The sequence below is a fragment of the Vibrio sp. CDRSL-10 TSBA genome (assembly GCA_039696685.1).
GTDB lineage: Bacteria > Pseudomonadota > Gammaproteobacteria > Enterobacterales > Vibrionaceae > Vibrio.
Map to the genome: position 1 here is coordinate 3,287,276 of CP155566.1, position 115,343 is coordinate 3,402,618.

68 protein-coding genes, 7 tRNA genes, 3 rRNA genes, 39 pseudogenes and 1 riboswitch (2 of these 118 running past the window's edge) are annotated in these 115,343 nt (G+C 52.5%); of the genes and pseudogenes, 34 read left to right on the forward strand and 83 right to left on the reverse strand.

Features of this window, described 5'->3' with window-relative positions:
* Both ABDK09_23025 and ABDK09_23030 read left to right on the forward strand, forming a co-directional pair.
* Nucleotides 1–103 carry the final stretch of an alpha/beta fold hydrolase gene (locus ABDK09_23025; GenBank protein XAW89470.1) on the forward strand. 884 nt of this gene lie to the left of the window's left edge, so 103 of the gene's 987 nt are visible here — the last part of the coding sequence; its start codon lies beyond the left edge, outside the window; it ends in the stop codon at nt 101–103.
* A gap of 138 nt (nt 104–241) precedes the next feature.
* Nucleotides 242–1,070 (forward strand): annotated as a pseudogene (locus ABDK09_23030) (Cof-type HAD-IIB family hydrolase).
* Nucleotides 1,071–1,173: 103 nt separating this feature from the next.
* Here the strand turns inward: ABDK09_23030 and ABDK09_23035 are convergent.
* The gene (locus tag ABDK09_23035; protein ID XAW89471.1) at nt 1,174–1,644 is read right to left on the reverse strand and encodes an EVE domain-containing protein; all 471 of its coding nucleotides are present in this window, start codon (nt 1,642–1,644) and stop codon (nt 1,174–1,176) included.
* A gap of 41 nt (nt 1,645–1,685) precedes the next feature.
* Here ABDK09_23035 and ABDK09_23040 point away from each other — a divergent pair.
* Both ABDK09_23040 and ABDK09_23045 read left to right on the forward strand, forming a co-directional pair.
* Nucleotides 1,686–3,216 (forward strand): annotated as a pseudogene (locus tag ABDK09_23040) (hypothetical protein).
* Entirely contained in the window at nt 3,213–3,818 is a 606-nt protein-coding gene (locus ABDK09_23045) for a DTW domain-containing protein (protein ID XAW89472.1), read from the forward strand. Before ABDK09_23040 ends, ABDK09_23045 begins: the two are co-directional and overlap by 4 nt.
* Nucleotides 3,819–3,898: 80 nt before the next feature.
* On the opposite strand, the pseudogene ABDK09_23050 reads toward ABDK09_23045, so the two are convergent.
* The 8 genes and pseudogenes from ABDK09_23050 to ABDK09_23085 form a co-directional block, all read right to left on the reverse strand.
* Nucleotides 3,899–6,386, reverse strand: a pseudogene (locus tag ABDK09_23050) (EAL domain-containing protein).
* A gap of 108 nt (nt 6,387–6,494) precedes the next feature.
* Complete coding sequence (yigB, locus tag ABDK09_23055; GenBank protein XAW89473.1) at nt 6,495–7,214, reverse strand: 5-amino-6-(5-phospho-D-ribitylamino)uracil phosphatase YigB; 720 nt, start codon at nt 7,212–7,214, stop codon at nt 6,495–6,497.
* A 3-nt stretch (nt 7,215–7,217) separates the two neighbouring features.
* Nucleotides 7,218–7,658 (reverse strand): tyrosine-type recombinase/integrase, encoded by a 441-nt coding sequence (locus ABDK09_23060; GenBank protein XAW89474.1) that lies wholly within the window; start codon nt 7,656–7,658, stop codon nt 7,218–7,220.
* Nucleotides 7,552–8,148, reverse strand: a pseudogene (locus tag ABDK09_23065) (site-specific integrase). The gene ABDK09_23060 and the pseudogene ABDK09_23065 overlap by 107 nt, the downstream one beginning before the upstream one ends.
* Complete coding sequence (locus ABDK09_23070) at nt 8,120–8,824, reverse strand: DUF484 family protein (GenBank protein ID XAW89475.1); 705 nt, start codon at nt 8,822–8,824, stop codon at nt 8,120–8,122. Before ABDK09_23070 ends, ABDK09_23065 begins: the two are co-directional and overlap by 29 nt.
* 12 nt (nt 8,825–8,836) lie before the next feature.
* Complete coding sequence (gene dapF, locus ABDK09_23075) at nt 8,837–9,667, reverse strand: diaminopimelate epimerase (GenBank protein ID XAW89476.1); 831 nt, start codon at nt 9,665–9,667, stop codon at nt 8,837–8,839.
* Nucleotides 9,668–9,678: 11 nt separating this feature from the next.
* Nucleotides 9,679–10,933: pseudogene (gene lysA / locus ABDK09_23080) on the reverse strand (diaminopimelate decarboxylase).
* 30 nt (nt 10,934–10,963) lie between these two features.
* Complete coding sequence (locus ABDK09_23085) at nt 10,964–11,176, reverse strand: lipoprotein (protein ID XAW89477.1); 213 nt, start codon at nt 11,174–11,176, stop codon at nt 10,964–10,966.
* On the opposite strand from ABDK09_23085, the pseudogene cyaY reads away from it, so the two are divergent.
* A pseudogene (gene cyaY / locus ABDK09_23090) lies at nt 11,156–11,471 on the forward strand (iron donor protein CyaY). The gene ABDK09_23085 and the pseudogene cyaY overlap by 21 nt on opposite strands.
* Before the next feature lie 57 nt (nt 11,472–11,528).
* On the opposite strand, the gene ABDK09_23095 reads toward cyaY, so the two are convergent.
* Nucleotides 11,529–14,057: a class I adenylate cyclase gene (locus ABDK09_23095; protein XAW90808.1), complete on the reverse strand. Its 2,529-nt coding sequence runs from the start codon at nt 14,055–14,057 to the stop codon at nt 11,529–11,531.
* 352 nt (nt 14,058–14,409) lie between these two features.
* Between ABDK09_23095 and hemC the strand changes: the two are divergent.
* The 4 genes and pseudogenes from hemC to ABDK09_23115 all read left to right on the forward strand — a co-directional run bounded on the left by hemC (nt 14,410) and on the right by ABDK09_23115 (nt 18,485).
* Nucleotides 14,410–15,349, forward strand: a pseudogene (hemC, locus tag ABDK09_23100) (hydroxymethylbilane synthase).
* Nucleotides 15,350–15,353: 4 nt separating this feature from the next.
* Nucleotides 15,354–16,082 carry a uroporphyrinogen-III synthase gene (locus ABDK09_23105; GenBank protein XAW89478.1) on the forward strand — a complete coding sequence of 243 codons (729 nt, stop codon included), beginning with the start codon at nt 15,354–15,356 and terminating at the stop codon, nt 16,080–16,082.
* Nucleotides 16,083–16,100: 18 nt separating this feature from the next.
* Nucleotides 16,101–17,303, forward strand: a complete 1,203-nt coding sequence (locus tag ABDK09_23110; GenBank protein ID XAW89479.1) for a uroporphyrinogen-III C-methyltransferase — start codon at nt 16,101–16,103, stop codon at nt 17,301–17,303.
* Nucleotides 17,303–18,485: pseudogene (locus ABDK09_23115) on the forward strand (heme biosynthesis protein HemY). Before ABDK09_23110 ends, ABDK09_23115 begins: the two are co-directional and overlap by 1 nt.
* A gap of 119 nt (nt 18,486–18,604) precedes the next feature.
* Here ABDK09_23115 and hemN read toward each other — a convergent pair.
* The 5 genes and pseudogenes from hemN to ABDK09_23140 form a co-directional block, all read right to left on the reverse strand.
* Complete coding sequence (gene hemN, locus ABDK09_23120) at nt 18,605–19,993, reverse strand: oxygen-independent coproporphyrinogen III oxidase (protein ID XAW89480.1); 1,389 nt, start codon at nt 19,991–19,993, stop codon at nt 18,605–18,607.
* Between the two features lie 139 nt (nt 19,994–20,132).
* Nucleotides 20,133–20,621: a DUF2489 domain-containing protein gene (locus tag ABDK09_23125; GenBank protein XAW89481.1), complete on the reverse strand. Its 489-nt coding sequence runs from the start codon at nt 20,619–20,621 to the stop codon at nt 20,133–20,135.
* Between the two features lie 9 nt (nt 20,622–20,630).
* Nucleotides 20,631–21,201: pseudogene (gene yihI, locus ABDK09_23130) on the reverse strand (Der GTPase-activating protein YihI).
* Entirely contained in the window at nt 21,201–21,839 is a 639-nt protein-coding gene (locus ABDK09_23135; GenBank protein XAW89482.1) for a class I SAM-dependent methyltransferase, read from the reverse strand. Before ABDK09_23135 ends, yihI begins: the two are co-directional and overlap by 1 nt.
* Before the next feature lie 772 nt (nt 21,840–22,611).
* Nucleotides 22,612–23,230, reverse strand: a pseudogene (locus ABDK09_23140) (c-type cytochrome).
* Nucleotides 23,231–23,376: 146 nt separating this feature from the next.
* On the opposite strand from ABDK09_23140, the gene yihA reads away from it, so the two are divergent.
* Nucleotides 23,377–24,039, forward strand: coding sequence for a ribosome biogenesis GTP-binding protein YihA/YsxC (gene yihA / locus ABDK09_23145; protein XAW89483.1), 663 nt, complete (start codon nt 23,377–23,379; stop codon nt 24,037–24,039).
* Nucleotides 24,040–24,805: 766 nt separating this feature from the next.
* On the opposite strand, the pseudogene polA reads toward yihA, so the two are convergent.
* The 3 genes and pseudogenes from polA to hemB form a co-directional block, all read right to left on the reverse strand.
* Nucleotides 24,806–27,608 (reverse strand): annotated as a pseudogene (gene polA / locus ABDK09_23150) (DNA polymerase I).
* Between the two features lie 675 nt (nt 27,609–28,283).
* Entirely contained in the window at nt 28,284–28,712 is a 429-nt protein-coding gene (locus tag ABDK09_23155; GenBank protein ID XAW89484.1) for a GNAT family N-acetyltransferase, read from the reverse strand.
* A 74-nt stretch (nt 28,713–28,786) separates the two neighbouring features.
* A complete protein-coding gene (gene hemB, locus ABDK09_23160) occupies nt 28,787–29,833 on the reverse strand; it encodes a porphobilinogen synthase (GenBank protein ID XAW89485.1) in 1,047 nt (348 codons plus the stop codon).
* Nucleotides 29,834–30,060: 227 nt separating this feature from the next.
* On the opposite strand from hemB, the pseudogene ABDK09_23165 reads away from it, so the two are divergent.
* Nucleotides 30,061–30,823, forward strand: a pseudogene (locus ABDK09_23165) (TatD family hydrolase).
* Between the two features lie 145 nt (nt 30,824–30,968).
* On the opposite strand, the gene tatC reads toward ABDK09_23165, so the two are convergent.
* The 7 genes and pseudogenes from tatC to rmuC all read right to left on the reverse strand — a co-directional run bounded on the left by tatC (nt 30,969) and on the right by rmuC (nt 37,070).
* Nucleotides 30,969–31,721, reverse strand: coding sequence for a twin-arginine translocase subunit TatC (gene tatC, locus ABDK09_23170; GenBank protein ID XAW89486.1), 753 nt, complete (start codon nt 31,719–31,721; stop codon nt 30,969–30,971).
* Between the two features lie 57 nt (nt 31,722–31,778).
* The gene (gene tatB, locus ABDK09_23175; GenBank protein XAW89487.1) at nt 31,779–32,171 is read right to left on the reverse strand and encodes a Sec-independent protein translocase protein TatB; all 393 of its coding nucleotides are present in this window, start codon (nt 32,169–32,171) and stop codon (nt 31,779–31,781) included.
* A gap of 3 nt (nt 32,172–32,174) precedes the next feature.
* A complete protein-coding gene (gene tatA / locus ABDK09_23180; protein XAW89488.1) occupies nt 32,175–32,420 on the reverse strand; it encodes a Sec-independent protein translocase subunit TatA in 246 nt (81 codons plus the stop codon).
* 50 nt (nt 32,421–32,470) lie between these two features.
* Nucleotides 32,471–34,106, reverse strand: a pseudogene (gene ubiB / locus ABDK09_23185) (ubiquinone biosynthesis regulatory protein kinase UbiB).
* Nucleotides 34,103–34,708, reverse strand: coding sequence for an SCP2 domain-containing protein (locus ABDK09_23190; protein XAW89489.1), 606 nt, complete (start codon nt 34,706–34,708; stop codon nt 34,103–34,105). The pseudogene ubiB and the gene ABDK09_23190 overlap by 4 nt, the downstream one beginning before the upstream one ends.
* A 9-nt stretch (nt 34,709–34,717) precedes the next feature.
* Nucleotides 34,718–35,498: pseudogene (gene ubiE / locus ABDK09_23195) on the reverse strand (bifunctional demethylmenaquinone methyltransferase/2-methoxy-6-polyprenyl-1,4-benzoquinol methylase UbiE).
* 48 nt (nt 35,499–35,546) lie between these two features.
* Nucleotides 35,547–37,070 (reverse strand): DNA recombination protein RmuC, encoded by a 1,524-nt coding sequence (gene rmuC, locus ABDK09_23200; GenBank protein ID XAW89490.1) that lies wholly within the window; start codon nt 37,068–37,070, stop codon nt 35,547–35,549.
* A 127-nt stretch (nt 37,071–37,197) separates the two neighbouring features.
* Between rmuC and ABDK09_23205 the strand changes: the two genes are divergently transcribed.
* On the forward strand, nt 37,198–38,103 hold the full coding sequence (locus ABDK09_23205) for a DMT family transporter (GenBank protein XAW89491.1): 906 nt from the start codon (nt 37,198–37,200) through the stop codon (nt 38,101–38,103).
* An 18-nt stretch (nt 38,104–38,121) separates the two neighbouring features.
* Here ABDK09_23205 and ABDK09_23210 read toward each other — a convergent pair.
* The 6 genes and pseudogenes from ABDK09_23210 to ABDK09_23235 all read right to left on the reverse strand — a co-directional run bounded on the left by ABDK09_23210 (nt 38,122) and on the right by ABDK09_23235 (nt 44,480).
* A pseudogene (locus ABDK09_23210) lies at nt 38,122–38,931 on the reverse strand (HDOD domain-containing protein).
* A gap of 80 nt (nt 38,932–39,011) precedes the next feature.
* Complete coding sequence (araC, locus tag ABDK09_23215) at nt 39,012–39,851, reverse strand: arabinose operon transcriptional regulator AraC (protein ID XAW89492.1); 840 nt, start codon at nt 39,849–39,851, stop codon at nt 39,012–39,014.
* A gap of 65 nt (nt 39,852–39,916) precedes the next feature.
* Nucleotides 39,917–40,462: a hypothetical protein gene (locus tag ABDK09_23220; protein XAW89493.1), complete on the reverse strand. Its 546-nt coding sequence runs from the start codon at nt 40,460–40,462 to the stop codon at nt 39,917–39,919.
* A gap of 54 nt (nt 40,463–40,516) precedes the next feature.
* Nucleotides 40,517–42,020: pseudogene (araA, locus tag ABDK09_23225) on the reverse strand (L-arabinose isomerase).
* A gap of 13 nt (nt 42,021–42,033) precedes the next feature.
* A complete protein-coding gene (locus ABDK09_23230; protein ID XAW89494.1) occupies nt 42,034–42,783 on the reverse strand; it encodes an L-ribulose-5-phosphate 4-epimerase in 750 nt (249 codons plus the stop codon).
* Between the two features lies 1 nt (nt 42,784).
* A pseudogene (locus ABDK09_23235) lies at nt 42,785–44,480 on the reverse strand (ribulokinase).
* Nucleotides 44,481–44,841: 361 nt separating this feature from the next.
* On the opposite strand from ABDK09_23235, the pseudogene ABDK09_23240 reads away from it, so the two are divergent.
* From ABDK09_23240 to yjfF, 8 genes and pseudogenes are all read left to right on the forward strand, one after another.
* A pseudogene (locus ABDK09_23240) lies at nt 44,842–45,841 on the forward strand (arabinose ABC transporter substrate-binding protein).
* A 76-nt stretch (nt 45,842–45,917) separates the two neighbouring features.
* Nucleotides 45,918–47,433, forward strand: a pseudogene (gene araG / locus ABDK09_23245) (L-arabinose ABC transporter ATP-binding protein AraG).
* Nucleotides 47,434–47,450: 17 nt separating this feature from the next.
* Nucleotides 47,451–48,437 carry an L-arabinose ABC transporter permease AraH gene (gene araH / locus ABDK09_23250; protein ID XAW89495.1) on the forward strand — a complete coding sequence of 329 codons (987 nt, stop codon included), beginning with the start codon at nt 47,451–47,453 and terminating at the stop codon, nt 48,435–48,437.
* Between the two features lie 349 nt (nt 48,438–48,786).
* Nucleotides 48,787–49,746, forward strand: a complete 960-nt coding sequence (gene ytfQ / locus ABDK09_23255) for a galactofuranose ABC transporter, galactofuranose-binding protein YtfQ (GenBank protein ID XAW89496.1) — start codon at nt 48,787–48,789, stop codon at nt 49,744–49,746.
* Nucleotides 49,747–49,857: 111 nt separating this feature from the next.
* On the forward strand, nt 49,858–50,004 hold the full coding sequence (locus ABDK09_23260) for a hypothetical protein (protein ID XAW89497.1): 147 nt from the start codon (nt 49,858–49,860) through the stop codon (nt 50,002–50,004).
* Nucleotides 49,985–51,364 carry a sugar ABC transporter ATP-binding protein gene (locus tag ABDK09_23265; GenBank protein ID XAW89498.1) on the forward strand — a complete coding sequence of 460 codons (1,380 nt, stop codon included), beginning with the start codon at nt 49,985–49,987 and terminating at the stop codon, nt 51,362–51,364. Before ABDK09_23260 ends, ABDK09_23265 begins: the two co-directional genes overlap by 20 nt.
* Before the next feature lie 10 nt (nt 51,365–51,374).
* Nucleotides 51,375–52,391, forward strand: a complete 1,017-nt coding sequence (ytfT, locus tag ABDK09_23270) for a galactofuranose ABC transporter, ATP-binding protein YtfT (GenBank protein XAW89499.1) — start codon at nt 51,375–51,377, stop codon at nt 52,389–52,391.
* A complete protein-coding gene (yjfF, locus tag ABDK09_23275; GenBank protein XAW89500.1) occupies nt 52,298–53,377 on the forward strand; it encodes a galactofuranose ABC transporter, permease protein YjfF in 1,080 nt (359 codons plus the stop codon). Before ytfT ends, yjfF begins: the two co-directional genes overlap by 94 nt.
* An 83-nt stretch (nt 53,378–53,460) precedes the next feature.
* Here the strand turns inward: yjfF and ABDK09_23280 are convergent, their stop codons facing one another.
* From ABDK09_23280 to ftnA, 3 genes are all read right to left on the reverse strand, one after another.
* On the reverse strand, nt 53,461–54,648 hold the full coding sequence (locus tag ABDK09_23280) for an NAD(P)/FAD-dependent oxidoreductase (protein XAW89501.1): 1,188 nt from the start codon (nt 54,646–54,648) through the stop codon (nt 53,461–53,463).
* A 103-nt stretch (nt 54,649–54,751) separates the two neighbouring features.
* Entirely contained in the window at nt 54,752–55,075 is a 324-nt protein-coding gene (gene uspB / locus ABDK09_23285; GenBank protein ID XAW89502.1) for a universal stress protein UspB, read from the reverse strand.
* Between the two features lie 77 nt (nt 55,076–55,152).
* Nucleotides 55,153–55,680, reverse strand: a complete 528-nt coding sequence (ftnA, locus tag ABDK09_23290) for a non-heme ferritin (protein XAW89503.1) — start codon at nt 55,678–55,680, stop codon at nt 55,153–55,155.
* Between the two features lie 163 nt (nt 55,681–55,843).
* Between ftnA and ABDK09_23295 the strand changes: the two are divergent.
* Nucleotides 55,844–56,270, forward strand: a pseudogene (locus tag ABDK09_23295) (universal stress protein).
* A 57-nt stretch (nt 56,271–56,327) separates the two neighbouring features.
* A pseudogene (locus tag ABDK09_23300) lies at nt 56,328–57,213 on the forward strand (carboxylate/amino acid/amine transporter).
* Nucleotides 57,214–57,322: 109 nt separating this feature from the next.
* On the opposite strand, the gene ABDK09_23305 reads toward ABDK09_23300, so the two are convergent.
* Complete coding sequence (locus tag ABDK09_23305; protein XAW89504.1) at nt 57,323–57,751, reverse strand: hypothetical protein; 429 nt, start codon at nt 57,749–57,751, stop codon at nt 57,323–57,325.
* A gap of 173 nt (nt 57,752–57,924) precedes the next feature.
* Nucleotides 57,925–58,707 (reverse strand): class I SAM-dependent methyltransferase, encoded by a 783-nt coding sequence (locus ABDK09_23310; protein ID XAW89505.1) that lies wholly within the window; start codon nt 58,705–58,707, stop codon nt 57,925–57,927.
* Nucleotides 58,708–58,936: 229 nt separating this feature from the next.
* On the opposite strand from ABDK09_23310, the gene asnC reads away from it, so the two are divergent.
* Nucleotides 58,937–59,401, forward strand: coding sequence for a transcriptional regulator AsnC (gene asnC / locus ABDK09_23315; protein ID XAW89506.1), 465 nt, complete (start codon nt 58,937–58,939; stop codon nt 59,399–59,401).
* Between the two features lie 154 nt (nt 59,402–59,555).
* Here the strand turns inward: asnC and ABDK09_23320 are convergent, their stop codons facing one another.
* On the reverse strand, nt 59,556–59,837 hold the full coding sequence (locus ABDK09_23320) for a hypothetical protein (GenBank protein ID XAW89507.1): 282 nt from the start codon (nt 59,835–59,837) through the stop codon (nt 59,556–59,558).
* 119 nt (nt 59,838–59,956) lie between these two features.
* A pseudogene (locus ABDK09_23325) lies at nt 59,957–61,118 on the reverse strand (multidrug effflux MFS transporter).
* Nucleotides 61,119–61,265: 147 nt separating this feature from the next.
* Here ABDK09_23325 and ABDK09_23330 point away from each other — a divergent pair.
* Entirely contained in the window at nt 61,266–62,216 is a 951-nt protein-coding gene (locus ABDK09_23330) for a LysR family transcriptional regulator (protein XAW89508.1), read from the forward strand.
* A gap of 136 nt (nt 62,217–62,352) precedes the next feature.
* Nucleotides 62,353–64,144 (forward strand): annotated as a pseudogene (locus ABDK09_23335) (aminopeptidase P family protein).
* Nucleotides 64,145–64,200: 56 nt separating this feature from the next.
* Here the strand turns inward: ABDK09_23335 and ABDK09_23340 are convergent.
* On the reverse strand, nt 64,201–65,394 hold the full coding sequence (locus ABDK09_23340) for an ISL3 family transposase (protein XAW89509.1): 1,194 nt from the start codon (nt 65,392–65,394) through the stop codon (nt 64,201–64,203).
* 316 nt (nt 65,395–65,710) lie between these two features.
* On the opposite strand from ABDK09_23340, the gene betI reads away from it, so the two are divergent.
* From betI to choV, 6 genes and pseudogenes are all read left to right on the forward strand, one after another.
* Nucleotides 65,711–66,313 (forward strand): transcriptional regulator BetI, encoded by a 603-nt coding sequence (gene betI / locus ABDK09_23345; protein XAW89510.1) that lies wholly within the window; start codon nt 65,711–65,713, stop codon nt 66,311–66,313.
* 23 nt (nt 66,314–66,336) lie between these two features.
* Nucleotides 66,337–67,798 (forward strand): annotated as a pseudogene (gene betB, locus ABDK09_23350) (betaine-aldehyde dehydrogenase).
* A gap of 9 nt (nt 67,799–67,807) precedes the next feature.
* Nucleotides 67,808–69,545: pseudogene (gene betA, locus ABDK09_23355) on the forward strand (choline dehydrogenase).
* A gap of 12 nt (nt 69,546–69,557) precedes the next feature.
* On the forward strand, nt 69,558–70,487 hold the full coding sequence (locus tag ABDK09_23360; protein ID XAW89511.1) for a choline ABC transporter substrate-binding protein: 930 nt from the start codon (nt 69,558–69,560) through the stop codon (nt 70,485–70,487).
* A 45-nt stretch (nt 70,488–70,532) separates the two neighbouring features.
* Nucleotides 70,533–71,369: a choline ABC transporter permease subunit gene (choW, locus tag ABDK09_23365; GenBank protein XAW89512.1), complete on the forward strand. Its 837-nt coding sequence runs from the start codon at nt 70,533–70,535 to the stop codon at nt 71,367–71,369.
* A gap of 2 nt (nt 71,370–71,371) precedes the next feature.
* Nucleotides 71,372–72,556: a choline ABC transporter ATP-binding protein gene (choV, locus tag ABDK09_23370; protein XAW89513.1), complete on the forward strand. Its 1,185-nt coding sequence runs from the start codon at nt 71,372–71,374 to the stop codon at nt 72,554–72,556.
* Between the two features lie 239 nt (nt 72,557–72,795).
* Here the strand turns inward: choV and thiH are convergent.
* The 21 genes and pseudogenes from thiH to ABDK09_23475 all read right to left on the reverse strand — a co-directional run bounded on the left by thiH (nt 72,796) and on the right by ABDK09_23475 (nt 90,228).
* Nucleotides 72,796–73,909: pseudogene (gene thiH, locus ABDK09_23375) on the reverse strand (2-iminoacetate synthase ThiH).
* A gap of 2 nt (nt 73,910–73,911) precedes the next feature.
* Nucleotides 73,912–74,676, reverse strand: a complete 765-nt coding sequence (locus ABDK09_23380) for a thiazole synthase (protein ID XAW90809.1) — start codon at nt 74,674–74,676, stop codon at nt 73,912–73,914.
* A 70-nt stretch (nt 74,677–74,746) separates the two neighbouring features.
* Entirely contained in the window at nt 74,747–74,953 is a 207-nt protein-coding gene (thiS, locus tag ABDK09_23385; protein XAW89514.1) for a sulfur carrier protein ThiS, read from the reverse strand.
* 4 nt (nt 74,954–74,957) lie between these two features.
* Nucleotides 74,958–75,716 (reverse strand): HesA/MoeB/ThiF family protein, encoded by a 759-nt coding sequence (locus ABDK09_23390; protein XAW89515.1) that lies wholly within the window; start codon nt 75,714–75,716, stop codon nt 74,958–74,960.
* On the reverse strand, nt 75,716–76,978 hold the full coding sequence (locus ABDK09_23395; protein XAW89516.1) for a thiamine phosphate synthase: 1,263 nt from the start codon (nt 76,976–76,978) through the stop codon (nt 75,716–75,718). The genes ABDK09_23390 and ABDK09_23395 overlap by 1 nt, the downstream gene beginning before the upstream one ends.
* A gap of 3 nt (nt 76,979–76,981) precedes the next feature.
* Nucleotides 76,982–78,932, reverse strand: a pseudogene (gene thiC / locus ABDK09_23400) (phosphomethylpyrimidine synthase ThiC).
* 108 nt (nt 78,933–79,040) lie between these two features.
* A riboswitch (TPP riboswitch) is annotated at nt 79,041–79,139 on the reverse strand.
* 52 nt (nt 79,140–79,191) lie between these two features.
* Nucleotides 79,192–79,575 carry a fluoride efflux transporter CrcB gene (gene crcB / locus ABDK09_23405; protein XAW89517.1) on the reverse strand — a complete coding sequence of 128 codons (384 nt, stop codon included), beginning with the start codon at nt 79,573–79,575 and terminating at the stop codon, nt 79,192–79,194.
* A 141-nt stretch (nt 79,576–79,716) separates the two neighbouring features.
* Nucleotides 79,717–81,100: pseudogene (locus ABDK09_23410) on the reverse strand (multicopper oxidase family protein).
* Nucleotides 81,101–81,264: 164 nt separating this feature from the next.
* Nucleotides 81,265–81,341 (reverse strand) — tRNA-Trp (locus ABDK09_23415).
* Nucleotides 81,342–81,374: 33 nt separating this feature from the next.
* Nucleotides 81,375–81,461 (reverse strand) — tRNA-OTHER (locus ABDK09_23420).
* A gap of 90 nt (nt 81,462–81,551) precedes the next feature.
* Nucleotides 81,552–81,628, reverse strand: a tRNA-Asp gene (locus tag ABDK09_23425).
* 85 nt (nt 81,629–81,713) lie between these two features.
* A 5S ribosomal RNA gene (gene rrf / locus ABDK09_23430) occupies nt 81,714–81,829 on the reverse strand.
* A gap of 88 nt (nt 81,830–81,917) precedes the next feature.
* A 23S ribosomal RNA gene (locus ABDK09_23435) occupies nt 81,918–84,807 on the reverse strand.
* A 311-nt stretch (nt 84,808–85,118) separates the two neighbouring features.
* A tRNA-Val gene (locus ABDK09_23440) sits at nt 85,119–85,194 on the reverse strand.
* Nucleotides 85,195–85,206: 12 nt separating this feature from the next.
* Nucleotides 85,207–85,282 (reverse strand) — tRNA-Ala (locus ABDK09_23445).
* 32 nt (nt 85,283–85,314) lie between these two features.
* A tRNA-Lys gene (locus ABDK09_23450) sits at nt 85,315–85,390 on the reverse strand.
* Between the two features lies 1 nt (nt 85,391).
* Nucleotides 85,392–85,467: transfer RNA gene (locus tag ABDK09_23455), tRNA-Glu, on the reverse strand.
* 68 nt (nt 85,468–85,535) lie between these two features.
* Nucleotides 85,536–87,088, reverse strand: a 16S ribosomal RNA gene (locus ABDK09_23460).
* The 16S, 23S and 5S rRNA genes sit together here with 7 tRNA genes alongside, the layout of an rRNA operon.
* Before the next feature lie 489 nt (nt 87,089–87,577).
* Nucleotides 87,578–88,102: a menaquinone-dependent protoporphyrinogen IX dehydrogenase gene (gene hemG, locus ABDK09_23465; GenBank protein XAW89518.1), complete on the reverse strand. Its 525-nt coding sequence runs from the start codon at nt 88,100–88,102 to the stop codon at nt 87,578–87,580.
* Between the two features lie 10 nt (nt 88,103–88,112).
* Nucleotides 88,113–89,571 (reverse strand): annotated as a pseudogene (locus ABDK09_23470) (TrkH family potassium uptake protein).
* 32 nt (nt 89,572–89,603) lie between these two features.
* Nucleotides 89,604–90,228, reverse strand: a pseudogene (locus tag ABDK09_23475) (YigZ family protein).
* A 227-nt stretch (nt 90,229–90,455) separates the two neighbouring features.
* Here ABDK09_23475 and fadB point away from each other — a divergent pair.
* Nucleotides 90,456–92,625, forward strand: a pseudogene (fadB, locus tag ABDK09_23480) (fatty acid oxidation complex subunit alpha FadB).
* A gap of 29 nt (nt 92,626–92,654) precedes the next feature.
* The gene (fadA, locus tag ABDK09_23485) at nt 92,655–93,818 is read left to right on the forward strand and encodes an acetyl-CoA C-acyltransferase FadA (GenBank protein ID XAW89519.1); all 1,164 of its coding nucleotides are present in this window, start codon (nt 92,655–92,657) and stop codon (nt 93,816–93,818) included.
* Nucleotides 93,819–93,906: 88 nt separating this feature from the next.
* On the opposite strand, the gene punR is transcribed toward fadA, so the two are convergent.
* The gene (punR, locus tag ABDK09_23490) at nt 93,907–94,812 is read right to left on the reverse strand and encodes a DNA-binding transcriptional activator PunR (protein ID XAW89520.1); all 906 of its coding nucleotides are present in this window, start codon (nt 94,810–94,812) and stop codon (nt 93,907–93,909) included.
* 154 nt (nt 94,813–94,966) lie between these two features.
* Here punR and punC point away from each other — a divergent pair.
* Nucleotides 94,967–96,170 (forward strand): annotated as a pseudogene (gene punC / locus ABDK09_23495) (purine nucleoside transporter PunC).
* Between the two features lie 80 nt (nt 96,171–96,250).
* Here punC and glmU read toward each other — a convergent pair.
* The 22 genes and pseudogenes from glmU to ABDK09_23605 all read right to left on the reverse strand — a co-directional run.
* A pseudogene (gene glmU, locus ABDK09_23500) lies at nt 96,251–97,613 on the reverse strand (bifunctional UDP-N-acetylglucosamine diphosphorylase/glucosamine-1-phosphate N-acetyltransferase GlmU).
* A 149-nt stretch (nt 97,614–97,762) separates the two neighbouring features.
* Nucleotides 97,763–98,185: a F0F1 ATP synthase subunit epsilon gene (locus ABDK09_23505; GenBank protein XAW89521.1), complete on the reverse strand. Its 423-nt coding sequence runs from the start codon at nt 98,183–98,185 to the stop codon at nt 97,763–97,765.
* Between the two features lie 18 nt (nt 98,186–98,203).
* Nucleotides 98,204–99,608, reverse strand: a pseudogene (atpD, locus tag ABDK09_23510) (F0F1 ATP synthase subunit beta).
* A 34-nt stretch (nt 99,609–99,642) separates the two neighbouring features.
* The gene (gene atpG / locus ABDK09_23515; GenBank protein XAW89522.1) at nt 99,643–100,509 is read right to left on the reverse strand and encodes a F0F1 ATP synthase subunit gamma; all 867 of its coding nucleotides are present in this window, start codon (nt 100,507–100,509) and stop codon (nt 99,643–99,645) included.
* A gap of 43 nt (nt 100,510–100,552) precedes the next feature.
* Nucleotides 100,553–102,094 carry a F0F1 ATP synthase subunit alpha gene (gene atpA, locus ABDK09_23520; GenBank protein ID XAW89523.1) on the reverse strand — a complete coding sequence of 514 codons (1,542 nt, stop codon included), beginning with the start codon at nt 102,092–102,094 and terminating at the stop codon, nt 100,553–100,555.
* Nucleotides 102,095–102,107: 13 nt separating this feature from the next.
* Nucleotides 102,108–102,642 (reverse strand): annotated as a pseudogene (atpH, locus tag ABDK09_23525) (F0F1 ATP synthase subunit delta).
* 15 nt (nt 102,643–102,657) lie between these two features.
* A pseudogene (gene atpF / locus ABDK09_23530) lies at nt 102,658–103,129 on the reverse strand (F0F1 ATP synthase subunit B).
* 78 nt (nt 103,130–103,207) lie between these two features.
* The gene (atpE, locus tag ABDK09_23535; GenBank protein ID XAW89524.1) at nt 103,208–103,462 is read right to left on the reverse strand and encodes a F0F1 ATP synthase subunit C; all 255 of its coding nucleotides are present in this window, start codon (nt 103,460–103,462) and stop codon (nt 103,208–103,210) included.
* A gap of 58 nt (nt 103,463–103,520) precedes the next feature.
* The gene (gene atpB / locus ABDK09_23540) at nt 103,521–104,333 is read right to left on the reverse strand and encodes a F0F1 ATP synthase subunit A (protein ID XAW89525.1); all 813 of its coding nucleotides are present in this window, start codon (nt 104,331–104,333) and stop codon (nt 103,521–103,523) included.
* A gap of 8 nt (nt 104,334–104,341) precedes the next feature.
* Entirely contained in the window at nt 104,342–104,731 is a 390-nt protein-coding gene (locus ABDK09_23545; protein ID XAW89526.1) for a F0F1 ATP synthase subunit I, read from the reverse strand.
* A gap of 184 nt (nt 104,732–104,915) precedes the next feature.
* Nucleotides 104,916–105,797 (reverse strand): ParB/RepB/Spo0J family partition protein, encoded by an 882-nt coding sequence (locus tag ABDK09_23550; GenBank protein XAW89527.1) that lies wholly within the window; start codon nt 105,795–105,797, stop codon nt 104,916–104,918.
* Between the two features lie 23 nt (nt 105,798–105,820).
* Nucleotides 105,821–106,594 carry a ParA family protein gene (locus tag ABDK09_23555; GenBank protein ID XAW89528.1) on the reverse strand — a complete coding sequence of 258 codons (774 nt, stop codon included), beginning with the start codon at nt 106,592–106,594 and terminating at the stop codon, nt 105,821–105,823.
* A 15-nt stretch (nt 106,595–106,609) separates the two neighbouring features.
* Nucleotides 106,610–107,243, reverse strand: a pseudogene (rsmG, locus tag ABDK09_23560) (16S rRNA (guanine(527)-N(7))-methyltransferase RsmG).
* Nucleotides 107,243–109,138, reverse strand: coding sequence for a tRNA uridine-5-carboxymethylaminomethyl(34) synthesis enzyme MnmG (gene mnmG, locus ABDK09_23565; GenBank protein ID XAW89529.1), 1,896 nt, complete (start codon nt 109,136–109,138; stop codon nt 107,243–107,245). Before mnmG ends, rsmG begins: the two are co-directional and overlap by 1 nt.
* Nucleotides 109,139–109,625: 487 nt before the next feature.
* The gene (gene mioC / locus ABDK09_23570; protein ID XAW89530.1) at nt 109,626–110,060 is read right to left on the reverse strand and encodes an FMN-binding protein MioC; all 435 of its coding nucleotides are present in this window, start codon (nt 110,058–110,060) and stop codon (nt 109,626–109,628) included.
* A 241-nt stretch (nt 110,061–110,301) separates the two neighbouring features.
* A pseudogene (gene mnmE, locus ABDK09_23575) lies at nt 110,302–111,664 on the reverse strand (tRNA uridine-5-carboxymethylaminomethyl(34) synthesis GTPase MnmE).
* A 92-nt stretch (nt 111,665–111,756) separates the two neighbouring features.
* A pseudogene (gene yidC / locus ABDK09_23580) lies at nt 111,757–113,386 on the reverse strand (membrane protein insertase YidC).
* Between the two features lie 2 nt (nt 113,387–113,388).
* Nucleotides 113,389–113,646: a membrane protein insertion efficiency factor YidD gene (gene yidD / locus ABDK09_23585; protein XAW89531.1), complete on the reverse strand. Its 258-nt coding sequence runs from the start codon at nt 113,644–113,646 to the stop codon at nt 113,389–113,391.
* Complete coding sequence (gene rnpA, locus ABDK09_23590; protein XAW89532.1) at nt 113,613–113,936, reverse strand: ribonuclease P protein component; 324 nt, start codon at nt 113,934–113,936, stop codon at nt 113,613–113,615. Before rnpA ends, yidD begins: the two co-directional genes overlap by 34 nt.
* 46 nt (nt 113,937–113,982) lie before the next feature.
* Complete coding sequence (rpmH, locus tag ABDK09_23595) at nt 113,983–114,117, reverse strand: 50S ribosomal protein L34 (protein ID XAW89533.1); 135 nt, start codon at nt 114,115–114,117, stop codon at nt 113,983–113,985.
* Between the two features lie 250 nt (nt 114,118–114,367).
* Nucleotides 114,368–115,105: an amino acid ABC transporter ATP-binding protein gene (locus tag ABDK09_23600; GenBank protein XAW89534.1), complete on the reverse strand. Its 738-nt coding sequence runs from the start codon at nt 115,103–115,105 to the stop codon at nt 114,368–114,370.
* Nucleotides 115,102–115,343, reverse strand: the 3' portion of a protein-coding gene (locus ABDK09_23605) for an amino acid ABC transporter permease (GenBank protein XAW89535.1). Its footprint extends 430 nt past the window's final position; the window shows 242 of its 672 coding nt (coding positions 431–672); its start codon lies beyond the right edge, outside the window — the gene reads right to left on this strand; its stop codon occupies nt 115,102–115,104. The genes ABDK09_23600 and ABDK09_23605 overlap by 4 nt, the downstream gene beginning before the upstream one ends.

Here is a 115,343-nt window from a genome sequence, read left to right on the forward strand (position 1 = left end):
AGCCCGGCATGAAGTGCTGTTTGAACAAGACCAGTATCGTAATCAGGCTCTCGACGCCATGCTGGCTCATTTTGCCAGTGCCGAACAGGCTGACGCCGGCTGAGTGACGCCACAGCGGACAAATAGAGGAAATTTTGTCCGCTGAGTTTTACCCTCTTTTTCCTCTTTCGCATCGCGTAAACTGGACAACCAGAAGCGTGCACCGTCTTCGACCTGTTTCCACTGTGACCAAGAGAGTTATATGACTACTGAACGTAATGTATCCCCGTTTCGCATCGTCGCTTCCGATCTGGATGGCACGCTGCTGGCGCCGAAACCACCAGCTGAGCCCGTTTTCCAAGCAGACCCTGCAGCAGCTTCATCAGCAAGGCTACACGTTCATTTTTGCCACTGGTCGTCACCACATTGATGTCGCCGGAATCCGCGAGATCGCCGGTATCCCGGCCTATATGATTACTTCCAACGGTGCCCGGGTACACGACCAGGACAACCGTGAAATGTACAGCAAAAACGTACCGGAGCACCGGGTGCAGGCGATCATTGACCTGGTGAAAGATCAGCCGGGTCTGTATATTCATCTGTACCGCAACGATGAGTGGCTGCTGAGTCGTGAGAATGAACTGCTGCGTCAGTTTCACGAAGAATCGGGCTTTGCGTCGCAACAGTTTGATGCCGATAACGCTCCAACCGACGGCATCGCCAAAATCTTCTTCACCCATGAAGAGCGCGATCATGACCTGCTGACCCGCTTCGAAACGCTCATCAATCAGCAGTTTGGTGATGAGCTCAATGTGGCCTTTTCGACGCCGTGGTGCCTGGAAGTGATGTCCGCTGGTGTCTCTAAAGGCCATGCACTGCAAGCCGTGGCTGAATCTCTGGGGCTGACGCTGGACCACTGTATCGCATTCGGCGACGGTATGAATGATGCCGAGATGCTGTCCATGGCGGGTAAAGGTCTGGTCATGGGTACGGCGCACGAAAAAGTGTTCCGCGCCCTGCCTGACAATGAAGTGATTGGCAGCCATGCCGATGATGCCGTGGCGCACTACCTGCAGCAGCACCTACTGTAACAAAGGCCGCTGAACCCAAGGCGGTATGACACGCGACCAGTTATTCCGCATCAACAGGCAGCCCGGGCTGCCTGTTGTGCTTTAACGGCGTCACTTAACGGGGCTATTCCTTTTTGCGCAAGGTCTCTTTGGTTAAAATCGCCTGCCATTCAGGCTCACTGACCGGCATCACCGATAAGCGGTTGCCACGCTTAACCAGCGCCAGTTCGCTCAGTTGCGGCAACGCCTTAAGCACTGCCAGCGGGATAAGGCGCTCTGTTTTACGCACAAACTCAATATCCACCATCACCCAGCGCGGGTTATCTGGTGAAGATTTGGGATCAAAACAGTCACTCTCCGGGTCAAATGCAAAATGATCCGGATAAGCTTCACGCACCACTCTGGCTATTCCGGCGACGCCGACATTCTTGCACGATGAATGATAAATCAGCACCAAATCACCGATTTTAACCTCATCACGCAACATATTCCGCGCCTGGTAGTTACGCACACCTTCCCAGCAGGAAACCTTTTGTGTCCGCAGAGTGTCAATAGAAAAGGTGTCTGGTTCTGTTTTGAATAGCCAGTATGCCATAATGAAACCCGTTTAATGTTCTGTCACGAGGAAGATATAACATGAAGGCGCTGAGAATCCCAGCCGCAATCCTGACCGCCGCCCTGCTGCAAGCCTGTGCCGGCACACCTTCCGGGCAACCGGCTGACAAGCCGGCACCACAGGCCAGCGTGACCCGGCCCGACTCTATTCATCCGCAGCGTTTTGTGCTGCGCGGCCAGGTCGTACTGGGCCATCAGGTGCGCTCCTTCACCCCTTGTGGCAGCCAGCAACAACTGTGGCTTGATCTGCCCGAGGAGCGGAGTCAGCAGGCCATGGCGCTCAATCAGTCACCGTATCAGATCATGTATGGTGAAATGATTGGTTACCTGGCACCTCCCAGCCAGACCGGTTACAACGGCGATTACACCGCACGCTTTGTGGTGCAGCAGATAAACCGCCTCAGTGCAGAGAACCCGGATCGCTGCGATTTGGTCACCACCCCGACCCGCGCCTTTGGCACAGAACCTTTCTGGTCGATGAGTTTCAGCAATCAGGGGCTGACCTTCCAGCCTGTCGGCGGTGAAAAACAGACCTTTGCGATTGAAGAGCGTGAGATCAGCGAACAATCTCGTCACTACCAGTTTGACGGTGGTGAGCTCAGTCTGACCCGGGGTACCTGTTCAGATAATATGAGCGATACCCTGTATGGCTGGCAGGCCGAAACTGGAGCTGAACGGCGGCGAGTACCGTGGCTGCGCCACGCTCGGCAACCAGGATGCCACATTGGGCTGGACCGGCACCTACTTTGCCAGCGCAACGCACAGTAACGGATTCAGTGTGACACTCAACCTCAATGGCGACCACAGTGCCACCACGCGCTACCACTACTCCGACGGCAGTGCCGATACGGTTGAAAGCGGCTACTGGCAGCAGTTGAACGACCAGCAGGTCCAGGTCGTGATGACCCGTCACCAGCAGCAGTATCTGTTGTCACAACGAATTTTCACCCGCGAGGGCAACCGTCTCACCGCCACCCATGAACAAGTCGGCACTCTGGTTTATCCGATCAACGATGGCGGCCTGGTGCTGTACTCCGCGGATAACGCTTCACTGCAGTCCGATAAGCACAGCACTGACCACACCACTCAGCTGGTATCCAGTGACCGCTTTGAAGAGGACGTTGATCAGGCCGTAAGACGCTACTTTGCCCTGCATGACACCGCGACCGAAGGCAGTCACTATCGCTGGCTGAAATACGACTTAAACGGTGATGCCAAGCCCGAACTGCTGGTTCAGCTCGACTGGTGCGGCTCCGGCGGTTGTACCCTGCTGGTATTCCAGCACCAACAGCAGGAATGGCGTTTTAACAGCCGTATTACCCTGATTAATACCCCGTTCCAGGTCGCCGACAGCAGTTCTCATGGCTGGCAGGATCTGTTGCTGCCGGTACGCGGTGGCGGCGCTAACGCCGCAGTGCACCGCCTGCAGTACAATGGCATCAGCTATCCGCTCAACCCGAGTTCCGCCAAGCCGGCCAGCAGCAAAGACAGCAGCAGTGTCACCCTGTTTGCTGACGGCTTGTCACCACATCAGTCCGGTGTGGCGTTGTGAGCGGTGCCTGCACCAACTGCGGCCTGCAGCATCAATGTCTCTGCGATCGCATTCCGCAGCTTCGCAGCCAGTTGCAGCTGTCGCTACTGATGCACGAGAATGAGTACCAGCGTGACACCAATACCGGACGTTGGTTGCAAGCCGCCGTTCCCGGCTGTCAGGACTTTGGCTGGAGCCGGGTTGAACCTTCGCCCGGCCTGCAGCAAAGAATCGCTGATCCGAACCTGTATTCAGTACTGGTTTATCCGGATGAACAGAGTCTGAGCCCGCAGCAGGTATTGCATCAGGCGCGCCACGCCGCACAGCAGCCACATTTTATTGTGCTGGACGGAACCTGGCAGGAAGCGAAAAAAATGGTGCGTAAAAGTCCGTGGCTGGATACTCTGCCGCGCATGCAGCTGCTGCCGCAGCACCAGTCGGCTTATCAGCTGCGCCGCAATCAAAGTGACGGACATCTGTGTACACTGGAAGTGGGATGTGAACTGCTGCAACTGCTGGATGAAGCGGACAATGCCACTCAGCTGATGCGTTTTTTCACTGAGTTTATGCAGGTGTTTCAGGCCGATAAAAGCGGCCATCGCTGGTCAGGCAGCGGACATTAATCCAGGGTTTAATCACCGGATGTTTTGCCCCAGGGCCAGCCCTCTTGCGCCCAGGTCAGCAGAAAATGCCGCTCAGGCACCTATTTCAGCCGCTCAGGCGCCCCCAGATAGAACCCCTGCAGAAAGTCAACGCCCATCTCTTCACTGATACGACACACGTCCTGGTTATGGACAAACTCGGCCACGGTTTTGGCATTCAGCACCTGGCACAGCTTAACCAGCTGCTGGGCGATACGACGCTGTTTCACATCCTGGTCGATGTTGCGGATCAGGCTGCCGTCGAGCTTAATCACCTGCGGCTCAAGCTTAACGATTTCATCAATATTGGAATAACCGGAACCGAAATCATCGACAATGATACTGGCGCCCAGGGCACGGAACTGATTGCAGACATCAATCATATGACCGTAATCGGTAATCTGTTCGGTTTCGAGCACTTCCAGCCCTACCCGCTGTGGATTGGGCAGTGATTTGATTGCCTCTTCGAGATGGATAAGGGTGCGTTCACTCATAAAGTCCTGCGGTGACAGGTTAATCGAAAACCCTTCACTGCGCTGGCGCATCAGCTCGAAAGTGCGGCTGATCATCTGCCGGCTGAGACGGTTGTAGAGGTGAGTGCCCTCGATAATCGGTAAAAAGCGCCCCGGTACAATCACTTCACCTTCATCTTCAATCCGCACCAGACACTCATAGGAAGCCAGCTGGTGACTGTGAGCATGGTAAAGTGGCTGCGCATACACCAGCACATTGTCATTCAACACTGCGCGGCTGACACAGGACAGCCAGCCCAGCCGCTCCTGGCGCACTTCATCCTGCGCCCGCAGGCGATTGGCATTACAGAAATGGCGATTGTGTTTGTGCGCATCGCGGCGAGCTTCTATCGCGCGCAGCAGCAGATCATCAGCGGTTTTGTCGGCAAAATCGCGCCGGCTGACCAGCCCACCGCACAGGGATACGGAAACATAATCCACTTCCGGCAGACCGAAAGGTTCGAAGTTGACATGCTCAAGCTGGTCAACAAACTTTGAAAAAGTCAGATGAATAAAGTCGGCATCGGCCGCACTGGCGAATATCGTGGCCCACTCGCCGACCCCGATCGCAAACAGCTCGCTGCGCCCTGGCAGATGCTGCTGCAAATAATGCTGAAAGTGACCGCTCAGATCCTGCAGCAGTTTGTCACCAACCCGGTAACCATACTTCTCGTTGATCTGATTAAAGTTGGTCAGTTTGAGCACCAGCAGATGATCGCCGTCGCTCATACGCAGCAATTTCTCACGCAAGACCACCCGGTTTCGGCAAGCCGGTACGCGGATCCATCCGGTAGCTGGCGGTCATCATGGTCGCCTGACTCTGGATTTTTTGCGATAAGTTGTGGTTAATCTCATCCAAATCGCTGAGCGAATTACGGATCAGACTGAACAGCGGCGCAACCACATCATGATGGCCGAAACTGAACGGTTCAGGCTCGGCCGCGGGCTTAGCCCCTTCCCGCAGCGCGATGTAAGTCAGACTGTGACTCATCGAACGCAGCAGTTCACCATCATGCCACAACTCACCCATGCAGTAACTGCCATGAGTGTCAGCCACCGCCTGCAGTGGTAACAACTCCTGATTATCCTCGATAAAGTCGAGCCGTGAGATACAGTTGTAAACCCAGATTTGCTGCGGCTGGAAACTGCGTAACTGCTGGGCGCCGAGATATACCTGCTCCAGCGTCATGGACGGGTGATCGAAACTAAACCGCACTTCATCCCCAACCGCAAGCGGCTTACTGAACACCAGTCCCGAGTCCTGTTCATAGAGCGGAACGTACACATCCTGCTGCTCAAGATCGCCTTTAATCAACGGAAAATTGTGCAGCATTTCCAGAGGTACTGACTGACCATCACCAAGATAGCGGTTGTAGATCTCCTGGATTGGCTGGTCGTTAAGACGATAGACGGTATTCCCCTGTGCTTCGGTGACGCGGAAATGACGCCCGATCGGGTTCCATTCGATGTAAGCCTGTGTGGTCAGCTCCAGCTGCGAACTGTGCAGCGCCACTGCCACCATACTGTCCTGATAAGTCTGCGTATCGAGTAACACCCAACGCCCGCGTTCGGTTTCACTGGCCGCACCACCAGCGACAGTGAGGCCCGGCGCCAGATGATTAAATGCGCGTACCCGCTCAGAGCGCTGCCCGAGTTCCAGGTAAGCGCCGAAACAGAGAATGGCGCGCGTATCCGCTGCAAGCGCGATGCGCTCCAGCAGTAGTTGCGTATCGCCGGAGGGATTATCGGAATAACGTGTCAGGGCGCAGCTGAGGCGGGTGGAATGGAAATCGGTGAACAGAAGCAAGGTGCCCTGGTGATGAATGTCACCCTGTTCGATCACCTGGCCACTGCTGAAGCCAATCACGGTGGCGTGAGGAAACTTCTGCTTGAGCTGCTGCGCCAGGCGCTCAACCTGGGCCGGGCTCTCGCAGGAAAACAGCTGGATAAGTAATGAACCTTGCGCCGAAAATGAAAAATCAGTCAGTATCTGATCCGGAGACTGATCTAAGGGGATAAAAAGCGAAGCGGTTAACATATCATCCAACTAACTCATCACGAGAACAAAGGTGAGCCAACAAACCCATAACAATAATCGATACTGCTAAATAAGTTAATTACCACACTTACAAAAAACAATGTTTATTCAGATAATTAACTGTTTTAGTTGAGACAAAGCATGGATTTCGACATCCGGTAACAGTTTTGTTTTCGGCGTTACACGCGGGTTGAGACCTTGATCGTTGTACCAACAGGCCTGAAAACCATTAAGACGCGCGCCCTGCACATCCGTTACCGGATGGTCACCGACGTGCAAAATCGCTCCGGCCGGTAAATCCAGACACTCTCGTGCCTGATTAAACATATCCGCATGCGGTTTAGCATATCCGTCAGGACCGGCACGCAGCACTTGTTTAAAATAGTCGCTCAAACCGATTTTTTCCGCATCCACGTTACCATTGGTGATCGCCACCAGCGGCATGCGTGCGGCAAGTTCGCTCAGCACCTGGTGAGTCTCAGCCGGTACATCAACCAGATTGCGCAGCCGCAATACCTCAACCATCGCGGCTTCAGCAGCCTGCTGCGCGGCTGGGCGCTCATAGCCCAGTTCCATCAGCGCAGTGCGGATCTGCACCAAACGCCATAATGACACATCATTTTTCAGCCAGGCATCCTGCTCAACCACTTTACGCTTCACAGCCTGCCACCAGTCGGCGCTGCGTGTTGCCGTGACCGGATGTTCACGCTCTAACCACAAAGTCACCTGCTGCTCCAGATGGCGGATAACCGGACGGTTATCATACAGCGTATCATCGAGGTCAAAAGTCATTGCCTGAATCGGCGACAGTTTGCGGTAAATCAGCATCCGTTACTCCTTGGATTTTTTGTGGGCGCGCGGGTGGGCCTGATCGTATACCTGAGCCAGATGTTGAAAGTCGAGGTGGGTATAGATCTGGGTGGTGGAAATATTTTCGTGGCCGAGCAACTCCTGCACGGCGCGCAGATTATTACTCGATTCGAGCATATGAGTGGCAAACGAGTGGCGCAGTTTATGCGGACTGATATGACTGGCAACCGATTGTTTTTGTCCCCACTCCGCCATCCTTTTTTGCACACTGCGATGGGAAATCCGCACGCCGAGTTTGGAGATAAACAGGGCCGGTTTCCGGGCCTTTGAGCAGCGCACTGCGTACTTTAAGCCACTTGCCAACCCACTCTTTTGCCTGACCGGAAAACGGCGCTTTGCGCTCTTTGTTACCTTTACCAAGCACACGGATTTCACCGCTGCGCAGGCTGATGTCACGCACATCAATCGCCACCAGCTCCGCCAGACGCAAGCCAGCGCCGTACATCAGCTCCATCATGGCCCGATCGCGGATGGACAGCGGGTCATCTTCGTCGACCTCAAGCAACTGCGCCATTTCATCCACATCAAGATTTTTCGGCAACGGACGCTGCTTACGCGGTGCCGATACGCCTTTGGCCGGATTGGCACTCAGCTCGCCACGCAGGATGAGAAAATCGAAAAAACTGCGCAAAGACGAGAGCCGCGTCGCCAGACTGTTGGCTTTCATGCCATCACGCATGCCTTTACTGGCCAGCTGGCGTACCCAGCCGGCATCGACCTGCTGCCAGTGACTGACACCAAGCTGGCACAAATGCTCAGCCATGGCACCCAGTTGCTGTTTGTAATTGCGCTGCGTGTGCAGACTGAGGCCTTTTTCACTGCGCAAATATTCGTAAAATCGTTCCAGCGGCCTGTTCAGACTATCAGGCAGTGGGGTGACTGATTCGCTCATTCTCGTTCACCTGCCAGGGTAAAATTTCGATCAGATGGGACAGCACCAGCGCCAGATGACGCAGGAACAAGGTATCCATACATGGCTGGAAATGGCCGCCATCTTCGCTGGCAAACGCCAGTACACCCTGTGCGCTGCGCTGCACCAAAGGTAACACGACATATGAGCCCATCTCGGGCGCGGAAGTGTCTTCACCAAACAGCAGCTGGCGGTCAGCCTGACGCAAGCGGCCCAGATAGGCACTTTTACCGTTGAAATGGTTGGTAGAGAAACGCTGCCACTGCTCTTTCGCTAAAGTATAGCGCGGATGAGGGTGATCCAGCAGGCGGACATAGGCTTTCAGCCCCAGCAGCTGGGCTTTGGTTTCTATTGCCCGGCATACCGCATGCAGGTGAGAACATTGCAGAATCTGCTCCTGCAGGTCCATAAATTCATGAAATGTGCGATCATTATTCGCAGCCAGCGACATCAGAGTGGTGATCTCCTCCTCCAGCTCTTCAATCCGCTGGCGCTGACGCGCCAGCTGGACGTGAACCAGAGACACTGACCCGAGCTGCTGATGCGGCAGGGCCATTTGATCAACCAGCTCAGGACGCTGCTGGAAAAAATCGGGGTGGTCTTTCAGATACTCAGCAACGACTTCAGCCGTCAGTGCATCGGCTTGCAGTTGTGACAAAACAAATCCTCGTTAGCAAGACAGCTGGCCGTCAAAAACATGCGTTGCAGGGCCGGTCATAAACAGCGGTTTACCCGGTCCTTTCCAGCTGATCACCAGAGAGCCGCCCGGTAAACTGACCGTGACGGTTTCATCCAGTAAGCCCTGAACAATACCGACCGCAACCGCGCCACAAGCGCCGCTGCCACAGGCCTGGGTTTCCCCGGCACCACGTTCATAGACACGCAGGTTGACCGCATTACGGTTTACGACCTGCATAAAGCCGGCATTAACCCGCTCAGGGAAACGCTCATGCGACTCCAGCAACGGACCCAGGGTTTCCACATTCGCGGTTTTGACATCGTCGACCACGGTCACCACGTGCGGGTTACCCATGCTGACTGCCCCACAGAACAGAGTCTGCTCACCAACGCGCATGATGTAGGTCTTTTCGGTCTGCTTGGCGCGGAACGGAATCTTATTCGGTTCGAACTCCGGCACTCCCATGTTAACGGTGATCTGATCATCGTCTTCGACATTGAGCACCATTTTGCCTTTCTTGGTGCTGACGCTGATGCTGTACTTGTTGGTCAGCCCTTTCATGCGCACGAAACGGGCAAAGCAACGCGCACCATTACCACACTGTTCGACTTCGCTGCCATCGGCATTGAAAATTCGATAGTGAAAATCCGTTTCCGGATCATAAGGTGCTTCAACCACCAACAGCTGGTCAAAACCCACCCCGGTATGACGATCCGCCAGACGGCGGATCAGGTCAGGGGAGAAGAAAACGTTCTGGGTAATGCAGTCCACGACCATAAAGTCATTACCCAAACCGTGCATTTTAGAAAAATGGAAATGCATAATGCGTCACTTTACTCCGGCAGAAGACTCTCAAGTGCCCACAGACTAGACAGCTCTTCACGCTGGCGCACTAAATGGGTTTTATCACCATCCACCATCACTTCAGCCGCACGCGTACGGGTGTTGTAGTTAGACGACATCACAAAACCATACGCACCGGCAGAAACGTACTGCCAGCAGATCACCCTGCTCGAGGACCAGCGCACGATCTTTACCCAGGAAGTCACCGGTTTCGCACACAGGACCCACCAGGTCATAAGTCAGCGCAGAGCCTTCACGCGGTGCAACCGGCACGATATCCTGCCACGCCTGGTACAGCGCCGGACGCATCAGATCGTTCATGGCCGCATCGATGATAGCGAAGTTTTTGTGCTCAGTATGCTTGAGGAATTCCACGCGGGTCAGCAGCACACCGGCGTTGGCCGCAATCGCCCGGCCCGGTTCAAAAATCAGTTCCAGATCCTGATGATTTTGCAGACGTGCCAGCAGAGCTTTAGCGTATTCCGATGGCTGAGGTGGCAGTTCGTTACGGTACACGACGCCAAGACCACCGCCGACATCCAGGTGTTTAATATGGATACCTTCCGCTTTCAGGCTGTCGATCAGCGCCAGCAGGCGATCCGTCGCATCAATAAACGGGTCGATTTCAGTCAGCTGTGAACCGATATGGCAGTCAATGCCGTGCACACTGATGTTATCCATACCCTGAGCAAGACGGTACACGTCCGCAGCGCGATCAAAAGTGATACCAAATTTGTTATCACGCAGACCGGTAGAGATGTAAGGGTGAGTTTTGGCATCCACGTCCGGGTTAATACGCAGTGACACCGGCGCTTTTACGCCCAGTTCAGCGGCAACCGCGTTCAGACGAACCAGTTCCGGCTCCGACTCAACGTTAAAGCACTTAATGTTAAGCTCCAGCGCACGCTTCATTTCTGCCGCGGTTTTACCCACGCCGGAAAAAACCACTTTAGCCGGATCGCCACCTGCTGCAACCACGCGTTCCAGTTCACCGCCGGATACGATATCAAAGCCTGAACCAAGACGAGCCAGAGTGTTGAGCACCCCAAGGTTCGAGTTGGCTTTCACTGCGTAGCAGACCAGATGCGGATGATCGCCGACCGACTTGTCAAAGGCGTGCCAGTGACGCTCCAGAGTCGCGCGAGAATACACATACAGAGGTGTACCGTAGTTCTCAGCCAATTGAGACAGTGAAACGTTTTCCGCCCAAAGTTGGCCATCATCCTGATAATTGAAGTAATCCAAAATACTTTCCCTTAATATAATTGTTTGAATTTACTGACTTTGTTCGCTCTTTTGAGCATCATCAGGCATGTACAGCGGGCCTGTTTGACCGCAGCCTGCCAGCGTCATAACGGACAACAAAAACAGTGCGGTGATGGACTTTTTCATTTTGCATATCGTGCTTATTGAATCAATGCCCCCTATAATCGCACCACAATCAGGAAAAGCAATAGGATAGACAGGATGAACGAGACTGAATTTCATCAACTGGTGGACAGCCAGATGCAAATCATTGAAGAAGCCATTGATGATTCCGGCGCGGACATCGACTACGAGACCAGTGGCAACGTGATGACACTGGAATTTGAAGACCGCAGCCAAATCATCATCAACCGTCAGGAAACCGATGAAAGAAATCTGGCTGGCCTCAAAATCCGGCGGTTTTCATTTTCAGTGGCACGATGAACAGTGGATCTGCTCCAAAACCGGCACTGAATTTTTCACCATGGTCAAACAAGAGTGTGAAAAACACGCCGGCGAAAGTATCGACTGGGAATAAAACGCAAAAAGAGCACCTGAGGTGCTCTTTTTTTATCGCTCATTTTCCGCGCTGCGTTCAGACATTGACCGCTTTGGAAGGTCTGGAATAGACCGCCGAATCGTTGCGGTACGGAGCCACGTAACTGGCACCCTCTTCCGGATGCACTATCTGATAATACTGCGGCAGGTTGAAGTTAATCAGTTTCGCGGCCAGTTGGTTATCATCCCGCACCGAGGTATAGAAGCTGTTCACACTGGCAATCATGTCATCTTTCTCGCCGCTGAACTGGTGGTATATCTCCACCCGGTTGGTTTCATCCAGCACATAGATGTTGAAGCCTTTTTCAGTGTCTTCAAAGAAGAACTGCACCAGACCCTCACTGGCAAAACCGTCAACCACATCCGGCAACTGATAATCCTGATCTCGATCCAGCATCAGCAGCGGTGAACCTTTGAGCTTATTGGTGGAAATACTGCGGTAGAAATCGACCGAGTTTTCCAGACGTTGCACCGACACGCCGCGCCGTTCAAAGAACAAGCCGTACATCTGAGCCCCGATACGCAGCGCTTTGAAGCGGCGGCGTTTTTCCTGCTCGACCGGTTTGAGACGCAGATCGATGCACTCCGCCAACAGCTGATAAACCAGATTACGCATTACACCACGCAGGTTCTTGCTGTAACAGAACACATCGACCGACTCCGGCGGCAAGGCATCCTGGTGCATTTTGCCGAGCACAGTTTTCAGTGCATCCAGCATCGCGGTCTCGCCTTTAAAATGCAGGGTACGCACTTCCTGCCACGAGTTACGGTAGACCAGATCAACACTGCCCACCAGGCACTGCTGCTCGCGGCCAAAACTGAAGATGTCGGCGTTTTTCAAATCCACTTTGAGCGACTTGCCGCTCAGCTCCACTGTCGGGTCATTCTCGAAGTTAATGAACATCGCCAGCTGGCTGATTTCACACGGACTCGCCAGCGCTGCCATAGTCGGACGGCGTTTGTGCAGCGAGAAGGTGTTACGCAAGTCACTCATCATCTGATAGAACTTGTCGATATCGAGATGCGCTTCACGCACCACAGAGTGCAAACGGGTCGACTCCGTGATCAGGCCGTTGAAAAACGCCCACGCGACCAGCTTGCTGAGATATTCATTGTGCTCCAGGTAAGGCTGACCAATGATTTGATGCGCCACCAGCGGCTGTTTATACAGATACCAGCCCGCCTTGTTGGTCCGGCCCGGGCAGACTTCGATAAAGGTCAGGTCCGGCTCATGTAAGTCCGGTGAAATCTGCGGGTTGAGCAAGGTCACTTTACCCGGCAACACCTCAAAGGCAGCATACAGCTTACGCGCCAGAATCGAGATGTCCTGCGGACTGATCGCCGAGGTAATATCATTGCGCCGTGCAAACTGAATCAGGTTACGGTAGCTGACCATCAGTGCATCCAGCAACGCGTGGTGCACCCCTTTAACCTGTTCCACTTTCCAGTTACGGCGATTATCGAGCTCTTCGATCGTCGCTTTATCCCAGTGCCAGTGCTGCACCATCTCGGTCAGCGCTTCACGGCGCCAGGCTACCGAACCGACACCCGGTTCACGGGACAGCTTTTCGTGGGTTTTAAGATAGAAACAGCGCCGCACTAAATCGAGACGGGCATGATCACCGATCCGCTCCAGGTAACAGGTCACCTTGGCCAGCATCAGATAATAGGCATCCATACTGTACAGGTCCGGTTCATGGGCGAAGAAACGGCGCTTGGTATCAATACTGAGCAGTTGGGTATGCGGGTACTCCCACGAATACGCCTCAAGCAACGTCGCTTTCAGCACCGATTTATACGGCGAATCGATACTCTTATACAGCTGCCATAAATTGGCACCAAAGTACTCTTCGGCCGGAATCCGGTTAAGGCGGCCAAAGTCAATCCATTCGCTGCAATCGATATAATCGTTGCTGCACAGCTGCTTAACGTATTCGTCGTAGCACTCTTCCATTTCCGGTGGCACGATTTGCCACAACAGGCGTTTACCGGCCAGACGTACCGCCGAGCGGTAGAATTCATCCAGCAGCAGTAAGTGCTGGGACGAACCGCAGTTTTCGCCGGTCATCTCATCGGACTGATTATGACGGAAGCGTTCCTCATCCATGATAAAGAAGTTGGCTTCCACACCCTGACTTTTCGCCCAGTCGGTGATCAGTAAACATTTATTGCTCAGGCAGTCACGTGCGTCGCAATCCATGTCCGCTTCCACACACACCCAGATATCGAGATCGCTCGAGGTACTCTGACCGATCGATGAAGTACTGCCCATTGTATAGAGACCTAAAATCTCAGGTTGGGCGGCACTGAGCAGCGGCAGGCCAAGGGTCAGTTCGGTATCGTCAACAAACTGTTGCTGAATGTCATTCAGGGAAAACTGGTGAATACCGTACGGTACCTGGTCAGCGTAATAGCCGGGGATCAGAGGATGGTTGTAGTGCAGCAGGGCCGGGATCAGATGAAAAACACGCTGACCTTGTAAATCCATAAGCGCCAGCGCCCGCTCAGTGCGTTGCCGGTTCAGCTTATCTAATCTCTGTAATAAGGTCTTGGTGTAAGCCTGCAAGGTCAGTTCCCTTGATTGAAACATAAATGCACAATTTGACTGCGTTTTGCGCAAAACAGCCAACAAAACGTGATCAATTTAACACTTTAATTTGTGTTGGTAAAGCGTCTGCTCTGCGGTTAACACTAAAGTCGTATTAATCACGATACGCCAAATTCAGAGTCGGCATAGTGTCCACGCTAAGCAGCACTTTTTAATAATAGCTCAGTTTATAAACGAGAGCCTAATCACACAATTTTGTACTGCTGTTACAGCGGCGCGCAGCAAAACGGCCGGGCGGTGATCTTGTAGTGAGAAATTTCTGTCCGAAATGGTAGGATGAAGCCATTGTTGACTGTCAAACGGGAATATCATGACCTCTACCACCCCAATCCGAATCGCGACGCGCCAGAGTCCACTCGCCCTGTGGCAAGCCCATTACGTCAAAGATGCACTGCAGGCGGCCCACCCCGGTCTGGAAGTGGAACTGGTCACCATGGTGACCCGCGGCGACATTATTCTGGATACCCCACTGGCCAAAGTCGGGGGGAAAGGGTTGTTCGTTAAAGAGCTGGAAGTGGCCATGCTGGAAGGACGTGCCGATCTCGCCGTGCACTCAATGAAAGATGTTCCGGTCGACTTCCCCGAAGGCCTCGGCCTGGTCACCATTTGTGAACGTGAAGACCCGCGTGATGCCTTCGTGTCAAACCAATACACGTCACTTGATGAGCTGCCACAAGGCGCTGTGGTCGGTACCTGCAGCCTGCGCCGCCAGTGTCAGCTCAAAGAAGCGCGGCCGGATCTGGTGATCAAAGAGCTGCGCGGCAATGTCGGCACCCGCCTTGGCAAACTCGATGCCGGTGAATATGACGCGATTATTCTCGCCGCAGCCGGTCTGAAACGTCTCAAACTGGAACAGCGTATCCGCAGCCTGATTGAGCCGGAACAATCCCTGCCGGCAGTCGGCCAGGGCGCGGTCGGTATCGAATGTCGTCTCGACGATGAACGCCTGCGTAACCTGCTGGCACCACTCAGTCACGCCGACACAACTGACCGTGTATTGTGTGAGCGCGCCATGAACCTGACCCTGGAAGGCGGCTGTCAGGTGCCAATCGGCAGCTATGCTCTGCTTGACGGCGATAACCTGTGGCTGCGTGCCCTGGTCGGTGAACCGGATGGCTCACTGATTGTGCGCGGTGAAATCCGCGGTCCGCGTCAGGATGCAGAAACGCCTCGGGGTCGAGCTCGCCAACCAGCTGCTTGACGACGGCGCGCGCGATATTCTGACCAAGCTGTACGCCGAGCACGAGTAACGCGATGGCGGTACTGGTGACACGCCCGGACATCCAGGGCAAGGAGCTGTGTCAGCAACTGATCGCGATCGGTATCCCTGCCCTGCACCAGCCCCTGATCGGGATCGAAGCCGGTGCCGATTTACCTCAACTGCCACAGGCCCTGCAGCACTGTGATTACGTGCTGGCCGTCAGCCAGCACGCGGTGTTACTGAGCCAGCAATTTCTCCGCGCTCAGCAGCTGAAATGGCCCGCCTCCCCCCGATACCTTGCCGTTGGTCAAAAAACTGCACAGCTTTTAAGCAAAGTCTGTGAGCAACCAGTACACTACCCGGACATCAGCGACAGCGAACATCTGCTCGCCCTGCCGGAATTGCATCATGTACAAGGTCAACGGATCGAAATTCTGCGCGGCAACGGTGGCCGGGAATTGATTTACGACACTCTGTGTGCTCGTGGCGCCATGGTACGTTACCGTGAAGTGTATCAGCGTGTAGACTTGCCGTTCAGCGCGCCAACCAGTGTGGCTCGCTGGCAACAGGCGCAGGTTGACACGCTGGTCATCACCAGCAGTCATCAGCTGATGTTTTTTGTTTCGCAACTGACCGGGGCAGACCTGAACTGGGCCCTGAGTCTGAAATTACTGGTTCCCAGTGACCGAATCGCCCACGACGCCCAGCGCCTGGGATTCAGCCATGTCGTGACCACAGGAAGTGCGGCGAACCAAGATTTAGTGGCGGCTCTCCAGCCTTAACACACAGGACTCTTAGCAATGACAAGTAAAAAAGATAATCCACAGCAGGAACCTGAACAGTCATCCGTACCTGCTGCTGATTCCAGCGTGCAAACCTCAGCCCGGGACGCAAACGACGCCAGCACAGCCAACGCTGGCAGCGAAACTGCCGCGGCAAAGCCGGCGGACAGCGAGGCAAGCGTGACCGAGAAACAGGCCAAACGCGGTGTCAAACTGGGCACGATTGCGATTGTACTGGCGATTCTTTTTGGTGGCGGCCTGACCCTGCACAGCCAGCAGCAACAGGCGCAGTACCAGGCGCAAATTAAAGCGCTGCAAACCGAACTGACCCAGACCCGCGCCAGCATCGATCAGAAGCTGGCCGATGCGAAGCAGCAAGCTGTCGAGCACGCCAACCAAGTCACCCACCGCGCGGAAGTGGTGCTGACCCAGCAGCAGAAAACCATCGAAAGCCTGCAGGTGGCCGTCGCCGACATGAAAGGCCGTCGTCCCAATGACTGGCTGCTGGCCGAAGCCGACTATCTGGTCAAACTGGCCGGAAGGAAACTGTTCCTTGAACACGATGTGGAAAGCGCCACTCAGCTGATGGAAAGTGCCGACCAGCGTATCGCGGCCCTTAACGATCCGAGTCTGACCCCGCTGCGTAAAGCGATGGCAAACGACATCACCAAATTAAAAACCATTCCGCTGCTTGACCGTGACGGTCTGGTGCTGCGCCTGATCAGTCTGCAACAGCAGGTTGACCATCTGCCGCTCGCCAACGCGATTCTGCCGCAAGCGGCACAGCAAGAGCAGCAAACCGTCTCAGAAGACATCAACAACTGGCAGCAGAACCTGATGACATCGCTGAAAGATTTCGCCGATAACTTCATCACTTTCCGCACCCGCGATGGCAATGTGGTGCCCCTGCTGTCACCGGAGCAACACTTTTACCTCCAGGAGAATCTGAAAGCCAAGCTCGAGACCGCCATCAAAGCGGTATACGCAGAAAACCAGGAGATGTACACCACCGCTCTGTCCACCGCTGCCCAGTGGTCCGGCTCATTCTTTAACCTTGATGACAGCCAGGTGACGGCGTTCAGTGGCACGCTTGAGCAACTGGGCAAGCAGAAGGTCCAGGTCGAATATCCGGTTAAACTGGAAACGCAGAAACAACTCAGTGACGTGATCAGTGAACGTCTGCGCCGCTCCATCAGCTCGATGACGACGGAGGAGAAATAATGGTCAGATTACTGTTTCTGTTCATTGTACTCGGCGCCGGCCTGTTTGCCGGCACCCAGTATGCCGGTCAGCAGGGTTACGTGCTGATTTCAGTGGCTGAACACACGATCGAAATGAGCGTCACCACCCTGGTTATCTTTGTGATTGCCGCTCTGGCCGGTCTGTTTGCTCTGGAGTATGTGGTCAAGAAGCTGATTTACGCCAGCTCATCGACCTGGAACTGGTTCAGTGTGCGCAAGATGAAGCGCTCCCGTCGTTATACCAACGAAGCCATCATCAAGCTGCTGGAAGGCGACTGGAAACAGGCCGAGAAAAAGGTCACCCGCTGGGCCAACCATCATGACATGCCTCTGCTGTGCTACCTGGTGGCCTCCGAGGCCGCAAACGGCATGGGTGATCGCAGCAAACGTGACCACTATCTGGAGCTGGCCGCTCAACAGGACAATGCCACTCTGGCGGTCGAGCTGACCCGCGCCAAGCAACAGATCAGTGACGGTGAATTGCAGGCGGCACAAAGCACGCTGAGTGCGCTGCAAAAACAATATCCGGATAATACAGTGCTGCTCAACCTGCTCAAGCAGACCTATCTGCAGCGTAAGGAGTGGCAAGCGCTGCTTGATCTGCTGCCGAAACTGGTCAAGACCAAACATGTCAACCAGCAGGAAGCTGATGCGCTGACCACCACCGCTCAGCAGGGATTACTGGAAAGCATTGCCAGCCAGCAAGGCAGCGAAGGGCTGATCAGCCACTGGAACGGACTCAGCCGCAAACAGCAGGCAGAGCCGCAACTGGTGCTGGCGTTTATTCAGCAGCTGATTAAGCGCAAAGCAGACCATGAAGCCTTCACCCTGATTAAGGAAAACCTGCATAAGCACCGCTCAGCGGAGCTGTACAGCCTGCTGGCAGAAACTCAACCTCGCGGACCGCCATCCGGCGATTATTCTGCTGCAAGAAGCCTTGCAGCGTGACGGTAACAATGCCGAAGCGCACAGCGCACTTGGCCAGCTCTATCTGCGTGAGCAACAGTGGCAACTGGCGCAGCAGCATCTGGAAACGGCGCTGTCACAACGCTCAAGTATTTCCGATTACGCTTATCTGGCCGATGCCCTGGAAAAACAGCATCTGACCAAGGCGGCGCATGAAGTGACCCGCAAAGCGCTGACGCTGCTTGAATCGGCCTGATTAGCCGCCAGGTGGCAACCCGCCCGCGCGACAGTACAAACAAAAAACCAGCGTATCAACGCTGGTTTTTTTATCGGCTTGCGCTTTTAGCGCACCACACTTTGAGCATGGTGAAGTCGTTAAATCACACGCGAGAACTGCTGCTGACGAGCGCGGCTGCGCAGGTATTTATCAAAGCACATACAGATATTGCGAATCAGTAAGCGGCCACGCGGTGTCACCTCAATAAAACGCTCATCAACACGGACCAGCTCATCATCAATAAAAGTTTGCAGCAGAGCCAGATCTTCACGGAAATAATCGCCAAAGCGCACCTTAAAGCCTCGCTCAATCGCCTGCTTATCCAGGCTGAAATTACAGATCAGCTGCTTAATTACTTCACGGCGCAGTAAGTCGTCACTATCCAGTGCCACCCCTTTCCACAGCGCATGACGCATGTCATTGACCTGCTCATAGTATGTTTTCAGCTCTTTCTGGTTCTGAGCATAAGCATCGCCAATCATCGAGATCGCCGAGACGCCAAAACCAACCAGGTCACATTCGCCCTGCGTGGTATAACCCTGGAAATTACGATGCAGTACGCCGTTGCGCTGTGCGACCGCCAGTTCGTCATCCGGCAGCGCAAAGTGGTCCATACCGATGAACTGATAACCGGCGTCGGTCAACGTATTGATGGTGTACTGCAGAATCGCCATCTTCTCTTCTGCCGACGGCAAATCCGCGTCTTTAATCTTACGCTGCGCGGCGAACAGTTGCGGCATATGGGCGTAGTTAAACACCGACAAACGGCCCGGCTGCATCGCCAGCACCTGCTCCAGCGTGGCACTGAAGCTGGCCAGGGTCTGCTTAGGCAAACCGTAAATCAAATCCAGATTGGTGGAGCGGAAACCGAGCTGTTTGGCACGCGCCACCAGATCAACAATAAACTGCTCATCCTGCTCGCGGTTGACCAGCTTCTGCACTTCTTTATTGAAATCCTGCACCCCGATGCTGACCCGGTTGAAGCCTTCCTCACGCAGATGGTCGAGGACATCCAGCTCAATTTCACGCGGGTCAATCTCAATGCTGATTTCCGCATCCGCTGTAAAATCAAACTCTTCGCGCAGCAGAGTCATCAGCCGGCTGATCTGTTTTTTGCTCAGGAAAGTAGGCGTGCCGCCACCGAAATGGAGCTGAGTGACGTGACGGCCACCGAGCAGCGAAGCACGCTGGCGGATTTCATGCTCAAGCACGTCCAGGTACTCGTCCGCTTTATGAGCATGACGGGTAATCACCTTGTTACAGCCGCAGTAGTAACAAAGCTTATGACAAAACGGAATATGGACATAAAGCGACAACGGGCGGTCCGGATACTGGGTACACGCCATGTCGTAGTCAGCAATAGTAAACGCTTCATGAAACTCGACCGCGGTCGGGTATGAGGTGTAGCGCGGCCCTGAATAGTTGTACTTATCTAAACTGGCTTGATCCCAAACGATCTGCTGGCTGGGTGCGACATGCGACGACATATAGTGACTCTTTCCGTTTTCTGCTGTGACGAGCTATTTTGCCACACGACAGCAGAGTGCAGCGTGGCAAACGTAGAATTTGTGAACAAAATATTCGAAACTGCTAGCATGATCACTCACTCTTTCGAGTGAGTATCATTTATACCATCTGAATCGCGATTTGATTATTCAGCGGCTGAACACGTTTTTGCAGTGCCTTCAGCTCTTCAACAATGGCATCGTTGAGACGGGTTTCGGCTTTCTGGCGAATCAGGTTGTGCTGCATGCGCTCCTTCTTCACCATCTGCTGGCGGGCTTCACCACGCGGCATATCTTTTACCGTATGGTACAGCTCAGCGATCGCCGGAAATTCGCGGTCGAAGTCGACCCGGTTGTCACCCTGGACATAATCCATAATGCAATACACCCGGATACTTATTTCCGACAGATCACACTGACCCTGAATCCCTGCCATACAGAGAATATTGACGTTATCGAAAATATTCGCGTTGCGCTTTTCGATCGCCAGAGCCTGGTGCTGCTGCTGCAACTCCTTTTGCTTTTTCAGTTGCAACAAAAGGTAACCCGCGTAGGCCGCAAGGCCCAGAATAATCACAGCGCCAGCTATCGCTAGTAGGGTTACGTTCATGGTGCCACCTTAGTCTTTGTAATCATCCAGATCGAGATTTTCGAACTGCGACAGCAGATCGTCGTCCGTTTTGGCCTTCGCTTTAGTCTTGGCTTTCGCGGCAGGCTCAACAGGCTGTTCTTCTTCCAGCTCTTCGCTGTCATCAAACAGACCGAGCTGCTTCATCAGGATTTCAATCCGATCCAGCTTCTCGTCCACGTATTTCTGCAGACCGGCACCCAGCTTCTCGCCGTTGTCGATACGGTCCAGCAATACGTTCAGTTGCGCATCGTTTTCCAGCATCGCCAGTTTCCTGCTCGGCAGAGGCGCGACGCTCCTGCTTGTTCAGTTTCTTCGGCGCTTCGGCAATCAGCGGAATTTTTTTCTTGCTGCCCAGACGCGGATCGTTCTGCTGCGCCGCTTTACGCTGCGCTGCCTGCGAACCTTCTGAATGGCGGCTGCCGGTTTTCAGGCCTTTACGCTTTTTGAGCTTTTTACGCAGACGACCTTCCAGTTCACCAGAGGTACGGTTATGTTTACGAGCAAAAACCAGATCGCCATTGATACCGGTTTTGCTGATTGATTCTTTTTGTCGAGTCATTACTGGGGTTTCCTCAGTAAAATTACATCATTGCCTATAAATTCAAGTTCGAGCTGATCCCGCTCTGCCAGAAATTCAAACGTGTGGCGGCTAAAAAAGATCACATGGGTCAGATCATTTTTATAGTGCCATGTCGCGAATGCGTCCACATTTTTGACCATCTTGGTCATCAGACCAATCCAGCCACCTGGCTTAACTAAATTTAACCATTGCTGCCAAATCTGGGCCGGATCGTGCAGATGCTCGATCACTTCAGTGGCAGTCATAAAATCATAGGTGGTCTCCAGCACCTGGCGTTCCGGATGATAAAACACATCATACAGCGCCACCTGATGGCCGGCTTCTTCCAGCATCAGAGACAGCGTCGGTCCGGGACCACAACCAAAATCTAACCCCTTAGATTGAGGCGCCAGCCTGGCCAGTATCGGATCACAGACACGGGATAAAAAGCGACGATAACCAGCATCAGCCGGGTCATTTTCATGTAAATCGTAAAAGGCTTTTTCACGCTCGGCGTCCAGGCGGTGCTCAGGATTCACAAACACCAGCTGACACGGCTGGCACTGCAGGTACGCACGGTGCTGGTCTTCATAGTAAGCGTGTGTGTCGTTACTGTGACATAAAGGGCATGGGTGCATACGGACATCCTTCAAACGGGGGATGCGAAACATACCAGAAACTGGCTGTAGAGTGGAGAGTGATCGTACAAAATCGCGGCAATTTTGTAAAAAAAGCCAGCGCAAATAAAAAAAGCGACAGGTTTCCCTATCGCTTTCCAAATCGTCACCTGAAGTGACTAAATCGGGTCGCACCAGCTGGTGCACCAAATGTCCGTTTGTTTTTCGGGCTTTCCGTGCCAAAAAGTGTGGTTTGTCATCATCCTGATGAGTTATGGCAATCCCTGGTTACTTCCTGTATCCGGGCGCTTCCTGCGCCTGATTCCTTGTCACTGTCTTTACCTTAAGACCAGTTAACCATCCTTGTTGCGCTTCACTCCTGTAAAGCGTTTCCCTGTCCTTTTGCCGGCATTCCTCGCCAGCTCCGTGGAGACCTGCCTGGTTTGAATTCCCTGTTCAGCCTCATGCCGATGACTCTACTTTACCCGCTTCGCACTCCGGCACAATGTGCGCCAGCGCAAACTTTGCTAACTTCACTCGGCTGTAAAAATTATCATCTTTTAAATCAGACAATTAACCTAAAACCCATCCCGATAAAAATGACAACTATAGCCAATGTCTTACACACGGCATGGCAAACTCAACCTATCCCGGAATCAGCATCCAAACCAGGCCAACCTGCCCGACAGAAACAGCACCTGTTCGTCTCAAACCGATCCCGCCTTAAACGAAATAACCCCGCCAGGCGGGGTTATTTCAACAGCAATGCTCGAACAGGTGTAGGACAAAAAGGTTAGTGCAGGCCGCCGACATATTTGGACAGGGTTTCGATATCAGCATCGGTCAGTTTCTTCGCTACATCACGCATCATAGCGTTCATGTCGTTACCGCGCTGATCATCACGGAATTTTTGCAGCTGGGCTTTGACGTAATCCGCATGCTGCCCCGAAATTTTCGGGAAACCGGACAGTTCGGTGCCGTTACCACGCGGGCCGTGACAGGCAATACATGCCGTCAGTCCGCGAGACACGTCACCGGCGGTATACAGTACTTTGCCCTGCGCTACCACGTCTTCCGGAGTAGAGTTTCGGTGACGTCGGCAACGACGCATAATAAGCAGCCAGATCGGTCATATCTTCTTCGCTCAATGGCATCGCCATCGCGCTCATCACCGGATCATAACGGCCTTGTGCACCACCGCTCGACATACCAAGTTTGAGATCTTTCAGCTGCTTCTCAATATACTTAGCGTGTTGACCGGCCAGTTTAGGGTAAGTGGTAATTTGACTGTTGCCATCTGCACCATGGCAGGCAACACACGTTTGGGATTTTGCTTTACCAGCTTCAATGCTGCCTTGGGCCCATGCAGAGCAGCTGGCTAAAAGACTTAAGATTAGCGCTAATTTCTTCATGACATTCCATTTATAATTATCAAGCTTCCAGTACCAGAAGGTACCACTCATGGTACAATAAGCGACCTTATGCCGAGCACGGTTATATTACACAATTTCACCAAAAAGTAATCAATCGACAACTCAAAGTCGAGATGGAGTTAACAGTGAGCGTAAAAATTCATTATCAAAACACGCATTTCATCACCAGTGCGCCAGACATTCGCCATCTTCCCGCTGATGAAGGTATCGAAATTGCGTTTGCAGGACGCTCAAACGCTGGAAAATCCAGTTCTCTCAATAAGTTAACTAACCAAAAAAACTTAGCGAAGACCAGTAAAACTCCCGGCCGTACTCAGCTGATCAACCTGTTTAAGGTGACCGAAGGCTGTCATATTGTCGATCTGCCTGGCTACGGATTTGCCCAGGTCCCGCTGGAAATGAAGAAAAAGTGGCAACAGTCACTGGGGGAATATCTGCAAAAGCGTACCTGCCTGAAAGGTCTGGTGGTGCTGATGGATATTCGCCATCCGATGAAAGATCTCGATCAGCAGCTGATTGTCTGGGCAGTGGAATGCAACATTCCGGTCCAGGTACTGCTGACCAAAGCCGATAAACTGAAAAGCGGTGCGCGTAAAGCTCAGTTACTGAAGGTGCGTCAGGATGCGCTGGAGCTGGGCGGCGATGTCAAAGTGGATGCGTTTTCGTCCCACAATGGTATCGGTGTCGATGTATTACGTCACAAACTCGATAGCTGGTTTGCGCCGATGCTGGAACAGCTGGCAGCCGAGGAAGCCGCAGCCGAGCAGTTTGATGACCCACAGCAGTAAACACTAACCAGCTGCGATTTACGCCCACTTATTATTTGATTGCCCTACAACCGCAGGGCTTTTTTTCGCCCGTCAATCACTGCGTGGCAGCCTTTGCACAGGACACAAATAAAAATCCCCACCATCCTGGTGGGGCAACGGGAGAGAAATAGGAGGTAATTATTGTTATGGCACTAGGATTGATTAATTCAGGCCAGATTACAATATGACCGGATCACGAAACTTACTCGCCCTTGCTCACATCAAAAAAGAAAAAATAAATTTAAAATCAAACATTTAAGAAAAAAACATGTGTACATCGGCTTAGTTTACTCTCAGAAATAACCAAAAGTGTGAATGACGATGAATTACAGAAATGGTCACTGGCTTTCGCCGTCTTCGAAGAGTGACAGAGCGTGAGAATGGGCTTGGCTAGGCAGACCGGCGCAGAGAGAGTCAGTGCAGAGAGTAGCAAACGGGCAGCTTTAGATTAAACGCGGCCCAATAAAAAACGCCCCAGTCAAAAGTGTGACTGGGGCGGCTGAATCAGCCTAATCCAATAACGTGAAACAAAAGGTCTGAAAGATAGAACATCTTACCTCTGTACCCTACGGAAGTTAATGTACAACAATTGGTCACAAATGGGAACTCCTTTTGTAGTTTTTTTTCATTAAATTTTTATTAAGCAACATAAACTTCTGAAATACACTTACTTTTTTATCGATACAAAAAAGCCAGCGACTGTGCGCTGGCTCATGATATTTCAGTATATTAGGCGATATTCTGTCTAGTGTGCCTCATCCCAGTTGTTACCATGACCAGATTCAGCCACTAAAGGCACGGCCAGAGACGCGGCAGATTCCATCAGATTTTGTACTTTACTTTCAATTTCGGACAAAGCTGACTCTTCGACTTCAAACACCAGTTCATCGTGGACCTGCATCAGCAGTTTCACCCGACCAGCCCCTTCCGCTTCGATCCATTCATCGACCAGCAGCATGGCTTTCTTGATGATGTCCGCTGCCGTGCCCTGCATCGGCGCGTTGATTGCCGCACGCTCAGCGGCTTTACGACGCATACCGTTGCGCGACTGAATTTCCGGCAGATGGAGACGACGTCCGAAGATGGTTTCCACATACCCCTGCTCGGCTGCCGTACTGCGGGTATCTTCCATGTACTGCATCACGCCCGGATAACGCTCGAAGTAAGTATCCATGTACTGCTGCGCTTCACCACGCGGAATACCGAGTTGCTTGGCCAGGCCGAAAGCACTCATGCCATAAATCAGACCGAAGTTAACCGCCTTGGCCCGGCGGCGCTGTTCGCTGCTGACCTGATCAATACTGACTCCGAGAATTTCCGCTGCGGTCGCGGCGTGGATATCTTTCCCCTGTTGGAACGCTTCCAGCAGCGCTTTATCACCGGACAGATGCGCCATAATCCGCAGCTCAATCTGCGAGTAGTCGACCGCCATGATTTTCCAGCCATGCGGTGCAACAAATGCCTGACGGATACGACGCCCTTCCTCATTACGGATTGGGATATTCTGCAGGTTAGGATCGGTCGAGGACAAACGCCCGGTCGCCGTCACAGCCTGATGATAAGAAGTGTGTACCCGGCCGGTGGTCGGGTTAATCATCTTCGGCAGTTTGTCGGTGTACGTCGACTTCAGTTTGGCCAGGCCGCGGTATTGCAGAATCACGGCCGGCAGCGGGTAGTCCAGAGCCAGCTCCTGCAGCACTTCTTCGTTGGTCGACGGAGTACCGGACGGCGTCTTCTTCACCACCGGCAATTGCATCTGCTCAAACAAAATGGTCTGCAGCTGTTTTGGCGAGCTGAGGTTAAATTCCTGACCGGCGATATCAAACGCTTTCTGCTCCAGTTCATCCAGACGCTGGGCGATCTCCTGCGACTGCGCGCTGAGCAGCATGTCATCAATCAGCACACCGGTACGCTCAATGCGCGACAGCACAGGCACCAGCGGCATTTCAATGTCACGGTAGATGCGCTGCAGGGACTCATCCTGCTCAATAAGCGGCTGCAGACGATGATGCAGACGCAGCGTCACATCGGCATCTTCCGCCGCGTATGGCGCGGCCTGCTCAAGATCGATCTGGTTAAAGGTCAGCTGGTTTTTGCCTTTGCCGGCCACCTGCTCAAACGAAATGCAGCTGTGCTGCAAGAAACGCAGTGCCAGGCTGTCCATATCGTGCTTACCGCCGACGCTGTTATAAACGTAAGAGGCCAGCATGGTATCGTGCTTAATACCGCGCAGTTCGATGTCGTAACGGGCCAGCACACTGGCGTCGTATTTGAGGTTTCTGGCCTACTTTGGCCTGCTGCGCATCCTGCAGGATTGGCTTGAGCTGGGCCAAGACCCAGTCGCGATCCAGTTGCTGCGGCGCATCGAGATAATCATGGGCGACCGGCACATAAGCCGCTTCACCTTCCGCTACCGCGAAAGAGACACCAACCAGATTGGCCACCATGTAGTCCAGGCTGTCCGTTTCAGTATCAAACGCAAACACCTCGGCCGCTTGCAGCTTATCCAGCCAGCGGGCAAACGCCGCTTCATCAACAATGGTTTCGTACTGGCTGCGATCAATCGTTACCGCTGAGGTATCCGCCGCAGGCGCTGAAGAGGTTTTCGCCCCGCCAGTCGCTGCGCTGGCGCCGGTTTTTTCCGCCGCTTCCACCACACCGTTACCGCCTTCCAGCAGTTCGGTCAGCCAGGATTTAAACGCCAGCTTGCCGTACAGTTCTATCAATGCATCACGGTCCGGAGTCTCTTTAAGCAGAGTCTCAGGTGTGCAGTCCAGCTCAACATCGAGTTTGATGGTGGCGAGCTGGTAGGACAGCAGCGCGTTGTCGCGGTTATCCTGCAGCTTTTTCGCCATGGTTTTCGAGCCACGGAAACCGAGCGCGGCAATATCATCCAGCTTGTCATACAGATCATTCAAACCACCGATACCCTGCAGCAGCGCCGTCGCGGTTTTATCACCCACTCCGGGCACACCCGGAATGTTATCGACTTTATCGCCCATCAACGCCAGATAATCGATGATCAGCTCCGGCGGGATGCCGAATTTTTCGATCACGCCTTCGCGATCCATCACCACGTTGGTCATGGTGTTGATCAAAGTAACGTTATCATCCACCAGTTGCGCCATATCTTTATCACCGGTACTGATCAGCACTGGCATACCGGCTTGCGACGCCTGGTGAGCCAGGGTACCGATCACATCATCCGCTTCGACACCTTCAATCGACAGCAGCGGCAGACCCATGGCACGAATCACCTGATGCAGCGGCTCTATCTGACAACGCAGATCATCCGGCATGGGCGGACGGTGCGCCTTGTACTCGGCATACATATCGTCACGGAAGGTTTTGCCTTTGGCGTCGAACACCACCGCAATACGCTCACTGGCAAACTGGCGCATCATGGCTCGCACCATGTTAACCACGCCATAGACGGCGTTAGTCGGGATTTCACCATTACTCATGGTGCCCGGGTAGGCGTGAAAAGCGCGGTATAAATAAGAAGAACCATCAATAAGAATTAACGGGTTATCAGGGATGCGGGCCATAGATTTGCTATCCAACAAGAAACAATGCCGCTTAGGATGCCATGACTGCTGTCCGGTTTCCATGTTCAAGCGCCAAAGCGCGCGCTCTGTGGCAGCAATTATTCCCCCAGGTCTTGTCCGCCCTGGCCGGCCTCCTGTGGATAACTCTGTTTATAGATTTTATCCACTGGTTATTAAATGGTACACAAACCGCGAGGCAATCATTTTAAGTGTATATTTTTAAATGACTTTTACAAAGATCGATCAATCCCGTCACGATCCTTTTCCGATCATGCAATGTGGAAAAGACACTCGCTGTCCTTTTACTCAACCACCCCGCTGCTGGTAGCCAGAGTGCTGGCGAATCATTCGGATCAGGCATGAAAGTTAAACATTACGCTGCAAAGCTGCACCCGCGCGGATTACAGGCATAAAAAAAGCGACATCCGAGAATGTCGCCTAGCAATATAAGGTGAAAGTCCGTTAGCTGTCCTTTCCCATAAAGCTTAAAATATTACACTGGAAGCAATGTGAGCAATGTCGTGTCAAAAAGAATGTGTCCGGCCAAACTTCTGTGTTTTGTCACCAGTGGTGTGCCGCACTGTCTGGCTGGTCACTTATTCCCTAAGACAGGTTTAATAATAATGATTCTCATTTCGCAGTCAAGAGCTAAATGAGAAAAAATCTCATTTATTTTTAAAAATATTTAATCAAGTACAGCCGGCTCTCAATCAAAGGATCTACTTTTTCAAAATTTTCAATAAGATAACCATTTCTCAGCAGTAAACGTAACATGCCCGGAAACTGATTGCGGGATTTAACCGTTAACGCCTGATACCCCTGCTCCGTTACCCATCGCTCCTGAGCCTCAAGCAGTTGCTGCGCCACGCCATGATTGCGCGCTGCCGCCGTCACACCGCCAAACCAGCTGTAGAAGGTGGTGGAATCGACCTGATAGCCAATTTTAAACCCCAGCAGTTGCTGGTCATCTTCCGCCACCAGAATAAGATGCCGCTTTCCTGCTAAACGCAGTGCCATGCTGGCGCGATTCTCGCTGCGGCTGAACTCACCGATTTGCGCAGCAACCTTCTCCGCCTCTTGCAGGGTTCCGATCCGAATTTGCATCCCGTTTCTCCTCGTCATTCTGGTACAAAAAAGGCTGGCACTCCGGCCAGCCTGGATAATCGCTACGGACTCGTTTAGTCCGCGCGGCACAGATATTCAGCGGCCTTGGCATTCTCCTCAGCCAGCCACTCAGCCACATCTTTGGCAAAATAGGTCAGAATGCCATCGGCACCGGCACGTTTGAAACACAGCAGCGATTCAAACACGGTTTCACGCTCAGCCAGCCAGCCGTTATTAATCGCAGCTTTATGCATCGCGTATTCACCTGAGACCTGGTAAGCAAACGTCGGCACCTGCAATTCGCTTTTCACCCGGCGCACCACGTCGAGATACGGCATACCCGGCTTGACCATCACCATGTCCGCCCCTTCATTGATGTCCATCGCCACTTCATGCAGCGCTTCATCACTGTTGGCCGGATCCATCTGGTAATTTTTCTTGTTGCCGCCCTTGAGATTACCGGCAGAGCCGACGGCATCACGGAACGGACCATAATAATTGGAAGCATATTTGGCCGAATAAGCCATGATCTGGGTATGAACATGCCCGGCCTCTTCCAGTGCCGCGCGGATTTTACCAATCCGGCCATCCATCATATCTGATGGTGCAATCACATCGGCACCGGCCGCCGCGTGTGACAGCGCCTGCTTAACCAGCACCTCAGTGGTCTCGTCATTCATCACATAGCCGTCGTCATCGATAATGCCGTCCTGACCATGGGTAGTGTACGGGTCCAGCGCGACATCGGTGATGACACCAATTTGCGGTACATGCTCTTTGAGCAGACGCACCGCGCGCTGCACTAGACCATCCGGATTGTAGGCTTCGGTCGCACACAGGCTTTTTGCGTCCTGGTTAACCACCGGGAAGAGTGCAATCGCCGGCACACCAAGATTCGCCAGATACAGTGCCTCTTCCAGCATCAGATCAATCGACAAACGTTCGACACCCGGCATCGATTCCACCGCTTCACGGCGATCTTTGCCCATCAGAATAAACATCGGATAAATCAAATCATCCACTGACACCTGATTTTCCGCCATCAGACGACGGCTGAAATCGTGCTTACGCAGACGGCGCATGCGGCGCCCCGGAAACTGACCTTGAATGGATACAGACACTCTACTCTCCTTATGATTCGACCTGATACTGGCGCTGATGCCACCCTGGCTCAGGCATTTTGTCGCAGCTCTGCGGCATCACCAAATGTGGTGATAGTCGCGACTGGTGGCGAAATGATATCACTCCTACTTCACGGCGCTAGGATCTGGCGGGAAAAATGCAAAAAATGACCCCAAGCTCACACTCACGTATACTGGGATTTTTCGACAGCCAACGAGAGTGCGCAATGATTGACAGCCATGCCCATATTTATGCCAGTGAATTTGACCAGGATCGTGACGAGGTGGTCAGCCGGGCACTGGCTCAGGGAATCGATCAGATCCTGCTGCCGAATATCGATCTCGACTCCATCGCGCCGATGCTGGCAACCGAAGCGGCTTACCCGCAGGTGTGCCGCTCGATGATGGGTCTGCATCCCTGTTATGTCGACAACAACATCACCCAAACGCTGGCCGAGATTGAAGCCTGGTTTGACCGGCATAATTTCATTGCCGTGGGTGAAATCGGTATCGACTTATACTGGGATAAAACCTATCGCGCACAACAAGAAATGGCATTCGTGACCCAGCTTAACTGGGCCAAACAACGCGATCTGCCTGTGGTGATCCACACCCGGGATTCGATTGAAGAGACCCTGACTTTGCTGCGTCAAGAGCAGAAACGGTCAGCTGCGCGGTGTGTTCCACTGTTTTGGTGGCAGCGTGGCAGAAGCGAAAGCGATTAATGACCTCGGTTTTCACCTTGGCCTGGGCGGCGTATCAACCTTTAAGAATGGCGGAATGGATCAGGTCATCCCGCATCTGGATATGAACTACGTTATTCTGGAAACCGACTGCCCTTATCTGGCGCCGGTGCCGCATCGCGGCAAGCGTAATGAACCGGCCTATACCCAGCTGGTCGCGCAGCGTGTCGCTGAGCTGCGCGCGACCGACGTGGCCGACATTGATCGCATCACCACCCACAACGCAAAAACACTGTTTCAGCTCTGATCAGCGCAAAGCGACCATCAGACCAGATAACGCCTGATCTCAGGTCAATCCTGTAGCGCACAAACAACAAGAGCGGCCCGCAGGCCGCTCTTGGTTATTTTACCGTTTATCGCTTTATCGACTTCCGTTGTGGTGACAGGCTCAATTACTCCTGCTCCGCATCCTCTTGCTGGTCATCTTTGCGGGTGTAAAAACGAGCAAAGAACAGACCGATTTCAAACAACAGACACATCGGAATCGCGAGCAACGTCTGCGATACCATATCCGGCGGCGTCAGCAGCATGCCGACAATGAATGCCGCCACAATAATATACGGACGCTTCTCACCCAGCTCTTTTGGCGTGGTGACACCCGTCCAGCACAGCAAAATAATCGCCACCGGCACCTCAAACGCGACCCCGAACGCCATAAACAGCGCCAGAACGAAGTCAAGATAGCTGGCGATATCGGTCGCAAACTCGACCCCGCCCAGCGAGATGGCGGTAAAGAAACCGAACACCAGCGGAAAAACCACGAAATAGGCAAACGCCACACCACAGTAAAACAGCAGCGAGCTGGACAGCAGCAGCGGGAAAATCAGGCGGCGTTCGTGCTTATACAGGCCCGGCGCAACAAATGCCCATACCTGGTACAGAATAAACGGTACCGAAATAAAGACCGCGACGATCAACGTTAGCTTGAGCGGAGTAAAAAACGGCGACGCCACATCAGTGGCGATCATGGTCGCCCCTTCCGGCAAACGATCCACCAGCGGTCGCGAGACAAATTCGTAAATCGTATTCGAAAAATAAATCAGCCCGACAAACACCACGATCACCGCTGCGATACAACGCAGCAGGCGATCACGAAGTTCCAACAAATGGCTGATCAACGGTTGAGTCTGTTCGACTGAAGACATTGAAACCTCATGTAACCGGACCTGACAACTGCCGTGGGCAGTGCTTGGCCGGAGTAATTAGTCGGCTTTCTTTTCTGCCGTGTTGGACGGCTCGGCTGAAGCAGTGCTGCTCACTGCAGGCTCGGCATCCGCTGACACCGTTTCACTCTGCGACTGCGCCGCATAAGGACGCTGCACATCGCGCGCGGCCTGCTTAAGCGTATCCACCGATTCCTGCAACTCAGGCGACAGATTTTTCATGTTCATCTGTTCCGCCTTGCGCAGGTTTTCCTGCAGCTCCTGCACCTTGAGTTCATGGGCCAGTTCATCTTTGACACTGTTGGCCATGTTCTTGGCGGACGAAACGAATTTCGCCACGCTGCGAATAGCTGTCGGCAGACGTTCCGGACCTAACACCACCAGAGCCACGACAGAAATTAATACCAGTTCCCAAAAACCGATATCAAACACGATTTAGGCCTGCTCTTTGTCTTTCTTTGTCTCAGCAGAAGCGGCTTCGCTTTTCTGCTGTTCCAGATTTTTTGGTTCAAAGTCGGCATCTTTCTTCGCCGCTGTCTGGTCATCTTCCGACATGGCTTTCTTAAAGCCTTTCACCGCACCACCCAGATCGCCACCGATACCACGCAGTTTCTTCGTACCAAACAGCAATACCACGATAACGGCAATGATAAGAAGTTGCCAAATACTGATCCCACCCATTTTCTTTACCTCGGGTTATTAGTTACACAATTATTTCAAGAGTTTAACGTCTACTGACGATAAGCTCGCCAACTAAACAGCCAAAATGTGACGCCGGCAATCGCACTGCCTGCCGCCCATTGCTCGTAGTGGCTGGACACCAATATTGCCGAGCATACGACTAAAGTGGCGCCAACACCAAATAAAAACTTACCCGTCGCCTGCTGGCGCTTACTGTCACGGTAGCCCTGATAAAACTGCTCCATGCGGGTATTCAAATTTTTGCCCTGCTTGAGACTGTCATACAGTAACTCAGGCAATTCAGGCAGTTTTTCTGCCCAGAAACGGCGCTTTTTCTTTGATGGCATTCACCACCGCCTGCGGGCCGACCTGGTTCATCATCCATTTTTCCAGAAACGGCTTAGCGGTTTGCCAAAGGTCGAGCTGCGGATACAACTGACGCCCTAAACCTTCTACGTAGAGCAGCGTTTTCTGGAGCAGTACCAGCTGCGGCTGCACTTCCATATTGAAGCGACGCGCGGTGTTGAACAGATTGAGCAATACATGGCCAAACGAAATATCGCACAGCGGTTTAGCAAAAATCGGTTCGCACACAATACGGATCGCCACTTCGAATTCATCGATATTGGTATCCTGCGGAACCCAACCGGAGTCAACATGCAACTGAGCGACTTTGCGGTAGTCGCGGTTGAAAAACGCCAGAAAGTTTTCGGCCAGGTAACGTTTATCTTCTGCATTCAAGGTACCAACAATACCGCAATCAAGACCAATCCACATCGGGTTGTCCGGATGTTCAGGGCTGACAAACACATTGCCCGGATGCATATCGGCATGAAAAAAACTGTCGCGGAAAACCTGAGTGAAAAACACCGTCACACCCCGTTCAGCCAACAGTTTCATATTGGTACCATTGGCTTGCAGACGAGCAACGTCTGAAACCTGGATGCCGTATATTCGCTCAGAAACCATGACAGTTTTATTACTGAGGTCAGTAATAATTTCCGGTACGTACAGTTCATCACTGCCTTCGAAATTGCGCCGCAGCTGGATGGCATTGGCGGCTTCGCGGCGCAGGTCGAGTTCATCGAGCAGGGTTTTCTCGTACTCACGTACCACTTCCACCGGCTTGAGGCGACGGGCTTCCGGGGTAACCCGGGCCAGGATGCGCGCCAGACGGTACATCAGTTTCAGATCGGCATTGATGACCGGACGAATATCCGGACGAATCACTTTCAGCACCACTTCACGGCCATTGGACTTGAGCTTAGCAGTGTGTACCTGAGCAATAGAAGCCGACGCGAGCGGCTCAATATCAAACTCATCAAACCAGGTTTCCAGCGGCCCGCCGAGGGCTTTTTCCATCTGCTGCTTGGCCAGTGCGCCATCAAACGGCGCGACTTTATCCTGCAGCAGGGCCAGCTGATCGGCAATATGCGGCGGAAACAGGTCACGTCGGGTCGACATCATCTGACCGAACTTGATCCACACCGGGCCAAGCGCCTGCAGCGCCAGGCGCAGCCGTTCACCCAGCGGTTTATCCGCATGCTGGTTACGAATCCAGAAAATTGATTTGCGCGCCAGACGCGGCACCCGTGCCAGCTGATGATCCGGCAGGAACTCGTCGAGACCATACTCAAGCTGGACTTTGATAATCCGGTATAAACGTTTTACTTCGGCCAGGGTCATACTCGTTCCAACAACTGGGCTAAACGGGCTTCAACGCGTGCAGCCTGGCTTTTGACATCATCAACCTGATCACAGAAATGGGCGATCTCGAGCGGAGCCGGAGCAACACGCCACTCTTCGGTCAGTACCTGGCCGAGGTGATTCTGATGTTTGCTCAGCTGGGCATGCAATACAGCGCCGACATTTTTCACCCCTTGTACCAGACTGTGGGCAACCACATCACCGGTAACACGAGACAGCCACTCTTCAATATCCGGCTTGCAGTCGGTCATCAGCTGGGAGAATTTCTGCGCCAGCTGAATGTCCCCTTCCAGCACCAGTTTATCCTGTTTGATCAGACGGGTAATGTTGGCCTGCTCACGCAGCTCAGGCAATACCGAGAGGTGGAGCGACAGATAGCAGTCCGGCTCACCTTCATAGTGAGCCAGCACATCAATCTGCTGGCTAAAGATAAAGGTCAGGGTTTTATTCAGCTCTTTGAGATGAACCTGGATCACCTGCCCCTTAAGGCGGGCCAGGCGGCGTTCGAGTTCAGGATCATCATGAATCAGGGTATTGAGCGATGATTCTATCACCGCCGTAACTAAAGGTTCAAACGGCATAAGCGGTCCTTAGAATTTGTAACCGCGGTGCAGAGCCACAATGCCGCCAGTCAGGTTGTAGTAGCTGGCATTCTCGAAACCGGCCTCTTCCATCATTCCTTTCAGGGTTTCCTGATCCGGGTGCATACGAATCGACTCCGCCAGATAACGGTAGCTGTCGGCGTCGTTGGCGATCAGCTGGCCCATCTTTGGCAGAATGTGGAATGAGTAAGCATCATAAACTTTCGACAGCGGATCAAGCAGCGGTTTGGAGAACTCCAGTACCAGCAGACGACCGCCCGGCTTCAGTACGCGGTACATAGAACGCAACGCTTTGTCTTTGTCAGTCACGTTACGCAGACAAAAACTGATGGTGATACAGTCAAAATAGTTGTCCGGGAAACGGCAGTTCTTCTGCATTGGCCTGCACATAGTGCACGTTGCCGACAATACCGCGATCACGCAGCTTATCGCGGCCGACATTGAGCATCGAGTTGTTGATGTCGGCCAGGATCACATGACCTTTTTCGCCCACGATACGGGAGAATTTTGCGGTCAGGTCACCGGTACCGCCGCCTAGATCCAGAATACGCTGCCCCGGACGTGCGCCGGAACAATCGATGGTGAAACGCTTCCACAGACGGTGAATCCCCCCCGACATCATGTCATTCATCATGTCGTATTTGGCTGCCACTGAGTGGAACACCTGGGCCACTTTGGTCGCTTTTTCTGCGGTCTTTACTGTCTCAAAACCGAAATGGGTGGTTTCTTGATTCTCTGCTGTATTGGTTTGCACTCTGGTATCCGTCATTGTGTTTCCTCTTGAGCCGTTTTCACGACTAAACTGCAACTGCGGCGATTAGTTTACTTTATCCTCAGCTTGATGTCTTTCTTCTAACCCGAAATCTGTTTCATGCTGAGCCTTTTCGACCCACTGCTGGCCGATAGAACGTTTGACTTCTACCCCAAGCTGTTTAAATCCTTCCGCCTGACGAATCGCGTTACCACGACCGCTGGCCAGTTTGTTCATCGCGCCCTGATAACTCTGGTTGGCTTTATCCAACGCGCCGCCCAGCCCTTCCATATCATCGACAAACAGACGCAGCTTGTCATACAGGCGGCTGGCCCGCTCGGCGATGAGCTTAGCGTTCTGGTTCTGGCGGTCGTTACGCCACAGGTTGTCGATAGTGCGCAGCGCCACCAGCAAGGTGGTCGGGCTGACCAGAATAATGTTGTGCTCCATCGCATCTTTGACCAGGCTCGGGTCAGCCTGAATCGCCACCTGGAACGCCGGTTCAACCGGAATGAACATTAATACGTAATCCAGGCTCTGAATGCCTTTAAGCTGATGATAATCCTTCTGCCCCAGCCCTTTGATGTGACTGCGCAGTGCCAGCAGGTGATCGCGCAGCGCCACATCACGCTCGGCATCTGTCTCGGCATGGAAGTAACGCTCGTAGGCCACCAACGCCATTTTCGAGTCAATCACCACCTGTTTGTCATGGGGAAGATGGACAATCACATCCGGCTGATAGCGTTTACCCGCCTCGTTTTGCAGACTGACCTGGGTCTGGTATTCGTGCCCTTCACGCAGGCCGGACTCGGCCAGTACCCGCGCCAGCACCACTTCTCCCCAGTTGCCCTGCTGTTTATTGTCACCTTTCAGCGCCTGAGTCAGGTTAAGCGCTTCTTTCGCCATCTGTTCATTGAGGCGCTGCAGATTACGCAGTTCATGCACCAGCGTATGGCGCTCTTTCGCTTCCTGGTTAAAACTGTCATTGACCTGACGCTTAAAGCCGTCCAGCTGCTCGCGCAGGGGTGACAACAAACCATCCAGACTCTGCCGGTTCTGCTGATCCACCTTGGCGGTTTTAGCTTCAAACACCTGATTGGCCAGCTGTTCAAACTGCTGCTTGAGGCGCTCTTCGGCGCGCTCCAGCAGCTGCAGTTTTTCCTGGCTCGATTCCAGTTGCTGCTGATGACGGGCCTGCTGCTCATGCAGCTGCACTTCAAGCTGCGCTTTTTCCTCACGCAACCGGCCCAGTTCATCGCTGTATTGCTGCCGCTCCTGCTTAATCGCCTCGAAATAACGCAATTTTTCCAGCACCGCCATCATTTTGCCGTGTGACTGGCGCAATTCGAATTCCGCTTTATCACGCTCCTGATCGAGCTGTTCCAGCTCCTGCTGGGCACTGCTCAGTGATTGTTGTAACTGGGTGGTTTGCTGTTCATGCCAGCGCGCTTCGCTGCTCAGTTGCTGCTGCAGCAACTGCGCCTGAACCTGATACTTTTGCTTTACCCACCAGCCCACAGCCACCCCGGAAGCAGCAGCGCCACCCAGGGCGGCTAAACAGGTTTCCAGATTGTCGAGAATCCATTGCATAATAACGGTTTACTTACTTTTGATTGTTGATAAAAAGAGTATTTCGATACTGGATAAATGTCCAGTTTGTCGACACATTATTCCGCGATTAGACTAGCGGCTGATCAACCATGGAATGGAAAATTGTATGAATGAAGGTCGTGCCCTGGGATTAGGGCTGAGTGCTGTATTACTCTGGTCTACCGTCGCCACCGCGTTTAAACTGACTCTGGCCCAGTTCACGCCAATCCAGATGCTGACCGTGGCCTGTATCGTCTCGGCTCTGGCGCTGCTCGCCATCTGCTGCTGGCAGGGTAAGCGTCACCAGATCATCCCGACTCTGATTGCCAATCCCGGTTATTACCTGCTGCTTGGCCTGATCAATCCGCTCGCCTACTATCTGATTTTGTTCAAAGCCTACGACCTGCTGCCGGCCTCTCAGGCTCAGGCGATCAACTACAGCTGGGCCATCACCCTGACCTTGATGGCGGCGCTGTTTCTCGGCCAGAAAATCCGTGTTCAGGACTGGATTGCCTGCGTACTGAGTTATTTCGGCGTGGTGGTGATCGCCACGAAAGGCGATGTGCTGGGTTTGCAGTTCGACAGTCCGCTCGGCGTCGGACTGGCCCTGCTCTCTACCTTGCTGTGGGCCGGTTACTGGATTCTGAATACCAAAAACAAAGCTGACCCTGTGGTCGGCGTACTGCTCGGCTTTGTTATCGCCATCCCGTTTGCAATTGCGATCAGCCTCTATGAAGGAGCCGCCTGGAGCCACATCACCGCAAGCGGCTGGGCAGCGGTCACTTACGTCGGCCTGTTTGAAATGGGCATTACCTTTGTGCTGTGGCTGAGCGCACTGAAAAGCACCAACAACACCGCCCGCATCAGCAATCTGATTTTTGTTTCTCCGTTTGTATCGCTGATTTTACTTGCCACCATCATCGGCGAACAGATTCACCCGACCACACTGATCGGGCTGGTGCTGATCATCACCGGTCTGGTTATTCAGCAGTTCAAACGTAAACGCAGTAAACTGGCGGCAGAAAAAGCCTAGAACAACTGATGGGCCAGTTTCGGCACCCTGACCGCGCATCTGGTCGATGACGACATAGTGCTGCGGGTCAAGCTTGAGTGCTTTCGCCGCCGGATGACGCGCAAGAAACGCCTGCTTTTCCTGCGCATCAAACAGTGAATCCCAGCGGCGGTGAACATCACGCGCCAGGTAAAGCACACACGCCAGGCGTTTCGATTGCTCCGCCTGGCCGGGATGATTGACATGCTCGATGGCATCCGCCATCTCGGGCGGAAAATTCCACTCTTTCGCCAGCTGAGCCCCCAGCTGTTGTGAATCGACGCCCAGCAACTCCTGCTGCACCTCACTGGCTTTTTCCCCCTGGCGGACACGCTGTTCAATCTGTTCAGCCATGGTCGGTTCCAGCGCGTGAATCATCAGCTCACCGATATTATGCAAAACCCCGGTGGTAAAGGCCTCATTTGGATCCAGCTTGAGCGGTTTGGCCAGCTTGCTGGCGATCATGGCGATTTCAAATGTGTTCGACCAGTAGTCTTTGATATTGAGCGTTTTCAGCGCCGGAAACACCCCAGACACCACAGAAGAAGAGATCAGGGTGCGCACCGCACCACTGCCGACGCGGACAATGGCATCGCTGATGGTCGATACCCCTTTGCTTGCAGTGCTGCCAAACTGAGCCGAATTAGCCATACGCAGCACTCTGGCGCTGAGTACCTGATCCATCGACATCTTGCGCGATAAATCACTGAAATCGACATTGTCACGATTAACCATATTGAGCAGCTCCTGCTGGATACTCTCGATACGGGGCAATTCATTGAGGCGGGAGATCAGGGCTTCTTGATTCATTCTTGCACTCCTTGTAGCAGCCAACAGAAATACTATAGGACAGATTTCAGCGCGGCAGCAGTGCAATAATGAGAGATTTATCAGGTAATTTGCTCGCGGTACATTTTCGGGCTTACCCCGGCTTTACGCTTGAACACCCGTGAAAAATAGAGCGGGTCGGAATAACCGACAATCCGGCCAATATGGTTCACTGAATAGTGAGTAGTCACTAACAGTTGCTTGGCACGGCTGATACGCTGATCATCCCGCCACTGAGTGATGGTCATCTTCATCTCATCACGAAACAGATGACCGAGCCGAGACGGCGACAGGCAAGTATGAGCTGCGATCTCCTCCAGAGTGAAATCCTGGTTGAGATTCTGGGTCATATAGTTAATGGCCTGGATAATACGCGGGTCGAGCGGTTTACTGACCACATCCGGTTGCACGGTTTTACAGCGGATCAGTAGCTGCTCCAGCAGGTTAATCGCCAAATCATCACGATACGGCATATCCGACTTGGCGGTATACTCAATATCGACAAACAGGTTTTCGATATGCTCTATCGTCTGCGCATCCAGCCCCTGAGTCAGGAACACGCCGTTACGCTCTTCCTGCCAGCTCAACCAGTCATTCCAGAATGCTCGCGGACGGAAATAAACCCAGCGATGGAACCAGGATGCACTGTCGGTTTTACGATGATAGAAATGGTTGGCGCTGGGTGGAAACAGCAGCAGATCGCCCGGTTTCACGTGAAACATCTGTTCACCGCAAAAGATGGTACCTTCGCCTTTGCTGGTGATGTTAATAATGTAGCCCTTCATCCCGCCGGGACGGTCTATGGTGTAGTCCAGTTCATCGCCTTCAATGATCGGCGTCAGCCCGGCCACCAGGTGCGCATCGAAATTGTAGCCAGGTTTGAGAGGATCGGTTGTTTGCATAGACCAACAGTCGCTGAATTTTTCCCTAGTGTAGGGGCTGCCTGTTAGCTTGGCGATTTTTGAGTTCACACTTTTTCCAATACAATCCACTGGGTGGCAGAAAATGCCTCACGAAACAAATCGGTTTTGGCCGCCTGGCGGATAAAATCACTCGGCAGACCATGTCGCGCACGCTGCCAGTGATGGGAAGACGCAGCCGGCAGCTCACGGCTGGCCGTCGCGGTTGGCGCTGGCTGCGCCGTGACAGGCTGGATGACATGGCGGATATCAAGCCGGGTCGGAATGCTGTTACGCGCCAGATACTCAATCACCACCGCCGGCTGTTCCGATTGCTGATGAAAGAAGTAATTCATGTTGAGTGACAAACGGTCACTATGATGCCACTGGCACCACTGCTCGATACGCTCGGCACGATGACGAAATTTCCACTCCGCCGCGGACAGATCGAGCAGCTCACCATTATTGGTCAGTTCCAATCGTCCCTGATAAAGCATCTGCCCGGCGTGATACAACTGAAATTCGATCGGACGGGCTATCGACACCGTCAGCGTCCACAACTGATGATGAATATCAAAGCTGCGTTGGCTACAAGACTCGTCTGCGGTCACCATGCATTACCTCTTTGTGCTTATGCGTCCCCTCTGCACGCAGAGGGGACAGACTACTTAAACGCCGGAAGCCAAGCGATAGTAAACACTTTGCATTTTAAGCTCCGACTTGAATTGACGCAGATTGGTCTGCTGGTCGATAAGCACCATTTCCATGCCCAGCATATCCGCGTAATCACTCAGCATCTCAACGCTGACTGCTTGGCTGTAAGCACTGTGGTGCGCGCCGCCGCCATGAATCCAGGCCGCTGCCGCGGTTTGCAGATCCGGCAGAGGCTGCCACAGGGCATGCGCGACCGGCAGATGCGGCAGGCTTTGTGGCGGCTCAACCGTGTTGAGACAATTAACCAGCATGCGGAAGCGATTACCGAGGTCAATCACTGAAACATTGAGTGCAGGTCCCTGTTCACCGCTGAACAACAAGCGGGGTACATCGCAACGCAGACCGATGGTGTGCGGATGGATTTCCAGCTTAGGCTTCGCCGCAGCAATGCTCGGGCACACTTCCAGCATGTGTGCGCCCAGCACCTGATCGGTCGCGCCAAAATGGTAAGTGTAATCTTCCATAAATGAAGTGCCGCCAGCGCGGCCTTTACCCATCTGCTTCATGATGTGCACCATGGCAGAGGTTTTCCAGTCGCCTTCGCCACCATAACCGAAGCCTTTCGCCATCAGGCGCTGTGTTGCCAGGCCCGGCAACGATCCCAGTCCGGTCAGGTTTCTCGAAGGTATTGGTGAATGCACTGGCGCCGACTGAAGTGAGAAAGCGTTCCATGCCGATTTCCAGCCGGGCTTCACGCTGCATAATCTTGCGCAGATCACTGTCATTGATCAGCGCCGCATCCATTTCATAGCTGGAGGCGTATTCGTCCAGCATACGTGCTACATCCGCCTCGGAGACGGCATCCACGACTTCGGTCAGTTCGCCCAGGCCGTAAGCATTGACTTCATAGCCAAACTTAATCTGCGCTGAAACTTTGTTGCCTTCCGTTACTGCCACCTGACGCATATTATCACCAAAGCGCGCTACTTTCAGGCTTTGACCGACCGCGATACCCACCGCAGCGCGGCACCAGTCATCAATCTGCTCATGCACCTGCGGATTCTGCCAGTGACCAACCACGACTTTACGGTCGATATCCATCCGGGTACCGATAAACCCGAACTCACGACAACCATGCGCACTCTGGTTAAGGTTCATAAAGTTCATATCGATCGAATCCCACGGCAACGCGGCATTGAACTGAGTATGCAGGTGTAAAAACGGCTTGTTGAGCTGGCTCAGGCCGGCAATCCACATTTTGGCCGGTGAGAAGGTATGCATCCACAGCACCAGGCCCAGACAGTCCGGATCGTTATTGGCTGCGCGGCACACAGCGAGGATTTCGTCCGGCGTTTTCACCGTACCTTTATCCACCATAGGCACCGAAATCGCGGCAGATTCATTCAGCCCCGCCACGATGTGAGCACTGTCCTGCGCCACTTGCTGCAAAACTTTCGGGCCATACAGATGCTGAGAGCCGGTTACAAACCATACTTGCTTATCGTTAAATACTTTCATTCTATTTCCCTGCTTATTTTTTATGACTGTCGGCCTGGCCGTAATAGGCATTAGCGCCGTGTTTGCGTAGGTAATGTTTGTCGAGCAATGCCTGATTGATGTATTCCACCGCCGGATTGATCTGCAGTGTCTGCAGCGCCATTGACGCCACCACTTCCATCACCACAGCGTTATGCACCGCCTGGTGGGCATCTTTACCCCAGCTGAACGGGCCATGCTCTTTGACGATCATGCCCGGTGTCGCCATCGGATCCTGATCGGCCAGTGTTTCCACCATCACCAGGCCGGTATTGAGTTCGTAATCGCTGGCAATTTCTGCGTTCGACAGCGCGCGGGTACATGGAATACTGCCGTAGAAGTAATCCGCATGCGTGGTGCCCAGAGCCGGAATGGCCTTACCGGCCTGAGCCCAGGCCGTGGCATGTGGTGAATGGGTGTGCACCACCCCGCCGATGTGGGCATAGGTGCGGTACAGCACCAGATGCGTGGCAGTGTCGGAAGACGGATTCAATTCTCCCTCGACAATGTCACCAGCCAGGTTGACCACCACCATGTTGTCAGCGCTGAGATCTTCATAAGCCACACCGCTCGGCTTAATCACCACCAGCCCGGATTCGCGGTCAATCGCGGACACATTGCCCCAGGTGAATGTCACCAGGTTGTGGCGCTGCAGATCCAGATTGGCCTGCCACACCTCGTGGCGCAGTTTACGCAGACGCTCAGCCTGCGGACGCACCGAATTGAGAGTTGCCTGTTGAGTCATGTTATTGCTCCTGCGCTTGATGAAATTCCGCCAGCTGCTCCAGATGCTGACCTAACTGACGATACCCCTGATAACGACGGGCGCGCAGCGCCTGCAACTCAGGGTTTGGCTGATACACAGCACTGATTGGGCTCGCCATGACCTGCTGTGCCTGCTGCGCGTCGGCGTATACCCCGGCCGCTACCGCGGCAAATATCGCCGCACCCAGCGCGCAGCACTGCTCTGAACGCACCACGGCAATCTCACGTCCGATCACATCGGCACACATCTGCATCACATAGGGTGATTTTTGCGAGATACCGCCAATGGCAATCACCCGCTCCACGTCCACACCCTGATCAACAAAACAATCCACGATGGCTTTGGCACCGTGCGCGGTGGATTCAACCAGCGCAGCAAACAAAGCCGGCACTTCCGAGCCGAGATTAAGGTCAGCCAGCGCACCTTTGAGGCGCTGGTTGGCATAAGGAGTGCGGCGACCGTTGTGCCAGTCCATTGCCAGTGGAGAATGCGGATTAAACTGATACTGCGCCGCCGCATCAGACAGCATAGGGATCAGCGCTTTTTCCAGCTCATCCAGGGTTTGCTGCGCATCGGGGTGCTGAGCCGCGAAGCTCTGCAGTGGCCACAACAGGACCCGCTTCAGCCAGGCATAAATGTCTCCAAAGGCCGACTGACCGGCCTCAAGTGCCATCAGCGCGGGCAGCGCACTGCCTTTGACCTGACCGCAGATGCCGTGAATCGTGCGATCGCCGACATCTCCGGCATCGACCATTAAAATGTCGCAGGTTGAGGTACCAATCACCTTGACCAAATCATTCGCGCCCGCGCCGGCGCCAACCGCGCCCATGTGACAGTCAAACTCACCGACGGCCACTGCAATCCCGGCCGGCAGGCCCAGCATTTGCGCCCATTGCGTACTCAGTTGCCCGGCCTGCTGCTCAGCGGTGTAGACCTGACTGAACATGCGGGCACGCATACCATCCAGCGTGGGCGAAATCGCCGACAAAAATGCCTGATCAGGCAGACCGCCCCAGCTGTCGTGCCACATCGCCTTGTGTCCGGCAGCACAAATACCGCGCCGCAGCGTATCCGGATGCTGGTTACCGCTCAGCAAGGCAGGAATCCAGTCACACAGTTCAACCCAGCTGTGCGCGCGCGCTGCAACCGCCGCATCCTGCTCACTGACCCAGGCCGCTTTGGCCCAGAAACCATTCCGAGGAGTAGATGCCGCCGATGTATTTGGTGTAATCGGTAAAATCACCGCTGTGTGCCAGCTGGTTGATCCGCTCCGCCTTGGCCACCGAAGTGTGGTCTTTCCACAAAATAAACATCGCATGCGGGTTATGCTCAAACTCCGGCAGCAGTGCCAGCACATTGCCATCCGCATCAATCGGCGCCGGCGTGGAACCTGTGGTGTCGACGCCGATACCAACGACCGCCTGAACCACAGCAGCCGGCTGTCCGGTTAAGGCGTCCTTAACTGCCGCCGTCATCGCTTCAATGTAATCTCGCGGGTGATGGCGAAACTGAGACTGTTCCGGCTGGTTATACAGGCCCTGCATCCAGCGCGGATAATAAGTGACACCGGAGGCCACCTCTTCGCCACTGGTCGCATTAACCAGTAAGGCACGTACCGAGTCCGAACCGAAATCAAGACCGATGACATACGCAGGCTGAGTAGCAAAATGCTCCATAACAACTCCATGTAGGGTGGGATTTTTATTTTGTTATAACTCCGCCACGCTCCGGCAACCATGACCACGACCGCTACATATATGGATAAAAACGCCACATAGACAAAAGCGTGCTGTTGTTTAAAAAAAGGGCAAGCGATAAAAAGCTCACCAATAGTGCGCAAATACCGCGATTTTCAGCCTATCAACACGCCAAGTTCGCACCAAGAGCTGGCAACTGAGATCCGCATCATGTTCCCTCCCGCTAAATGAATGGACAAAATCGCTACAATCTTTAGGTGTGATTTTGGTCACTTCAACCTGGCGCGGAATCTTCAACTATGGATAGCGAAACAAACCCCTACCAGCGGATGGAATAACAATGAAACTAAAAACCCTACTCTCTACCGCAGTCCTCAGTGGATTGACCTTGTTAAGTGCTTCTGCCAATGCGTTCTTCGGTTCGGATGATGAATTGCGGCTTGGTTATCTGGTTAAACAGCCGGAAGAAACCTTGGTTCCAGACTGAATGGTCGTTCGCCGAACAAGCGGGCAAAGATCTCGGTTTTGAAGTGGTCAAAATGGCGGTGCCGGATGGTGAGAAAACCCTTAACGCCATCGATACCCTGGCCGCACAAGGCGCGAAAGGCTTTGTAATTTGCACGCCGGATCCAAAATTGGGGCCGGCCATCATGGCTAAAGCGAAAAGCTATGACCTTAAAGTGGTCACAGTCGACGACCAGTTTCTTAACGCGAAAGGCCAGCCGATGACCGACGTGCCGCTGGTGATGATGGCGGCGACCGCCATCGGTGAACGCCAGGGTCAGGAGCTGTATAACGAAATGACCAAACGTGGCTGGGATGCCGCCACGACTGGTGTAATGGCCATTACTGCCGATGAACTCGATACCGCGCGCCGTCGCGTGGATGGCTCGATTTCCGCACTGAAAGCGGCTGGTTTCCCGGCCGGACAAATCTACCGCGTACCAACCAAAACCAATGACATTCCTGGTGCACTGGATGCGGCCAACTCACTGCTGGTGCAATACCCGAACGTGAAACAGTGGCTGGTGGTCGGCATGAACGACAACACAGTCCTGGGTGGCATTCGCGCCACTGAAGGTCAGGGCTTTGGCGCTGACAACGTGATCGGCATCGGTATCAACGGTGTGGATGCCGTCAACGAACTGGCTAAATCTCAGCCAACCGGCTTCTATGGCTCTCTGCTGCCAAGCCCGGACGTACACGGCTATCAAAGTATTGAATCGCTGTACAAGTGGGTCAAAGACGGTGTTGAACCGAATAAATTCGTCGAAGTCACCGATGTGGTACTGATCACGCGCGATAACTTCCGTGACGAACTGGCGAAGAAAGGCCTGTAAGTCCCTGCAGGGTGGCGACCGCCTTTCGGTCGCCACCGGATTCCACGGAGAGAAAGGATTAAACGGAGAGAACGTTATGGCGAAGTCCCCCTCTTATCTCGAATTTCGTAACATTTCCAAGCATTTCCCCGGAGTTAAGGCTCTGAGTAATATCAGCTTCCGCGCCAATGCCGGCAGCGTGCATGCTCTGATGGGTGAAAACGGTGCCGGAAAATCGACGTTACTGAAAACCTTGAGCGGGTTCCATAAACCAACCGACGGTCACCTGGCGATCGACGGCAAGGAGCACCTGTTTGACTCCACCAATGATGCGCTGGAACAAGGCATCGCAATTATTTATCAGGAACTCAACCTGGTGCCGGAACTGAGTGTGGCGGAAAACATCTACCTCGGTCAGCTGCCGACCAAAAACGGCCGGGTGGATAACGACACTCTCAACCGCAACGCGCGGGTGCAACTGGAACGTCTGGGTGAAACCTTTGACCCGTCGCGGCCGCTGAAAGAGTTTTCGATTGGTCAGTGGCAGATGGTTGAGATTGCCAAAGCGCTGAGTCGCAACGCGCAAATCATCGCCTTTGACGAGCCGACCAGCAGCCTGTCACAACGGGAAATTAAAAACCTGTTTAAGGTGATTCGCGAACTGCGTGATGACGGCAAAATCATTTTATATGTCTCGCACCGCATGGAAGAGATCTTTGATCTGTGCGATGCGATCACCATTTTTAAAGACGGCACTCACGTGCAGACCTTTGATGATCTCAGCGAAACTGAGCCACGATCGCCTGGTTGAGCTGATGGTCGGACGGGAAATCAACGACATTTATAACTACCGCGGACGCCAGCATGGCCAGAGCGGATTGCGCATCGAAAACTTCCAGGGGCCGGGGCTAAGCGCGCCGGTCTCGCTCGACATCAAACAGGGGGAAATCCTCGGTCTGTTTGGTCTGGTCGGTGCCGGCCGTACCGAACTGACCCGGCTGATTTTCGGCGCTGAACGCGCAACAGGCGGCGATCTCTACCTGCATGATGTCAAAATCGGTATCAAAACCCCGCAGGATGCGATTCGTGCCGGTATCACCCTGTGCTCGGAAGACCGAAAAGCTGACGGCATCGTACCCATCATGTCAGTGCAGGAAAACACAAACATCAGTGCCCGCCCCTGGTACCTGAAATTCAACAGCCTGATCGACTTTGAATGGGAAAAGCGCAACGCCCAGACCCAGAAAGAGGCACTCAATGTCAAAGCCTCTTCCCTGGAACAACCGATCGGCAAGCTGTCGGGTGGCAACCAGCAAAAAGTGATTCTCGGCCGCTGGTTATCGACGGCAATGAGCGTGATCCTGCTCGATGAACCGACCCGTGGTATCGATGTCGGCGCCAAATCGGAAATTTATGAACTGATTTTTAAGCTGGCTGAAAACGGCGTGACCGTGCTGGTCGTTTCCAGCGACTTACCGGAAGTACTTGGTATTTCTGACCGCCTGCTGGTGATGAAAGATGGTGCCGTGAGCGGTGAACTGCAGCGGGACGAGTTTAATGAACAAGCGGCCCTGCGTCTGGCGATGCTGGGCAATGAAGCTGTCGCAGCTTAACCCTGAGGAAGAATGTTATGTCTTTATCCAACCCTACCAAAGTGATCGATAGCGAGCCTGGCCGCTCAAGTTTTAACTTCGCCAAGATCTGGGACAAATTCGGCATGCTGATCGTGTTTGCCGGCCTGTTTCTGCTCTGCGCGCTGTTTGTGCCCTACTTTGCTACCTTCATCAATATGAAAGGCCTTGGCCTGGCTATCTCCATGAGCGGGATGGTGGCCTGTGCGATGCTGTTTTGTCTCGCCTGTGGCGATCTCGATCTGTCCGTGGCTTCGGTCATTGCCTGCTCCGGCGTGGTGACAGCAGTCGCGATCAACGCCACCAGCAGCGTGGTGCTCGGCGTCGGGGCAGGTCTGTTGTCCGGCGTAATGTTTGGTCTGCTGAACGGCTTTGTGATCGCCAAACTGCAGATTAACGCGCTGATCACTACCCTGGCGACGATGCAAATCGCGCGCGGTCTGGGCTACATCATTTCCGACGGTAAAGCGGTCGGCATTACCGAAGAGAGCTTTTTTGCGCTGGGGAACTCATCCCTGCTCGGCATCCCGACCCCGATCTGGCTGACCATAGTGACTTTCGCGGTGTTTGCTTTCCTGCTCAACCGCACCGTGTATGGCCGTAACACCCTGGCCATTGGTGGTAACGAAGAAGCAGCCCGTCTGGCCGGCGTCAACGTCGTCAAAACCAAGATGATCATCTTCACCGTGTCCGGCTTTATCTCAGCGCTGGCCGGGGTGATTCTGGCGGCGCGCATGACCAGCGGTCAGCCGATGACCTCGGTCGGTTTCGAACTGGTCGTAATTTCAGCCTGTGTTCTGGGTGGTGTATCGCTCAAAGGCGGCATAGGTAAAGTCTCTTATGTGATTGCCGGGGTGCTGATCCTAGGCACCGTTGAAAATGCGATGAACCTGCTGAACATGTCACCGTTTGCCCAATATGTCGTGCGCGGCGCAATTCTGCTGGCAGCCGTTATTTTTGACCGCTACAAACAGAAATCGCAGTAAGTGGGGAACTTTCTGCTGTTTTGCCTCCTTATTGCCTGCAATAAGGAGGCTTTTTTATGCGCCGCTTTTCATTCACACCATTCAGCCTGCCCCATTATCACGACTCGCGGCGAAATGGCGGCGAATAACAGCAAAACTGCGCAATAATGCTAATAAAATGGACATATTTGCTGGCAAAACCTTTCTGTGACCGAGCTCTATCTGATTAACAATTGATCAACCTATTATTAACTCACTCTCATATCTGACCCGCTGATAACACATTCTAAAACCCCAGCGCCAGATAACTAAAAACCATACGTCTACTCCGAGAGTGAAACAAAAAAATCAACAAGATAGGGAATAAATCATGTTAAAAAAACTCTCTTTAGCTGCCTCCGTCAGTGCGGTACTGATGTCCGGTTCACTGCTGGCCAACACCCTTACCGTCGGCTTTTCGCAAATCGGTTCTGAATCCGGTTGGCGCGCCGCCGAAACCGCCGTTTCCAAAGCAGAAGCAGAAAAACGCGGGATTAACCTCAAAATTGCTGATGCACAGCAAAAACAGGAAAACCAAATCAAAGCGGTCCGTTCGTTCATCGCCCAGGGCGTGGATGCCATTTTTATCGCCCCTGTGGTACAGACTGGCTGGGGGCCGGTTCTGGAAGAGGCCCGTGACTATGACATTCCGGTCTTCCTGCTCGACCGCGGTATCAGCGTAGAAGATGACTCGCTCTATACCACCGCCATCACCGCTGACAACGTACTGGAAGGTAAAGTCGCCGGTCAGTGGCTGATTGATAAAGTCGGCACCAAAGCCTGTAACGTGGTTGAGCTGCAGGGTACCGTCGGTGCCAGCGTGGCGATTGACCGTAAGCAGGGCTTTGCCGACGCGCTGAAACAGGCTGACAACGTGCAGATAGTCCGTACCCAGTCTGGTGAATTTACCCGTAGCAAGGGCAAAGAAGTGATGGAGAGTTTCATCAAAGCGGAAAATAACGGCAAGAATATCTGCGCGGTGTTTGCTCACAATGACGACATGGCGATCGGCGCTATTCAGGCAATTAAAGAAGCCGGCCTCAAACCGGGCAGCGATATCGTCATTGTCTCTATTGATGCGGTGCCGGATATTTTTAAGGCCATGCTTAACGGCGAGGCCAACGCCACCGTCGAGCTGACGCCGAACATGGCCGGTCCTGCCTTTGATGCCCTGATTGCGCTGAAAGACCAAGGCACCGTCCCTCCCAAAAAAATCGTGACCGAATCCAAGCTGTATCTGCCGGATGACGCCCAGTCGCAACTGGAGCTGAAACAAAACCTGGGTTACTGATGTGATGTGGTCATCACAGATCTGAATAACTGGCTTATCCAAGTCACTCACGGTCAGCGTGAGTGACAGATTCAGCGGTGCCCGGCCCAACGGGCACCTTCGGGAGCGATTATGTCTTTAGCACACCAATCACCAACGCTGCTCAGTGCGCGCGGGATATGCAAATATTTTCCCGGAGTGAAAGCACTGGATAAGGTTGATTTCACCCTGCAGCGAGGCGAAATCATGGCGTTACTGGGTGAGAAACGGCGCCGGTAAATCGACCCTGGTGAAAACTCTGACCGGGGTTTATCAGCGCGACGGCGGCACAGTGGAACTCGACGGCGAGACCATCACGCCGCACAACACGGCTCACGCCCAGCAACTGGGGATCGGCACCGTGTATCAGGAGGTCAACCTGCTACCTAATATGACGGTGATGGACAACCTGTTTATCGGCAATGAACCACGTAAATGGGGCCTGGTCGATCGCCGCACTATGGCCAGAGAAGCCCACGATATCGTTCGCAGTTACGGACTCGATATTGATGTCAGCCAGCCGCTCAATCATTTTTCGGTCGCGATACAGCAGGTCATTGCCATCGCACGCGCCATTTCGCTGTCAGCCAAGATACTCATCCTCGATGAGCCGACCGCCAGCCTCGACAGCAACGAAGTCGCCATGCTGTTTACCATCATGCGCCAGCTGAAACAACGTGGTATCAGCCTAGTGTTTATTACCCATTTTCTCGATCAGGTGTATGAAATCAGCGACCGTATTACCGTGCTGCGTAACGGTCAGCTTATCGGCACCCGTGACACCGCTCAGCTGCCCCAGCTGGAGCTGGTGAAAATGATGCTGGGGCGCGAGCTCGACCAGAGTGCTCTGCAACGGGCCGGTAAAACCCGCCTCAGTGATGAACCTGTGGTGGAATTTCATCAGTTTGGCAAACAGGGCTGTATCGCCCCGTTTGACCTCAAAGTACATGCCGGTGAAATCGTCGGCCTGGCCGGCTTACTCGGTTCAGGCCGCACTGAAACCGCGCAGGTCATTTTTGGAATCGAGCGCAGCGACAGCGGCGAATGTCGCCTGAAAGGACAGCCGGTTGCCATCCGCTCAGCCCGTCACGCCGCGCAACTCGGTTTCGGCTACTGTCCGGAGGATCGCAAAACCGATGGCATCATAGGTGCCGCCTCCGTGCGTGAAAACATCATTCTCGCCCTGCAGGCGCAGCGTGGCTGGTTCAAGCCGGTGCCGCGTAAGGAGCAGGACGCTATCGCACAACGTTTTGTGCGCCAGCTTGAGATTAAAACGCCGGATATTGAACAACCGATTGAGTTTCTCTCCGGCGGCAACCAGCAAAAAGTGCTGCTGGCACGCTGGCTGCTGACCAAACCCAAATTTCTCATTCTGGATGAGCCGACCCGCGGCATCGATGTCGGTGCCCACGCCGAAATCATCCATCTGATTGAAAGTCTGTGTGCCAACGGCCTCGCCCTGCTGGTGATCTCCTCTGAGCTGGAAGAGCTGGTCGGTTACGCCGATCGGGTACTAGTGCTGAAAGACCGGCGTCAGGTGGCGGAAATCACCACTGGGGATCTCTCTGTACCGGCCATCATGCAAGCTATCGCGATGTAAGGAAGACGTTATGACCATTCTCAACACCCCGGTGCTGGGCAAGCAGCACCACCGCTCCGGATCGCTGCCCAAAGGCACACCGCAATTGGCCGCGCTGGTCCTGCTGTTTGTTATCAATGCCCTGATCGCCGATAACTTTTTCTCCATTCATATTCAGGATGGCCGCCTGTTTGGCAGCGTGATCGATATTTTTAATCGCGGAGCCCCGGTCGCTTTGCTGGCTCTGGGCATGACCCTGGTCATCGCCACTGGCGGGATTGATCTCTCGGTCGGTGCGGTGATGGCGATCAGCGGCGCTGTGCTGGCCAGTATGGCGCAACAAGGCTACGCGCCGGGCACCATTCTGCTCTGTGCCCTGCTGTCCGGCGTGCTGTGCGGACTATGGAACGGCTTTCTGGTCGCGATCTGTAAAATCCAGCCGATTGTCGCCACGCTGATCCTTATGGTGGCCGGACGCGGCGTCGCCCAGCTGATCACCGAAGGCCAGATTGTCACCTTCAGTAACACCAGCCTGGCTTGGTTTGGCAGCGGCTCGCTGCTCTATCTGCCAACGCCGATTGTACTGCTGCTGCTCAGTGCCCTGGCATTGTGGGCTCTGACCAAAAAAACCGCGCTCGGTCTGTTTATTGAATCAGTGGGTATCAATATCCGGGCGGCCAAAAACGCCGGTATCCATACCCCGGCGATCGTGATGTCTGTCTATATGCTGAGCGGCGTCATGGCTGCTGTGGCCGGCATTATCGTCGCGGCGGACATTCGTGGTGCAGACGCCAATAACGCCGGACTGTGGCTGGAAATGGATGCCATTCTGGCGGTCGTCATTGGCGGCACAGCGCTGATGGGCGGCCGTTTCAACCTGCTGCTGACCCTGGTTGGCGCCTTCATTATCCAGAGTATTAATACCGGGATTCTGCTGTCCGGTTATCAGCCGCAATGGAATCACATTGTCAAAGCCATGGTGGTACTCACCGTACTGATTCTGCAATCACCGGCGGTGTTGCAGCTGCTGAAGAGGAAATCATCATGATGCAACGTCATTTTCCGCTGTTAATCACCATCGGCGTGTTTCTGCTCGGTTACCTGTACTGCATGGTGGAATTTCCGGCCTTTTTGTCCACCAGGGTCATCTGTAACATTCTGACTGACAACGCCTTTCTCGGTATTCTTGCCGTCGGCATGACCTTTGTGATCTTATCCGGCGGTATCGATTTATCGGTTGGCTCAGTGGTGGCCTTCAGCGGGGTATTTCTCGCCACTGTGATCGGAGACTGGGGCCTGCATCCGTATCTGGCCATGGGGCTGGTACTTATCATGGGCGCACTGTTTGGCGGCCTGATGGGCTGGGTGATCGATGCTCTCAAGATCCCGGCGTTTATTGTCACTCTGGCCGGGATGTTTTTCCTGCGCGGGGTCAGTTTCCTGATTTCCGAGCAGTCACTGCCGATTGAGCACCCGGTGTACCGCGAGTTATCACGCAGTGCCTGGCATATTGCCGGCGGCGGCCGTCTCAGTCTGATGGCGGTGGTAATGCTGGTGATAGTGGTTGCCGGTATCCTGCTGGCGCACCGCACCCGCTTTGGCAACAACGTCTATGCCGTCGGTGGTAATGCCGCGTCTGCCGCCCTGATGGGGGTGCCGGTCAAACGCACAACTGTCGGTATTTATATGCTGTCGACCTTTCTCGCCACCTGCGCCGGAATCGTGTTTTCCATCTATACCTCAGCGGGTTACCCGCTGGCAGCGGTCGGTGTGGAACTGGATGCGATTGCTGCCGTGGTGATTGGCGGCACACTGCTGTCAGGCGGAGTGGGCACTGTGTTTGGTTCGCTGTTTGGCGTGTTGATTCAGGGCCTGATTCAGACCTACATTACCTTCGATGGCACCTTAAGCTCGTGGTGGACCAAAATCATTGTCGGGATTCTGCTGTTCAGCTTTATTGCCCTGCAACGCCTGCTGCTGGTAATGAGCGAGCGGCGCCGTCACCTCAGCAGCGCAGCGCTCAGCGGCGGATAAAAACAAAGCCGCCGGAGATCATCAATCCCGGCGGCACATAGCAAGCAGTCGTCTTTCTGGCAATGACTCTTGTGTCTAGACAGTTACACCCATTGTCCGGCGACGTGACCGCTCGACCAGGCCCACTGGAAGTTGTAGCCGCCCAGCCAGCCGGTGACATCCATCACTTCGCCGACAAAATAGAGCCCAGGCACGCTGATACACTGCATGGTTTTGGAGGAAATCGCATCGGTATCCACCCCGCCCAGGGTCACTTCTGCGGTGCGGTAACCTTCCGTGCCGTTCGGCACAATACGCCACTGCTCAAGTGTGGTGGTGATCTGTGCCAGTTCTTTGGGGTTAAACTGTTTAAGCGGTTTGTCGCTCAGTAGCTGACGCTCAATCAGCACTTCCACCAGCCGTTTTGGCAACACTCGTGCCAGAGTATTTTTCAGACTCTGGTTCGGATGCTTGTCACGTGAGCGGGTCAGCAGCTCTTCCACATCCACGTCCGGCACCAGATTAATGGTGACAGCCTGCCCCGGCTTCCAGTACGAGGAGATCTGCAGCACTGCCGGTCCCGACAGACCACGGTGGGTAAACAACAGCGCTTCTTTAAATACCTGACCGCATTCAGCGCGGATTTCTGCCGGTACCGCAATGCCCGATAACTCGGCCAGAGCGTCTTTGTCTTCGACATGCAGGGTAAACGGCACCAGGCCGGCTGTAGTGGTGTGGACCGCCAAACCAAACTGCTCAGCCACCTTGTAACCAAACGGAGTCGCCCCCAGTTTCGGCATCGATAAACCACCGGTCGCCACCACCAGTGACTCACACTCAATGTCACCCGCCGAAGTATGCAGGCTAAAGCCGCTCTCCGTCCTGGCAATTTCGAGCGTTTCAACCTGATAACGCTGACTGATGGTCGGCTGATCACATTCGGCCAACAGCATATTGACGATATCTTTGGCTGAATCGAGGCAGAACAGCTGACCGTGATCGCGCTCTTCAAAGTCGATGCCGTACTTGCTCACCATGGCGATAAAATCCCAGTTGGTGTACTGCGACAGCGCCGATTTAACAAAATGCGGATTGCGGCACAGGTAGTTCGCCGCCGAGACATCGTAGTTGGTGAAATTACAGCGCCCGCCACCAGAGATAAGAATTTTGCGTCCCGGTTTTTTGGCGTGATCGATGACCTGCACCCGACGGCCCCGTTTACCGGCTTCGGCCGCACACATCAGCCCGGCAGCACCGGCTCCAATGACCACCACATCGACTTTTTCACTCATAATTTCCACACTCAACTGCAATAAAAAAGGATGTGCAGCGCACATCCTTACTCACTCGGGGCGGTATTCTAACGGCAAAAACCCCGCTTGCCAATTGACCGTTTTACAGCATAAATGACGCGACTGTCGTCACGACCACCAAGGTGGTGGAGAGGATAAACAGCTCACGCACCCGGTCACATTTGCCGGTGAAAACCGGATCATGGTGATGGTGATACTCTTTACTTTTCAGATAGTGGTACAAACGCACCTGTTTGGTCACATTACCATGCGTGGTAAAGAAACCGCCGCCATCCACTTGCTGATAAAGCAACGGATGGGCTTCGCGCATGATATAAATGAGTGAGCGTAACGCGGTGAGGTAACGTAACACGTTGACTCCGGTTACTATCATTAGCGCTAATAGAAGAATATCTCCACTGATCATCTTTTCCTCCCTACACCTCGAGTAAGTATGCCCAGAGAAAAAGACGATCGCTTCAATTGGTCTTTTTGCTGAGATGATTACCCAGCGGGGGCATCCATTACCGAAGATGAGCCTGCTTTTGCCAATGCTGCCAGGTCCTTGTCAATGAAGAACAACGCCTTACCATCTTCACCAACCAGATCCAGCTTATCTACAATCCCTTTAAACAACTTCTCTTCTTCGTGTTGTTCCGCCACGTACCACTGAAGGAAGTTAAACGTTGAGTAATCTTGAGATGTGAACGCCACATGTGCCAGTTTATTGATTTTCTGTGTAATCATTAGCTCATGTTCCAGAGTTTCACGAAATACGTCACCCAGACTCGCGAAATCATGTTTTGGCGCTGCGATCGCACCCAGGATAGGCATTGCACCGGTTTCACTCACGTAAGTGAACAGACGTTGCATGTGCTGCATCTCTTCTACGGCATGGACGCGTAAAAATTCAGCGGCACCATCAAATCCTTTGTCCTCACACCAAGCACTCATTTGTAAGTATAGATTGGATGAAAAAAATTCGAGATTAATTTGATCATTGAGTTGATCAACCATAGCTTGCGATAACATCGGGGGCTCCTAATACGTTATAAATCACTGACCTGACTATAACATGTTCAGTCGCTATTGTGAGGTGACCTACACCAATGGCGAAGGATATTTGATCCGGATGGCAAAAATTTCCGTGACGAGGTGCTAATCTGTAGTGGATTACTGACTAGGAGCGAGCATTATGAGCTATCAACACATTTTAGTTGCTATCGATCTTTCAGAAGACAGCAAACACCTGATCGACAAAGCGGTTGCACTGGCTACGCCTCTCAATGCTGAGATCTCTTTTGTTCATATCGACGTCAATTACGCCGAACTGTACACCGGCCTTATCGATATCAATCTGGCGGAAACCCAGCATCACTCGATGGAAACCTCACAAAAGCAGTTACAGGAAACTGGCTCAGTACGCTAATTTCCCGATCAAACACACCCTGGTCGGCAGCGGTGACCTCAACAACGAACTGTGCGATACCATCAAAGAGTTCCAGATTGACCTGGTTGTCTGCGGCCATCATCAGGATTTCTGGAGCAAACTGCTCTCCTCGACCCGTCAGCTTATTAATTGCTCACCTGTCGACCTGCTGGTAGTGCCACTCAAAGACTGACGCTGATTTAAAACTCAGTTACACTGCAGGCACTTTTTCGATTGAAACGTTTTAATCATGATTTATTTGTCTGCAGTGACCCTTCTTTGGGCCTTTTCGTTCAGCCTGATCGGTGTTTACCTCGCTGGTCAGGTAGACGCTTGGTTTTCGGTCTGGATCCGGATTGCACTGGCCAGTGTCGTCTTTCTACCTTTCCTCAAATTTAAGCAGGTGCCGGGCAAACTGGCGCTGAAACTGATGGCAGCCGGTGGTTTTCAGCTCGGCCTGATGTACTGTTTCTACTACCCGTCGTTCGAGCTGCTCTCGGTACCGGAAGTGCTGCTGTTTACCGTTTTCACGCCGATTTATGTCACCCTGATTTATGATTTGCTCAAAGGGCGCTTTTCACCCTGGTATCTGGTGACGGCTGCGATTGCTGTGGCCGGTGCGGCAGTAATTAAATTTGCCGGTGTGAATGAAAACTTTTTCCTCGGCTTTATGGTGGTTCAGGGCTCTAACATCTGTTTTGCCATCGGCCAGGTGCTGTACAAATATGTGATGGAAAAAGAACAGGTTGAGCTGCCACAACGCACCATTTTTGGTTACTTCTACCTTGGCGCGTTTCGTGGTCGCCAGTGTGGCCTTCCTGCTGCTCGGTAACCCGGAGCGACTGCCGACCACCCATCTGCAGTGGGGCATTCTGCTTTACCTGGGTGTGATTGCTTCCGGTTTCGGTTATTTTGCCTGGAACCGCGGCGCCTGCCTGGTTAATGCCGGCGCGCTGGCAATTATGAATAACGCCCTGGTGCCAGCCGGTCTGCTGGTCAATATTCTGATCTGGAACCGGGATGTCGATTTGCCGCGCCTGTTGATTGGCGGCGCCATCATCCTGCTGTCGCTGTGGGTCAATGAAACCTGGGTCAAACGCCGTGCCGAACTCAGCTACCAGCGCGCCAGCCGTTAAATCGCAGCCCGCCGCGTGCCCATGATTCAACCATGACTCGCGCGACCGGGACAAACAAAAAGGCCCACTGCATCAGCAGCGGGCCTTTTTTTGATGGTGAGACAGACAATTAATGCATCTGCGCACTGAAACCTGCATCGAGCGCCGGAGTGACGTTCAAATCGGACCCCGCCCCCTGTAATACACTGAATTTAGACTGCAACGCCTGCTGCTTTCGCATCAGTTTACGCTGCTTTTTAAGCACCTTCTCCAGCTTTTTATGGTACTTTTTCTGCTTTTTAAGCGTTTTCTTCGCCAGCTTTAACGCCGCCTTATTGGCCGCTTTGGCTGGTTTACTGTCGACATTGACCACCGGCAGCAGTGACGCTGGCTGAGTGTGCTGCTTGGCCAGCGCCTGGGGTTTGCACAACGCCGACTTATCCGCACAGGAACGGGCACAAGAGCGGCACATGTAACCAGGCTGTGCAACCATAGCCTGAATGTCATCCAGTGAGGCGGCAATATCGCGACGATTTAATTTACACAGACGTGTGGCCATAAGGTGGCGCTCCGGTAAGAATAAGAATAATTCTTAGTTAGATATAACGCCGGGCGCGACCAAACGCAAGCTCTGATTGTCAAGAATGTTAATAACTGCGGCGGGTGAATCCATGTCGATAAAGACTGAGGGCCTTAAAAGACGGAGGACAGCAGGCAAATAGGCTCAGCCGATCATTCACCCATCGCCGCCAGGACATACACATCAAAGCGGTTTTTCTTGGTTTCAATCGCCATACTCGGTTTCTGCCCGGCCAGCCAGTCAGCATAATCCGGACGTTTGACCACCACCCGCTTGCTCGCCAATTGCAACGCCGGTGCCAGCAAGCCATCGGCGTCGTGGTCGGCGCCCACCAGCGACTGGAACACACGCATCTCTTTCTTGACCAGAGCCGATTTTTTCTTGTTCTCCGGATGGGGATACATAGGGTCAAGATAGACTACATCCGGACGCTGGAAGCTGGCATCGTCAGCCAGTTTATCCAGCGCGTCATGACTGGAAGCATGCAGCAGACTGACCCGCTCTGAAACCCAGGGACCGATCTCCGCATCCTCTCGGGCACGGGCCAGACCATCATCGAGCAGCGCCGCCACTACCGGATGACGCTCCACCATCTGCACCTTGCAGCCCAGCGAAGCCAGCACAAAAGCATCGCGGCCCAATCCGGCTGTGCCATCCAGCACTGTCGGAGTTGCGCCTTTATTCAGCCCGGCCGCTTTCGCAATCGCCTGCCCTTTACCACCGCCGAATTTACGCCGGTGCGCCACGGCACCACTCACCCAGTCGACGTAAATCGCGCCCAGTTTCGGTTCATCGGTTTTACGCAGCTCAAGACGCTCTTCGGTCAGAACCAGCGCAAACGCACTGCTGGCATCGTGGATTAACTGCCAGCGCTGCGCGATATCCTGCAATTGCAGGGCACGGTGCGGGGCTTCACAAATCAGTTGTAGCTGCAAGGTCTTACTCCAGCAAAGAGAAAGTTAGATTGGGCGCCAGTTTAGCCGATTTTGTCCGGCGCGGCTAAAGGTTTCTGCAGGGCCTGGAAGTGCCGGACAGAGCGCGAAAAAACATCTCAGGTCGCGGCATCGCTTGGCACAATCAGCAATTAATGATATCACTCAGAATAATATCTGCTCTCCTCAGCCAGGGTAATACTCAACCGTTGAACAACCGCCAGGATTTTATATGCAAGTAGCTTCAACCAAACTGGATGAATTGGATCGTGCGATTCTGAAGATTTTGATGGATGACGCACGCACTCCCTACGCGGAGATGGCGAAACAATTTAATGTCAGTCCTGCCACCATCCATGTTCGGATAGAAAAGATGAAAGCCGCCGACATCATTCAGGGCACCGAGGTGGTGGTCAACACCAAAAAGCTCGGTTACGACGTGTGCTGCTTTATTGGTATCAACCTGAACGCTGCGCGCGATTACCACTCGGCGCTGGCCAAGCTCAATGCGCTGGATGAAGTGGTCGAAGCGTATTACACCACCGGGGCGTACAATATTTTCGTCAAACTAATGTGCCGGTCAATTGAAGAGCTGCAGTATGTCCTGATCGATAAACTGCAGGCGATTGACGAAGTGCAGTCAACCGAAACTCTGATTTCGCTGCAGAACCCGATCAACCGCAACGTCAATCCCTGAAACAGCCAAACTCACCACATATACTGGCAGGATGTACGCCAGGCACGACTTACCCGTCGTCATTCCTCTTATCAGCCAGAATGCAAAAAGCCCGGAGCAATGCCCGGGCTTATCATTTCAGCTCTATTGCGGACCAGCAAAGTCCCGAGAGCGATTACTTATTCAGGTAGCTGAGCAACTCGTCGGCGGAGATGCCCTGTTTAGCCAGCTCTTTTGCCAGCAGATCAACCTGTTCATGCTTGCGCGAATCGATCACTTGCTGAAACTGGTAAACCAGATCACGCAGTACCGGCAGCGGAACTTGTTTCGCTGCGCTGCGAATGCGCTCGCTACTTTGATTGCCCAACTCCGCAAGCAATTTACCAAACATGACTTTTTCTGGTGAATCATCAAGCTGTTCCCAGATGCGAGCCATTTCGTAGGTCGTCATAGACATCGTATAGAGATTCCAAAGAGTTATTCTAAAGAACGAAAGAAAACACAATATACACGCGTTGTGTCGTTTAGAAAATAGCCCTTAGGGTGAATTTACCCAAGCTTACACTGCAACTCAGGCTAAGAGTCCAGGGCCCACCGATGCCAGGCGCGCCCGACTTTCGAAAACAGAACCAACAACGCCGGCGCGATCAGCCACATATGTAAACCAATCAGCATCTGCGGTTGCAAGTCTAACCGCTGCAACAGACCGACCACCAGACCCGAACCACTCATTTGGAACAGACCTAACAAAGCGGCCGCTGTACCGGCCTTATCACCAAACGGCGCCAGTGCTTTACCGGCAGCCGCACCCAGCACCCAGGCAAAACCCATTGAAGAGATAAAAATTGGCAGCATGAACGCGAATGGAGTCGCCACCTGAGCCAGCAGCAACATGGTCACCCCGGCCACCAGCAGAGCCACAATACCCATCACCAGCGTAGTATGGGTGCCAAAGCGGTCCATAATGCGCGGCGCCGTCAGACAAGCGGCAATATTGATCACCGCGTTGATACCAAACCAGAAGGTAAACTGGTTCATGTCCAGCCCCAGGTTGGTCATCAGCACCACGGGAGCCGAGGTGACATAGGCCAGAATGACCGCCATCGCTAACAGACACAAGCTGGCATGAAACAGGAAAGACGGTGTTTTAACCACTGACCAGTAGCGGCTGAGTTTAAACACTGCCTGCTTGTCTGTGGTCGGGTTGGTTTCACGCATAGTGACCAGCATCAGCAGTCCGACCACAATCGCAAACGCGGCCATAAAGCTGAAATTGCTACGCCAGCCAAACTGCTGGGTCAGCCAGCTGCCGAGAATCGGCGCCAGAGCAGGAATAAAGCAGATCGCCCCGTTGAGGTAGCTGATCATTTTACCGCTGCGATGCGGGCCAAAAATATCGCGAACTGTTGCAAAGGCTGCTACCGATGTTGCACATGCACCTAAGCCTTGTAGCAGACGGGCCGTCAGCATCCACTCGATGTTTTGAGCACTCCACGCCAATAAAGCGCTCAACGCGTAGATACCTATCCCTCCTAATGCAACAGTTTCGACGACCGAGCTTGTCCGCTAACGGTCCGGCAAACAACTGGCCGATACCCATAGCAAACAGAAACCAGGTGATCGTATCCTGGGCCAGAGCGTGTTCCACGTGAAACGTCTGCGAAATCTGCGGTAAGGCGGGCAGATAAATATCAATGGCCAAAGGGCTGAAAAGAACCAGCAGGGTCAGCAGCACCATTTGTAGTTTGCCGGGACCAGCAGATTGCGTCACGCTCACGTTTACTCCAACTTCAGTGATTAAGATCTCGCAGCGAACTATAAATCAAGCATGATATGAGTAAAAATGGCTTATAATCATCCCTATTATTCCATTTGGGAAAATCAGATGAAGATTGAAAAGCTAGCCCGCATCGATCTCAACCTACTGGTGTGCCTGAAAGTGCTCAGTGAAGAACTCAATGTCACCCGCGCTGCCCATCGGTTATGTCTGAGCCAGTCAGCGGTCAGTAAATCACTGGCTAAACTGCGTGAGCAGTTCAACGACCCACTTTTCGTACGTACTTCACACGGCCTCAAACCGACGCCAAAGGTAGTATTTCTGCAGCCCAAGCTGGATATTCTGGTCAATCAGCTTGAGCTGATCACCCAGCCGGAGCAGTTCTGTCCCAAATCGAGCGAATACCGCTTTCACATTGCCGCGGTGGAAAGCGTCTACTCACTGATCCTGCCCCACTTTTTGCCGGCCATTTTCAACCAGGGACCGAACATCAACATCAGCACTCACACCTGGAGCGAGCAGACCTTTAAAAAACTGCAACTAGGTGAGCTGGATTTAGGCCTGACCGGCAAAGATATCGATATTAATGATGCCCGTCTGACCATGTTGCCGCCGGGCGATATCTGCGAGCAGGAAATTTATCGCGATACCCAGATGTGTGTGGTGCGCCGTGACCATCCGGTCCTGCAGCAACCGTGGAATCTGCAGCAATATCTGGCACTGCGTCATGTCCAGGTGCGCTGTGACGGCAACGATCGCTGGCTGCTCGACTACCGCCTCGCCGATCAGGGACTGGAACGTGACATTGCCATTACTGTGCCGGACTTTAACAGCGCCGCCAGTCTGTGCACCTATACCGACTTTGTCTTCACTGCGCCAAGCCATTTCACCCAGTTGGTGGCACAACAGATGGGCCTGGCCGTACTGCCCCTGCCGCTGGAATTCCCGCCGATGGCGTATACTTTATTCTGGCACCGCGACCGTGATAACGACCCGGCTCTGAGCTGGCTGCGCCAGATCATTTACAGCAAAACGTTGCACCTGCGCCAAAGTCAGTAACCCGGCAGATATTTCATTAAACACGCCGCATGGCGTACATTTGCACAGCCAGAATAAAAGGAGTAGCTTATTTCGCTCCGTCCCGGACGTGTAATCCATGCACCGTAAGTAAGGATATTAATAAGGATAATCACAGATGCCCGATTCTATTTCCCAACGTGTCACCGCCCTGCGTGACTGGCTGACCCAGCAAGGTCTGGACGCTCTGATCGTACCTCACGAAGATGAATACCTCGGCGAATATGTGCCGGCTCACAATGAACGCCTGCACTGGCTGACCGGCTTCACTGGTTCGGCAGGTGCCGCCGTGATCACCCGGGATAAAGCGGCAATTTTCGTTGATGGCCGTTATACCGTTCAGGTACGCAAACAGGTTCCGGCACAATGGTTTGAATACCGTCACCTGATTGAAGAACCATATCTGGCCTGGCTGAAACAGAGCTTGCCGGCAGGCAGTAAAATCGGCTATGACCCGCGCATGCACCGCGCCAGCTGGCTGAAAGCGGCGCAAACCACACTGGGCAGCGAACTGCAGCTGATCGCCACTGACCATAACGCGATTGATCAGTTGTGGCATGACCGTCCGCAGCCTCTGGTTTCCGCCATGCGCCTGATGGGCAATGAACTGGTCGGTGTATCCAGCAGCGAAAAACGTCACACAATCGCCGAAATTCTACGCCAAAAGTCGGTAGATAGCGCTATTTTAACCGAACTTGACTCCATCTGCTGGTTGCTGAATATTCGTGGTCTGGACGTGTCCCGCCTGCCGGTTCTGCTGTCACACGCCATCATCCATGCCGATGCCAGCGTCGATTTCTTCCTCGATCCGGCTCGTCTGGCGCCGGGGTTTGCCGAACATGTCGGTCCGGGTGTTCGTGTCCATTCACCTGCAGATCTGCCTGAGCAGCTCGCAGCCCTGAACGGACGCCGCGTGTTAGTGGATCCGGCCACCAGCAATGCCTGGTTTACCCTCACCCTGCAAAACGCCGGCGCTGAGCTGGTCAGTGATGCCGACCCTTGCCTGCTTCCTAAAGCGGCCAAGAAACGCCACTGAAGTGGCCGGAATGAAAGCGTGCCATGTTCGTGATGGCGCGGCGATGGCTAAATTTCTCGCCTGGCTCGACAGCGAAGTCGCAGCCGGACGTCTGCACAATGAGGCGGTACTGGCTGATAAACTGCAGGCGATGCGCGAACTCGACCCGACCCTGGCTGATTTGAGTTTTGATACCATCTCGGCGGCTGGCAGTAACGCCGCCATGTGTCACTACAATCACATCAACCAGCCACAGCCGGGTCAGCTGAGTATGAACAGCCTCTATCTGGTCGATTCAGGCGGCCAGTACAGTGACGGTACCACAGACATCACCCGCACCATCTCCATCGGCGAAGTCAGTGACGAGATGAAACAGCAGTTTACTCTGGTACTGAAAGGCCACATCGCTCTGGCAACAGCACGATTCCCGCAAGGGACCTGCGGCCACCAGCTGGATGCACTGGCGCGTCAGCACCTGTGGGCACACGGTTACGATTATGATCACGGCACCGGCCACGGTGTCGGCCATTTCCTCAGCGTCCACGAGGGGCCACAACGCATCAGTAAAGTCTATAATCCGGTCGCACTGCGCCCCGGAATGGTGGTGTCGAACGAGCCGGGTTACTACCGCGCAGACGGTTTTGGTATCCGGATAGAAAACCTCGAGCTGGTCAGCGAATTTGCCACTCAGGGTGATTTTTCTGTGCTCGGTTTCCAGTCGCTGACCCGCTGCCCGATCGATGTACGCGCGATTAACATCAACATGCTGACCAAGCCTGAGCTGAAATGGCTCAACCACTATCATCAAACGGTGTGGCAGGAAGTCAGCCCGTTGGTCGACGGAGAGGTGAAAGCCTGGCTGCAACAAGCCACCCGGCCACTGCAGCATCCATAACCCGTCACATCCGACTGTTTGTCCCTGAGCCTTACCGGCTCGGGGATTTTTTTGGTTCATCGCGGCTTTCCGGGGAAAGCCGCTTTTATCTTTAAAAAAAAGTAATCGATATCTCGGTAGCCGTAGCCCATTCGTTTGATTAACTTTATCTTGTTGTTTATCCCTTCGAGCGTACAGGTATTGAGTGGGTAGCTTGCAGAAGCAACGATGCCATGAAGATACGGTTTGAGCTTTCTCGCGAAGTCCATAAGCGGCTTGATCCCGCTTTCTTGAACTTGCTCCCACCATACGTCCCATAAGTCTTCCGCTTCGCTTTCTGACTCGCACCTCCATAACTCTTTTAGCTGAGAGCCAAGTAAATACGTCACCATTAAGTCTTTGTTCATACTCAGTATCTCACTCAGATAGCTCTCCTGTTTACTGTCTAAATTACCTCTGTTTTTGAGGAGAACCCAGCGTGAACGTTTCACCCATTGGCGCGCTTTCTTGTCCTGTTTGAGTTGATTAGCTTGGTCAACTCTGACTCTATCCATCACTTCCCGACCAAATTTTGCGACCACATGGAATAAATCGTACACAATGCGGGCGTTAGGACAATGTCGCTGCACTTCGAGGTCGAAAGCCGTATTCATATCCATTGCAACCGCTTCTATGTTCTGGCCATGCTCACCGAGTAATTCAAAGAAGGGACGGATATCTTTTCGGCTGCGTCCAACGCCTATCCAAAGCACTTGATGCGTCTTAGCATCCGCGATAACAGTGGCATAACGATGTCCCTTGAAGAGAGCAAACTCATCCATGACCAGCTGTCTCAGCTCTGCCCAGTTAACCTCTGGCACCGCATGTTGTAGCCGACGTTTATCTATCGCCTTAATCGTATGCCAATGAACCCCCGTCATCTGGGCGATATGTTTGATAGGAAGAAGAGGCAGCAACTGCTCAATGTAACGTCTTAAGCGGTTAGTCAGGCGAGCAAAAGGTTCAAGCCAAGAAATAGATTCGGTTTTGATACCGCAGTCAGGGCACTTTATACGCCTTGTTTGTAGGGATAGCTCGACGGGTACGCCGAGAATCGTCGCTTCCTTAATCGTGCGCCACTGATAATCATGTATGGCTTGAACATGTTGCCCACATGAACATCGAGCAGTCGTGCTGGGTTGGAGAGTAATCGTGATGAGAGAAGACGTTTGTACAGACTTTACGACATGAAAGCCTTCCCAGAACGAGGATAGGAAAGTATGATTCGGCATGAAAACGGTAGTTTGTGTAAGGTTGTGTTTGGCGATGTAACCTTATCACTTACTACCGTTTTTGTTTTAAGTTCCCGCCAATCCGCGATGAACCATTTTTTTTGCCTGTCACTTTTTGTCACTTGTATACAATTCAAAACTTTCCACCTCGAATGAAAAAAATATTTAACAATTAACTTGTTGTTTTTATTTAAATTAACCATAGAAGCATACTGTATAGGATACTAAATACTCAATAAATTGATTTGAGATCTAATTATTTTTTAGCTAAGTTATATTTAACTAATCGTTCAATTAAAAATGATAAGGAGTGCAGATGCCCAAGGTAGGAATGCCAGACATACGCAAGCCACAGTTGGTTCAGGCCACGATGGCAGTCATAGAGCGAGTGGGTTTACATGCGGCCAGCATCGCGCTGATCAGCCGCGAAGCCGGTGTCTCAACCGGGATCATCAATCACTACTTTGGTGGCAAACATGGCCTGCTGGAAGAAACCATGCGCGCCATTTTGCGAGAACATTCCATTACCGTCACTCAGGCACTGGCCAAACTGCCGAAAAATGCTCATCAGGCGCGTATCAATGCCATCGTCAATGCCAACTTCTTAGGCTTTCAGGCCGAAAGTCAGGTCGTGAAAACCTGGCTCGCATTCTGGACCTATTCGATGCATGACGAACAATTACATCGCTTACAACGTGTCAACGAAAAGCGTCTGCTATCACACCTTAAAATTGAATTGAATTCTCTTCTGCCCCGCCACCGCACTAATCAGGTGGCGCACGGGATCGCTGCTCTGATTGATGGAATCTGGCTGCGCGGCGCACTGAACCCTGCCGGGATCAGTGCCGAGCAAGCCCGACTGTTAATTAACGATTACCTAGACATACAACTGGCGCAACACGCACCTATGACAAGTTAGGTCTTTAACCACAAGGTCTTCACATGGAACAAGCATCACTTTATATAGGCGGCTCGCTGCAACGCGCGTCGTCCGGGGAAACGTTTACCTCATATAACCCGGCAACGGGCGAACCACTGGCTGTTTTGGGTCTTGCCAGCGAGCAGGACGTGCAACAGGCGATCGAATCCGCTCAGGCCGGCTTTGCTGTCTGGTCAGCGATGAGCGCGGTGGAACGCAGCCGGATCCTGCTCAACGCAGTGCGATTGCTGCGCGAGCGCAATGACGAAACTGGCGCAACTGGAAGTACTCGATACCGGTAAGCCGATTCAGGAAGCAGACTGTGTCGACATCGCCACTGGTGCCGACGTGATTGAATATTTTGCTGGTCTGGCACCCGCTCTGCAGGGTGAACAGCAACCACTCAGCGCCAATCAGTTTTTTTACACCCGCAAAGAGCCGCTCGGTATCTGTGCCGGTATCGGCGCCTGGAACTACCCGATTCAAATTGCAATGTGGAAAGCGGCCCCTGCGCTGGCAGCAGGCAACGCGATGATCTTCAAGCCTTCGGAAGAAACACCGCTGACAGCGCTGAAACTGGCAGAGATTTTCAGCGAAGCCGGACTGCCCGACGGCGTATTTAACGTCGTGCAGGGCGATGGTCGTGTCGGCCAGATGCTGACGGCCCACCCGGCAATTGCCAAAGTGTCATTTACCGGCGAAACCGGTACCGGTAAAGCGGTGATGACCGACAGTGCGCGCACACTAAAATCGGTCACCATGGAGTTGGGTGGTAAATCACCGCTGCTGGTGTTCGCAGATGCCAAGCTCGACCAGGCAGTATCAGCGGCCATGGTGGCTAACTTTTATACCCAGGGCGAAGTCTGTACCAACGGAACCCGGGTTTTTGTCCATGAAAGCCTGTACGACGACTTCATTGATCAGCTCAAAGTTCGCACCGAAAAACTGATCATCGGCGATCCGCAAGATCCGCAAACGCAAATCGGCGCATTGATCTCGCGCGATCATATGCACAAAGTTCTGGATGCGATCCAAAGCGCCAAAAGCAGCGGTGCCACCTTGCTGACCGGCGGCTATCAGGTCACCGATAACGGCCTGGCGAACGGTAACTTCGTCGCGCCAACGGTATTTACCGACTGCCACGATGACATGGCGTTCGTCCAGCAGGAAATCTTTGGTCCTGTGATGGCGGTACTCAAATTCAGTGATGAACAGGACGTGATTCGTCGCGCCAATCACACCCATTATGGTCTGGCCGCCGGGGTATTCACCCAGAACCTGTCACGCGCGCACCGCGTGATCCACCAGCTGCAGGCCGGTATTTGCTGGGTCAACACCTGGGGTGACTCTCCGGCACCAATGCCGGTCGGCGGTTACAAACAATCGGGTATCGGGCGTGAAAATGGTATCGAAACCCTGACCCATTACACCCAGACCAAAAGTGTCCTGATTGAACTGGACGACTTTGCTGGTCCGTATGCCTAAGGAGCCGTTATGACTCAGTCATTTGATTACATCATTATCGGCGCCGGTTCTGCAGGCTGTGTACTGGCGGATCGCCTCAGCGCCAGCGGTGAACATTCGGTCCTGCTGCTGGAAGCCGGCGGCGGTGATAAAAGCGTCTTCATCCAGATGCCGACCGCACTCTCATACCCGATGAACAGTGCCAAATACGCCTGGCAGTTTGAATCCCTGCCTGAACCTGGCCTGGACGGACGCGCCCTGCACTGCCCGCGCGGCAAAGTGCTGGGTGGCAGCTCGTCCATCAACGGTATGGTCTATGTGCGCGGTCACGCCTGTGATTTCGACGAATGGCAGCAGCATGGTGCGGCCGGTTGGGGCTACGCCTCCTGCCTGCCTTATTTTAAAAAGGCGGAAACCTGGAGCGGCGGCGGCGATCAATACCGCGGCGCTGACGGCCCGCTGGCCACTTGTAACGGTAATGACATGGAGCTCAACCCGCTCTACCAGGCATTCATTGATGCCGGGCAGCAAGCCGGTTATCCGTACACCAAGGACTATAACGGCTACCAGCAGGAAGGCTTTGGCGCGATGCACATGACGGTCGACAACGGAGTACGAGCCTCGACCTCCAACGCCTATCTGCGCCGGGCCCTTAAGCGTCCCAACCTGACCCTGCTGAAAGGTGTGCTGACCCGTAAGATCCTGCTCGACACCCAATCTGCGAGCGGTAAACGCGCGACCGGGGTTGAGTTTGAGCGTAACGGCCAGGTGCAACGTGCCACCGCACAGCGGGAAGTCATCTCCTGTGCCGGTTCCATCGGTTCGCCGCAACTGCTGCAACTGTCTGGTATCGGTCCGCGTGACGTTCTGGAAAATGCCGGGGTCAGAGTCGAACACGAACTGCCGGGTGTCGGTGAGAACCTGCAGGATCATCTGGAAATCTATTTCCAGTATCGCTGTGAACAGCCGATCACTCTTAACAGCAAACTGGGCCTGGTCAGTAAAGGCATGATTGGCGCGCAATGGCTGCTAACCAAACAAGGGTTGGGTGCCACCAACCACTTTGAATCCTGTGCGTTTATCCGCTCGCGAGCCGGTCTGAAATGGCCAAATCTGCAGTATCATTTTTTACCTGCTGCCATGCGGTATGACGGACGCACCGCGTTTGATGGTCATGGTTTTCAGGTTCATGTCGGACCGAATAAACCGCTCAGTCGCGGCCGGGTGTGGATTCGCTCCGCCGATCCGGCCGACAAACCGGCCATTCTGTTCCGTTACCTGTCCGAGCAGCAAGATATCCAGGACTGGCGCGACTGCATCCGCCTCACGCGTGAAATCCTCGCCCAACCGGCACTGGATCAATACCGCGGGGATGAAATTCAACCGGGTAACGCGGTCAGCAGCGACGCTGAGATTGATGCCTGGATAAAACAGAATGTCGAAAGTGCTTACCACCCGTCGTGCAGCTGCAAAATGGGCGCAGCCGATGATGCGATGGCCGTGCTGGATGAAGAGTGCCGGGTACGCGGCATTGCCGGACTGCGTGTGGTCGACTCCTCGGTGTTTCCCGACCATACCCAACGGTAACCTCAACGCACCAACCATTATGGTCGCGGAACGGGCCGCGGACATGGTGCTGGGTAACACGCCGCTCCCCGCCGAAAAATTACCGGTTTGGATAGCCCCGCACTGGCAGACCCAACAGAGAGAAACAACACCGCAGCGTGCGCTCGACACGCAATCCGGTGTGGAATTGATAACAAAATAAGGACACAGATCAATGCGTAAAGTCATGACCTTCACAGCAGCCACACTGCTGTCAATCAACGCGTATGCTAACAGCTGCGATACCGTTCGTTTTGCCGATGTCGGCTGGACCGATATCACCTCAACAACGGCTGTCACCACCGAGTTATTGCAGGGTTTGGGCTACCAGACCAAAACCGACCTGTTGTCCGTACCGGTTACCTACTCTTCCATGGCCAACGGCGACATTGATGTATTCCTGGGCAACTGGATGCCGACCATGGAGGGTGATATTGCCAAATACCGCGATAATGGTTCGGTAGAAACGGTACGCGCCAATCTGGAAGGTGCCAAATACACCCTGGCCGTACCTAAGTACGTCTATGACGCCGGGGTCAAATCGTTTGCCGATCTTGCCAAGCATGCCGATCAGTTTAAGCACCGCATCTACGGTATCGAGCCTGGTAACGACGGCAACCGCCTGATCCAGTCAATGATTGACAGCAATGCGTTCGATCTCAAACAGTTTGACCTGGTGGAATCGAGTGAAGCCGGCATGGTGTCGCAGGTAAAACGTGCGGTACGCCGCAAGCAGTGGATCGCATTTCTTGGCTGGGCACCGCACCCGATGAACAGCAATGTCGAAATGGAATACCTCAGCGGCGGAGATGATTACTTTGGCGCTAATTATGGCGGTGCCAACGTCTACACCAACGTCCGCCATGACTATACCGAGCAATGTCCCAATGTCGGCCAGTTGCTCAACAATCTGCAATTCAGCCTCGAGATGGAAAACAGCTTGATGGAAGCCATCCTCAATCAGGGCCAACGCCCTGAACAAGCCGCCAAAGACTGGTTGCGTCAGCATCCTGAAGTGCTGACCCCGTGGCTGAAAGATGTCACCACACGTGATGGGCAGCCAGCGGAGAAAGCCGTAACTGATTATCTCAACTCTGACGTATAACCCCGCCGGGTGGCGCAAGCCACCCGCTATAAGGAACTGCACACTATGATTAGCGATCACAAAATTCCGTTAGGCCACTGGATGGAAGCCGGTGTGGACTGGCTGACTCTGCATGCTTCGGGCGTATTCGATACCATCTCTTTCGTACTGGAAAACATCATTATGGTGTTAGTCGATGTCTTCAAATGGTTCCCGCCGGCGGTCCCTATCATTGTCACCGCAGCACTGGCCTGGTGGCTGCATCGCAGCCTGTCTCTGGTGGTGTTTATCATTGCCGCACTGTTACTGATCCTTAACCTGGGTTACTGGCAGGAGATGCTGGAAACCTTTGTCCTGGTCTTTGCCGCCACCACGATTTCGGTCCTGATCGGTGTACCGGTTGGCATCATGGCTGCGCACCGACCATGGCTGTATACCGTGCTGCGCCCGATTCTGGATTTGATGCAGACGGTACCTACATTCGTTTATCTGATCCCGACTCTGGTTCTGTTCGGACTGGGTATTGTACCCGGACTGATTTCCACCATCATTTTCGCCATCGCCGCTCCGATCCGTCTCACCTATCTTGGCGTCACTAAAGTACCGGAAGAACTGATTGAGGCCGGTAAAGCTTTCGGTGCCAGCCGGATGAAGCTGCTGTTCAAAGTTGAACTTCCGGCGGCCCTGCCGAGCATCATGGCTGGCATTACTCAATGCATCATGTTGTCACTGTCAATGGTCGTGATTGCCGCTCTGGTTGGCGCTGATGGTCTGGGCAAACCCGTCATTCGCGCCCTCAACACGGTGAATATTTCCCAAGGGTTTGAAGCCGGTCTGGCGATTGTTCTGGTCGCTATTATTCTCGACCGTCTGTGTAAAGCACCTAACAGCAAGGAGGCATAATCATGCAAGCCATCAGTATTGAAAATCTCGACGTCGTGTTCGGGCAGCAGACGGCACCGGCATTAGACCTGCTTGACCAGGGTAAAAGCCGTCAGGAAATCATCGACCAAACCGGTCTGGTGGTCGGGGTTAACAACGTGACTCTCGACGTACAGCAGGGCGAAATCTGCGTGCTGATGGGTCTGTCCGGCTCTGGTAAATCCAGCCTGCTGCGCGCGGTTAACGGCCTCAACCCGGTTACTCGCGGCGCTCTGAAAATCCAGGATGGAGAACAAAGTATCGATCTGGCGCAGTGCGACGCCGACACCTTGCGTCACCTGCGCACCAACAAAGTCTCGATGGTATTTCAGAAATTCGCCCTCATGCCCTGGCTGACAGTGCTGGATAACGTGGCATTTGGTCTGGAAATGCAAGGCATCAGCAAACAGGAACGCCGTGCCCAGGCACGGGAGAAATTGGCCATGGTCGGCCTGGCCGAATGGGAAAACAAACTGCCCCATGAACTTTCCGGTGGTATGCAGCAACGGGTCGGCCTGGCACGAGCCTTCGCCATGGACAGCGACATTCTGTTGATGGACGAACCTTTCTCTGCCCTTGATCCCCTGATCCGCAGCCAGCTGCAGGATGAGTTACTGCTGCTGCAAAAGCAGCTCAATAAGACCATTATCTTCGTCAGCCATGATCTGGATGAAGCGCTGAAAATCGGCTCACGTATTGCGATTATGGAATCCGGAAAGCTGATTCAGTATGGCAAACCGGAACAGATAGTCCTGTCGCCGGAAACGCAATACGTGAAAGATTTTGTCGCCCACACCAACCCGCTCAATGTCCTCAAAGGTCGTTCGCTGATGAACAGCAGCGATAGCCTGGTCCAAGACAACGGACGCTGGCAGATCTGCCAACAGGCGGATATCTGGGTTGAGCAACAACAGCAACAATGGGTTGTATGTGGCGATAGCCCGGTCGAGTTGATTGAATGGCATGCAGAACTGTCATTGCAGTCATTGAGTCCGCACTCACTGGTCATGGCCAGCCCTGATATTGATATGCGTCAGGCGATTGAAATCCGCTACCGGACCGGTAACCCTATTTTACTGATGGAAGAAAATCGTCTGCTCGGTACATTGAGCGATCAGGATTTTTATCATGCTCTGCTGGGTAAGTACCATCAGGCTCAGGCAGCCTGATGGGTATCTTATATTGATAGTGACCGATACGGATAGATAGTTACCTCATAGTGAGCGATGCCGTCATCGGCGACCACAATGTTCATAGAACACACTCATCTGGTATGTTAAAGGCGACCTCTGGTCGCCTTTATATTTTAACGAGCTACTGTAACTTAACGAGCTAGATTTCGTATGTTTCACGTGAAACACAAATCCGTTGAGCTCACTGCACGACTCACATTAAGCCGAAACTCACACTAACCCGAGTAGACTGCATGCCAGTCATGCCACACCGGTTGCAGTCCGCGCGCTTGCATCGCTTGTTCAACCAGAACGGCAGAACGCTCATCACTGATGGCAAACTGCTCCAGTTCCGCTTTCGGATCCGCATAGCCCCCAGGCTGGGTTTTGGATGCGGCCGATAAACTGGTGATACCAAGCGGTGCGACATTATCGCGAAAGGCCGGCGTTTCCCGGGTTGAGAGCGACAGCTCCACCTCGGAGTTAAACAGACGAAAAGCACAAATCAGCTGCACCAGTTGTTTATCACTCATCACAGATTTAGGCTGCAAAGCTCCTTCACACGGCCGCAGGCGCGGAAACGAAATCGAGTAACGCGATTGCCAGTAAGTCCGCTCAAGATAATCAAGATGGGCCGCGACATAGAAGCAATCGGTACGCCAGTCTTCGAGACCAATCAGCGCACCGAGGCCGATTTTATCAATCCCGGCTTGTGCCAGCCGATCCGGAGTTTCAAGCCGAAAATCGAAATCCATCTTGTTACCACGCAGATGATGCTGCGCGTAAGTCGAAGGATGGTACGTCTCCTGATAAACCATCACGGCATCCAAGCCGAGCGTCTTGAGCTCTGCGTACTCTTGCATCTGCAGTGGCTGTACTTCCATCGCCAGATAGTGAAACGACTGCTTAATGATCGGCAGCATTTGACGAAAGTAATTCATGCCGACTTTGGTTTCATGTTCACCGGTCACCAACAATACGCTGTCGAATTTCATCTGCTTAATAGCAGCAATTTCAGCGCGGATTTCCGTCTCACTGAGGGTTTTACGTTTAATGCGGTTTCTCCATCGAAAAACCACAATAGGTACATGCGTTGGCACACAAGTTAGAAAGGTAAAGCGGAATGTAGAACGCCATGGTATTGCCAAAACGGCGCCGGGTCGCCTGGTAAGACAGCTGTGCCATCTGCTCCAGATACCCTTCTGCTGCCGGCGAAATCAGAGCTTTGAAGTCTTCCAGATCACGTTTGTTTTTAGCCAGTGCGCGCTCGACATCATGACGGGTTTTACTGTACACCGACAGCTTAATATCATCCCAGTCGAGCTGGTTAAATCGGTCAATAAAACTCATATTCAATTGTCCAGAAATGCGGTAAACGGACTCGATGCAGACGCGCTCACTTGCTGGGTCGCCAGACCGGAAAGATAAGCCATCCGCCCCGCTTCGACTGCCATACGAAATGCAGTGGCCATCGCAATCGGATTACGAGCCGTAGCAATCGCAGTGTTGACCAAGACCGCATCGGCCCCCATCTCCATCGCCAGCGCAGCATCCGATGGTGCACCAATACCGGCATCAACGATGACCGGAACCTTAGCCTGATCAATGATAATTTCGAGGAAGGTTTTTGAGCTTAATCCCTGGTTGGTGCCAATCGGTGCACCGAGTGGCATCACTGCGGCACAGCCGACCTCCTCCAGTCGCTTGCACAGCACCGGATCGGCATGGCAGTAAGGCAACACAATAAAGCCATCTTTCACCAGCTGTTCAGCTGCTTTCAGAGTCTCAATCGGGTCCGGCATCAGGTACTTGGGATCGGGATGAATTTCCAGTTTCAGCCACTCTGTACCGAGCGCTTCACGCGCCAGATGGGCGGCATAGATGGCATCCTGTGCGGTTTTGGCACCGGAGGTATTTGGCAACAAATTAACCCCGCTGGCAATCAGCGGGGCCAAAATATCATCGTCACGCTGCTCAAGATCAACCCGCTTGAGTGCCATGGTGACCAGTTCTGACTGACTCACTGCAATAGCTTGCGACATGGTGTTGCGGTCGGAAAACTTCCCGGTACCGGTCAGTAAACGGGACTGGAACTGACGATTGGCTATCGTCAGCATAGCGTTGCCGGCCACAACTTCACTCTGATTGGGCTTATTTGCAGACGTATTATTAATAACAGACATAGTATTAGCCTCCTGCGATGGCCTGAAACAGTGAGATCTGATCACCCTGATTGAGTTGAGTCTCAGACCATAATCCTTTCGGAATAACTTGTTGATTGATGGCAAACACACAACCGACGGTCGGCAGTCCAAGTTGAATCTGCAGCGTGTGTAAGCTGGTTGTCGCCTCAATCTGATGCGCTTGCTGGTTAATAAATATAGTGATGGTCATACACTCACTCCGTGCTTTGTCCGCACTGCTTGCAGTGTGGATCCGCGATAAGTTGCCACTTTTGCCACTGCATACTCAGTGCATCAAAGCGCTGCATGTAATGGCTGTCAAAACCGTCGAGTTGAATTAATTTCTGCATCGCCAGCAGAGCCTGTAAGTTACCCATAGTGCCGACCACCGGTCCGGCTACGCCCATATCTGAGCAGCGCACTGACGTCGATGATTGCAGATCCGGTACCACACATTGATAACAACCTTGGCTGCGGCGGCTAAAATCAAGCGTAATCAATTGCCCTTCCCAGCCAATCGCTGAAGCGGAAATCAAACATACTCCGGCCTGATAACAAACCTGGTTGACCAAATGGCGAGTCGGCAAATTATCACTGCAGTCGAGCACCACATCAGCCAAGCTGACTTCTAGCTTCAGTAAGGTGGCATCCATACGTCGTTCAACCGTGCGTACCTGACAATCAGGATTGAGCGTGTGTAGACTTCGTGCCAAAGCGCGTACTTTGGGCTGGCCAATATCCTGCACGCGGTAAGCCAACTGACGATGCAGATTGGATATCTCCACCTGATCATCATCGGCAATCACCAGCTTAGTGACACCCGCAGCGGCCAGAAACTGCGCTGCTGCACTGCCTAATCCGCCACAACCAATCATCAAGACTTTGCTATTGAGTAAAGCTTGCTGGCCCACTTCACCGATTTGCGGCAACGCCACCTGACGTTGATAACGCACAAATTGTTGGTCACTGAGCATCAGCCACCTCCTCGCCCTGATGAGCCAGGTCCAACAAGTGCTGTAACTGAGTGACCGCCTGGCTGACATCCTGAGCCTGAGTGATAGCCCTGACTACAGCAATACTGCTTACCCCACACTCGAGAAACCTGAGCAGCGTTACTGCGATCAATACCGCCAATCGCAACACTCGGTACACCCAGCTGATCGCCATAAGGCAGGCTATTCAATAAGGTTTGATACAGTTTCAGCCGCACCAACCCCTGTGGTTTGGATGGCATTTGTTTGGTCGTGGTCGGGAAAATATGTCCTAACGCGATATAGCTGGGTGCCAGCTGATGGATACGCAGTAACTCAAAATAACCATGGGTAGAGAGTCCGAGGCGAATGCCGGCCTTTGCTATTGCCGCCAGATCGGCCAGCAATAGATCTTCCTGGCCGAGATGAACACCGAATGCACCATGCTTAAGTGCCAATTGCCAGTAGTCATTGATAAACACCTGAGCACCATGTTCACGGCCCAAAGCAATCGCCTGGATGATCTGCTGTTCGAGATCAGCCTGCAGCGGGTCTTTAATCCGCAATTGAATAGTCTTGATGCCAAGCGGCAACAAAGTGGCAATCCAGCGCACATCATCCACCACCGGATAAAGTCCGAGCGACGCTTGATTCAGTAATGCAAACGGAGAGACATCGCGGTAAATCGCTTGCGGCTCCGGTTGGGGAAAATAGCGATAATCGAGTGGCCATGTTTCACGTGAAACATTCACAGCCGCCCGACTGACCACCAAAGCATCTTCCAAAGCAAAATCGAGCGCGAGTAAACTTACCAACCAGGTCAGATGCTGCTGTTTCTGCTGTGTAGTTAACGCGGTCAGATTAATCAGGCGACGCTGTTCATCGCCATACCACCAGTGATCTTCCAATCCGCTGCAGCCAGGCGCGCCGATAGTGACTGTCTTAGGTGCAGTTATAGGGTTAGATGCAGTGATAGTGTCAGACGCAGTACCTAATGAGGAAAGCAAAGATGTCCCCTCACAGTCTGCGCCGACGTAATCAATGCAGAGATCCGTTTCCGCCTTGCAGGCAGAAGAGAGATGATTGACCAATAAAAGATTGCTTGATAAACGAAGAGTCGTGTCCGCAACAAGGTGAACATACGGAGTTGGGCTAACGCCCAACTCAATGTGATCAATATGTAAACCCTGTTGTTTGGCAAGTAACAGTACCCGCTGCACTTCTCCCGTCATCGCAATGCAATGAGATGGGATCAGTATTTTCACCGCTTACTCCTCGGTCACGCTCTCGTGACTGGTAACTGCCGGATGATAAAGCTGCGAACCTGAGTTAAGAAACTCCTGTGATTTCTGGCGCATACCTTCCAGTGGATCATCGAGCAGTTTGACCGAAATCGCATCTTCGTCCGACGCAGTGTAATTGGCGTAAGTACGACGCACCTCCTGCGAGATTTTCATCGAGCAGAATTTCGGGCCGCACATCGAACAGAAATGGGCAACCTTACCTGACTCCTGCGGCAAGGTTTCATCATGGAAAGCACGGGCGGTCACCGGGTCCAGCGACAGGTTAAACTGGTCTTCCCAACGGAACTCAAAACGCGCCTTTGACAGAGCATTATCACGGATCTGCGCACCAGGATGACCTTTGGCCAAATCAGCAGCATGGGCGGCCAGTTTGTAGGTAATCAGGCCAGTCTTCACATCTTCTTTATTCGGCAGGCCAAGGTGCTCTTTCGGCGTGACGTAGCACAACATCGCACAACCAAACCAGCCAATCATGGCGGCACCGATGCCGGAAGTAATATGGTCATAGCCCGGAGCCACATCCGTGGTCAGCGGACCTAAGGTGTAGAACGGTGCTTCATGACAATGCTCCAGCTGCTCATCCATATTGGCTTTAATCATGTGCATCGGAACGTGTCCCGGGCCTTCAATCATCACCTGCACATCGTATTCCCAGGCGACTTTCGTCAGTTCGCCCAGAGTGCGCAGCTCAGCAAACTGTGCTTCATCGTTGGCATCGGCAATCGAGCCCGGACGCAGACCATCCCCCAGAGACAGAGCCACATCGTACTTGGCACAGATCTCACAAATCTCGCGAAAGTGAGTATAGAGGAAGTTTTCTTCATGATGTGCCAGACACCATTTAGCGATGATCGATCCGCCACGCGAAACAATACCGGTGACCCGTTTAGCGGTCATCGGCACATAACGCAGCAACAAACCGGCATGGATAGTGAAATAATCCACACCCTGCTCAGCCTGCTCGAGTAAAGTGTCACGCATCACTTCCCAGGTCAGGTTTCTCGGCAATACCGTTAACCTTTTCCAGCGCCTGATACATAGGTACGGTACCAATCGGCACCGGGCTGTTACGCAGAATCCATTCGCGTGTTTCATGAATATTACGTCCGGTCGACAAATCCATCACGGTATCACCACCCCAGCGCGTCGCCCATACCAGTTTCTCAACTTCTTCTTCAATCGAGGAGCTGACCGAAGAGTTACCGATATTGGCGTTTACTTTGACCAGAAAGTTACGTCCGATAATCATCGGCTCAGATTCCGGGTGGTTGATGTTACTAGGGATAATGGCACGCCCTTCGGCCACTTCACGACGCACAAATTCCGCGCTGATTTCCTGCGGCAGATTGGCACCAAAGTTTTGCCCGGGATGCTGCTGATTCAGCTGCTCGTCCTGGTAACGGCGTCGGCCCATATTTTCCCGAATGGCAATAAACTCCATTTCCGGAGTAATGATGCCCTGCCGGGCATAATGCAGCTGGGTCACACACTGGCCCGCTTTCGCACGGCGGATCTGCGGTAAATTGCCGTAGCGCAGCTCATCCAGAGTTTCATCCGCCAAACGCGCACGGGCATACTCAGAACTCATCGCATCAAGCAGTTCGGTATCATTGCGCTCTGCTACCCACTCGGCACGCAGTTTTGGCAGCCCCTGGTAGAGGTCAATGGTATGCTCGGGATCGGTGTACACACCAGAAGTATCATAGACACTCACCGGCTCATTAGGCTCGTAAACCGGCTGCTCTTTGCTGCCACCAATCAAACTGTCAGCCAGAGAAATTTCGCGCATAGGAACGCGAATGTCCGGACGAGAGCCGGTGACGTATGTTTTTTGAGAATTGGGATAAGGTTGAACAGAAAGCGATTCAATAAACTGTTTAGCTTCCAGTCTCGCTTGTTTGCGATTCGACGACATAGCATTTTCCTTTTAGGATTTTAGGGATAAATGCTTGGCGGATAGTTGCGACAAGAGGTAAGCAGACAAATCTGGTTACTGAAGATGTGACGATCCACAGATCGCCAGAGAAAGTCTTCTCTTGTTCCCTTCGCTGGTACTAACCAGATCAGGTTCAACGGATCCCGAATAAACGGTCTCAGCCTTATGGCACTCCGACAAGTGAAACGATTATAGAGAATCGTGTTGCGTTAACCAAGTGTTAAAGTAGAGTTTTTAATCAACCTCGTAATAACCATTGGTAAGCAAGCCAGGCAGCAGAAATACTCAGCGCAACATTGAGTAATATATTGAGCCCCATTTTGAGAAATGCGCCCTGCTGCATTAACAGGACGTTATCCATAGAGAAAGTTGAGAAAGTGGTCAGTGCGCCGAGAAAACCCAGCCCGACCACCTGACGCCACGGATAAGGTGCCAGCCACTCGTTTTCGAACGCCGCAATCAGCAGGCCCATGATAAATGAACCGACAATGTTAACCGTCAGCGTACCATATGGAAAATTACGTCCAAATAACGTAATACACCACTCAGAGACCAGATAACGAGAGCAGGCACCAACGGCGCCACCCAAGGCTATCAGACCCAAAATTGATAATTGTCCCATTTGACGTCCCCGTACTAATTTGTAACCTATTGTAACGATTTATCGATCAAGATGAGCGCCGAGAAGTAAAAAAATAGTTTTCTTTTTCAGCAACCTTGATTAACTAACCGCTCTGTTTTAAAAAAGTTACAGGAGTCACTTTTATACCACTTCAATATAGCCCATCAAGCCAGTATGCATATGTTCTATCACATGACAGTGATACATCCAGCGACCAGGGTTATCAGCCACAAATGCCGCTTTGGCGGTGCCATTCTTACCGAGTAACACAGTATCGGTATGGAACGGCTCTTTAACAGGCTCGCCATCAAGTTCAATCACGGTAAATGTATGACCATGTAAGTGAATCGGATGGTGATACTGAGTCACATTACGCAGGTTAAAAATATAGCTCTTACCGCGCGTCAGAGTCGCAAGCGGCTTGGGAATATTATCGGCACTCATTCCTTCCCAGGCGCGTTTATTGATCAGCCAGAAATCCGGTACCGCGTTGCCGGCGTCATCCGCGGGTGTCACCGCCCCTTCCCACTCAAAGACAAAATCGATCTCTTCGGCACGATATAAGTCCACTTCAGGAATCGGATTTAATGGCAGGCGGGGGATCGATTTCTCCTCAGCCAGCCAGGATTCCTGACTGACAAACTCACACAGAGGAAAAGCAAATTTGCCTTTCATCTGGCGAATGTAAACCGTCTGCCCGGCTGCAGGTGCAATGAAAGCGATATCCAGGCGCATACCCGGGCCCATCTTATGTTCTTTAAGTAAATACGGGGTAGCAATCGGGTTGCCGTCAATCGCCACGATCCAGGCATCGACGCCTTGCACCGCAATCGGATAGGTGATGGTGTTGTCGACATTGGCGATACGCGCACGCACGGTTGCATTGTGCTTAATCGGGTACTGCGGGTTATGCTGCCCGTTAACCGTACCCCACTCGCCAGGAGTCCCCATACGAGCGCTGTAGCGTGGAATCATACGCTGTTTCCACTGCCCCTGCTTATCGATGTGCCAGTGTTTCAGCATCAGGGAGAACTCCTGATCAAACACAACCGGCTCAGCTTCTTCCACAACCAGCATGCCAACCAGCCCCATCCCCAGCTGATTGACGCTGTTCATATGCGGGTGATACCAGAAAGTCCCCGCATCCGGCGGAGTAAACTCATAAGTAAAAGTCTCACCAGGCATAATCGGAGCCTGACTCAGGAAAGGGACGCCATCCATCGCAATCGGTATACGCAAACCATGCCAGTGAATCGTGGTCGGCTCGTTCAGTTTGTTGGTGAAATGGATGGTCACCTTTTTACCCTGCCGACAACGAATCGTCGGCGCCGGAATGGAACCATTGAAACCTAGAACTTGGGTCTGATAGCCGGGAAACCAGCTCAGCGGTAGCGGGCTGTGCGGTCAGTTGATACACATAATTGTCTTCGTCTGAACTAAGACGCAACAAAGAGCACGCTGGCAACGCCGCTCCAATTCCAATCGCCGAACCGAATTGCAGCAAGCGGCGCCGAGTGAGTTCCATAACCATTCCTGATAAATATAACCTTGATATTGGTAATAAAACTGATTGGCAACAAAATGTAAATGACCAGACACAGAAATGTGCCAGATATGGGTAGTAGGTTGGATAAGTAATTGTGCATGTGAACGAAAAAAGCCTCAGCATTACTGCTGAGGCTTCTTATATGGCAGGGGTGGAGAGATTCGAACTCCCAACACGCGGATTTGGAATCCGCTGCTCTGCCAATTGGAGCTACACCCCTAGAAATAGGTCATCAAATTGTATCTGGATACTTTGGGCCTTTGAAAAGATTCGAACTCCCAACACGCGCCAATTCGCAAAATCAGGGGAATCCGCTGCTCTGCCAATTGGAGCTACACCCCTAGAAATAGGTACCCAGATTGTCTCTGGCAGATTTTTTAAACACCAGATTTGAGAAAACCCTAGCATTTCTGCTAGGGTTTCGAATAAGTGGCGGAGCGGACGGGACTCGAACCCGCGACCCCCGGCGTGACAGGCCGGTATTCTAACCAACTGAACTACCGCTCCGCATTGGTCAGACTATGAAGTCTTTTCTCGTTTTTTGCTTTCAGGTTATTCCTTAAAAAGGAGCCGTCTGAAGCAAGAAATTAAAGCCTGGCGATGTTCTACTCTCACATGGGGAAACCCCACACTACCATCGACGCTGTTTCGTTTCACTTCTGAGTTCGGAATGGAATCAGGTGGGTCCAAAACGCTATGGTCGCCAAGCAAAATTTTAAAATCTGGAAAGCTGTTTATGTTCTCACACACATTCAATGTACTTGCATTGAGTCCATCAAAACCCCTTGGGTGTTGTATGGTTAAGCCTCACGGGCAATTAGTACAGGTTAGCTCAACGCCTCACAACGCTTACACACCCTGCCTATCAACGTTCTAGTCTCGAACAACCCTTTAGGATACTTAAAGTATCAGGGAAGACTCATCTCAGGGCTCGCTTCCCGCTTAGATGCTTTCAGCGGTTATCGATTCCGAACTTAGCTACCGGGCAATGCGTCTGGCGACACAACCCGAACACCAGAGGTTCGTCCACTCCGGTCCTCTCGTACTAGGAGCAGCCCCCTTCAATCTTCCAACGCCCACGGCAGATAGGGACCGAACTGTCTCACGACGTTCTAAACCCAGCTCGCGTACCACTTTAAATGGCGAACAGCCATACCCTTGGGACCGACTTCAGCCCCAGGATGTGATGAGCCGACATCGAGGTGCCAAACACCGCCGTCGATATGAACTCTTGGGCGGTATCAGCCTGTTATCCCCGGAGTACCTTTTATCCGTTGAGCGATGGCCCTTCCATTCAGAACCACCGGATCACTATGACCTGCTTTCGCACCTGCTCGAATTGTCATTCTCGCAGTCAAGCGGGCTTATGCCATTGCACTAACCTCACGATGTCCAACCGTGATTAGCCCACCTTCGTGCTCCTCCGTTACTCTTTGGGAGGAGACCGCCCCAGTCAAACTACCCACCAGGCACTGTCCTCGAACCGGATAACGGTCCAGAGTTAGAACATCAAACATACAAGGGTGGTATTTCAAGGACGGCTCCAACGCAACTGGCGTCACGTCTTCAAAGCCTCCCACCTATCCTACACATGTAGGTTCAATGTTCAGTGCCAAGCTGTAGTAAAGGTTCACGGGGTCTTTCCGTCTAGCCGCGGGTACACTGCATCTTCACAGCGATTTCAATTTCACTGAGTCTCGGGTGGAGACAGCGTGGCCATCATTACGCCATTCGTGCAGGTCGGAACTTACCCGACAAGGAATTTCGCTACCTTAGGACCGTTATAGTTACGGCCGCCGTTTACCGGGGCTTCGATCAAGAGCTTCGACCGAAGTCTAACCCCATCAATTAACCTTCCGGCACCGGGCAGGCGTCACACCGTATACGTCATCTTACGATTTTGCACAGTGCTGTGTTTTTAATAAACAGTTGCAGCCACCTGGTATCTGCGACTCTCAATAGCTCCATCCGCGAGGGACTTCACCGTCAAGAGCGTACCTTCTCCCGAAGTTACGGTACCATTTTGCCTAGTTCCTTCACCCGAGTTCTCTCAAGCGCCTTGGTATTCTCTACCCGACCACCTGTGTCGGTTTGGGGTACGATTCCTTACAATCTGAAGCTTAGAGGCTTTTCCTGGAAGCATGGCATCAATGACTTCACCGCCGTAGCGGCTCGACGTCGTGTCTCAGCCTTAAAGAGAGCCGGATTTACCTAACCCTCAAGCCTACGCACTTGAACCTGGACAACCGTCGCCAGGCCCACCTAGCCTTCTCCGTCCCCCCATCGCAATTGTAAGAAGTACGGGAATATTAACCCGTTTCCCATCGACTACGCCTTTCGGCCTCGCCTTAGGGGTCGACTTACCCTGCCCCGATTAACGTTGGACAGGAACCCTTGGTCTTCCGGCGAGGAGGTTTTTCACCCCCTTTATCGTTACTCATGTCAGCATTCGCACTTCTGATACCTCCAGCAAACCTTACAGTTCACCTTCAACGGCTTACAGAACGCTCCCCTACCCAATACAATAAATTGCATTGCCGCAGCTTCGGTTTACAGCTTAGCCCCGTTACATCTTCCGCGCAGGCCGACTCGACTAGTGAGCTATTACGCTTTCTTTAAATGATGGCTGCTTCTAAGCCAACATCCTAGCTGTCTGAGCCTTCCCACATCGTTTCCCACTTAGCTGTAATTTGGGACCTTAGCTGGCGGTCTGGGTTGTTTCCCTCTCCACGACGGACGTTAGCACCCGCCGTGTGTCTCCCGGATAGTACTTACTGGTATTCGGAGTTTGCAAAGGGTTGGTAAGTCGGGATGACCCCCTAGCCTTAACAGTGCTCTACCCCCAGTAGTATTCGTCCGAGGCGCTACCTAAATAGCTTTCGGGGAGAACCAGCTATCTCCGAGTTTGATTGGCCTTTCACCCCTAGCCACAAGTCATCCGCTAATTTTTCAACATTAGTCGGTTCGGTCCTCCAATTGATGTTACTCAATCTTCAACCTGCCCATGGCTAGATCACCCGGTTTCGGGTCTATATCCAGAGACTGAACGCCCAGTTAAGACTCGGTTTCCCTACGGCTCCCCTAAATGGTTAACCTTGCCACTGAATATAAGTCGCTGACCCATTATACAAAAGGTACGCAGTCACACCACGAAGGTGCTCCTACTGCTTGTACGTACACGGTTTCAGGTTCTATTTCACTCCCCTCACAGGGGTTCTTTTCGCCTTTCCCTCACGGTACTGGTTCACTATCGGTCAGTCAGGAGTATTTAGCCTTGGAGGATGGTCCCCCCATGTTCAGACAGGATAACACGTGTCCCGCCCTACTCGATTTCACTGAACATACGCTGCCGGTTACGGGGCTATCACCCTGTTTCGCGGTCCTTTCCAGAACCTTCACCTGACGCATATAAAGCTTAAGGGCTAATCCAATTTCGCTCGCCGCTACTTTCGGAATCTCAATTGATTTCTTTTCCTCGGGGTACTTAGATGTTTCAGTTCCCCCGGTTCGCTTCATTAACCTATGTATTCAGTTAATGATACGTGCTTATGCACGTGGGTTTCCCCATTCGGAAATCCCAGACTCAAATGACTCTTACTGTCTCATCTGGGCTTATCGCAAGTTAGTACGTCCTTCATCGCCTCTGACTGCCAAGGCATCCACCGTGTACGCTTAGTCACTTAACCATACAACCCCAAGAGGTCTTTACGTATGGCAAACAACCAAGGTTTAGTTGTCTCTCATTATTTGAATGAGCGAGAGACATTTCGATTTTGCCGGACTCAATTTTGAAACTTGAAAACAAGTTTCTACCAAGCACACTTGAATGTGTTGTTGGTGTATTCCACTAAGGAATACATTGAGAACTTTACAAACAAATCTTATTCACAAGGAATAAAGTTTGTTTTGTCAGCTTTCCAAATTGTTAAAGAGCAAGATTCGTATCTCTAATGAGATGAACCATGTTTAAACACACTTACACAAATGCGCTTAAAGATGGTGGGCGATACCGGGTTCGAACCAGTGACCCCCTGCTTGTAAGGCAGGTGCTCTCCCAACTGAGCTAATCGCCCATTATTCAAGAATGGTGGAGCTAAGCAGGATCGAACTGCTGACCTCCTGCGTGCAAGGCAGGCGCTCTCCCAGCTGAGCTATAGCCCCAACTCTTGAGTTTTAATTCCTAATGGAAGGAATGGTGGGTCGTGCAGGATTCGAACCTGCGACCAATTGATTAAAAGTCAACTGCTCTACCAACTGAGCTAACGACCCGTGGTATCCCGTAGGGGAGTCGAACCCCTGTTACCGCCGTGAAAGGGCGGTGTCCTAGGCCTCTAGACGAACGGGACACTAAGATACTCTTCTTTATCTAAACCGTATCAATCTGTGTGAACACTCATCGCAATAATCATTCGTATAAGGAGGTGATCCAGCGCCAGGTTCCCCTAGCGCTACCTTGTTACGACTTCACCCCAGTCATGAACCACAAAGTGGCAAGCGTCCTCCCGAAGGTTAAACTACCTGCTTCTTTTGCAGCCCACTCCCATGGTGTGACGGGCGGTGTGTACAAGGCCCGGGAACGTATTCACCGTGGCATTCTGATCCACGATTACTAGCGATTCCGACTTCATGGAGTCGAGTTGCAGACTCCAATCCGGACTACGACGCACTTTTTGGGATTCGCTCACTTTCGCAAGTTGGCCGCCCTCTGTATGCGCCATTGTAGCACGTGTGTAGCCCTACTCGTAAGGGCCATGATGACTTGACGTCGTCCCCACCTTCCTCCGGTTTATCACCGGCAGTCTCCCTGGAGTTCCCGACATTACTCGCTGGCAAACAAGGATAAGGGTTGCGCTCGTTGCGGGACTTAACCCAACATTTCACAACACGAGCTGACGACAGCCATGCAGCACCTGTCTCTCAGTTCCCGAAGGCACAAGACTGTCTCCAGTCTCTTCTGAGGATGTCAAGAGTAGGTAAGGTTCTTCGCGTTGCATCGAATTAAACCACATGCTCCACCGCTTGTGCGGGCCCCCGTCAATTCATTTGAGTTTTAATCTTGCGACCGTACTCCCCAGGCGGTCTACTTAACGCGTTAGCTCCGAAAGCCACGGCTCAAGGCCACAACCTCCAAGTAGACATCGTTGACGGCGTGGACTACCAGGGTATCTAATCCTGTTTGCTCCCCACGCTTTCGCATCTGAGTGTCAGTATCTGTCCAGGGGGCCGCCTTCGCCACCGGTATTCCTTCAGATCTCTACGCATTTCACCGCTACACCTGAAATTCTACCCCCCTCTACAGTACTCTAGCCTGCCAGTTTCAAATGCAATTCCGAGGTTGAGCCCCGGGCTTTCACATCTGACTTAACAAACCACCTGCATGCGCTTTACGCCCAGTAATTCCGATTAACGCTCGCACCCTCCGTATTACCGCGGCTGCTGGCACGGAGTTAGCCGGTGCTTCTTCTGCAGCTAACGTCAAACGAATGCGCTATTAACACACCCGCCTTCCTCACTGCTGAAAGTACTTTACAACCCGAAGGCCTTCTTCATACACGCGGCATGGCTGCATCAGGCTTGCGCCCATTGTGCAATATTCCCCACTGCTGCCTCCCGTAGGAGTCTGGACCGTGTCTCAGTTCCAGTGTGGCTGATCATCCTCTCAGACCAGCTAGGGATCGTCGCCTTGGTGAGCCCTTACCTCACCAACTAGCTAATCCCACCTGGGCATATCCTGACGCGAGAGGCCCGAAGGTCCCCCTCTTTGAGCCGAAGCTATCATGCGGTATTAGCCATCGTTTCCAATGGTTATCCCCCACATCAGGGCAATTTCCCAGGCATTACTCACCCGTCCGCCGCTCGCCGCCCTTAACGTTCTCCGAAGGTTCAGTTAAGTCGCTGCCGCTCGACTTGCATGTGTTAGGCCTGCCGCCAGCGTTCAATCTGAGCCATGATCAAACTCTTCAATTTAAGATTTTGTCGGCTCAATGAATACTGACTTCAAATTACCTTAGTAATTCAAAGCTATTATCGTTCCAACAGAACGATAATGAATTGACTGTGTCGATACCGAAGTATCGATTGGTCACTCAGTTCATTGATACCTAAGTTGATTCTCTAGAATCATCTTCGATTATCATCAACGAGTGCCCACACAGATTGATAGGTTTATATTGTTAAAGAGCCTTGCTTGTTGAGGTCTTCCTCTCAAAGCGGACGGCCATTTTAGCGAGTTAAGTTTTAGTGTCAACCACTTTTTTTCAAAACTTTTTCATCAATTTTGATGATGCTTGGTAACCGTCTAAACCCGGGAGCGCTTCTTGCGAACTGTTCCCGTGTCAGTGAGGCGGCATTATAGGGAGCAACCAGAATTTGGCAATAGTTTTTTTGCCATTTTTTATCACTTTCTTGCTGTTCGTATAAAAAGACGTCAATAAGCCGCAAATCTACCCGTTTGGTTTACATGTTTTTAAACTTTTTCGCGAATTGAGTCACTTTTTCCCAATTGGTGTACTCGACTTCTTTACTGGTATCAGTCTCACCACCGGTCATGGTCATTATCAGACGAATCATCATTTTATCGAACCAGCGGTAGCGAGGGTAATAGAGGGCACCGGCAAACACCCCAATTACATCAGGCTGCCAAGGGGACTTTTTAAGGAAGGTCTGCACATAGACACTACCTTGCGGGGTATCTTTGCCCTGCTCTTCTTTACGTGCGGTCAGGTTGACGCAGAAGAAGGCGGCATCAGCGCGTTGCAACTGGGTCAGATTGCGTTCGATAAACTGATACAGCTTCTTATTTAAACGGCCATAACGAATTGAGGCTCCGATCAGCACTTTATCGTAAGCGGCCCAATCAATGTTTCCGACAGTGTGCAGGTCCTGAATGTCACATTCGAATGGTGCCAGCTGAGCAGCGATGCGCTCGATGATCTTTCGGGTCTGCCCCTCACGGCTGGAATAAAGTAACAGTGCTTTCACGATTCAGTCCTTAGCTGCGCCAGAAAGTCGGCGTCAGCAGTATTAATAAGGTAAATATTTCTAAGCGGCCAAATAGCATCGACACAATCAGGATCCACTTAGCGGTATCGTTCACATTGGCAAAGTGGACTGAGACTTCCCCCAGCCCCGGGCCAAGGTTATTCAGGGTGGCCGCCACAGCTGCAAAGGCGCTCAGTTCATCCATACCGGTTGAAATCAAAGCCAGCATACAGACCACAAACACCAGCGCATACGCCGAGAAGAACCCCCACACTGCATCGACCACCCGTTGTGGCAGCGCACTGTCACCAATTTTAATGTGATAGATTGCGCGCGGATGAACCAGACGTTTCATTTCCCGGGCACCTTGCAGGGTAAGCAGGAAAACCCTGATAACCTTCATCCCCCCACCGGTTGACCCGGCGCAGCCACCTATAAATGAAGAGAACAGTAACAGGACCGGTAAGAAACAGCGGCCAATCAGCAAAACCTGTGGTGGTAAATCCGGCTGTGGTTGATATCGATACGGTCTGAAACAGTGCCTGATCAAAAGCGTCATACAGTGAGTCCGTTGAATGATGTTTTAACAGCATCAGGAAACAAACCGCAAACAGGATAAACTGAATCACAATAAAAGCGCGGAATTCGGGATCACGCCAATAGTATTTAGGATGCACCCCGCCCGTTGAAAACGCTGCGTAGTGCAGGGTGAAGTTACAGGCAGAAATAAGCAGGAACACCACAGTGATCATATTGATGGCGTAACTGTCAAAGTAACCGATACTGGCATCATGGGTAGAGAAGCCACCGATAGCGATGGTCGAGAAGCTGTGACAAATCGCATCAAACAACGTCATTCCGGCCAGCCAGAATGAGCCTGCGCAAGCAATGGTCAAACTGAGATAGATGTACCAGAGCGCCTTGGCCGTTTCGGCAATGCGGGGAGTCACTTTATTATCTTTAACCGGGCCGGGAATTTCCGCACGATATAGCTGCATACCACCGATACCGAGCACCGGCAGAATGGCAACCGCCAAGACGATGATCCCCATACCACCGAACCATTGCAAAAACTGACGATAAAACAGAATCGCCTTGGGCAGACTGTCCAGCCCGACGATAACCGTCGCTCCGGTAGTCGTCAGAGCGGAAAATGATTCAAAAAAGGCATCCGTCACCGAAACATTGGGTGTATCGGCCAACAGGAAAGGTAACGAACCGGCACTACCGATAACCGTCCAGAACAGCACCACGATCAGGAAGCCGTCACGGGATTTCAGCTCATGCCGGTAGCGGCGATTAGGCCACCAGCACAAGCCTCCGCACAACAACAGCACAAAAAATGTCGAGACAAAAGGCACCCCGGCACCATCACGATAGATCAATGCCACCAGCGCAGGCGCAAGCATAGAGACACTAAACAGAGCGAGCAGCAGCCCGACGATTCGAATTATTGAACGAAATTGCATTAACAGACTTACGAAGCAGCGCTTCTGACTTCCTATTCGTTATCCATACGAGTAACAAGAATTTTAGCCCCACTCTTGTTAATAAGGCTTTGGGTGAACGCGTCTACGTTGAGGACTTCCAGCTCCACGACCAAGTGAACACTTTCACTATATTGTGACTGCACTTCGACCGCATCGAAACTGACTCATCACTGATTGCGCCAGAGCCACTAATCCGTAGTCTAACGTCAGGTTTAACTTTGTGGTGATTTTTTTCTCAATTGTTTGAAGCAACTTAAGTGCCTGCTGCACTCCGCCGCCGTAGGCTTTAACCAGGCCACCAGTGCCAAGACGAATACCACCATAATAGCGGGTAACAACGGCGGTCATTTCACCGACCCCGGAACCGGACAACTGAGCCAGAATCGGCTTACCCGCCGTACCAGACGGTTCACCATCGTCACTGAAACCCCACAACAGCGAATCTTGCGGCCGGCCGGCCACGAAAGCCCAGCAGTTATGTCGGGCATCACTGTGCTGCGTTTTGATCTGCTCAACAAAGGCTTTAGCGGCCTCGATACCCGGCGTATGCGCCAGATAGGTAATAAAGTGGCTTTTCTTAATTTCCTCTTCAAACTGCACCGGAGCGGCGGGAATGAAATAGGGCTGAACGTTCATAACTCTCACTCTGTGATGAAAAGGCCGGCCAGTGTAACACGAGCTCTGTAAAAATGACCTAGGATTGGTATGAGCGCACAATGTTAAACAGTTGTTTAAAAAATGTATTGAAATTAACCAATCCCGGGTTCACACTGAGATAACTGGTCTAACCAGAATAAAATAACAACTGAGTACCCAGCACACTCTCACACACAATCACCGATTGTATGTCACGGAGATAGACAATGATTTACCAAGCCAACACCCTACAGGTAAAGGAATTAAAGGACGGTATTGCCGAGCTGACCTTCTGCGCGCCGCAATCCGTTAATAAACTCGACCTCGCTACCCTGCAATCGTTAGATGAAGCCCTGGATGCGCTGCATGCCACCGCCGGTCTGAAAGGCTTAATTCTCAACTCGGACAAAGACGCTTTTATTGTCGGGGCCGACATCACCGAATTTCTGGGCCTGTTTGCCAAACCGGAAGCCGAGCTCGACCAGTGGCTGCAATTTGCCAACCGTATTTTCAATAAACTGGAAGATCTGCCCGTACCGACGCTATCAGCCCTGACTGGCTTCACGCTCGGTGGCGGATGTGAGTGTGTACTTGCTACCGACTTTCGCATTGGTGACAAAACCACCAGCATCGGTCTGCCGGAAACCAAACTGGGAATCATGCCCGGCTTTGGCGGCACAGTGCGCCTGCCGCGCTTGATCGGAGCCGACAGTGCGATGGAAATCATTACTCAAGGTAAAGCATGCCGGGCAGAAGAGGCTCTTAAACTGGGGCTGCTGGATGCGATTGTCGACCGCGATCAGCTCATCAGCTCAGCAGTGGCAACCCTGACTCAGGCCATCCACGAAAAACTGGACTGGCAAGCTCGCCGGGCACAAAAAATGGCGCCACTCAGTTTAAGTAAAACCGAAGCCATGATGAGCTTTACCTGCGCCAAAGGCATGGTCGCTCAGGTTGCCGGCCCGCATTACCCGGCCCCCATGACCGCCGTCACCAGCATAGAACAGGCAGCAGCTTGTCAGCGTGATGAAGCACTGGCGATTGAACGCCAGCATTTTATCCAGCTAGCCAAATCCCCGCAGGCTGCCGCGCTGGTCGGTATCTTTCTCAACGACCAGTACATTAAAGGCCTGGCTAAACACTCCGCCAAAGCGGCAACCCGGCAGACCGAGCGCGCGGCGGTACTGGGGGCCGGTATCATGGGTGGCGGCATCGCGTATCAGTCGGCGACCAAAGGCGTGCCGGTCTTGATGAAAGACATTGCCCAGCACTCACTGGATCTGGGTATGACCGAAGCGTCCAAGCTACTCAATAAACAGCTGGAACGCGGTAAGATTGACGGTTTCAAGATGGCCGGAATTCTGGCATCCATCACCCCCAGCCTGCATTACGCTGGTATAGAGCAGGCCGATGTCGTCGTCGAAGCTGTGGTGGAAAACCCCAAGGTCAAAGCCGCAGTATTGAGCGAAGTGGAACAGCAGGTCGACAGTGATACCATCATCACCTCGAATACTTCGACCATTCCGATTAATCTGCTGGCCCAATCTCTGCAACGCCCGGAGAATTTCTGTGGTATGCATTTCTTTAACCCGGTCCATCGCATGCCACTGGTGGAGATCATTCGCGGTGAGCATACTTCAGATGACACAATAAACCGGGTCGTCGCGTACGCCGCGAAGATGGGCAAATCCCCCATCGTGGTTAACGACTGCCCAGGGTTTCTTCGTCAACCGGGTACTCTTCCCTTACTTTGCCGCTTTCAGCCTGCTGCTGCGTGACGGCGCCGATTTCACCCAAATTGATAAGGTGATGGAACGCCAGTTTGGCTGGCCAATGGGACCGGCTTACCTGCTGGACGTCGTGGGTATCGATACCGCGCACCATGCCCAGGCCGTGATGGCGGAAGGCTTCCCGCAGCGAATGGGCAAAACGGGGCGGGATGCGATTGATGCGCTGTACGAAGCGGGCAAATTTGGCCAGAAAAATGGCAGCGGCTTCTATCAATACAGCCTGGATAAAAAAGGCAAACCGAAAAAATCATTCTCGCTGGAGATCATGCCGTTGCTGGAAACCGTGTGTGGCGAACGCAGCGAACCCGCAGCCCAGACCATCATTGAACGCATGATGATTCCGATGATCAACGAAGTGGTGCTGTGCCTGCAGGAAGGCATTGTCGCCTCAGCCGCAGAAGCGGATATGGCGCTGGTCTATGGCCTTGGTTTCCCTCCTTTCCGCGGCGGCGTATTCCGTTATCTGGATAGTCTGGGACTGGATCGCTATATCACTATGGCTGAGCAGTACCAGGAACTGGGCGCTCTGTATCAGGTACCGCAATTGTTGCTGGACAAAGCAGCCCGTGCTGAGCGCTTTTATCCGGCTCCCTCTGCCCGTTCGTGATTACGTCGATTTGCACAAGGAATAACAGAATGAAAAATGTAGTGATTGTAGATTGCCTGCGCACACCGATGGGACGCTCCAAAGGCGGCGCGTTCCGCCACCAGCGCGCAGAAGATTTATCCGCCCACCTGATGAAAGGCCTGCTGGCCCGTAACCCTGCGGTTAATGCACACGATATCGAAGACATTTACTGGGGCTGTGTGCAACAGACGCTGGAGCAGGGTTTTAATATTGCACGTAATGCCGCTCTGCTGGCCGGATTACCGATTGAAGTCGGCGCCGTCACTGTGAACCGTCTGTGTGGTTCTTCAATGCAGGCGCTGCACGATGCCAGCCGTGCGATCATGGCCGGCGATGCTGACATTTGTCTGGTCGGCGGCGTGGAACACATGGGCCACGTGCCGATGACTCATGGCGTTGATTTTCATCCCGGCTTATCGAAACAGGTCGCCAAAGCCGCCGGTATGATGGGCCTGACGGCAGAGATGCTGGGTAAACTGCACAGTATCAGCCGCGAGCAACAGGATGCCTTTGCCGCCCGCTCCCACCAGCGCGCCCACGCAGCAACACTGGAAGGCCGCTTTACTAATGAAATTCTGCCAACCGAAGGACATGCACCAGACGGCACCCTGTTCATGCTCGACAGTGATGAAGTGATTCGTGCGGAAACAACAACCGCCAGTCTGGCCGAGTTACGCCCTGTGTTTGACCCGGCCAATGGCACAGTGACGGCCGGCACCTCTTCGGCGTTGTCGGATGGCGCCTCGGCGATGCTTATCATGAGTGAGGACAAAGCGATAGAGCTGGGACTGACCATCCGTGCCCGGGTCAAGTCCATGGCTGTCGCCGGCTGCGATCCATCCATCATGGGCTACGGCCCGGTACCGGCGACCAAAAAAGCGCTGCAACGTGCCGGACTCAGCATGCAGGACATCGATGTAGTGGAGCTTAATGAAGCTTTTGCTGCCCAGGCGCTGCCCTGCGCTAAAGATCTCGGACTGCTGGACCAGATGGAGAGCAAGGTCAACCTCAATGGCGGTGCTATAGCTCTCGGCCACCCGCTGGGTTGCTCCGGTACCCGTATTTCAACCACACTGATTAATCTGATGGAAGCCAACAACGCCAAATATGGTCTGGCGACTATGTGCATCGGGCTTGGTCAGGGGATTGCGACGATTTTTGAACGCCCGTAATACCTGACACAGCCATCACGCACGGTATTGTGATCAGTATGATAACCACAGCCCCGCCAGAGCGGGGCTGTTGATTGCCAGCGGCGGATTAATACGCCTGCAGCCAGTCGCGGTAAAGCTGCTCACTGCTGCCGAGATAATCGACCATCCAGCCAATCAGTTTGTGGTTGTCCTCTTTACGCCACACCAGACAGCACTGACTGAGTGGCTTATGATCCGTCAAATCACGCTCCACCAGCTCACCGCTGGCGAGCAGGCCCTGCGCCATATGGCGCGGCATATAGCCCACTCCCAGCCCGTTTTTAAGACATTCGATTGCACTATGCCAGTTGGGCAGCAACAGTCGGCGCTGCTGCGGATAATGGCTGGTATGTCGTTTGGGTAGCACATTAGACGTGTCATCAAGGCAAATCGCGGCAAACTGACTGACAAAGGCCTCACTCAGCTCCGGCTCACAGGCACAAGGATGGTCCCTGGCAACGACAAACGCCCAATCGAGCACGCCCATATCACGCACTTCAAAATCGCCCCCGACCGGCACGGCAGAAGTCGCGCCGATCACCACATCTGCCCGCCCTTGGGCAATCGCTTCCCAGGATCCATTAAAGACTTCCATGTTGATCTGCAGCTCAGCAAATTCAAAGCGGCGATAAAACTCTTCGATCATGGCTTTAAGCGGATCCAACTTAACCACGTTATCCAGCGTGACCTTCAGTGTGGTCTGCCAGCCGCGCGCCGCGCGCCGGGTTTGTGCCTTGACCTCTTCCATCTGGCGCAGTAAAAGCCGCGCCTCGGCAATAAACAATTCCCCGGCCGGCGTCAGCTCGACCTTGCGCGGCAGACGCCGGAACAGAACCACTCCCAGTTCGCTCTCGACCTGACGCACCCCGTAGCTGATCGCCGACGGCACTTTATGCAGCTGCTCGGCGGCCGCAGTGAAGCTCCCCAGCCTGGCCACCGTATCGAGCATCTCCAGTGAAGACTTTGCAAACATCACGCCCTACCTTTCAAAAATTTTGATTGATAACTAATAAATTTCGCGTTTCATTTTATCTTAAAGCAAAAATAGAATGGCAGCTTCGATAAATCCTGCATAACAACTCAACAGACAGGATAAATTTCAGTTAATTTTTTTGATGGAAATAAGAATGAAAGTATCGTCATGGCAGCTGTTCTATCTGGCTGCACTTTCTATGCTCGGCTTCGTTGCCACCGACATGTACCTGCCTGCCTTTAAGCTGATGGAGCAGGATTTTGCCACCGGTCCAGAACAGATTGCGCTGTCACTGACGGTCTTCCTGTTCGGGATGGCATCAGGCCAGCTGCTGTGGGGCCTGGCCAGCGATAAGTTCGGTCATCGTAATACCCTAATCAGCGGCCTGCTGCTGTTTGCTCTGGTCTCGGCAGGTCTGGCCTGGAGCGATCAGGTCTGGCAACTGCTCAGCCTGCGCTTTATGCAGGCGATTGGTGTCTGTGCACCAGCGGTGATCTGGCAGGCCATGGTGATCCAGCGCTACCCGAGCAAAACCAGCCAACAAATTTTTGCCACCATTATGCCGCTGGTGGCGCTCTCTCCGGCACTGGCTCCGCAACTGGGTGTGGTGTTGACCGATCACTTTGGCTGGAACAGTATCTTTATTGCCCTGGCCACGATAGGCCTGCTACTGGCAGTAAGTACGGGCTTACAAACCAATACCGCGCCCGAAGCAAAGACCACCTCAGTCGGGCAAGATATCAAAGCGCTGCTGCGCAGCCGGACTTATACCGGTCACGTTTTGATGTTTGCCACCGCGTCAGCGGCGTTTTTTGCCTACCTGACCGGGATGCCGGAAATCATGGCCCAACTTGGCTATGATGCGCGCGATATCGGCCTGAGCTTTATTCCGCAAACCATCGCCTTTATGACTGGTGGCTATCTGGGTAAATGGTGTGTACGCCAATACGGTGATGAGCGGGTTCTGAAACAGTTGCTGGCACTGTTTACTGTCGCCACACTGCTGGTGTTTATTGCTTCGCAGTGGCAATTAACCTCAATTTGGCCGATTCTGGCGCCGTTTCTGCCTGATTGCGGTCGCTAATGGCGCCCTGTACCCGATTGTGGTCAACCGCGCTCTGTCGAGTGCCAAGCAGAGCCCGGCGACGGCGGCAGGACTGCAAAACAGCCTGCAGATTTGTATCTCCAGCCTGGCCAGTGCTCTGGTGGCGGCTCTGGCCAGCCAGGCCCAACTGGTCACCGGCATAGCTATTCTGGTCTGTATGCTGGGTCTGTGGGGCGGCTACTGGCTGGCTAACCGCGCCATGCATGATGAGTTCACCACTGCGGACACTGCCCGTGTCGCCGAAGAGAAGTAATTGTCTTTAACTCTGTGTTGATAACGACCACAAAAAAGCCTGCATGAAAATGCAGGCTTTTTTATATCATGAGCGATGAACTATTTTTTCTTCACCGGACGCTGCCAGCCAGAGATTTTCTTCTCTTTAGCGCGAGTAATCACTAACTCACCAGCCGCCACATCACGGGTTAACGTGGTGCCTGCACCAATCGTTGCTCCATCGGCAATCGCCACCGGAGCCACCAGCTGACTGTCGGAACCGACAAACACATCATCCCCGATCACAGTTTTGTGCTTGTTAGCGCCGTCGTAGTTACAGGTAATGGTACCGGCACCGATATTGGTACGCTGACCGATTTCCGCATCACCCAGGTAAGTCAGGTGGTTGGCTTTTGAACCCTGCCCCAGACGGGCATTTTTCATTTCAACGAAGTTACCAACATGGGCGTCGTTGTGCATCTCTGCACCCGGACGCAGGCGGGCAAACGGACCGACCGTGCAATCCTCACCGACGGTCGCGCCTTCAATCACACTATAAGGGCGAATCACGGTGTTATCGTCGATTTCACAATCTTTCAGAATCGCACCGGCACCAATCACAACGTTGTTGCCGATCGACACGTTACCTTCGATGATGACATTCACATCGATTTCGACGTCACGGCCACACTGGATAGTGCCTCGCAGATCAAAACGGGCCGGATCACGCAGCATTACACCCTGCTCCAGCAGTGCCTGAGCCTGGCCAGACTGGAAAGCACGCTCAAGACGCGCCAGTTGAATGCGGTCATTGACCCCTTCCACTTCCGTTGCGCTCGCCGCGTGCACCGCCTCAATAACGCGACCATCCGCGTGCGCCGCCGCAATCACGTCAGTCAGGTAGTATTCACCCTGCGCATTATTATTGTTAAGGCCAGACAGCCAGCGTTTCAGATCGCGGCCGGTCGCCACCATCACACCGGTATTAATTTCGCGGATCAGCTTCTGCTCTTCAGAGGCATCTTTCTGCTCCACAATGGCCACCACCTGACCGTCCTGGCGCACGATACGGCCATAACCGGTCGGGTTGTCCAGTTCAACGGTCAGCAGCCCAATCCCGCCTTCCGGTTGGGCATCAAGCAGACGCTCCAGAGTCTGTTGCGAAATCAGCGGTACATCACCATACAGCACCAGGATTTTTTCATCATCGGCAAACTGAGCCGATGCCTGATCGACCGCATGGCCGGTACCAAGCTGCTGCGCCTGCAAAACCCAGTTGACCGACTCCTGAGCCAGTGCCTGCTGCATTTTATCGCCGCCATGCCCGTACACCAGATGAATATTCTGGGTTTCCCAGTGAATGACACGTATCAATCACATGTTTCACCATTGGCTTACCGGCCAGAGTATGCAGCACTTTCGGCAGATCCGAGTGCATGCGTGTTCCCTTACCAGCGGCAAGGATCACTGCGCTAAATTTCATGTTTTACCTGTCTGACGTTTTAATAAAAAAGAACTGACCGCATTTTAGCGGCTTACTATAGGTGTGTTAAATGATTGGGTTAAATTTCTGATAAAAAATAAGCAAAAAGGCGACCCTGAGGTCGCCTTTTGTCATCACATCGCTAAAGATTAACGACGTTTTTTCGTCAACTCGATCACTCGAAGCTGAGCAATGGCTTTAGCCAGTTCACTGGCCGCTTGTGCGAAGTTCATATCGCCGTGCTGATTCTGGATATTCTCCTCAGCGCGACGCTTAGCTTCTGCTGCCTTCGCTGCGTCTAGGTCTTCACCACGAATTGCAGTATCAGCCAGCACAGTCGCTGTGCCAGGCTGAACTTCAACAATACCACCAGAAACATAAATGATTTCTTCGTGGCCGTGCTGTTTCACAATACGCACCATACCAGGCTTAATAGCGGTCAGCAGCGGTGTGTGGCCATGGAAAATACCTAGCTCACCTTCGCTACCGGTCACCTGGAATGTTTCCACTAGGCCAGAGAAGATTTTCTTCTCAGCACTGACTACATCCAGATGAAAGGTTATTGCTGCCATATCGCCTCCTAGTTAGCCTTATAGCTTCTTCGCATTCTCTAGAGCTTCGTCGATTGCACCGCAGTACATGAACGCTTGCTCTGGAACGTCGTCGTAGTCACCAGCTAACAGGCCTTTAAAGCCACGCAGAGTTTCTTTCAGTGGTACGTAGGTACCCGGGTCGCCTGTGAAGACTTCCGCTACGTGGTAAGGCTGAGTCAGGAAACGCTCAATCTTACGTGCACGAGATACCACGCGCTTGTCTGCTTCAGACAGCTCGTCCATACCCAGAATCGCAATGATGTCTTTCAGCTCTTTGTAGCGCTGCAGAGTCTGCTGAACGCCACGCGCAATGTCGTAGTGCTCCTGACCAACAACCAGTGGATCCAGCTGACGTGAAGTCGAATCCAGTGGGTCGATCGCAGGGTACAGACCCATAGATGCGATGTTACGGTTAAGTACAACGGTTGCATCCAAGTGCGCGAAAGTCGTTGCTGGTGACGGGTCGGTCAAGTCATCCGCAGGTACGTATACCGCCTGTACAGACGTGATAGAACCTTGCTTAGTTGACGTGATACGCTCCTGCAGAACACCCATCTCTTCAGCCAGTGTTGGCTGGTAACCTACCGCTGATGGCATACGACCCAGCAGAGCCGATACTTCAGTACCCGCAAGGGTATAACGGTAAATGTTATCGATGAACAGCAGTACGTCACGACCTTCGTCACGGAAGCGCTCAGCCATAGTCAGACCAGTCAGAGCAACACGCAGACGGTTACCCGGTGGCTCGTTCATCTGGCCGTAAACCATTGCTACTTTTGATTCTTCCGGCTTCTCGATGTTTACAACACCTGCTTCCTGCATCTCGAAGTAGAAGTCGTTACCCTCACGAGTACGCTCACCTACACCGGCGAATACAGACAGACCTGAGTGTTGCAGTGCGATGTTGTTGATAAGTTCCATCATGTTAACGGTCTTACCTACACCAGCACCACCAAACAGACCGATCTTACCACCTTTAGCAAATGGACAGATCAGGTCGATAACTTTAACACCTGTTTCCAGGAGTGCAGTCTCGTTTGATTGCTCTTCGTAGCTTGGTGCTGCACGGTGGATTGAGTAAGACTCTTCCGCACCGATCTCACCACGCTCATCAATCGCATCACCCAGAAACGTTCATGATACGACCTAGGGTTTTAGTACCTACTGGTACTGAAATTGGAGCACCGGTATTTACTACTTCTACTCCACGACGTAAACCATCAGAGCTACCCATTACGATACAACGAACTACGCCACCGCCTAGCTGTTGCTGAACTTCAAGAACCAGACGTTCTTTTGAGTCCGTTACGTTTAGAGCGTCGTATACCTGAGGTACATCGCTCTGCGGGAACTCTACGTCGACTACCGCACCGATGATCTGTACGATCTTACCTGTAGCCATCGTTAATCCTCTAAACTGTTTGTTTTACCTAAGCTTAAACCGCTGCCGCACCACTTACGATTTCCGACAGTTCCTGTGTAATCGCAGCCTGACGGGCTTTGTTGTACACCAGTTCCAGTTCGTCAATCAGGTTGCTCGCATTGTCCGTCGCAGCTTTCATCGCAATCATTCGAGCCGCTTGCTCACAAGCAAGGTTCTCAACCACACCCTGATAAACCTGAGACTCTACGTAGCGCAGTAACAGCGCATCCAGCAGAGGTTTTGGTTCAGGCTCGTAGATGTAGTCCCATGAATGCTCACGCTTGACTTCTTCGCTTTCCGATTTAGGCAAAGGTAGTAATTGATCGATCTTTGGTTGTTGTACCATGGTGTTCACGAATTCGTTGAACACTACGTACAGACGATCCAATTCGCCGTTATCATATTTCTTCAGCATCACACCGACCGAGCCGATCAGATCTTCCAGTACCGGGGTATCCCCCAGACCAGACACCTGAGCCGCTACGCGCGCGCCGCTGTTTTTGAAGAAAGCGGTTGCTTTTGAACCGACAATCGCCAGTTCAACTTCAACACCTTTCTCCTGCCAGGTTTGCATATCTGTGATGGCTTTCTTGAACAGGTTAACGTTCAAACCACCACACAAACCACGGTCTGTAGAAACAATGATGTAACCAACACGTTTCGCTTCACGCTCTTCCAGATACGGATGACGGTATTCCAGATTTGCATGAGCGACATGACCGATCACTTTACGCATAGTTGTTGCGTATGGACGGGAAGCTTCCATCGCTTCTTGCGAGCGACGCATTTTTGAAGCTGCTACCATTTCCATCGCTTTCGTAATTTTCTGAGTGCTTTTTACACTACCGATTTTATTACGTATCTCTTTTGCGCCGGCCATCGTTACTCTCCATTAGTTGGTGGCACAGAATGCCACCGACCTATTACCAAGTTTGGGTTGCTACGAAATCATCAACCAGCTTCTTCAGCTGAGCTTCGATTTCATCGTTGTATGCACCCGTCTGGTCGATTTGCGCTGCAAGTTCAGCGTATTGCGCGCGAGCAAACGATAGTAGGGCTGCCTCGAAATCCAGAACTTTTGACAGTTCTACATCACTCAGGTAACCACGCTCAGCTGCGTAGATAGTCAGAGCCTGATCAAAAACAGACATTGGAGCGTACTGTTTCTGTTTCATCAGTTCAGTTACTTTCTGACCATGGTTCAGCTGACGTTTAGTCGCATCGTCAAGATCCGATGAGAACTGTGCGAATGCCGCCAGCTCACGGTATGCAGCCAGAGCGGTACGGATACCACCAGACAGCTTCTTAACGATTTTCGTTTGCGCCGCACCACCTACACGCGAAACAGAAATACCTGGGTCAACCGCCGGGCGAACACCCGCGTTGAACAGTTCAGTTTGCAGGAAGATCTGACCATCGGTGATAGAGATAACGTTGGTCGGTACGAATGCAGATACGTCACCAGCTTGAGTTTCAATGATAGGCAGAGCAGTCAGAGAACCGGTCTTACCTTTCACTTCACCGTTAGTGAAACGTTCTACGTACTCAGCACTTACACGAGCAGCACGCTCTAGCAGACGTGAGTGGAGGTAGAATACGTCACCAGGGAAAGCTTCACGGCCCGGTGGACGACGTAGCAGTAGAGAGATCTGACGGTAAGCTACCGCTTGTTTAGATAGATCATCATAAACAATCAGTGCGTCTTCGCCGCGATCGCGGAAGTATTCACCCATTGCACAACCCGCGTAAGGCGCCAGGTATTGCAGTGCAGCAGATTCAGAAGCAGACGCGACAACTACGATAGTGTTTTGCAGTGCGCCGTGCTCTTCCAGTTTACGTACCACGTTGGCGATAGTCGATGCTTTCTGACCGATCGCTACGTAGATAGAGTAAATACCTGAATTTTTTTGGTTGATGATCGCATCGATCGCCATCGCTGTTTTACCAGTCTGGCGGTCACCGATAACCAGCTCACGCTGACCACGGCCGATTGGAATCATCGAGTCCACTGATTTGTAACCAGTTTGAACTGGCTGGTCAACAGATTGACGGTCGATTACACCAGGTGCAATCACTTCTACAGGAGAAGTCAATTTCGCATCAATCGGACCTTTACCGTCGATTGGTTCACCCAGAGTGTTAACCACACGACCCAGCAGTTCAGGACCTACCGGTACTTCAAGAATACGACCAGTACCAGTTACTTTATCGCCTTCCTTCAGGTTGGCGTATGGGCCCATTACTACCGCACCTACCGAGTCACGCTCAAGGTTAAGTGCAAGTGCGTAAAGGCCACCCGGTAATTCAATCATTTCACCCTGCATCACGTCCGCTAGGCCGTGAATTCGGATAATACCATCGCTTACCGAAACGATAGTACCTTCGTTGCGAGCTTCACTAACAACGTTGAAAGATTCAATACGCTGTTTAATTAGATCGCTAATTTCCGTGGAATTAAGTTGCATGCTCCAATCCCCATCAAGACTGCATGGCATCGCCCAGGCGTTTTAAACGACCACGCGCTGAGTTATCGATGACCAGGTCTCCGGCTCGAATTACAACCCCACCAAGTAGGGTCTCATCTACACTGCAATTCAGCTGAACTTTGCGTTCAAGACGCTGCTCAAGTTTGCTGCTAATGTCTGCTTTTTGTTGCTCAGTAAGCTCAGTCGCTGAAATCACTTCAACGTTGATCTCTTTCTCATATTCCTGTTTCAGGATATGGAATTGAGCGCAAACATCCGGAAGGGCCTGTAAACGGCCGTTTCTCTGCCATTACCCGTAACAGGTTCTGGCCATGTGCATCAAACTGTTCACCACAAATTGCGACAAAGATTTCTGCCAGTTTATCGGCAGAGGTAGAGCTGGTTAACAGCTCTTTAATCTGGTCGTTATTCGCGACTTCAGCAGCGAAACCCAGCATCTCACCCCATTGGGCCAGTTGCTGTTTGTCCACCGCAAATTCAAATGCTGCTTTAGCATAGGGGCGTGCAATTGTAGTCATATCAGACATTCGGCGCCCCCAGACTTAAAGTTTTGCAGTAATGTTGTCGAGAATGTCTTTGTGCGCATCTTTATCGATAGAACGCTCAAGGATCTTCTCAGCACCAGCAATCGCCAGAGTTGCAACTTGTTTGCGCAGCTCATCGCGGGCGCGGTTACGTTCAGCTTCAATTTCAGCGTCAGCTTGAGCAAGGATTTTCTGGCGTTTCTGCCTGAGCTTCCTCGCGTGCTTCTTCTAAAATCATAGCTTTACGTTTATTCGCTGCCTCAATGACCTCAGTTGCTGTGCGCTTCGCTTCTTTCATTTGATCAGAAGCGTTGGCTTGTGCTAGGTCCAAATCTTTCTTTGCACGCTCAGCAGCTTGCAAACCGTCAGCAATTTTCTTCTGACGCTCTTCAATTGCGTTCATGATTGGCGGCCACACATACTTCATGCAGAACCACACAAACAGTGCGAATGAAATTGCTTGACCTAGCAGAGTTGCGTTCATATTCACAACAGCTACCCCTCTATATGGACTTAGTGTTAATCAATGACAAACCACGTGACGCGGTTTGTCTCTGGCAAAAAGTGATTAACCTAGTTGACCAACAAATGGGTTCGCAAAAGTGAATAGCAGTGCGATTACGATACCGATCATTGGAACCGCATCCAGCAGACCTGCAATGATGAACATTTTAACTTGCAGCATAGGAGCCATTTCTGGTTGACGTGCAGCGCCTTCCAGGAATTTACCGCCCAGAAGTGCGAAACCAATCGCAGTACCAAGAGAAGCAAGACCGACGATGATACCTACGGCGATTGCAGAAAAGCTCAGTAAAGTTTCCATTACTATCTCCAATTATTGTTGTTGGCTTATGAGCCCAAATAAAAGCTAAATATTTTTATTAATGATCACTGTCTTCGTGTGCCATTGACAGATATACGATTGTCAACATCATGAACACGAAAGACTGAATCAGAATTACCAGAATATGGAAGATAGCCCACGGTAGTGAACCCATCCATTGTAGCCACCATGGTAGCATTGCTGCGATAAGAATGAATACAACCTCACCCGCGAACATGTTACCGAATAGACGCATACCTAGTGACAGTGGTTTAGCAAGCAGCGATACCACTTCAATAAGCAGGTTAAACGGAATCATAACTGGGTGATTGAATGGATGTAAGGCCAATTCTTTCGCAAACCCTCCCAGGCCTTTTACTTTGATGCTGTAGTAAATCATCAGAGCAAATACGCCCAGGGCCATAGCCATGGTGATGTTCACATCAGCAGAAGGAACCACCTTAAGATAAGGGATACCTAGCCAATGTTCTGCTGGATAAGGTAAGAAATCAATTGGCACTAAGTCCATGATATTCATTAGCAATACCCAACAAAAGATAGTCAGTGCCAGCGGTGCTATTAGCGGATTGCGTCCATGGAAGGTGTCTTTGACGTTGGTATCGACAAATTCAACCACTATTTCAACAAAACACTGTAGCTTGCCTGGTACACCTACTGTTGCCTTCTTCGCCACTGAACGGAACACACAAAGGAAGATCAGTCCGGTAAACAAAGAAAAAAACAGGCTATCGATATGTACGTTCCAGAAACTTGTCTCCTCCGCGACCATACCTAACTTGTATAACGATAGGTTGGAAAGGTGGTGTTCAATGTATCCGGACGATGTTAGCGCTTCACCTGGCGCAGCCATAACTCATCCTATTTTTTGTTGTTAATGAAAAGCACTGGCGCAAAGATATTAATACCCAGAACCAGCAAATAGGTTAGTTTTAGGGGAACAAGTTCCACCTGCATATACATGTAGGCTGCAGAGAACAGTGCGATAGTGATGAGGATTTTGAGTGCTTCACCCGTGTAGAAAGAGGCCGTGATGCGTTTTGCAGCCCGAGCTCCACTATACATAAAAGCACACAGCGCAAACACTGCATTGGCGACGACAAATATGCCCCCGCCAATTAGCGCTGAAATTCCCCATTCAGCATTTACGGCAATCGCCATCCCTGCTGCCACAACTATAGCCGCGCCAAACTGGATCATTAACAATCGCTTTGCAAGCTCTCGTCCTGGCCTAGCTAACGCAGCTACCATGTATTCGTACCTCTAGTAATATCCAACGCTTTTTTATTAAGGGCCGGAAATTGGCGAAAATTATACGGTGACGGCAACTGATTGCAATTACAACGCTGCAAAAAGTTACAATTTTGTTCACGCATCGACATATTTCGCTCAAGAAAACTTATTTTGCACAATTGATTTAAATCAATTATCTCACTTAGCCCTGTAGCTTGGCAATCAATTGCTCGAATTTATGAGGTTCATCAAGATTTATCGTAATCTTCGACTTACCGTTCTTCGAGCGGCTAATTGACACTTTAGCGCCGAGTTTTTCACTTAGATTTTGTGACATTTGTTGTACTTCTTCGTCTTCTACGACATTTTTTGCATCGGAAGTCTCAGAAAGGCACTTTTTCACCAGTTGTTCCGTCTGGCGTACGGTGAGTTGCTTTTTAGCGACCCGCTCTGCCACTTCGGCCTGCTGTTCACCTTCCAGCATCAACAGTGCACGGGCATGACCCATTTCCAGCTGCTTAGTTTCGACCAGGCGCTTCACGCTGTCATCAAGCTGGTTGAGGCGCAGCAGGTTACTCACGGTCGCACGCGACTTACCGATCACATCCGCCACCTGCTGGTGGGTCAGTTTGAATTCGTCCTGCAGTCGCTCCAGCGCCTGAGCCTCTTCGATCACATTCAGATCTTCACGCTGGATATTTTCGATCAGGGCCATCGCGATCGCGGCACGATCCTCGACCGCTTTGATCAAACACGGCACCTGTTTCAGGCCGGCCTGACGTGCGGCACGCCAGCGACGTTCGCCGGCAATAATTTCATACCCGCCCATGGTCAGCGGACGCACAACAATCGGCTGGATAATACCCTGGGACTGAATCGAAGCCGCCAGTTCTTCCAGCGCTTCAGCTGACATATCTTTACGGGGCTGGTAAATGCCCGGTTTGAGGCTGGTGATAGCGAGATCAGTCAACTGACCGTCGCTGGACAGGGCCTGACTGTGCGTGGCCAGCTGTTGTTTTTCACGCGCTACAGAGCTGGTTGACAAAAGTGCATCCAGCCCTTTTCCTAAACCACGTTTAGACATGTAAACGAATCCTTTAGTTGGAGTTATGCAGGTACTTCTTCACGACGCAGCATTTCGCCAGCTAACGCTAAATACGCTTTGGCTCCGGCGGAATACTTGTCGTAGTACATGGCAGGCTTGCCATGACTAGGCGCCTCGGCGAGGCGTACATTACGAGGGATAACAGTGCGGTACACTTTGTTGCCAAAGTGCTTTTTCAACTGATCAGAGACTTCATTCGCGAGGCGGTTACGAGGATCGTACATGGTCCTGAGCAGACCTTCGATCTTAAGATTCTCGTTCACCACTGCGGCCAGCTTGCTGATCGTATCCATCAAAGCCGTTAAACCTTCCAGGGCAAAGTACTCACATTGCATCGGTACCAGTACCGAATCGGCCGCAGCCATCGCATTGATTGTAAGGAGGTTTAAAGCCGGTGGACAATCGATAAAGATGAAATCATAGTTATCACGAACTGACGCGATAGCATTTTTGAGACGAACTTCGCGGGCAAACACTTCCATCAGTTTGATTTCCGCGGCGGTTACATCGCCATTGGCGGCAATCAAATCATAATGGCCCGTGGTTTTGCGGCACACCACTTCTTCAAATGGCGCATCTTCAACCAACAACTCGTACGCGGTTGCATCAACCTGGTATTTGTCGATGCCGCTCGCCATGGTGGCGTTACCCTGCGGGTCAAGATCGATCACCAACACTTTACGCTTGGTGGCCGCCATTGACGCTGCCAGATTAATACAAGTTGTTGTTTTTCCTACGCCACCTTTCTGGTTGGCGATCGCTACGATTTTACCCACGGTAATGCCTCGCTGTTATCCCTTGCGAGATAAGATTACAAGATGACGCTCACCTTCCAACTCAGGAACTTTCAAAGCTTTGATGTCGGTCACAGAACACCATTCAGGCAACTGAGCGAGTTTCGTCTTGGGGCAGCAGGCCTTTCAATGCCAGAAATACGCCGCTGTCCGCACAAGGCAGGTGATGACACCACTCTACCATATCTGTGATAGAAGCAAACGCACGACTTAGCACGCCGTCAAATCCGCCTTGCGGATCGAACTCTTCTACCCGGCTTTGTACCGCAGTGACGTTGGTAATTTTCAGCTCGTGAATCACCTGTTTGATAAAGCGAATCCGCTTACCCAGGCTGTCGAGCAGGACAAATGATTTGTCCGGATTCATGATTGCCAGCGGAATCCCCGGCAAGCCCGGGCCGGTGCCGACATCGATAAAGCGCTCACCGCTCAGATGCGGGCTGACCACAATACTGTCGAGGATATGCTTGACCAGCATCTCCAGCGGATCACGCACTGAAGTCAGATTGTAGGCTTTATTCCATTTGTTGAGCATTTCGACGTAGCCGACCAGCTGTTGACGCTGTTGCTCAGACACCTCCAGGGTAGTCTGAGCAATCAGCGCATCCAGTTTGATGCGCAATGGGTTCATCAGGCGGCTTCCCCTTTCTTCAGCAGGCCATGTTTTTTCAGATGCACCAGCAGAATCGAGATCGCGGCCGGAGTGACACCGGAAATGCGTGACGCAATACCGATGCTTTCTGGCTTGGCGTTGTTCAGTTTCAACACCACTTCATTCGACAGGCCTTTAACGTCCTGGTAATCCAGATCCACCGGCAGCTTGGTGTGCTCATGGCGCAGCGATTTTTCAATCTCTTCCTGCTGACGCTGGATGTAACCTTCGTATTTAACCTGAATTTCCACCTGTTCCGCCGCTTCGCGATCATCCAGGGCCGGCGCAAATGCTGGCAGAGAAGTGACCAGCTCGTAGGTCATCTCCGGACGACGCAGCAGATCTTCACCGCTTGCTTCGCGCGACATCGGGGTTTTCAGCAGCGCGTTGAGCGCTTCAACACCTTCCGATTTCGGATTCATCCAGGTCTCTTTCAGACGCTGGCGCTCGGTTTCCATGCTGTCGATTTTTTGATTGAAGCGTGCCCAACGCTCATCGCTGACCAGCCCCAGTTCACGGGCTTTTTCGGTCAGGCGCAGGTCGGCGTTGTCTTCACGCAGCAGCAGACGGTACTCGGCACGTGAGGTAAACATACGGTACGGTTCCTGAGTGCCCATGGTGGACAGATCGTCAATCAGCACGCCCATGTATGCCTGGTCACGACGAGGGCTCCAGCCCTCTTTATCCTGGCTGTACAAGCTGGCGTTCAGACCGGCCATCAGACCCTGTGCCGCCGCTTCTTCGTAGCCTGTGGTGCCGTTGATTTGACCGGCAAAGAACAGGCCTTGGATAAATTTGGTTTCATAGGTCTGTTTCAGGTCACGCGGATCGAAGAAATCGTATTCAATCGCATAGCCCGGACGCACGATGTGGGCGTTTTCAAACCCTTTCATCGAACGGACAATCTGCAGCTGCACATCGAATGGCAGGCTGGTGGAAATACCGTTCGGATACAGTTCTGTAGATGTCAGGCCTTCCGGTTCAATGAAGATCTGATGGCTGTTTTTATCAGCAAAACGCATCACCTTGTCTTCAATCGACGGACAGTAACGCGGGCCAATCCCTTCAATCACACCGGCATACATCGGGCTGCGATCCAGGTTGGCACGGATCACATCATGAGTTTTCTCATTGGTATGAGTGATGTAACACGGAATTTGGTGCGGATGTTGTTCACGGTTACCCATGAAAGAGAACACCGGCGTCGGGTTATCACCGTGCTGCGTTTCCAGCACAGAAAAATCCACGCTGTTAGCGTCGATACGTGGTGGTGTACCGGTTTTGAGACGATCAACCCGGAACGGCAGTTCACGCAGGCGCTGGGCCAGAGCGATCGATGGTGGATCCCCGGCACGGCCGCCAGAAAAGTTTTCCATCCCGATGTGGATCTTACCACCCAGGAAGGTTCCCACAGTCAGCACCACAGCTTTGGCGTGGAATTTAAGACCCATTTGAGTCACCACACCACGTACTTGATCGTTTTCAACGATCAAGTCATCGGCGGCTTGCTGGAACAGCGTCAGATTAGGCGTGTTTTCCAGCGCGTTGCGTACGTACGCTTTGTATAACGCACGGTCAGCCTGGGCACGGGTCGCACGGACAGCCGGCCCTTTAGACGCATTCAGGGTGCGAAATTGAATACCTGCGTGATCGATAGCTTGTGCCATCAGACCACCCATTGCATCCACTTCTTTAACTAAGTGGCCTTTACCAATACCACCAATGGCCGGGTTACAGGACATCTGGCCCAGGGTATCGATATTGTGCGTGAGAAGTAATGTGCGTTGGCCTGTACGAGCGGCTGCGAGTGCGGCTTCCGTTCCTGCATGACCGCCACCAACCACAATGACGTCAAATGTTTCGTGATAAAGCATGAACGACCTCAGGTATTCAATGAGACTACGGGAAAAATAAAAGGAGGCGTATTCTACCTTCTTTCCACTGGCTAGAAAATCGCTTTTGTGCTTTTTTACGCAAAGGACTTTCAAGTAAATAATATATAAAGATCTATATAGAGATCTTTTATTGGATCTATTATTAGGATCGACGATCTCTGTGGATAACCAAAAAATGATCAACAAGATCATGGATCTTTTATGGATCGGAACTTGTGATCATCAACTGATCAGTACGAGGATTAGCTGGGATCAAAATGGGTGGTTATACACAGGGGGGCGTAGTGATCAAACTTATTCTATGGATAACTATAGGTTGATCACCGGATAAGTGCAGACTTATACACAGGTTAAGTGGTCAAAAAGTGTTCGGTTGTTGGGTGTTTTATCCCTGCGGGACGTGGCTGATTGGCAATGACTACGTTCAGATAAGACAGCAGCGGCCGTGACAGCCGCTTGCCAGAGGTTAAAAACGCTCAATCACTTCATTCAGCCACTCTTCGGCGGCATCTTCCGGTACCGGATGCTTCTGCACATCAATCAGCAGGCAGTCTGTCAGCGGGGTGGCGCCGATATCTTCCAGCAGATCATAAGCGTGTTGTCCTGCTGCACAGAAAGTATCGTAGCTGGAATCACCGATGGCGATCACGGCGAACTTGAGCTCCCGGGTATTGGGCGGGGTATTCTGCAGCGCCATAATGAAAGGCTGGATGTTGTCCGGATATTCTCCGGCACCGTGGGTGGAAGTAATGATCAGCCAGATACCTTGCGCCGGAATGTCGTTCAGATCGGGCTGATTGTGAATGGTGGTCTCTTTGCCCTGTTGTTCAAGTAGATCGCTGAGGTGATCGCCGACATATTCCGCGCTGCCTAAAGTACTGCCTGTGATGATATGAATCATAAGAACCCCGGTATGTGGTCAGAAGGTGGAAACATGGTAATTCAGGCTAGCAGAATACTAGGGTAAGTTGTGGATAGTAAAGGGCAAGATCATGTTTTGTCCGTGAATGGAAAAGGATCCATGCGGTGGGCAGAGTTATCCACAAACCGGATCGGACCCGGGGATCGTAACGGGGCAGAGGAAAATAAAACGGGCCTGACGTGTTAACGCCAGGCCCGCTATATGGTGGTGATTATTTGCTCTACTTGCCGATACAGAACGACGAGAAGATGCGACCGAGCAAATCATCAGAGCTGAATTCGCCGGTGATCTCATTGAGATGCTGCTGGGCGATACGCAGCTCTTCGGCCAGGATTTCTCCGGCCATGTAGCCTTCAAGCTGCTGCTGACCGATGTCGAGGTGCTCAGCAGCGCGTTTCCAGCGCATCCAGATGGCGGCGACGGGCCATAAAGCCACCTTCCTGATTACCGGAGAAGCCCATGCACTCTTTGAGGTGGGTACGCAGCGCATCTACGCCCTGACCCGTCTTGGCAGACAAGCGGATCAACGTCGGTTGACTGACGTGACAGATCCCCAGCGCTTCGCTGGTTTGATCGACCTTGTTACGGATGACGGTCATGCCCATATGATCCGGCAGGCGGTCGACAAAATCAGGCCAGATATCTTTCGGGTCAGTGGCATCGGTGGTGGTGCCATCGACCATAAACAACACCCGGTCAGCCTGTTTAATTTCTTCCCAGGCACGTTCAATACCAATTTTTTCAACCGCATCGGACGCTTCACGCAGACCGGCGGTATCGATAATGTGCAGCGGCATGCCATCAATGTGGATGTGTTCACGCAGCACGTCACGGGTGGTCCCGGCGATATCGGTTACAATCGCGGATTCTTTGCCGGACAGCGCGTTGAGCAGGCTCGATTTACCGGCATTAGGGCGACCGGCAATCACCACCTTCATCCCTTCACGCATGATAGCGCCCTGGTTGGCTTCCTGACGCACTGCGCTGAGGTTGTCGATGATGGCCTGCAGATCGGCGGAGACTTTACCGTCAGCGAGAAAGTCGATCTCTTCCTCCGGAAAATCAATCGCGGCTTCGACGTAGATACGCAGGTGAATCAAAGACTCGACCAGGGTATTAATCCGCTTTGAGAACTGGCCCTGCAGCGATTGCAGCGCGGATTTAGCCGCTTCTTCCGAGCTGGCATCAATCAGGTCAGCAATCGCTTCGGCCTGGGTCAGATCCAGCTTGTCATTGAGGAAAGCACGCTCGGAAAATTCGCCGGGACGAGCCGGGCGGATACCCGGCAGAGTCAGGATGCGTTTAATCAGCATGTCCATCACCACCGGACCGCCGTGGCCCTGCAGCTCCAGCACATCTTCACCCGTGAATGAGTTCGGGTTAGGGAAGAACAGCGCGATGCCCTGATCGAGCTCTAAGCCATTGGCATCTTTAAACGGCAGATACTCCGCATAACGCGGTTTGAGGGTGCGTCCGGTCACCGCCAGTGCGACGTCAGCCGCTTTAGGGCCCGATACCCGGATAATGCCGACGCCGCCACGACCTGGTGCCGTAGCCTGCGCGACGATAGTTTCGGTAGTCATAACCTTACCTGTTACAGAATCGAATTAGTGTCATTGTAATCAGCGAGCAACAAAAAGGCGACCATCCGGTCGCCTTTGCTTATCCTGAGTGCTTACTTGGTTTTGCTGTGTAAGCCTTTTTTCTCCAGACCTCTGTAAATCAGATTCTGTTGAATCAGAGTTACAATGTTCGATACCAGCCAGTACAGAACCAGACCTGAAGGGAAGAACAGGAAGAAGAAAGTAAACATAACCGGCATAAAGGTCATGATCTTCTGCTGCATTGGATCGGTAATCGTACTCGGGCTCATCTTCTGGATGAAGAACATGCTGACACCCATCAGTAGTGGCAGGATGTAGTACGGGTCTTGTGCCGACAGATCGTGAATCCAGCCAAAGAACGGCGAGTGACGCAGTTCAACCGATTCCATCAGTGCCCAGTACAGTGCAATGAAGATAGGCATCTGCAGGAAGATAGGCAGACAGCCGCCCAGCGGGTTCACTTTCTCTTTCTTGTACAGTGCCATCATCTCCTGGCTCATGCGCTGACGGTCATCGCCGATACGCTCACGCATTTCCTGCAGTTTTGGTTGCAGCATGCGCATTTTCGCCATTGAGGTGTACTGTGCTTTGGTCAGCGGGTACATTGCACCACGCACGATAAAGGTCAGACAGATGATCGCCAGACCCCAGTTGCTGACCAGACCCTGAATGGTTGACAGCAGCCAGTGCAGAGGTTTAGCGATGAACCATAACCAGCCGTAGTCTACAACCAGGTCCAGGTTTGGTGCGGTGGCCGCCATCTGGTCTTGCAGCTTAGGACCAACCCACAGTGTTGCTTTGAACTCTTGGTGCTGGCCGTTGGCAATAGTTTGGTTCGGGATACGGATACCGATGTCGCCCAGATTGCCGATCACGCGTGAGTACAGGTTAGTACCCGCTGCGTCACGTGGAATCCACGCGGTCGCAAAGTAGTGCTGGATCATCGCTGCCCAACCCTGACCGTTTGGCAGGTTGATAGCCAGGTTGCGATCCTGCATGTCATCGAAGCTGTATTTCTGGTAACGGGTATTTTCACTTGAGTAAGCGCCGCCACGGTAAGTTGGCATTGCCAGGCTGCCGCCTGAATCAAGCAGGTTCTGACGCAGGTGTGCGTACATACCCATGGTTGCGTTGTCGCCGGAGTTGTTGGCTACATCGTAAGTCACGTCGATTGCGTAATCGCCGCGTTTGAAAATAAAGGTTTTGGTGTACTCGATACCGTTTGACTGGTAAGTCATCGGAATACGCAGTTCATCCTGGTCATCGGCCAGAGCAAAGCTGTCGCCGTCAACACTGTAAGTCGGGCGGCTGTTGCTGCTCAGATCAATACCTTGCGGGCCAATCAGACCGCTCTGGGCGATGAATTGGTGACCTTGGGTGTTTTTAAGCAGAACAAAAGCGTTGTCAGAGTTCAGCTCTTCAGCGTATTTGTTCAGTTTTGCCAGAACGACATCACCACCAACCGTGTCAATAGACAGAGTCAGTACATCCGTGGTGACTGTAATCACTTTTGCCGCAGCATTGGTTTGTGATGGTACCGGATCGAAACTCATCGGCCAAAGAAGGTGCCGGAGCACTGCTGCTGGTTTGCGCCTGTTCAACCGCTTCTGGGGCCGGGTTCTTTGCTACTTGCCACTGTTGGAAAAGTAAAAAAGAAACCAGCGCCAAAGCGATCAGCAGGATATTACGTTGAGAATCCATCGTTATTTATCTCTGTCTTGTTTTTGGACTGGTGGAACGGGGTCAAATCCCCCTTCGTTCAAAGGGTGGCATTTTAATAGACGTTTGCCGGATAACCAACACCCTTTTACAAATCCGTGAGCTCTCAGCGCTTCTAACGCATAATTGGAGCAAGAGGGTGTAAATCGGCAGCGAGGGCCGATGAGTGGACTAATGAACCACTGGTATAGTTTGACTAAACCAATGGCTAACCACGAGAAGGGCGAGATAGGCGCTGCCATAACTTTTCGAACAAAGTGAACATTTCTTCATTGCTCAAATCTTGCGCGCTTTTTTTGGCAATCACAACAAAATCTTTGTTGGGTAACTGATGCTGATTGAGGCGGAAGCTTTCGCGGGCGAGACGTTTAAAGCGATTTCGACCAACGGCCGTTTTGATTTGCTTTTTTGGTACCGCTAACCCTAAACGAGGATGAGAAAGGTTATTATTGCGTGCAATGATAGTGAAATGAGGGGAGCCTGCTCGGTGAGCTTGCTGGAAGACGGTTTGGTAATGCTCGGGAGTTAACAAACGTAACTCCCGATTAAATGCGTACGTACTCAAAATAAGCTAGCGATTATTTTGACAGGCGCTTACGGCCTTTTGCACGACGTGCATTGATTACTTTACGACCGTTCGCTGTCGCCATACGTGCACGGAAACCGTGAGTACGTTTGCGCTTTAGAACTGTAGGTTGAAAAGTGCGTTTCATTGTTAGTACCTTACTGATCAGTAGTTTCTAGGTTCATAAAACCCGGCGTGGGCAATACATCTTCTCTTTATATAAAGAAAGGACATTCCGACGCCTCTCAACAAAGAGGCGGAATTGTAATCACAGTCACAAAAGGTGTCAATGATTCGGTTTGCCGAAAGCGTAAAGCAATTCCGAATTCGGTTTACTCTGCGCTTCATACTTTCCGGTCGGGCGATTATACGGAGTCTCGCTGAAATCTCAAGGATCCTTAGTCGATCCCGACCTGATTGAGGAACTTTTTCAGGCGAGGATCCTGTGGATGATTAAAAATATCCTGTGGAGAACCCTGTTCAACGATATTGCCCTCGGCCATGAAGATCACCCGATCCGCTACTTCTTTGGCAAATTGCATCTCATGGGTTACCACCAGCATGGTCTGGTGCTGGGTGGCGAGCTTTTTCATCAGGTTCAGCACTTCACCGACCCATTCCGGATCCAGCGCTGAGGTCGGCTCATCAAACAGCAGCAGTTCCGGCTGCAGAGCCATGGCGCGGCCGATACCGACCCGCTGCTGCTGGCCACCGGACAGGGCGGCCGGATAGCTGTCGCCTTTGTCACCGAGACCAATGTCCTCCAGAATTTGCTGGGCACGGGCAAGCGCCTGATCTTTTTTCCAGCCTCGCACCGTGATAAGGCCTTCAGCAATGTTCTGGCGCGCAGTCTGGTGGGCAAACAGGGCGTAGTTCTGAAATACGAAGCCGGTTTTACGGCGCAGGGCCAGCACTTCCGCCTTGCTGTGGTTCTGGCTGTCGACGCTGACATCATCGATAGTAATGGTGCCGCGATCCGCCTGCTCAAGAAAGTTGACGCAGCGCAGCAGGGTTGATTTACCGGTACCGCTTGAGCCGATAATGACGATGATTTCGCCCTGTTCGATCGAGATATCAATCCCTTTCAGGACTTCACTCTGGCCAAAGCGTTTGTGAATATTGCTCAGTTTGATCATCGTGCATACGCCTTATTGAGTTTGTTTTCGGCCCAGGTCTGGATGCGGGTCAGAATCACCACCACACCCCAGTAGATCAGTGCCACCGCCAGGAAGGCTTCAAAGAAGCGGAAACTGGACGAGGCTTCCATCTGTGCTTTGGCCATGATTTCGGCCACACCAAAGGTAAACGCCAGTGAGGTCGATTTGATCATGTCGATAAAGTAGTTCATCAGCGAAGGCAGAGCGACGCGACTGG

What these genes read in the sequence shown, in the direction of transcription:
- ABDK09_23035 (XAW89471.1), bottom strand. Translation starts at nt 1,644, where the DNA reads ATGGCATACTGGCTATTCAAAACAGAACCAGACACCTTTTCTATTGAC.
- yigB (XAW89473.1), bottom strand. Translation starts at nt 7,214, where the DNA reads ATGCTGATTTACCGCAAACTGTCGCCGATTCAGGCAATGACTTTTGAC.
- ABDK09_23060 (XAW89474.1), bottom strand. Translation starts at nt 7,658, where the DNA reads ATGTGCGTGACATCAGCCTGCGCAGCGGTGAAATCCGTGTGCTTGGTA.
- dapF (XAW89476.1), bottom strand. Translation starts at nt 9,667, where the DNA reads ATGCATTTCCATTTTTCTAAAATGCACGGTTTGGGTAATGACTTTATG.
- ABDK09_23085 (XAW89477.1), bottom strand. Translation starts at nt 11,176, where the DNA reads ATGAAATTCAGTCTCGTTCATCCTGTCTATCCTATTGCTTTTCCTGAT.
- ABDK09_23105 (XAW89478.1), top strand. Translation starts at nt 15,354, where the DNA reads ATGGCGGTACTGGTGACACGCCCGGACATCCAGGGCAAGGAGCTGTGT.
- ABDK09_23110 (XAW89479.1), top strand. Translation starts at nt 16,101, where the DNA reads ATGACAAGTAAAAAAGATAATCCACAGCAGGAACCTGAACAGTCATCC.
- hemN (XAW89480.1), bottom strand. Translation starts at nt 19,993, where the DNA reads ATGTCGTCGCATGTCGCACCCAGCCAGCAGATCGTTTGGGATCAAGCC.
- ABDK09_23125 (XAW89481.1), bottom strand. Translation starts at nt 20,621, where the DNA reads ATGAACGTAACCCTACTAGCGATAGCTGGCGCTGTGATTATTCTGGGC.
- ABDK09_23135 (XAW89482.1), bottom strand. Translation starts at nt 21,839, where the DNA reads ATGCACCCATGCCCTTTATGTCACAGTAACGACACACACGCTTACTAT.
- ABDK09_23155 (XAW89484.1), bottom strand. Translation starts at nt 28,712, where the DNA reads ATGCAAATTCGGATCGGAACCCTGCAAGAGGCGGAGAAGGTTGCTGCG.
- tatC (XAW89486.1), bottom strand. Translation starts at nt 31,721, where the DNA reads ATGTCTTCAGTCGAACAGACTCAACCGTTGATCAGCCATTTGTTGGAA.
- tatA (XAW89488.1), bottom strand. Translation starts at nt 32,420, where the DNA reads ATGGGTGGGATCAGTATTTGGCAACTTCTTATCATTGCCGTTATCGTG.
- ABDK09_23190 (XAW89489.1), bottom strand. Translation starts at nt 34,708, where the DNA reads ATGCCGTTTGAACCTTTAGTTACGGCGGTGATAGAATCATCGCTCAAT.
- rmuC (XAW89490.1), bottom strand. Translation starts at nt 37,070, where the DNA reads ATGCAATGGATTCTCGACAATCTGGAAACCTGTTTAGCCGCCCTGGGT.
- ABDK09_23205 (XAW89491.1), top strand. Translation starts at nt 37,198, where the DNA reads ATGAATGAAGGTCGTGCCCTGGGATTAGGGCTGAGTGCTGTATTACTC.
- araC (XAW89492.1), bottom strand. Translation starts at nt 39,851, where the DNA reads ATGCAAACAACCGATCCTCTCAAACCTGGCTACAATTTCGATGCGCAC.
- ABDK09_23220 (XAW89493.1), bottom strand. Translation starts at nt 40,462, where the DNA reads ATGGTGACCGCAGACGAGTCTTGTAGCCAACGCAGCTTTGATATTCAT.
- ABDK09_23230 (XAW89494.1), bottom strand. Translation starts at nt 42,783, where the DNA reads ATGACTCAACAGGCAACTCTCAATTCGGTGCGTCCGCAGGCTGAGCGT.
- araH (XAW89495.1), top strand. Translation starts at nt 47,451, where the DNA reads ATGTCTTTATCCAACCCTACCAAAGTGATCGATAGCGAGCCTGGCCGC.
- ytfQ (XAW89496.1), top strand. Translation starts at nt 48,787, where the DNA reads ATGTTAAAAAAACTCTCTTTAGCTGCCTCCGTCAGTGCGGTACTGATG.
- ABDK09_23260 (XAW89497.1), top strand. Translation starts at nt 49,858, where the DNA reads ATGTCTTTAGCACACCAATCACCAACGCTGCTCAGTGCGCGCGGGATA.
- ytfT (XAW89499.1), top strand. Translation starts at nt 51,375, where the DNA reads ATGACCATTCTCAACACCCCGGTGCTGGGCAAGCAGCACCACCGCTCC.
- yjfF (XAW89500.1), top strand. Translation starts at nt 52,298, where the DNA reads ATGGAATCACATTGTCAAAGCCATGGTGGTACTCACCGTACTGATTCT.
- ABDK09_23280 (XAW89501.1), bottom strand. Translation starts at nt 54,648, where the DNA reads ATGAGTGAAAAAGTCGATGTGGTGGTCATTGGAGCCGGTGCTGCCGGG.
- uspB (XAW89502.1), bottom strand. Translation starts at nt 55,075, where the DNA reads ATGATCAGTGGAGATATTCTTCTATTAGCGCTAATGATAGTAACCGGA.
- ftnA (XAW89503.1), bottom strand. Translation starts at nt 55,680, where the DNA reads ATGTTATCGCAAGCTATGGTTGATCAACTCAATGATCAAATTAATCTC.
- ABDK09_23305 (XAW89504.1), bottom strand. Translation starts at nt 57,751, where the DNA reads ATGGCCACACGTCTGTGTAAATTAAATCGTCGCGATATTGCCGCCTCA.
- asnC (XAW89506.1), top strand. Translation starts at nt 58,937, where the DNA reads ATGCAAGTAGCTTCAACCAAACTGGATGAATTGGATCGTGCGATTCTG.
- ABDK09_23320 (XAW89507.1), bottom strand. Translation starts at nt 59,837, where the DNA reads ATGTCTATGACGACCTACGAAATGGCTCGCATCTGGGAACAGCTTGAT.
- ABDK09_23330 (XAW89508.1), top strand. Translation starts at nt 61,266, where the DNA reads ATGAAGATTGAAAAGCTAGCCCGCATCGATCTCAACCTACTGGTGTGC.
- ABDK09_23340 (XAW89509.1), bottom strand. Translation starts at nt 65,394, where the DNA reads ATGCCGAATCATACTTTCCTATCCTCGTTCTGGGAAGGCTTTCATGTC.
- betI (XAW89510.1), top strand. Translation starts at nt 65,711, where the DNA reads ATGCCCAAGGTAGGAATGCCAGACATACGCAAGCCACAGTTGGTTCAG.
- ABDK09_23360 (XAW89511.1), top strand. Translation starts at nt 69,558, where the DNA reads ATGCGTAAAGTCATGACCTTCACAGCAGCCACACTGCTGTCAATCAAC.
- choW (XAW89512.1), top strand. Translation starts at nt 70,533, where the DNA reads ATGATTAGCGATCACAAAATTCCGTTAGGCCACTGGATGGAAGCCGGT.
- choV (XAW89513.1), top strand. Translation starts at nt 71,372, where the DNA reads ATGCAAGCCATCAGTATTGAAAATCTCGACGTCGTGTTCGGGCAGCAG.
- ABDK09_23380 (XAW90809.1), bottom strand. Translation starts at nt 74,676, where the DNA reads ATGCTGACGATAGCCAATCGTCAGTTCCAGTCCCGTTTACTGACCGGT.
- thiS (XAW89514.1), bottom strand. Translation starts at nt 74,953, where the DNA reads ATGACCATCACTATATTTATTAACCAGCAAGCGCATCAGATTGAGGCG.
- ABDK09_23390 (XAW89515.1), bottom strand. Translation starts at nt 75,716, where the DNA reads ATGCTCAGTGACCAACAATTTGTGCGTTATCAACGTCAGGTGGCGTTG.
- crcB (XAW89517.1), bottom strand. Translation starts at nt 79,575, where the DNA reads ATGGGACAATTATCAATTTTGGGTCTGATAGCCTTGGGTGGCGCCGTT.
- fadA (XAW89519.1), top strand. Translation starts at nt 92,655, where the DNA reads ATGAAAAATGTAGTGATTGTAGATTGCCTGCGCACACCGATGGGACGC.
- punR (XAW89520.1), bottom strand. Translation starts at nt 94,812, where the DNA reads ATGTTTGCAAAGTCTTCACTGGAGATGCTCGATACGGTGGCCAGGCTG.
- ABDK09_23505 (XAW89521.1), bottom strand. Translation starts at nt 98,185, where the DNA reads ATGGCAGCAATAACCTTTCATCTGGATGTAGTCAGTGCTGAGAAGAAA.
- atpG (XAW89522.1), bottom strand. Translation starts at nt 100,509, where the DNA reads ATGGCCGGCGCAAAAGAGATACGTAATAAAATCGGTAGTGTAAAAAGC.
- atpA (XAW89523.1), bottom strand. Translation starts at nt 102,094, where the DNA reads ATGCAACTTAATTCCACGGAAATTAGCGATCTAATTAAACAGCGTATT.
- atpE (XAW89524.1), bottom strand. Translation starts at nt 103,462, where the DNA reads ATGGAAACTTTACTGAGCTTTTCTGCAATCGCCGTAGGTATCATCGTC.
- atpB (XAW89525.1), bottom strand. Translation starts at nt 104,333, where the DNA reads ATGGCTGCGCCAGGTGAAGCGCTAACATCGTCCGGATACATTGAACAC.
- ABDK09_23545 (XAW89526.1), bottom strand. Translation starts at nt 104,731, where the DNA reads ATGGTAGCTGCGTTAGCTAGGCCAGGACGAGAGCTTGCAAAGCGATTG.
- ABDK09_23550 (XAW89527.1), bottom strand. Translation starts at nt 105,797, where the DNA reads ATGTCTAAACGTGGTTTAGGAAAAGGGCTGGATGCACTTTTGTCAACC.
- mnmG (XAW89529.1), bottom strand. Translation starts at nt 109,138, where the DNA reads ATGCTTTATCACGAAACATTTGACGTCATTGTGGTTGGTGGCGGTCAT.
- mioC (XAW89530.1), bottom strand. Translation starts at nt 110,060, where the DNA reads ATGATTCATATCATCACAGGCAGTACTTTAGGCAGCGCGGAATATGTC.
- yidD (XAW89531.1), bottom strand. Translation starts at nt 113,646, where the DNA reads ATGGCAGCGCCTATCTCGCCCTTCTCGTGGTTAGCCATTGGTTTAGTC.
- rpmH (XAW89533.1), bottom strand. Translation starts at nt 114,117, where the DNA reads ATGAAACGCACTTTTCAACCTACAGTTCTAAAGCGCAAACGTACTCAC.
- ABDK09_23600 (XAW89534.1), bottom strand. Translation starts at nt 115,105, where the DNA reads ATGATCAAACTGAGCAATATTCACAAACGCTTTGGCCAGAGTGAAGTC.